Annotated in this window: 109 protein-coding genes, 2 pseudogenes and 1 riboswitch (2 of these 112 cut by a window edge); of the genes and pseudogenes, 35 read left to right on the top strand and 76 right to left on the bottom strand. The window is 38.9% G+C overall.

Annotation, left to right across the window (positions count from 1 at the left end; all coding sequences use genetic code 11):
- The 6 genes from ACFQRG_RS02185 to ACFQRG_RS02160 form a co-directional block, all read right to left on the bottom strand.
- Window positions 1–267: the start of an MFS transporter gene (locus ACFQRG_RS02185; RefSeq protein ID WP_380963151.1), read on the bottom strand. The gene continues 927 nt to the left of window position 1, outside the view; 267 of the gene's 1,194 nt are visible here — the first part of the coding sequence; it begins with the start codon at window positions 265–267; its stop codon lies off the left edge, out of view.
- Window positions 268–487: 220 nt separating this feature from the next.
- Window positions 488–1,984 (bottom strand): o-succinylbenzoate--CoA ligase, encoded by a 1,497-nt coding sequence (locus ACFQRG_RS02180; RefSeq protein WP_380963149.1) that lies wholly within the window; start codon window positions 1,982–1,984, stop codon window positions 488–490.
- A gap of 78 nt (window positions 1,985–2,062) precedes the next feature.
- A complete protein-coding gene (gene menB / locus ACFQRG_RS02175; RefSeq protein WP_380963147.1) occupies window positions 2,063–2,881 on the bottom strand; it encodes a 1,4-dihydroxy-2-naphthoyl-CoA synthase in 819 nt (272 codons plus the stop codon).
- Between the two features lie 18 nt (window positions 2,882–2,899).
- Window positions 2,900–3,718 carry a 2-succinyl-6-hydroxy-2,4-cyclohexadiene-1-carboxylate synthase gene (menH, locus tag ACFQRG_RS02170; RefSeq protein WP_380963257.1) on the bottom strand — a complete coding sequence of 273 codons (819 nt, stop codon included), beginning with the start codon at window positions 3,716–3,718 and terminating at the stop codon, window positions 2,900–2,902.
- Entirely contained in the window at window positions 3,711–5,474 is a 1,764-nt protein-coding gene (menD, locus tag ACFQRG_RS02165; protein WP_380963145.1) for a 2-succinyl-5-enolpyruvyl-6-hydroxy-3-cyclohexene-1-carboxylic-acid synthase, read from the bottom strand. Before menD ends, menH begins: the two co-directional genes overlap by 8 nt.
- Window positions 5,471–6,874, bottom strand: coding sequence for an isochorismate synthase (locus tag ACFQRG_RS02160; RefSeq protein ID WP_380963143.1), 1,404 nt, complete (start codon window positions 6,872–6,874; stop codon window positions 5,471–5,473). The genes menD and ACFQRG_RS02160 overlap by 4 nt, the downstream gene beginning before the upstream one ends.
- Window positions 6,875–7,408: 534 nt before the next feature.
- Between ACFQRG_RS02160 and ACFQRG_RS02155 the strand changes: the two genes are divergently transcribed.
- A complete protein-coding gene (locus tag ACFQRG_RS02155; RefSeq protein WP_380963142.1) occupies window positions 7,409–8,326 on the top strand; it encodes a 1,4-dihydroxy-2-naphthoate polyprenyltransferase in 918 nt (305 codons plus the stop codon).
- A 143-nt stretch (window positions 8,327–8,469) separates the two neighbouring features.
- On the opposite strand, the gene ACFQRG_RS02150 is transcribed toward ACFQRG_RS02155, so the two are convergent.
- The 5 genes from ACFQRG_RS02150 to ACFQRG_RS02130 all read right to left on the bottom strand — a co-directional run bounded on the left by ACFQRG_RS02150 (window position 8,470) and on the right by ACFQRG_RS02130 (window position 13,089).
- Window positions 8,470–8,946: a thioesterase family protein gene (locus ACFQRG_RS02150; RefSeq protein ID WP_380963140.1), complete on the bottom strand. Its 477-nt coding sequence runs from the start codon at window positions 8,944–8,946 to the stop codon at window positions 8,470–8,472.
- Window positions 8,947–8,990: 44 nt separating this feature from the next.
- The gene (locus ACFQRG_RS02145) at window positions 8,991–9,962 is read right to left on the bottom strand and encodes an L-carnitine dehydrogenase (RefSeq protein WP_380963255.1); all 972 of its coding nucleotides are present in this window, start codon (window positions 9,960–9,962) and stop codon (window positions 8,991–8,993) included.
- An 11-nt stretch (window positions 9,963–9,973) separates the two neighbouring features.
- Window positions 9,974–10,858, bottom strand: coding sequence for a beta-keto acid cleavage family enzyme (locus ACFQRG_RS02140; RefSeq protein WP_380963138.1), 885 nt, complete (start codon window positions 10,856–10,858; stop codon window positions 9,974–9,976).
- Window positions 10,859–11,200: 342 nt separating this feature from the next.
- On the bottom strand, window positions 11,201–11,959 hold the full coding sequence (gene nfsA / locus ACFQRG_RS02135) for an oxygen-insensitive NADPH nitroreductase (protein ID WP_380963136.1): 759 nt from the start codon (window positions 11,957–11,959) through the stop codon (window positions 11,201–11,203).
- Between the two features lie 167 nt (window positions 11,960–12,126).
- Window positions 12,127–13,089: a carbohydrate kinase family protein gene (locus tag ACFQRG_RS02130; RefSeq protein WP_380963134.1), complete on the bottom strand. Its 963-nt coding sequence runs from the start codon at window positions 13,087–13,089 to the stop codon at window positions 12,127–12,129.
- 460 nt (window positions 13,090–13,549) lie between these two features.
- Here ACFQRG_RS02130 and queD point away from each other — a divergent pair, with 460 nt between their 5' ends.
- The 4 genes from queD to ACFQRG_RS02110 all read left to right on the top strand — a co-directional run bounded on the left by queD (window position 13,550) and on the right by ACFQRG_RS02110 (window position 16,196).
- A complete protein-coding gene (queD, locus tag ACFQRG_RS02125; RefSeq protein WP_380963132.1) occupies window positions 13,550–14,026 on the top strand; it encodes a 6-carboxytetrahydropterin synthase QueD in 477 nt (158 codons plus the stop codon).
- Window positions 14,016–14,753, top strand: a complete 738-nt coding sequence (locus ACFQRG_RS02120) for a 7-carboxy-7-deazaguanine synthase QueE (RefSeq protein WP_380963130.1) — start codon at window positions 14,016–14,018, stop codon at window positions 14,751–14,753. Before queD ends, ACFQRG_RS02120 begins: the two co-directional genes overlap by 11 nt.
- A 1-nt stretch (window position 14,754) precedes the next feature.
- Window positions 14,755–15,441, top strand: a complete 687-nt coding sequence (gene queC, locus ACFQRG_RS02115; RefSeq protein ID WP_380963128.1) for a 7-cyano-7-deazaguanine synthase QueC — start codon at window positions 14,755–14,757, stop codon at window positions 15,439–15,441.
- A gap of 191 nt (window positions 15,442–15,632) precedes the next feature.
- The gene (locus ACFQRG_RS02110) at window positions 15,633–16,196 is read left to right on the top strand and encodes an MOSC domain-containing protein (RefSeq protein WP_380963126.1); all 564 of its coding nucleotides are present in this window, start codon (window positions 15,633–15,635) and stop codon (window positions 16,194–16,196) included.
- Window positions 16,197–16,302: 106 nt separating this feature from the next.
- Here the strand turns inward: ACFQRG_RS02110 and prpF are convergent, their stop codons facing one another.
- A complete protein-coding gene (prpF, locus tag ACFQRG_RS02105) occupies window positions 16,303–17,466 on the bottom strand; it encodes a 2-methylaconitate cis-trans isomerase PrpF (RefSeq protein WP_380963124.1) in 1,164 nt (387 codons plus the stop codon).
- A gap of 235 nt (window positions 17,467–17,701) precedes the next feature.
- Between prpF and ACFQRG_RS02100 the strand changes: the two genes are divergently transcribed.
- A complete protein-coding gene (locus ACFQRG_RS02100; RefSeq protein ID WP_380963122.1) occupies window positions 17,702–18,760 on the top strand; it encodes a hypothetical protein in 1,059 nt (352 codons plus the stop codon).
- Window positions 18,761–18,851: 91 nt separating this feature from the next.
- Here ACFQRG_RS02100 and ACFQRG_RS02095 read toward each other — a convergent pair whose 3' ends face one another.
- Window positions 18,852–19,097, bottom strand: coding sequence for a hypothetical protein (locus tag ACFQRG_RS02095; protein WP_380963120.1), 246 nt, complete (start codon window positions 19,095–19,097; stop codon window positions 18,852–18,854).
- A 422-nt stretch (window positions 19,098–19,519) separates the two neighbouring features.
- Between ACFQRG_RS02095 and ACFQRG_RS02090 the strand changes: the two genes are divergently transcribed.
- The 3 genes from ACFQRG_RS02090 to ACFQRG_RS02080 all read left to right on the top strand — a co-directional run bounded on the left by ACFQRG_RS02090 (window position 19,520) and on the right by ACFQRG_RS02080 (window position 23,601).
- A complete protein-coding gene (locus ACFQRG_RS02090; RefSeq protein WP_465270218.1) occupies window positions 19,520–20,749 on the top strand; it encodes a PucR family transcriptional regulator in 1,230 nt (409 codons plus the stop codon).
- A 162-nt stretch (window positions 20,750–20,911) separates the two neighbouring features.
- Window positions 20,912–22,045: an alanine dehydrogenase gene (gene ald / locus ACFQRG_RS02085; protein ID WP_380963116.1), complete on the top strand. Its 1,134-nt coding sequence runs from the start codon at window positions 20,912–20,914 to the stop codon at window positions 22,043–22,045.
- Between the two features lie 230 nt (window positions 22,046–22,275).
- Entirely contained in the window at window positions 22,276–23,601 is a 1,326-nt protein-coding gene (locus ACFQRG_RS02080; RefSeq protein ID WP_380963114.1) for a S8 family peptidase, read from the top strand.
- 69 nt (window positions 23,602–23,670) lie between these two features.
- Here ACFQRG_RS02080 and ACFQRG_RS02075 read toward each other — a convergent pair whose 3' ends face one another.
- Window positions 23,671–24,981, bottom strand: coding sequence for an Nramp family divalent metal transporter (locus tag ACFQRG_RS02075; protein ID WP_380963112.1), 1,311 nt, complete (start codon window positions 24,979–24,981; stop codon window positions 23,671–23,673).
- 243 nt (window positions 24,982–25,224) lie between these two features.
- Window positions 25,225–25,355: riboswitch (FMN riboswitch) on the top strand.
- A 157-nt stretch (window positions 25,356–25,512) separates the two neighbouring features.
- Here ACFQRG_RS02075 and ACFQRG_RS02070 point away from each other — a divergent pair.
- Window positions 25,513–26,127, top strand: coding sequence for an ECF transporter S component (locus ACFQRG_RS02070; RefSeq protein ID WP_380963253.1), 615 nt, complete (start codon window positions 25,513–25,515; stop codon window positions 26,125–26,127).
- A 196-nt stretch (window positions 26,128–26,323) separates the two neighbouring features.
- Here ACFQRG_RS02070 and ACFQRG_RS02065 read toward each other — a convergent pair whose 3' ends face one another.
- The 4 genes from ACFQRG_RS02065 to ACFQRG_RS02050 all read right to left on the bottom strand — a co-directional run bounded on the left by ACFQRG_RS02065 (window position 26,324) and on the right by ACFQRG_RS02050 (window position 30,541).
- Window positions 26,324–26,425 (bottom strand): YjcZ family sporulation protein, encoded by a 102-nt coding sequence (locus ACFQRG_RS02065; RefSeq protein WP_380963251.1) that lies wholly within the window; start codon window positions 26,423–26,425, stop codon window positions 26,324–26,326.
- A gap of 209 nt (window positions 26,426–26,634) precedes the next feature.
- Window positions 26,635–27,555, bottom strand: a complete 921-nt coding sequence (locus ACFQRG_RS02060; protein WP_380963110.1) for a nucleoside hydrolase — start codon at window positions 27,553–27,555, stop codon at window positions 26,635–26,637.
- Between the two features lie 45 nt (window positions 27,556–27,600).
- Window positions 27,601–28,785 carry a NupC/NupG family nucleoside CNT transporter gene (locus ACFQRG_RS02055; protein WP_380963108.1) on the bottom strand — a complete coding sequence of 395 codons (1,185 nt, stop codon included), beginning with the start codon at window positions 28,783–28,785 and terminating at the stop codon, window positions 27,601–27,603.
- Window positions 28,786–29,251: 466 nt separating this feature from the next.
- On the bottom strand, window positions 29,252–30,541 hold the full coding sequence (locus tag ACFQRG_RS02050) for an NCS2 family permease (protein WP_380963106.1): 1,290 nt from the start codon (window positions 30,539–30,541) through the stop codon (window positions 29,252–29,254).
- Window positions 30,542–30,759: 218 nt separating this feature from the next.
- Between ACFQRG_RS02050 and ACFQRG_RS02045 the strand changes: the two genes are divergently transcribed.
- The 4 genes from ACFQRG_RS02045 (at window position 30,760) to ACFQRG_RS02030 (ending at window position 36,550) form a co-directional block, all read left to right on the top strand.
- Window positions 30,760–32,055 (top strand): arsenic transporter, encoded by a 1,296-nt coding sequence (locus ACFQRG_RS02045; RefSeq protein WP_380963104.1) that lies wholly within the window; start codon window positions 30,760–30,762, stop codon window positions 32,053–32,055.
- 350 nt (window positions 32,056–32,405) lie between these two features.
- Entirely contained in the window at window positions 32,406–34,061 is a 1,656-nt protein-coding gene (locus ACFQRG_RS02040; protein ID WP_380963102.1) for a spore germination protein, read from the top strand.
- Window positions 33,994–35,244, top strand: coding sequence for a GerAB/ArcD/ProY family transporter (locus ACFQRG_RS02035; protein WP_380963100.1), 1,251 nt, complete (start codon window positions 33,994–33,996; stop codon window positions 35,242–35,244). The genes ACFQRG_RS02040 and ACFQRG_RS02035 overlap by 68 nt, the downstream gene beginning before the upstream one ends.
- Window positions 35,201–36,550 (top strand): Ger(x)C family spore germination protein, encoded by a 1,350-nt coding sequence (locus ACFQRG_RS02030; RefSeq protein WP_380963098.1) that lies wholly within the window; start codon window positions 35,201–35,203, stop codon window positions 36,548–36,550. Before ACFQRG_RS02035 ends, ACFQRG_RS02030 begins: the two co-directional genes overlap by 44 nt.
- A 124-nt stretch (window positions 36,551–36,674) precedes the next feature.
- Here ACFQRG_RS02030 and ACFQRG_RS02025 read toward each other — a convergent pair whose 3' ends face one another.
- Window positions 36,675–37,187 carry an acyl-CoA thioesterase gene (locus ACFQRG_RS02025; protein WP_380963096.1) on the bottom strand — a complete coding sequence of 171 codons (513 nt, stop codon included), beginning with the start codon at window positions 37,185–37,187 and terminating at the stop codon, window positions 36,675–36,677.
- Window positions 37,188–37,445: 258 nt separating this feature from the next.
- Here ACFQRG_RS02025 and ACFQRG_RS02020 point away from each other — a divergent pair, with 258 nt between their 5' ends.
- A complete protein-coding gene (locus tag ACFQRG_RS02020) occupies window positions 37,446–38,669 on the top strand; it encodes a peptidoglycan-binding protein (RefSeq protein ID WP_380963094.1) in 1,224 nt (407 codons plus the stop codon).
- A 127-nt stretch (window positions 38,670–38,796) separates the two neighbouring features.
- Here the strand turns inward: ACFQRG_RS02020 and ACFQRG_RS02015 are convergent, their stop codons facing one another.
- From ACFQRG_RS02015 to rpiA, 4 genes are all read right to left on the bottom strand, one after another.
- On the bottom strand, window positions 38,797–38,979 hold the full coding sequence (locus tag ACFQRG_RS02015) for a hypothetical protein (protein WP_380963092.1): 183 nt from the start codon (window positions 38,977–38,979) through the stop codon (window positions 38,797–38,799).
- A 119-nt stretch (window positions 38,980–39,098) separates the two neighbouring features.
- Window positions 39,099–39,884 (bottom strand): EcsC family protein, encoded by a 786-nt coding sequence (locus ACFQRG_RS02010; RefSeq protein ID WP_380963090.1) that lies wholly within the window; start codon window positions 39,882–39,884, stop codon window positions 39,099–39,101.
- 446 nt (window positions 39,885–40,330) lie between these two features.
- Entirely contained in the window at window positions 40,331–41,422 is a 1,092-nt protein-coding gene (locus ACFQRG_RS02005) for a D-alanine--D-alanine ligase (RefSeq protein WP_380963249.1), read from the bottom strand.
- Between the two features lie 43 nt (window positions 41,423–41,465).
- On the bottom strand, window positions 41,466–42,146 hold the full coding sequence (gene rpiA / locus ACFQRG_RS02000; protein WP_380963088.1) for a ribose-5-phosphate isomerase RpiA: 681 nt from the start codon (window positions 42,144–42,146) through the stop codon (window positions 41,466–41,468).
- A gap of 209 nt (window positions 42,147–42,355) precedes the next feature.
- Here rpiA and ACFQRG_RS01995 point away from each other — a divergent pair, with 209 nt between their 5' ends.
- Complete coding sequence (locus ACFQRG_RS01995) at window positions 42,356–42,562, top strand: gamma-type small acid-soluble spore protein (RefSeq protein WP_380963086.1); 207 nt, start codon at window positions 42,356–42,358, stop codon at window positions 42,560–42,562.
- A gap of 61 nt (window positions 42,563–42,623) precedes the next feature.
- Here ACFQRG_RS01995 and ACFQRG_RS01990 read toward each other — a convergent pair whose 3' ends face one another.
- The 9 genes from ACFQRG_RS01990 to ACFQRG_RS01950 form a co-directional block, all read right to left on the bottom strand.
- Window positions 42,624–42,902, bottom strand: coding sequence for a hypothetical protein (locus ACFQRG_RS01990; protein ID WP_380963084.1), 279 nt, complete (start codon window positions 42,900–42,902; stop codon window positions 42,624–42,626).
- Window positions 42,903–42,973: 71 nt separating this feature from the next.
- Window positions 42,974–44,254, bottom strand: a complete 1,281-nt coding sequence (locus tag ACFQRG_RS01985) for an ArsB/NhaD family transporter (protein ID WP_380963082.1) — start codon at window positions 44,252–44,254, stop codon at window positions 42,974–42,976.
- Between the two features lie 231 nt (window positions 44,255–44,485).
- Window positions 44,486–45,154, bottom strand: a complete 669-nt coding sequence (locus ACFQRG_RS01980; RefSeq protein WP_380963080.1) for a YkyA family protein — start codon at window positions 45,152–45,154, stop codon at window positions 44,486–44,488.
- Between the two features lie 67 nt (window positions 45,155–45,221).
- On the bottom strand, window positions 45,222–46,169 hold the full coding sequence (locus ACFQRG_RS01975) for an LCP family glycopolymer transferase (protein WP_380963079.1): 948 nt from the start codon (window positions 46,167–46,169) through the stop codon (window positions 45,222–45,224).
- A 51-nt stretch (window positions 46,170–46,220) separates the two neighbouring features.
- Entirely contained in the window at window positions 46,221–47,096 is an 876-nt protein-coding gene (locus ACFQRG_RS01970) for a polysaccharide deacetylase family protein (protein ID WP_380963077.1), read from the bottom strand.
- Window positions 47,097–47,325: 229 nt separating this feature from the next.
- Window positions 47,326–48,609, bottom strand: a complete 1,284-nt coding sequence (locus ACFQRG_RS01965) for a M48 family metallopeptidase (protein WP_380963075.1) — start codon at window positions 48,607–48,609, stop codon at window positions 47,326–47,328.
- A gap of 101 nt (window positions 48,610–48,710) precedes the next feature.
- On the bottom strand, window positions 48,711–48,848 hold the full coding sequence (locus ACFQRG_RS01960) for a hypothetical protein (RefSeq protein WP_380963073.1): 138 nt from the start codon (window positions 48,846–48,848) through the stop codon (window positions 48,711–48,713).
- A gap of 525 nt (window positions 48,849–49,373) precedes the next feature.
- Window positions 49,374–49,913 (bottom strand): spore germination protein, encoded by a 540-nt coding sequence (locus ACFQRG_RS01955; protein ID WP_380963071.1) that lies wholly within the window; start codon window positions 49,911–49,913, stop codon window positions 49,374–49,376.
- An 11-nt stretch (window positions 49,914–49,924) separates the two neighbouring features.
- On the bottom strand, window positions 49,925–50,170 hold the full coding sequence (locus ACFQRG_RS01950; RefSeq protein WP_380963069.1) for a hypothetical protein: 246 nt from the start codon (window positions 50,168–50,170) through the stop codon (window positions 49,925–49,927).
- Window positions 50,171–50,342: 172 nt separating this feature from the next.
- Here ACFQRG_RS01950 and ACFQRG_RS01945 point away from each other — a divergent pair.
- Together ACFQRG_RS01945 and ACFQRG_RS01940 are read left to right on the top strand one after the other, a co-directional pair.
- A pseudogene (locus ACFQRG_RS01945) lies at window positions 50,343–51,432 on the top strand (GerAB/ArcD/ProY family transporter).
- 130 nt (window positions 51,433–51,562) lie between these two features.
- The gene (locus ACFQRG_RS01940) at window positions 51,563–51,832 is read left to right on the top strand and encodes a hypothetical protein (RefSeq protein WP_380963067.1); all 270 of its coding nucleotides are present in this window, start codon (window positions 51,563–51,565) and stop codon (window positions 51,830–51,832) included.
- 63 nt (window positions 51,833–51,895) lie between these two features.
- Here ACFQRG_RS01940 and ACFQRG_RS01935 read toward each other — a convergent pair whose 3' ends face one another.
- Both ACFQRG_RS01935 and ACFQRG_RS01930 read right to left on the bottom strand, forming a co-directional pair.
- Window positions 51,896–52,366: a CBO0543 family protein gene (locus tag ACFQRG_RS01935; RefSeq protein ID WP_380963065.1), complete on the bottom strand. Its 471-nt coding sequence runs from the start codon at window positions 52,364–52,366 to the stop codon at window positions 51,896–51,898.
- The gene (locus ACFQRG_RS01930; RefSeq protein ID WP_380963247.1) at window positions 52,275–53,411 is read right to left on the bottom strand and encodes a DUF2515 domain-containing protein; all 1,137 of its coding nucleotides are present in this window, start codon (window positions 53,409–53,411) and stop codon (window positions 52,275–52,277) included. The genes ACFQRG_RS01935 and ACFQRG_RS01930 overlap by 92 nt, the downstream gene beginning before the upstream one ends.
- A 122-nt stretch (window positions 53,412–53,533) precedes the next feature.
- Here ACFQRG_RS01930 and shc point away from each other — a divergent pair, with 122 nt between their 5' ends.
- The 3 genes from shc (at window position 53,534) to ACFQRG_RS01915 (ending at window position 56,644) form a co-directional block, all read left to right on the top strand.
- Window positions 53,534–55,420, top strand: coding sequence for a squalene--hopene cyclase (gene shc, locus ACFQRG_RS01925; RefSeq protein ID WP_380963063.1), 1,887 nt, complete (start codon window positions 53,534–53,536; stop codon window positions 55,418–55,420).
- Window positions 55,421–55,593: 173 nt separating this feature from the next.
- The gene (locus ACFQRG_RS01920) at window positions 55,594–56,124 is read left to right on the top strand and encodes a nitroreductase family protein (protein ID WP_380963060.1); all 531 of its coding nucleotides are present in this window, start codon (window positions 55,594–55,596) and stop codon (window positions 56,122–56,124) included.
- Between the two features lie 61 nt (window positions 56,125–56,185).
- Complete coding sequence (locus ACFQRG_RS01915; RefSeq protein WP_380963058.1) at window positions 56,186–56,644, top strand: carboxymuconolactone decarboxylase family protein; 459 nt, start codon at window positions 56,186–56,188, stop codon at window positions 56,642–56,644.
- 181 nt (window positions 56,645–56,825) lie between these two features.
- On the opposite strand, the gene ACFQRG_RS01910 is transcribed toward ACFQRG_RS01915, so the two are convergent.
- The 4 genes from ACFQRG_RS01910 to ACFQRG_RS01895 all read right to left on the bottom strand — a co-directional run bounded on the left by ACFQRG_RS01910 (window position 56,826) and on the right by ACFQRG_RS01895 (window position 60,616).
- Window positions 56,826–58,076, bottom strand: a complete 1,251-nt coding sequence (locus ACFQRG_RS01910) for a dihydrolipoamide acetyltransferase family protein (RefSeq protein WP_380963056.1) — start codon at window positions 58,074–58,076, stop codon at window positions 56,826–56,828.
- A gap of 14 nt (window positions 58,077–58,090) precedes the next feature.
- Window positions 58,091–59,095: an alpha-ketoacid dehydrogenase subunit beta gene (locus ACFQRG_RS01905; protein ID WP_380963054.1), complete on the bottom strand. Its 1,005-nt coding sequence runs from the start codon at window positions 59,093–59,095 to the stop codon at window positions 58,091–58,093.
- Complete coding sequence (pdhA, locus tag ACFQRG_RS01900; protein WP_380963053.1) at window positions 59,095–60,159, bottom strand: pyruvate dehydrogenase (acetyl-transferring) E1 component subunit alpha; 1,065 nt, start codon at window positions 60,157–60,159, stop codon at window positions 59,095–59,097. The genes ACFQRG_RS01905 and pdhA overlap by 1 nt, the downstream gene beginning before the upstream one ends.
- A 73-nt stretch (window positions 60,160–60,232) precedes the next feature.
- The gene (locus ACFQRG_RS01895; protein ID WP_380963051.1) at window positions 60,233–60,616 is read right to left on the bottom strand and encodes a thioesterase family protein; all 384 of its coding nucleotides are present in this window, start codon (window positions 60,614–60,616) and stop codon (window positions 60,233–60,235) included.
- A gap of 290 nt (window positions 60,617–60,906) precedes the next feature.
- On the opposite strand from ACFQRG_RS01895, the pseudogene ACFQRG_RS01890 reads away from it, so the two are divergent.
- Together ACFQRG_RS01890 and ACFQRG_RS01885 are read left to right on the top strand one after the other, a co-directional pair.
- A pseudogene (locus ACFQRG_RS01890) lies at window positions 60,907–61,086 on the top strand (DUF6262 family protein); the annotation flags it as partial.
- A 167-nt stretch (window positions 61,087–61,253) separates the two neighbouring features.
- Window positions 61,254–61,748 carry a DinB family protein gene (locus ACFQRG_RS01885; RefSeq protein ID WP_380963049.1) on the top strand — a complete coding sequence of 165 codons (495 nt, stop codon included), beginning with the start codon at window positions 61,254–61,256 and terminating at the stop codon, window positions 61,746–61,748.
- Between the two features lie 311 nt (window positions 61,749–62,059).
- Here ACFQRG_RS01885 and ACFQRG_RS01880 read toward each other — a convergent pair whose 3' ends face one another.
- The gene (locus ACFQRG_RS01880; protein ID WP_380963047.1) at window positions 62,060–62,512 is read right to left on the bottom strand and encodes a VOC family protein; all 453 of its coding nucleotides are present in this window, start codon (window positions 62,510–62,512) and stop codon (window positions 62,060–62,062) included.
- 289 nt (window positions 62,513–62,801) lie between these two features.
- On the opposite strand from ACFQRG_RS01880, the gene ACFQRG_RS01875 reads away from it, so the two are divergent.
- A complete protein-coding gene (locus tag ACFQRG_RS01875; RefSeq protein WP_380963045.1) occupies window positions 62,802–63,017 on the top strand; it encodes a spore germination protein in 216 nt (71 codons plus the stop codon).
- A 297-nt stretch (window positions 63,018–63,314) separates the two neighbouring features.
- Here the strand turns inward: ACFQRG_RS01875 and ACFQRG_RS01870 are convergent, their stop codons facing one another.
- Both ACFQRG_RS01870 and ACFQRG_RS01865 read right to left on the bottom strand, forming a co-directional pair.
- Entirely contained in the window at window positions 63,315–63,800 is a 486-nt protein-coding gene (locus ACFQRG_RS01870; protein ID WP_380963043.1) for a DUF2690 domain-containing protein, read from the bottom strand.
- A 309-nt stretch (window positions 63,801–64,109) separates the two neighbouring features.
- Window positions 64,110–64,670, bottom strand: a complete 561-nt coding sequence (locus ACFQRG_RS01865; protein ID WP_380963041.1) for a manganese efflux pump MntP — start codon at window positions 64,668–64,670, stop codon at window positions 64,110–64,112.
- Between the two features lie 42 nt (window positions 64,671–64,712).
- On the opposite strand from ACFQRG_RS01865, the gene ACFQRG_RS01860 reads away from it, so the two are divergent.
- Window positions 64,713–65,123 carry a cation diffusion facilitator family transporter gene (locus ACFQRG_RS01860; protein ID WP_465270219.1) on the top strand — a complete coding sequence of 137 codons (411 nt, stop codon included), beginning with the start codon at window positions 64,713–64,715 and terminating at the stop codon, window positions 65,121–65,123.
- Here the strand turns inward: ACFQRG_RS01860 and ACFQRG_RS01855 are convergent.
- From ACFQRG_RS01855 to ACFQRG_RS01845, 3 genes are all read right to left on the bottom strand, one after another.
- A complete protein-coding gene (locus tag ACFQRG_RS01855; RefSeq protein WP_380963037.1) occupies window positions 65,095–65,514 on the bottom strand; it encodes a DUF1259 domain-containing protein in 420 nt (139 codons plus the stop codon). The two genes, ACFQRG_RS01860 and ACFQRG_RS01855, sit on opposite strands and share 29 nt — an antisense overlap.
- A 318-nt stretch (window positions 65,515–65,832) precedes the next feature.
- Window positions 65,833–65,979 carry a hypothetical protein gene (locus tag ACFQRG_RS01850; protein ID WP_380963035.1) on the bottom strand — a complete coding sequence of 49 codons (147 nt, stop codon included), beginning with the start codon at window positions 65,977–65,979 and terminating at the stop codon, window positions 65,833–65,835.
- Between the two features lie 14 nt (window positions 65,980–65,993).
- A complete protein-coding gene (locus ACFQRG_RS01845) occupies window positions 65,994–67,370 on the bottom strand; it encodes an aminotransferase-like domain-containing protein (protein ID WP_380963033.1) in 1,377 nt (458 codons plus the stop codon).
- 160 nt (window positions 67,371–67,530) lie between these two features.
- Between ACFQRG_RS01845 and ACFQRG_RS01840 the strand changes: the two genes are divergently transcribed.
- Complete coding sequence (locus tag ACFQRG_RS01840) at window positions 67,531–68,433, top strand: DMT family transporter (protein WP_380963031.1); 903 nt, start codon at window positions 67,531–67,533, stop codon at window positions 68,431–68,433.
- Window positions 68,434–68,615: 182 nt separating this feature from the next.
- Here ACFQRG_RS01840 and ACFQRG_RS01835 read toward each other — a convergent pair whose 3' ends face one another.
- Entirely contained in the window at window positions 68,616–69,566 is a 951-nt protein-coding gene (locus ACFQRG_RS01835) for an NAD(P)H-dependent flavin oxidoreductase (RefSeq protein WP_380963029.1), read from the bottom strand.
- A gap of 135 nt (window positions 69,567–69,701) precedes the next feature.
- Here ACFQRG_RS01835 and ACFQRG_RS01830 point away from each other — a divergent pair, with 135 nt between their 5' ends.
- Window positions 69,702–70,214, top strand: coding sequence for a gamma carbonic anhydrase family protein (locus ACFQRG_RS01830; protein ID WP_380963027.1), 513 nt, complete (start codon window positions 69,702–69,704; stop codon window positions 70,212–70,214).
- Window positions 70,215–70,249: 35 nt separating this feature from the next.
- On the opposite strand, the gene paaX is transcribed toward ACFQRG_RS01830, so the two are convergent.
- The 15 genes from paaX to ACFQRG_RS01755 form a co-directional block, all read right to left on the bottom strand.
- Entirely contained in the window at window positions 70,250–71,137 is an 888-nt protein-coding gene (gene paaX / locus ACFQRG_RS01825; RefSeq protein WP_380963025.1) for a phenylacetic acid degradation operon negative regulatory protein PaaX, read from the bottom strand.
- Between the two features lie 66 nt (window positions 71,138–71,203).
- The gene (locus ACFQRG_RS01820; RefSeq protein WP_380963023.1) at window positions 71,204–71,980 is read right to left on the bottom strand and encodes an enoyl-CoA hydratase-related protein; all 777 of its coding nucleotides are present in this window, start codon (window positions 71,978–71,980) and stop codon (window positions 71,204–71,206) included.
- A gap of 55 nt (window positions 71,981–72,035) precedes the next feature.
- Complete coding sequence (locus tag ACFQRG_RS01815; RefSeq protein ID WP_380963021.1) at window positions 72,036–73,241, bottom strand: thiolase family protein; 1,206 nt, start codon at window positions 73,239–73,241, stop codon at window positions 72,036–72,038.
- Window positions 73,241–74,110, bottom strand: a complete 870-nt coding sequence (locus tag ACFQRG_RS01810; RefSeq protein WP_380963019.1) for a 3-hydroxyacyl-CoA dehydrogenase — start codon at window positions 74,108–74,110, stop codon at window positions 73,241–73,243. The genes ACFQRG_RS01815 and ACFQRG_RS01810 overlap by 1 nt, the downstream gene beginning before the upstream one ends.
- Before the next feature lie 250 nt (window positions 74,111–74,360).
- A complete protein-coding gene (locus ACFQRG_RS01805; protein ID WP_380963017.1) occupies window positions 74,361–75,881 on the bottom strand; it encodes an aldehyde dehydrogenase family protein in 1,521 nt (506 codons plus the stop codon).
- A gap of 135 nt (window positions 75,882–76,016) precedes the next feature.
- On the bottom strand, window positions 76,017–76,787 hold the full coding sequence (locus ACFQRG_RS01800; RefSeq protein WP_380963015.1) for an enoyl-CoA hydratase-related protein: 771 nt from the start codon (window positions 76,785–76,787) through the stop codon (window positions 76,017–76,019).
- A gap of 13 nt (window positions 76,788–76,800) precedes the next feature.
- The gene (locus tag ACFQRG_RS01795) at window positions 76,801–77,577 is read right to left on the bottom strand and encodes an enoyl-CoA hydratase/isomerase family protein (protein WP_380963013.1); all 777 of its coding nucleotides are present in this window, start codon (window positions 77,575–77,577) and stop codon (window positions 76,801–76,803) included.
- On the bottom strand, window positions 77,570–77,875 hold the full coding sequence (locus ACFQRG_RS01790) for an EthD family reductase (RefSeq protein ID WP_380963011.1): 306 nt from the start codon (window positions 77,873–77,875) through the stop codon (window positions 77,570–77,572). Before ACFQRG_RS01790 ends, ACFQRG_RS01795 begins: the two co-directional genes overlap by 8 nt.
- Before the next feature lie 229 nt (window positions 77,876–78,104).
- Window positions 78,105–78,617 (bottom strand): 1,2-phenylacetyl-CoA epoxidase subunit PaaD, encoded by a 513-nt coding sequence (gene paaD / locus ACFQRG_RS01785; RefSeq protein WP_380963009.1) that lies wholly within the window; start codon window positions 78,615–78,617, stop codon window positions 78,105–78,107.
- Between the two features lie 20 nt (window positions 78,618–78,637).
- Window positions 78,638–79,435, bottom strand: coding sequence for a 1,2-phenylacetyl-CoA epoxidase subunit PaaC (gene paaC / locus ACFQRG_RS01780; RefSeq protein WP_380963007.1), 798 nt, complete (start codon window positions 79,433–79,435; stop codon window positions 78,638–78,640).
- A complete protein-coding gene (gene paaB / locus ACFQRG_RS01775) occupies window positions 79,432–79,773 on the bottom strand; it encodes a 1,2-phenylacetyl-CoA epoxidase subunit PaaB (protein WP_380963005.1) in 342 nt (113 codons plus the stop codon). The genes paaC and paaB overlap by 4 nt, the downstream gene beginning before the upstream one ends.
- An 85-nt stretch (window positions 79,774–79,858) precedes the next feature.
- The gene (paaA, locus tag ACFQRG_RS01770) at window positions 79,859–80,827 is read right to left on the bottom strand and encodes a 1,2-phenylacetyl-CoA epoxidase subunit PaaA (RefSeq protein WP_380963245.1); all 969 of its coding nucleotides are present in this window, start codon (window positions 80,825–80,827) and stop codon (window positions 79,859–79,861) included.
- A gap of 109 nt (window positions 80,828–80,936) precedes the next feature.
- Window positions 80,937–82,253, bottom strand: a complete 1,317-nt coding sequence (gene paaK / locus ACFQRG_RS01765) for a phenylacetate--CoA ligase PaaK (protein ID WP_380963243.1) — start codon at window positions 82,251–82,253, stop codon at window positions 80,937–80,939.
- A 199-nt stretch (window positions 82,254–82,452) separates the two neighbouring features.
- Window positions 82,453–83,442, bottom strand: coding sequence for a lipoate--protein ligase (locus ACFQRG_RS01760; RefSeq protein WP_380963003.1), 990 nt, complete (start codon window positions 83,440–83,442; stop codon window positions 82,453–82,455).
- A gap of 35 nt (window positions 83,443–83,477) precedes the next feature.
- Window positions 83,478–84,464, bottom strand: a complete 987-nt coding sequence (locus ACFQRG_RS01755; protein WP_380963001.1) for a lipoate--protein ligase — start codon at window positions 84,462–84,464, stop codon at window positions 83,478–83,480.
- Window positions 84,465–84,784: 320 nt separating this feature from the next.
- Between ACFQRG_RS01755 and ACFQRG_RS01750 the strand changes: the two genes are divergently transcribed.
- The 3 genes from ACFQRG_RS01750 to tcuA all read left to right on the top strand — a co-directional run bounded on the left by ACFQRG_RS01750 (window position 84,785) and on the right by tcuA (window position 88,533).
- Window positions 84,785–86,377 (top strand): APC family permease, encoded by a 1,593-nt coding sequence (locus ACFQRG_RS01750; RefSeq protein ID WP_380962999.1) that lies wholly within the window; start codon window positions 84,785–84,787, stop codon window positions 86,375–86,377.
- 149 nt (window positions 86,378–86,526) lie between these two features.
- The gene (locus tag ACFQRG_RS01745; RefSeq protein WP_380962998.1) at window positions 86,527–86,739 is read left to right on the top strand and encodes a methionine aminopeptidase; all 213 of its coding nucleotides are present in this window, start codon (window positions 86,527–86,529) and stop codon (window positions 86,737–86,739) included.
- Window positions 86,740–87,027: 288 nt separating this feature from the next.
- Window positions 87,028–88,533 (top strand): FAD-dependent tricarballylate dehydrogenase TcuA, encoded by a 1,506-nt coding sequence (gene tcuA / locus ACFQRG_RS01740; RefSeq protein ID WP_380962996.1) that lies wholly within the window; start codon window positions 87,028–87,030, stop codon window positions 88,531–88,533.
- Window positions 88,534–88,583: 50 nt separating this feature from the next.
- Here tcuA and ACFQRG_RS01735 read toward each other — a convergent pair whose 3' ends face one another.
- The 3 genes from ACFQRG_RS01735 to ACFQRG_RS01725 all read right to left on the bottom strand — a co-directional run bounded on the left by ACFQRG_RS01735 (window position 88,584) and on the right by ACFQRG_RS01725 (window position 92,339).
- Window positions 88,584–89,474 carry a LysR family transcriptional regulator gene (locus tag ACFQRG_RS01735; protein ID WP_380962994.1) on the bottom strand — a complete coding sequence of 297 codons (891 nt, stop codon included), beginning with the start codon at window positions 89,472–89,474 and terminating at the stop codon, window positions 88,584–88,586.
- Window positions 89,475–89,619: 145 nt separating this feature from the next.
- On the bottom strand, window positions 89,620–90,993 hold the full coding sequence (locus ACFQRG_RS01730; protein ID WP_380962992.1) for an MFS transporter: 1,374 nt from the start codon (window positions 90,991–90,993) through the stop codon (window positions 89,620–89,622).
- Window positions 90,994–91,112: 119 nt separating this feature from the next.
- The gene (locus ACFQRG_RS01725) at window positions 91,113–92,339 is read right to left on the bottom strand and encodes a 2-methylaconitate cis-trans isomerase PrpF family protein (protein ID WP_380962990.1); all 1,227 of its coding nucleotides are present in this window, start codon (window positions 92,337–92,339) and stop codon (window positions 91,113–91,115) included.
- A gap of 390 nt (window positions 92,340–92,729) precedes the next feature.
- Here ACFQRG_RS01725 and ACFQRG_RS01720 point away from each other — a divergent pair, with 390 nt between their 5' ends.
- Window positions 92,730–93,728 (top strand): aldo/keto reductase, encoded by a 999-nt coding sequence (locus ACFQRG_RS01720; protein ID WP_380962988.1) that lies wholly within the window; start codon window positions 92,730–92,732, stop codon window positions 93,726–93,728.
- A 108-nt stretch (window positions 93,729–93,836) separates the two neighbouring features.
- Here ACFQRG_RS01720 and ACFQRG_RS01715 read toward each other — a convergent pair whose 3' ends face one another.
- The 8 genes from ACFQRG_RS01715 to ACFQRG_RS01680 form a co-directional block, all read right to left on the bottom strand.
- Window positions 93,837–95,321, bottom strand: a complete 1,485-nt coding sequence (locus tag ACFQRG_RS01715) for a sodium:solute symporter family protein (protein WP_380962986.1) — start codon at window positions 95,319–95,321, stop codon at window positions 93,837–93,839.
- Window positions 95,318–95,518 (bottom strand): DUF3311 domain-containing protein, encoded by a 201-nt coding sequence (locus tag ACFQRG_RS01710; RefSeq protein ID WP_380962984.1) that lies wholly within the window; start codon window positions 95,516–95,518, stop codon window positions 95,318–95,320. The genes ACFQRG_RS01715 and ACFQRG_RS01710 overlap by 4 nt, the downstream gene beginning before the upstream one ends.
- A gap of 150 nt (window positions 95,519–95,668) precedes the next feature.
- Window positions 95,669–96,886, bottom strand: coding sequence for a M20 family metallopeptidase (locus tag ACFQRG_RS01705; protein ID WP_380962982.1), 1,218 nt, complete (start codon window positions 96,884–96,886; stop codon window positions 95,669–95,671).
- A 49-nt stretch (window positions 96,887–96,935) separates the two neighbouring features.
- Window positions 96,936–98,390: an aldehyde dehydrogenase family protein gene (locus ACFQRG_RS01700; RefSeq protein WP_380962980.1), complete on the bottom strand. Its 1,455-nt coding sequence runs from the start codon at window positions 98,388–98,390 to the stop codon at window positions 96,936–96,938.
- 98 nt (window positions 98,391–98,488) lie between these two features.
- Window positions 98,489–99,244 carry a glucose 1-dehydrogenase gene (locus tag ACFQRG_RS01695; RefSeq protein ID WP_380962978.1) on the bottom strand — a complete coding sequence of 252 codons (756 nt, stop codon included), beginning with the start codon at window positions 99,242–99,244 and terminating at the stop codon, window positions 98,489–98,491.
- A gap of 287 nt (window positions 99,245–99,531) precedes the next feature.
- Window positions 99,532–99,996 (bottom strand): AAA-type ATPase lid domain-containing protein, encoded by a 465-nt coding sequence (locus ACFQRG_RS01690; RefSeq protein WP_380962976.1) that lies wholly within the window; start codon window positions 99,994–99,996, stop codon window positions 99,532–99,534.
- A 40-nt stretch (window positions 99,997–100,036) separates the two neighbouring features.
- Window positions 100,037–100,102, bottom strand: a complete 66-nt coding sequence (locus ACFQRG_RS01685) for a hypothetical protein (RefSeq protein WP_380963241.1) — start codon at window positions 100,100–100,102, stop codon at window positions 100,037–100,039.
- 229 nt (window positions 100,103–100,331) lie between these two features.
- Window positions 100,332–101,327 carry a DUF3231 family protein gene (locus tag ACFQRG_RS01680; RefSeq protein WP_380962974.1) on the bottom strand — a complete coding sequence of 332 codons (996 nt, stop codon included), beginning with the start codon at window positions 101,325–101,327 and terminating at the stop codon, window positions 100,332–100,334.
- 338 nt (window positions 101,328–101,665) lie between these two features.
- Between ACFQRG_RS01680 and ACFQRG_RS01675 the strand changes: the two genes are divergently transcribed.
- Complete coding sequence (locus ACFQRG_RS01675; RefSeq protein ID WP_380962972.1) at window positions 101,666–103,066, top strand: MFS transporter; 1,401 nt, start codon at window positions 101,666–101,668, stop codon at window positions 103,064–103,066.
- Between the two features lie 1,092 nt (window positions 103,067–104,158).
- On the top strand, window positions 104,159–104,815 hold the full coding sequence (locus ACFQRG_RS01670; protein WP_380962970.1) for a carboxymuconolactone decarboxylase family protein: 657 nt from the start codon (window positions 104,159–104,161) through the stop codon (window positions 104,813–104,815).
- A gap of 576 nt (window positions 104,816–105,391) precedes the next feature.
- On the opposite strand, the gene ACFQRG_RS01665 is transcribed toward ACFQRG_RS01670, so the two are convergent.
- The 5 genes from ACFQRG_RS01665 to hemE all read right to left on the bottom strand — a co-directional run bounded on the left by ACFQRG_RS01665 (window position 105,392) and on the right by hemE (window position 111,972).
- On the bottom strand, window positions 105,392–107,764 hold the full coding sequence (locus ACFQRG_RS01665) for a YhgE/Pip family protein (RefSeq protein WP_380962968.1): 2,373 nt from the start codon (window positions 107,762–107,764) through the stop codon (window positions 105,392–105,394).
- Between the two features lie 115 nt (window positions 107,765–107,879).
- Window positions 107,880–108,452: a TetR/AcrR family transcriptional regulator gene (locus ACFQRG_RS01660; protein WP_380962966.1), complete on the bottom strand. Its 573-nt coding sequence runs from the start codon at window positions 108,450–108,452 to the stop codon at window positions 107,880–107,882.
- A gap of 150 nt (window positions 108,453–108,602) precedes the next feature.
- Window positions 108,603–109,973: a protoporphyrinogen oxidase gene (gene hemY, locus ACFQRG_RS01655; RefSeq protein ID WP_380962964.1), complete on the bottom strand. Its 1,371-nt coding sequence runs from the start codon at window positions 109,971–109,973 to the stop codon at window positions 108,603–108,605.
- Window positions 109,974–109,975: 2 nt separating this feature from the next.
- Window positions 109,976–110,887, bottom strand: a complete 912-nt coding sequence (hemH, locus tag ACFQRG_RS01650; RefSeq protein ID WP_380963239.1) for a ferrochelatase — start codon at window positions 110,885–110,887, stop codon at window positions 109,976–109,978.
- 44 nt (window positions 110,888–110,931) lie between these two features.
- Complete coding sequence (gene hemE, locus ACFQRG_RS01645; protein ID WP_380962962.1) at window positions 110,932–111,972, bottom strand: uroporphyrinogen decarboxylase; 1,041 nt, start codon at window positions 111,970–111,972, stop codon at window positions 110,932–110,934.
- 538 nt (window positions 111,973–112,510) lie between these two features.
- On the opposite strand from hemE, the gene ACFQRG_RS01640 reads away from it, so the two are divergent.
- Entirely contained in the window at window positions 112,511–114,460 is a 1,950-nt protein-coding gene (locus ACFQRG_RS01640) for a S53 family peptidase (protein WP_380962960.1), read from the top strand.
- 313 nt (window positions 114,461–114,773) lie between these two features.
- Window positions 114,774–115,343, top strand: the 5' portion of a protein-coding gene (locus tag ACFQRG_RS01635) for an alpha/beta fold hydrolase (protein WP_380962958.1). 408 nt of this gene lie beyond the right edge of the window; 570 of the gene's 978 nt are visible here — the first part of the coding sequence; its start codon is at window positions 114,774–114,776; the stop codon falls past the right edge of the window.

Raw genomic sequence — 115,343 nt, 5'->3', positions numbered from 1 at the left:
GATCCCCATTCCAATGCCGGCCCGGATTAAGTTAACACGCTGTCCGTATTTATCAGCGAAAATGCCCCAAATAGGTGCCATAATAGCTCCCGATAAAAAGGTCGCCGAAAATATAACACCGGTCCACAAACTTAATTCATGATGCCGATGAACACCAAGCGTCTCTAAAAATAAAGGCAAAAACGGCATGATCATTGTCATTCCTGCGTTAATCATGAAGTTACAAAGCCATAAAATCTTAACACTTCGTTTCCAGTTATGCATCATAATCATCCCAATTTTTTAAATTCACTTAAGGTTCAAGTTTAAAAAGGAGGACAAACAGGGCCGACACTGGCTAAAACATCTTCTTAAAGGCGAAAAATAAAAGCCGTTTATATGCTCTACAAGGGAATACTCCCTTGTATAACAAAACGGCGAAAACATTGATTAAATATTATCCGATACCTCTTCAGATAAAATATTAAACTTAAAAATTCAGACGTAATCATGGCCTTAACTGGTCCGGCAATAAATCATAAAGATTTCTTCTTAATAACTTTTTTGAAGCATTTCTTGGTAATTCATCAACAAAAAAGACATGCTTTGGCGTTTTATAACCAGCTAAACGCTCCTTACAAAATTCAATAACAGCCTGTTCTGTAACTGTTTGTCCCGTACCCCTTAACTTTACAAAGGCAGCCGGCACCTGGCCCCAGCGAGCATGCTTAACCCCTATAACGCCTGATTCAACAATGTCCTGATGCTGTAATAAAACTGCTTCAACTTCAGCCGGATAAACATTTTCCCCGCCCGATATAATTAAATCTTTCCTGCGGTCCAGTACATATAAAAAACCATCATCATCTAAATAGCCAATATCACCGGTATACAACCAGCCATCAATGATTGTCTCTTCCGTTGCTTGCGGTCTATTAAGGTAACCTCTGGTAACGTTCGGTCCTTTAACTACAATTTCTCCTTCTGTATTTGCCTCAGCTTCTTGATGACCTTTCATAATTTTAATTTCACAAGGAAACAGCGGCTTACCTGCTGACCCAAGTTTTTCTAGCATATATTCCGGTGACAATGTGACAATTTGAGAGCCTGTTTCCGATAATCCATAAGTTTGAAAAACAGGTATGCCTTTATCTTTACATAAATCAAGAACGACTTTCGGCGCCGGTCCTCCGCCTAACAGCATGCATCTAAAGCTTTTTGGATAAGTTTTATCACCCAAACGGTCAATCATTTGCGTCAACATTGTCGTTACAACCGATACCATTGTAACTCCGTCTTCAATAATGGCTCTGTTGACAGCTTCGGGATCAAAGGCAGCGTGTAACACGACAGGGACACCATAAATCACATTTTTCATTAACATTGACAAACCGCTGACGTGAAACAGCGGTACAGCAGCCAGCCACTTATCATCAATTTGCAGTCCCAAATTCAAAGCGGCGCCAACTGCACTCCACCAATGATTATTGTAGGAGAGCATCACACCCTTCGGAAAGCCGGTCGTCCCAGATGTATAAATAATTGTATGAAGGTCATCCATGTTTACATGAGTAGACAAGTCCCCGCTTGCTTCTGTTTGACTTTCCAATTCACGGATAGACATCATTTGAAGCTTCGGGTTAAGTTCCTTTATTTTGTTTGCCCGTTCACGATAGGCTTCATCATATATTAAGGCAGCTGCTCCGCTGTCTTCCAATTGCCATTTTTGTTCTTCATAAGACAATCTTGTATTCAACGGAACAGCTACAGTCCCTAAATATGGCATAGTATGGTATAACTTCACGATATCAAGCTGATTATTAAATAACAAGGCAATTTTGTCATGCTTCACAAATCCCATTCCAGCCAGCTTTAGGGCTAAAGACCTTACTTCATTGTCCAATTCACGAAAGGTGACAGTTTCTTTTCCGGTATAAAAAGCCATTCTGTCTGGTGTTAAAAAAGCTCTCTGCTTAAGCCAGTTCGGCATTTGATGGTCAATCATTACAAAATCTCCTTACTCAATTAATAAAACAAAAGCTTGATGAAAGGCATCAAGCTTTTGTTTCGATTCATTATCGGCTTATGGAAAACGCGGGAATTTTGAGAAGTCAGGTTGTCTTTTCTCTTTAAAAGCATCCCGTCCTTCTTTTGCCTCATCTGTTGTGTAATATAGTAAAGTTGCGTCGCCGCCCATTTGCTGCAAACCAGCGAGTCCATCAGTATCAGCATTAAAGGATGCTTTTAAGAAGCGGATTGCTGTTGAGCTTTTGGCTAAAATTTCGTTACACCATTGTACGGTTTCTTCTTCCAGTTTTTCTAAAGGAACAACAGTGTTGACAAGCCCCATATCTAAAGCTTCTTGCGCCGAATATTGACGGCATAGATACCAAATTTCACGGGCTTTCTTATGACCGACGATTCTGGCTAAATAAGTGCTGCCATATCCAGCATCAAAACTGCCGACTTTCGGTCCGGTTTGTCCAAAGACAGCGTTGTCCGCCGCAATTGTTAAATCACAAACGACATGCAGAACGTGGCCGCCGCCGATGGCATAACCGGCAACCATCGCAATAACCGGTTTTGGTATCGTACGAATCAAGCGCTGCAAGTCGAGAACATTAAGACGGGGAATATTGTCATCACCGACATATCCGCCGTGACCGCGGACTGTTTGGTCGCCGCCGGAACAAAACGCTTTATCTCCGGCGCCTGTTAAAATAATAACGCCTACCTCACTGTCATCACGTGCTCTTGAAAAGGCATCAAACATTTCATTAACCGTTTTTGGCGTAAATGCATTATGAACTCGCGGACGGTTCATTGTAATTTTGGCAATGCCATTGTATTTCTCATACAATATCTCGTCATATGTACATACTGTTTGCCAATCGTATCCCATTTTGCATCCTTCCTTTCTTTAAATAGATCGATAAAAGTCGTCACTTACTATTTTATCAAAAATTCGCGGTTGTTCCACATGAATTGCATGGCCGGCATTAGAAACAATATGAAATGTTGCATTTGGCAGCCGTTTCGACATTGCTTTGCCAATTTGAACAAATTTTTGATCTAAACTTCCAACGACGATCATAACATGGCTTGAAATTGTCTTAAGTTCATCCCAAAGCGAAGGCTGGACGCCCGTCCCCATGCCCCGCAAACTGTTTGCTAAACCGTTTGCCGTTTGGTTGAGGCGCTCCACGCGAATTTTTTGCCGGTCTAATTTGGACAGTGACTCCTGGGTTTTAAAAAGCGGCACCTTTTCCCATTCATTGACAAAATTTTCAACACCATAAGCCTCAATCCTGTCAGCTAACTGATCATCATTTTGTTTGCGAATAATTCGATCCTGTTCTGATGCTAACCCCGGAGAACTGCTTTCAAGTAAAAGGCTGCCTGTTTCTTCCGGATATTTCGTTTTCATAAATAAAGCCAGTCTGCCGCCCATTGAATAACCTAACAGATGAGGCTTCTTAATATTTAGCTTATCCAAAAGTTTCATAATTGAAGCAGCTTCATGTGACATATTAAAGCAACTGACATCATCAGGCGCAATAGTGCTGCCATGTCCAACAATATCAATGGCAATGATTTTAAAACATTTAGACCAATGATCAATAAAAGTCTCCCAAGTTCCCATTGATCCGGTAAAGCCATGCAATAATAATAAAGGTTCACCATTTCCGGCTATACGAACAGCATGCTTGACACCTAATGTTTCAATGCTGTCATTCATCATGAACGTCCTTTTTAATCATACTGCGGACAGATTCTGAAATACGCTCCCACAATTGTTGATGTTTTTCAGTATTGTCGGCCCGGTTTGTTTGAACTTCAATCATTTTTACTCCCGGGGCGGCTGACGCCTCAATGCATGCTTTGCGATAAGCCGGCCAGGAATCGGCTTTTTTATAGTTCATATGATATAACTTTGCCACTGTTTCAAAGTCTAAATCGGTCGGTGTGCCAAATAATTGTTCAAAGTCACCCGCTTCTTTTGCTTGAGGGAGAAAGGAGAATATCCCGCCGCCGTTATTATTCATAACGATAATCGTTGCATTTAACTGATGCAGCTTGCCCGCAAGCAGTCCATTCATATCATGGTAGAGTGACAAATCGCCAATCAGCAGAAATACATTATCCGTAACCGCACTGACGCCGAGGGCTGTCGAAACAACGCCATCGATTCCGTTTGCGCCTCGATTCGCCATTGTTCTTACCTTATTCTGTTGATTTAACAAAAAAGTATCTAAATCTCTGACAGGCATGCTATTTCCGACAAATATGGCTGCTTCCTTATCTTTAATACTTGATAATAATTCGGAAACAGCTTGTCCTTCAAACCAATGCGCTTTATCGATAAAATCTATTACTTCTTGTTTTGCTGTTTGATTAATGTTTCTCCAAAGCGTTAACCATGAAGAATCTTGCTGATCAGTTGATAACTTGTCCAACAGCTCACTGCATAAGCGGACAGGATCCGAATAAACCATATCTGTTGCCAAGTGCGTCGGCTCGCGCCATTCCGGACTTTCATCAACAACAATATAATGGGTTGGACGCATCTTTTTCAAATATAATAAAAAAGGCTTGGCCACTGGCATCGCACCAAAACGAACAATTACATCGGGACAAAGTTTTTCGTTGATAGCACCATCACGTAAGAAAGCGTCATAACAATCAATAATGTTTGCCTGATCATGACTGCCTGTACGCAGCTGGCTAAGCGGATCTGCTAAAATGGGATAGCCTGATCGCTCACTAAGACAAACAACTTTTTCAGCCAATTGATCATCTGTTTGCGGCCCAACAACAATCAGGCCTCTTTTATGGCTTTTGATTAATTTAGCAAGCATTTCTATTTGCTCATTTTCTAACTGGTAAGATCCAGGCGTATGTGAAAATCGTCCTTCATTGATCAATCCGCCGTCCCAAAGCTGTTCTATTGTGAGATCGGGAACAAGCGGTTCCTGGAAAGGAAAATTCAAATGAACCGGCCCGGATGGCTGAACTTGGGACGTGCTGACCGCACGTCTTGCCGAAACTCTTGAAAATCGCAGTGCTTCTTCTCTATCACTTGGAAGCGGCATTTCTTGAAACCATTTCACATGGTCACCGTACATTTTGATTTGGTCGATTGCTTGCGGTGCGCCAACATTCCTAAGCTCATGAGGACGATCTGAAGTCAGAACGATCAAAGGGACTCTTGATAACTTTGCTTCTATAATAGCCGGATAATAGTTTGCGGCTGCAGTACCTGATGTACATAACAAAGCAGCCGGTTCACCTGCTTTACTGATCCCTAACGCAAAGAAAGCGGCCGACCGTTCATCTATATTCATCCACACTTTTATTGAAGGATGATGGTTCAAAATGATGGTAAGCGGCGTTGAACGCGAACCGGGGCTGACAACCACATGCTTAACGCCTGCCCTGGCAAGTTCATCAACGAAAGCCGCACAATACCTTGTTAATTGTTCTTGATGACTCATTTTAAGTGTCCTCCTAGTGCTGTTAACATCGGGCGAGCTTTCATTAATGTCTCATTAAGTTCACTTAACGGATCAGAATCCTCAACAATGCCGCAGCCAACAAATAACGTCGCTTTATTTTCCTTTATTAACGCTGAACGGATAGCAACGCCAAATTCTCCGTCCCCTTGGCTGTCAATCCAACCTAATGGCGAGCCGTACCAACCCCGCTCATAAGTTTCATTTTCTCTAATCCACTTGACAGCCTTTTCTTTTGGCTCGCCGCCCAGCGCTGGAGTCGGATGAAGTTCATCAACAAAAGAAAATAAAGATATGTTGTTTTTCGCTTCGGCAATTATTGGTGTGTAAAGGTGCTGTACGTCTTTTACTTTATACAGAGCAGGTGATGATGGCTTGTTAACTGATTGGCATAATCTTTCCATAACATCTGATATCATATTAACAACCGTTTGATGTTCAGAAATATTTTTCTTGTCATTAAGCAATTCTTCGCCAAGCTGCCGGTCTTGTTCCATTGTCTTTCCGCGCGCAATCGTCCCTGCTAAACACATCGTCCTAAATTGCGGTCCCGACTTTTCAATTAATCTCTCAGGCGTCGCGCCAATAAATACAGCATTTCCTTTTTCAACAGCAAAAATGAAACTGTCCGCTTGTTTCTCCTGAAGCCTTCTTAACACTTCAGCAGTACAAAACGGTGTTTCACGGGAAACGGTCAGCGTACGGGATAAAACAACCTTCTCCATTAATCCGTTATTAATATCCGCGATAGCCTTTTCTACAATATCAAGCCATTGATCCCTTTGGTCTTCAATTATATTCAATGATTCTTCCTTATAATTGATACAACCTGAAACCCTTGAAGTTAATTCATTATATTTCTCTTTAATTTGTTTATAGTAATGATTAATTTCTGTTTGTTCGCTAATTAATGCCGTAACGGTCAGGTAGTGTTCATTCTGATTTTTTGTTAACAAAAATTGCGGAACAATAAATTCATTTTGACGGAAGTTCTCCCATAATGAGGAATTTTCCTGTAACGGATCAAATGAAAAGCCGCCCATCAGTACAGGACCGGTGCCGCGCAGTTGTTTTTCCCCGTAATGTAGAGCATCCTCTAAAGTCTTTTTCCATGCTTTTTCAACGGTCAACGTCCGGTTACCTGTACCGGCAGGATATTTTACTGCAGCACCCATTCCGACCATTATCATCCCTTGCGTATCTGACCAATACATACGGGTGCCTTGGAATGAATGCCTTCCGTTATCAAAAAACTCAATAGGGCTGACGGCTGTCCCCAAGCGTTTTGTAAAACTGACTAAAATTTGCTTTGACAGTTTTTTTGCTTTTTGGCAACCCTCTTTGAGGCAATCCAACAATTCAAGTTGTTTTACAATAATCATTAAATCAACTCCGTTGCACTGGTAAAGAAAACTTACCGATTGGCAAGCCTTAAAAGGCAAAGACAGAGGACTGGCACTCCATAGCACAAGTCTCGCTAGCTCACTCAGTTCGCAGTCTCGCTTTGTTGCACTTATACTAGAAACTTAAAATTGGCCCCTGCATCGAATTATCATCTGCGCTGCAAATTTATAATTCTTAAAGTGAAAACAGCCGGCATGCCAGCCGGCCTCTACTTTCTAAGAATACACCTGTTATTTTTAGAGTGTCAATTCTTCGGTACCCCCATTAATTGGTACTTATTACGGGTGATATTCTAACCAAATGCCTTCGTTAATATATTATAAATAAATTTATGTAAACTTATTGCATGATTTTTTTTCAATAAGTTGACACTTTGACGCTATTTTCATAAACTTGAAGAGGTTATATAAGTTCGTGTTAAAAAAGGAGGACAAAAAGACCGATACTGGCTTTTTCCCGGACTTTTTTAACATCCTTTATAAGTACAGATGTTGTAATGGGAGAGAAAACACATGGAAACAACAGAAAAGGTCAGTAAAAACACTGGCTGGAAGAAATGGTGGCATATGCTTCGCCCTCATACATTAAATGCATCTTTTGTTCCTGTAACTTTGGGAACAGCCATCGCCCTCCCTGTCAGCGGTTTTCACATATTCCTTTTTATTGCAATGTTAATTGCCTCAATGCTTATTCAAGTAGCCACTAACCTTTTTAACGAATACTTCGACTTCAAAAGAGGATTGGACACAGAGGAATCGATAGGTATTGGCGGAACAATTGTCCGGGACGGCGTTAATCCAAAAACGGTGTTGAATTTAGCCTATATGCTCTGCTTTATTGCTATTCTTATCGGTGTTTATATTTGTATAGAGAGCAGCTGGTGGCTTGCTGTTATCGGTTTAATTTGTATGATGGTTGCCTATTTTTATTCCGGAGGGCCTTACCCTATTGCTTATACACCGCTTGGCGAACTTGCTGCGGGATTATTCATGGGCTTTATCATTATTTTAATTTCCTTCTATATTCAAACAGGTACTGTTACTTTAAATTGCATATTCATTGCTGTACCTGTAGGGCTCTTAGTCGGCGGTATCAATATGGCAAATAACATACGCGATCTGGATGGCGATAAAGAAAAAGGCAGACATACATTGCCAATCCTGCTCGGACGAAAACGGTCTATTATTTTTCTCGCCGGTATTTTTGTTGTTTCATATCTCTGGATTATCGGTTTAATGATTTTTCAGATTGAATCGGCATGGATGATCATAGTTTTTGCCAGTTTGCCAAAAGCCATTCAAGCAACAAAGTTATTTATCGGGAAAACAAAATCAATTCAATTGATGCCCGCAATGAAAGCAACTGCACAAATGCAAACAATGTTTGGCTTTTTACTTGCTATCGGCTTAGTTTTGGATTACTTTGTATAATATAGAAAGAGGACTGACAAAACACTTTTTCTGTGTGTTTTGTTCAGTCTCTTTTTTTACCTGAATTACCCATTGAAATTTTGCGATTATTGGGCGTTATATCGAGATAAATGATAGATTTTTAAAAAGCCCGGCTGAATTAGTTACTTTTTTCTAATGCCGATTTGCCGCCCTGCTTCCGCCGGTTTTGGTTTTGCTTGGTCACGAATGCCGAGGGCTTTAACATTAGCCTCGATGGCTGATGGAAAGGCTGCCGGGCGGCCTTTTTGCATATCTATGCCCATTAACATTTGTTCACTTGTCGCTAATCGGTCTCCGTTTCCATTCTCCATTACAAAAAATACGTGAAGCCTTTTCTCATCATAATCTAATAATTGTACGGTTACTTGGAGAGGTTGACCGACGCGCGCCTCTGCCAAATAGCACAAATGAGTTTCCAAAGTATAGATAGAATACTGATGTTGATTCCGAAAATCAGCAGTAATTCCGATCTCTTCCATTAAGCGATCTACAGCCATGCTGAACACTCGGGCATATTCAGCATCATTCATATGGCCGTTATAGTCCACCCACTCTGGACGGACACGATCTTCTAATAAAGGTTTTTCAGTAAAAGACATTTGCGTTCTCCTTTATCAATGGTCTTTTCAATTATGAATGACCGTTAAATTCTTCCGTTCAAATTGGCTGCCGGCCAATACTTTTCAAGCAGTTGTACAAGCTCGATCAGAAAATGATCACGGCGCTGCTCAAGCTCGGCTATGGAATGACCTACAGTCTGCTGTTCACAGCCTTCAACAACTTTTTCAGTTAAATCTTCAGTTAATTCAGGTGCTGCCAATTTCGTCCAAGGAAGTTTTAATGCCGGACCAAATTGTTCTAACATATGGCGCATGCCCTGCTCTCCGCCAGCTAAATGAAGTGTTAAGAATGGCCCCATTAACGCCCAGCGGAGACCTGGGCCGTAAACGATTGAGGCATCAACTTCCTCAGTTGTAGCCACACCGTCGTTAACAAGATGCAGTGCCTCGCGCCAAATGGCTTCCATTAATCTATCAGAAATATGCCCTTCAATCTCTGTTCTGACAATTAAAGGTTTCATATTGACAGATTCATAAAAAGACTGAGCTTTCCTAATAATGGCCTGATCGGTTTTTTTCCCGCCAACCAGTTCAACAAGAGGAATCAGATAAACGGGGTTAAATGGATGGGCAACAATAAGGCGTTCCGGATGTTTAGTACAATTCTCCTGAAGCGTACTTGGCATATAGCCGGAAGTACTTGAAGCTATAATGGCATCCGGTTTGGCGGCACAATCAATTTCAGCCAGCAATTGACGTTTTAAATCCTCGCGTTCCGGTGCATTTTCCTGGATAAGATCAGCTTCAGCGACTGCTTTTTCAAGATTTGGCTCAAAATGCAGGTTGTCTCGTGACGCACCTTCGCCTAAGCCCAATCTTTCAAGTGCCGGCCAGGCATTGTCTACAGCTTGGCGCATTCTCTGTTCAGCACCTTCTGCAGGATCTGTAGCAGTGACTTCATATCCTTGTGAAAGAAAACGGGAAATCCATCCGTTTCCTATCACTCCGGTACCTACTACAGTTACTCGTTTGATTTCATGCTGTTCATTATTCATCATGATGCTCCTTACTTGTTAAATTTTTTAAGTCCAAGATGATCGCGGGCTTCCTGCGGTGTCATCGGTTCTGCGCCAAGTCCTTGGATAATTGAGACTATTTTTTCCACTAATTGACCGTTACTTCCCAATACGCCTTTTTCTAAATAAAGGTTATCTTCGAGACCAACACGGACATTCCCGCCAAGCAGAGCGGATTGAACAGCCATAGGAAGTTGCAGGCGGCCAATACCGAACGCGGACCAATGCGCGTTTTCCGGCAGCTTCTGCCGCATAGCCAGCATCGTTTCTGTATCAGCATCAGCACCCCAAGGTATACCGAGACAGAGCTGGAACATTGGATCATCATCGATCAATCCTTCATCAATCAGCTGGCGTGCAAATCGAATTTGCCCAAGATCAAAGCATTCTATCTCCGGCTTAACACCGCTTTCTTGAATCAATTGAGCGTGACGGCGAAGCCAGTTCGCAGGATTCAGATAAACCATGTCACTGAAATTATAGGTACCGCAATCAAGCGTACAGATTTCAGGAAGCAACTCACCTACCGGCTGATGGCGTTCTTCAGGCGTTTGAATATCCGTCCCAGGCCCTCCGGCGGTTGGATCATCCGGATTTGGCACCCAATCCCCTCCGCCGCCTGCAGTAAGATTTAAGATAACATCTGTATCCGATTCTCTTACACGTTCTACCACTTCGCGAAACAGCGCCGGATCATGAGAGATACCGCCGGTTTCAGGGTCGCGAACATGAATATGTGCTATTGCAGCTCCGGCTTTCGCAGCTTCAATAGCTGATTCTGCAATTTCCTTTGGTGTAACTGGAACGTATGTACTTTTTTTAACAGTATCTCCGGCACCTGTTAAAGCACATGTGACGATTACCTTTTTACGCATGTTGTTTCCTCCTTAAAATCATGTTACCTTTTTACACAGTGACCATTCTCGCATATATCATTCCAAATTCAAAGTATTTTTGTTTAACATTTAATTTTCCGACACTTTAAAACTGTATTATTCGACTCTTGAATCCTATTTAATGCATAAAAAAAATCTGGTCATAAGTTTAAGAAAAACTTATGACCAGATTTAAATTTCAAGTCAATTGATTTGTTTTATCGGGGTCCTGTCCGGGTGCTTGACTCAAAGTTGTAAGTGATACACGTCCGATCTCTAAATGAGCAAATATCATCAATTAAATCAAGAGCCCTTATAAATATACAATCGCCCTTTTCCGTTTTAATTCAATGGAAGTCCTTTATTTTTCAGAAAATCTTTCATATACATACGGGTCGGATGAGATACTTTCTGTGCCATTTGTTCTGTCCAGCGATCAGCCCTTCTGCCCCCAGTACGTTCCTTATAGTAATCGATAATATCATTGTTGTATTGTTTCAGCTGGTCTTTTAAAACTTCGTCATCTTGAATATATTCTTCCTTGTGATAAATATTTTCAAAAGGCAGTCTTTGCTTTTGACCGGTTATTTTTGCCGGGTAACCGACACAAAGACCAAATAGCGGGATCACCCGGTCAGGCGTCTTCAAAATTTTTGTAACTTCATTAAGATTATTACGAAGTGCTCCTATAAAACAAATGCCAAGACCCATTGACTCTGCAGCATTCACAGCATTTTCTGCAGCAAGCGCTGCATCAATGCATCCAACCATAAACATTTCTGTAGATTCTATTGACTCGATAATATCCTTTTTATCTAAACCTTCCATTTCTGCTGCAAGCTCATGGCGGTGAAGATCCAGGCAAAATACAAAAAAGTGGCCGTTTTCCACAACATAACGTTGATGACCGGCGGCTTCAGCCAGTTTTTCTTTTTTGTCACGGTCTGTGACCCCAATAATCGTATAGGCTTGAACAAAACTTGAGGTAGCGGCAGCTTGGGCGCTTTTTACGATGGTCTCGATTTGTTCATCAGTTAGTTTCTTATCCTCAAAAGATCTGATTGATCGATGGTTTAAAATAGTTTTGATCGTTTCATTCAATATAGATCTCTCCTTTTATCAGAAGCGCTTTACATTTAATATTTTTCTTTAACTTTTTTCAATTATCCCGTTTAGCTTGAGAATATCACATTTTATTTAAAAGAAAAAATAATAAGTGCTCATTGCAAAAAGGCTGCCGGTTATTTAAAACCAACAGCTTCTTTTGATCATTTTACAAGTCCCTTAAGAACCTTAAGCGCGCTTAATTTTCCTTTTTCCTTACTTACGATACATTTTGAAGTCAGCGCCTTTAACAGTAAGTCTTCCAATACGATCCGGTCATATAAAATGGTATTCAAAGTGTCAGGGGTCATTTCTTTATATAGACATTCGTAAATCAGGCTTCCGATAAAAGCTTCTTCTCCTGCGCCTAGAGGATTTACCTTCTCTAAAAGATAGTCAACATGACCGCGTTCTCTTCTTGTCACATAAGTTAAACCTCTGTTCCCTCTTTTAATAATTAATAATTTAGCTTTCCCGGCAAACAGCTGTTTAACGGCAGCGTATTCATCCGTTTTCCCTGTCAGAAACTGCAATTCATCTTCGTTTAAAATAAGTATATGAGAATGTGGAATAAAATGGAGAACTGTTTCTCTCGTTATCGTTTCATTAAGCCAATGCTGCTTTGACAGACGCGGCGCGAAAGTCACAATACAACCTTTTTTTACTGCGGCATTGATGGCTGTTTCAACCGCTGCCCTGGATGTATTTTGGATTAAAGGCATGGAACTGTAAAAAAGAACATCACCTTTCTCAAACCAGCTTGCATTAATATCTTCAGACCTTAACAGCATATCCGCAGACGGCTGTTTATAAAAAATAGCTTCCTTTTTATCAGAAGTTGTAAAACTGACGCTCGTATTTGCTTTTGATGTTTGTAAAAGATAATCAACATCAACGCCGTATGATTTAAGAGTATCTATAAGGAAACAGCCGAAAGCGTCATCACCGGTTTTTCCGACTAAAAAGCTTTTTGCGCCAAGCGTAGCTACAGCCGCAGAAACCAATGCGGCCACACCGGAAGCTTCCCGCCTGTATTCCGAAGCATCTTTCAATTGATTTTCATCATGGATAGGTATAAATTCCAGCGTTGCATCGCCTATTGATATACATTTATTTTGTAAAGTCATATTGCACCGTCCTTTATTTGTCAATGTTCATACTATATTTTTCGAAAAGTCATGTTTGTTTTTTGGCTCCTTCGCCGGAGAGGATTCAAAGGAGTTTTGCCACTTTTCGTCGCAGCTCGAAGCAGTTCGAGATACTTTGCTTGGTGCTCCTTCGCCGAAGAGGGCTCAAAGGAGTTTTGCCACTTCTCGTCGCAGCTCGCAGCAGTTCAGGATGCTTTGCTCGTCACTATCGAAATTATATCATGATAACGGAGAAACTGGCTGATGCGATGATCAAAAATAAACAAATTTGCCTTCTATTCTTCAGCAAGTGAATTTGGTATAATACTATTTTGAGACTATGAGGGTTCGAAATTCCCGCCCCTCATTAAACAAAACTAGGGAGCGTGAAATAAGAAGAACTTGTATATTTTCACTCTCCCCCGCATACTTGATCATTCATTTAAAGGGGGATTTTTTTATGTTCAAAATACCTGACAAGGTGCAAAAAATAGACGTTGATATTAAACGTCATCAATTGAAATATCATCATAAGCGTGTTGCTGTGACAAAGCAGTTTACCTTTGATGCGGCCCATCATCTACACTGTTATGAAGGCAAATGCAAAAGTATGCATGGGCATACTTACAGATTGGTCATCACAATAAGCGGTTTTTTAAACGACATCGGTATTGCTGTCGATTTTGGCGATATCAAATCACTTTTTAAAAAAGCGATTGAAGAAAAGCTTGATCACCGCTATCTTAATGAAGTTTTGCCTCCGATGAACACAACAGCTGAGAACATGGTGGTTTGGATGTGGGAAGCTCTTGATAAAGAAATGGAGATTTCGGGATTAAAAGAGGCCGCCCACCGTCTTGAAGAATTGACATTGTTCGAAACACCGACAAGTTCGGCAACAATTAAGAGAGATTGGATGATGCCTGATGTTGACTAAAACAAACTGGTCACTGCCGGCAAGAGAAGAATACGGCCAATGGACATTGCCGATGGTAGAAATCTTTGAAACCGTCGAAGGCGAAGGAATGGGTCAAGGGTTTCCGACAGTCTTTGTTCGCGTCTTCCATTGCAACCTGAGATGCACATGGTGTGACACACCTTACAGCTACGCGCCTGATAAACCGGCCTTTGAAGCAACAATTAATGACATCATTGAAAAAATAGCAACTTTTTCAAGCCGGCGCATCTGTTTTACAGGCGGTGAACCGCTAATTCATAGAATAAAATCCGCTGCACTTATCCAAGCAATGGTTGACATGGATAAAATAGTTGATATTCATATTGAAACAAACGGTGCAATTGATCTGGAACCTTTTGAAAGACTGCGTCAAGATCATCCCGATTGGATGAAAAAAGTCCGTTATGTGATGGACTATAAGCTGCCGGATTCCGGAGAAACAAAGAAAATGATCCATTCTAATTTTGATTGTCTTAAACCGCAAGATGAAGTGAAATTTGTCATTGGCAGCGACGAAGATTTTGCCTTTGCAAAAAAGGTTATCAATGAATACCACAAAGAAGGGCAAGTGCTTCTAAGTCCGGTTTGGGAAACGATGCCGCCCAAACGGCTTGTTGAAAAAATACTAAAAGAACCGATGCCTAATGCCAAACTTAGTATGCAGCTGCACAAAATTATTTGGGATCCAAATCAAAGAGGTGTTTAAAATGACGAAAAAAGCTGTTGTTGTATTAAGCGGCGGATTAGACAGCACGACATGTATGGGAATAGCGAAAAATGAGGGCTATGACCTTTACCCGATCACTTTCAGCTATGGACAGCGCCATGACCGCGAAGTTGAACAAGCGAAAAAAGTAGCTGAACATTATCAAGTAAAAGATCACCGGATTGTTGATATCAATTTCTTTAATCAGATTGGCGGCAGCGCCCTAACCGATGACACAATAGATGTCCCTGAGGCAAATGACGAAGGAGGCATTCCTGTCACTTATGTTCCGGCCCGCAACATGATCTTTTTATCTTTGGCGAGCGCCTATGCTGAAGTAATTGGTGCTGAAGCAATCTATATTGGCGTCTCTTCTGTCGATTACAGCGGCTATCCTGATTGCCGCCCTGAATTTATAAAAAGCATGAACGAAACTATTAATCTGGCAACCAAAGCGGGCGTAACGGATAATGGCATGGAAATTAAAGCGCCGCTTATGCATCTGACGAAAGCGGAAACCGTAAAAACCGGCACAAGACTCAATGTTCCTTATGAACTGACTACTTCTTGTTACAACGGCGAGGAAGAAGCCTGCGGCGTTTGTGACAGCTGTCAATTAAGAATTAAAGGATTTAAAGAAGCAGGTGCTAAGGATCCTGTTCCTTATAAAATTGATATTGAATGGTAATATGATTGAGGCTGACTTTATATATATTTATGAGGTTAGCCTCAATCATTTTTCATATTGCCGGGTTCCCCTAAGAAAGCTTATATCAACTCAAATTTGATTATATCTTTTGTTATGCTTACTGAGCAGTTCAGTTGAAGACTATCTATTATAAATGAGAAAATTATGATAAATTTCGAGGAGTGAAAAAGATGAATGAGCCAAAGGGAAGTTCTGTTTCGGGAAAAGTGACAGCGGTAAGTTTAAGCAGTAAACATACATTTAGTAAAGAAAACCGGCAAAGTATTAGATTAGTTGCTGGATTAGGGGTTGAAGGGGATGCTCATTTCGGTTCTACTGTTAAACATCGTTCAAGAGTGGCACAAAACCCTAATCAGCCCAACCTAAGGCAAGTGCATTTAATTCATAATGAATTATTCGAAGAGTTAAAAAACAACTATACTATTGAACCCGGACAATTGGGTGAAAACATTACAACCGCTGGAATTAATCTTCTTGATTTACCTGCTGACACGCTATTGTATATTGGTAAAACCGCAATAGTAAAAGTAACAGGTTTACGCAATCCTTGTGCTCAAATAGATCATTTTAAACCTGGGCTTTTAAAGGCGGTCTTAGATAAAGACTCTGAAGGTAATCTTATAAGGAAAGCAGGAATAATGGGAGTAATATTACAGAGCGGGGAAGTAAAACCGGGTGATTCAATTAGAGTTAAATTACCGCCAAAACCATTTAAAAAACTTGAACGTGTTTAAACGGGTGCATCTAGAATAAAAAAAGGGTTACTTTAATTCATTGATCTCCAAATAACTGAGTGTAAAACGCAAGGGCTGCCACCTATTCAGCCCTCGTATTATCTCTTTAACCGTTTAATTGATTCGGTATCAGAATCGAACCCTCCATTAATCTTCGGGCACTGCGACTCATGACAATCTTCTTTACGGTCCATCCTGCTTGCTCATGAGCAGCTTCTGCACCCACTTTAAAAGTGCCGGATGGATGACCAAAGCGAAGCTCCGGCCTCGTATCCCCTAAAACTCTGCTGACAATCGTTCCCGGTATTGCAGCTGCAGCTGCGATGGCTACAGCACCTGTACCAGTCATGGCATGATGAAGCTTGCCCATGGAAAGAATGCGTGCCAAGATATCGATATCCTCTCCATTTATTTCTTTTCCATCGGATGTTGTATAGCTTGCGGGTTTTCCGAAAAATGCAATTTTAGGCGTGTGCTGACGCTTCGTCATTGCGTACTCCACGCTTTCCGCTAGACCCATAGTCACCGCACCATGCGCCCGAATCGCTTCAAAACGGTTCAACAAATCCACATTATCGTTGATATCTCTTTGCAGTTCCTTTCCCGTTAGTCCCATGGAAATTGCCGAAACAAAGATAGCAGGGTTACCAGCATTAATTAAGGTAGCCTCCACCTTCCCTACACCTGGAACGTTAAGGATATCGATCGGATTCCCAGTTGGAAACATGGCACCTCCATCGGCACCCGGGTCAAGGAATTCCAGCTTTATTTCCGCTGCTGGGAAAGTGACCCCGTCCAGAACGAAATCTCCAAGCTCTTGCACCTCTCCATCCTTCATCAGGACATGCGCCATGATCTTCTTACCAATATTCTCTTGCCAAATATTCACTGTAGCCACACCATCCTGCGGGGCATCTACAAGACCCTGATATATCGAAAAAGGCCCTACAGCTGACGTAAGATTCCCGCAGTTTCCACTCCAGTCAACCAATGGTTGTCCTATGGCCACTTGTCCGAATAGATAGTCTACATCACATCCCGGGCGATTGCTTTTGCTAACAATGACAACCTTGCTCGTACTCGAAGTGGCACCGCCCACACCATCTATCTGCTGACCATAAGGATCCGGGCTGCCAATAGCACGTTGTAATACTTTATCACGTACAGATGGATCTGTTGGCAAATCTTCTTTTAGAAAAAAGACGCCCTTGCTTGTTCCGCCCCGCATATAAATTGCTGGAATTTTGATTTGCTTTCCCCATGTACTCATTGTGAATTTACCTCCTGCAATCTTACTTTCCACACTAAAGTTCCTATAAGATCATTATATTATTAAAGGTTTTTTAAATAAAAAAAATAACTATATATGATAGCCAGCTAATTAAAACATGAATATCGAAATATATCGGCAAGAACAAACTACTTCTTATAAAAAAGCCCAACCCTTTGTATTTTAGGTTGGTTTTGACATATATAGGGCACCCTCTTTCCTTTGCGGGCTTCTGATGATTTGGGAATTCTTTGTTAACCTCAAAGCACATGTCAATGAAAGCATTTTTTACACCCTAACCGGTGACTTTGAAATGGCTAAAACCGTTATTGATACTCGATGGTTCCTTCTTTATATATTCGTTTACATTTTCACCATGTGGGACACCTATAGCTTGGCAATCGATATAAATAAATACTCTCAATTATCCGATCGAACTGACTCACCGATTAAGCCATTTAACATTGGGGCAATAGAACTTAATTTTCTTGATCCTCGAAAACCGTGGAATGCAGCTTTTTGGGGCTTTGTTAATCCCGGTCTTGAAGCGATATACAACAATAGACTGCCAATGGGATTTTTCAGTCTTATTATTTTTATCCTTGCCGTGTATAAGTCCAATGTATTACCTGCTATCCATCTCACATTTGAAGGGAAAACCGAATCAGCGGGTTCCGTAATTAATTATCAATGGTTTTTGAATTTACCGTCATTGATGCTTTTTTCTGCTAGTAGTGGATATCATGATATACGATCCACAAATCAACTCTTTAAAATCGAACAATCACGATATTTAACTGACAACTACCAACCAAAAAACTATATAATGCCCAATAACAAGAAGGAGAAAGCTATGTACTTTATTTCAACATTTCAGCATAGTGCATATGTAGAACTCGCTCTTATCGAATTGGAACAAAAGGGTATTTACAAGGGAAATATTTTTGCCGCACCGTTAGACAAAAATTCAATAACTATACCGGATGTTGAAAGGGCTCATAAGGAAGATACCAGTAAATATGAACTGGCATTTATTTTCGGTGCTATCTTTATGCTGCTTGGCAGCATTTATGGATTTGTATTGGTTTGGGGACCTATTATTTGGGCATTTATAGGACTCGTGCTTGGAGCAATGCTTGGCATTTTTATATCTTTAATCATTAAGAAGTCCAGTTGGCTTCAAAAAAAGACTAAAACAGAGGTTGTTTTAATTGTTGAATGTGAAAATTATCAGTCAGAACTGGTTGAACGAGTGCTTTGGCAGCACAAAGCACTGGGTGTAACGAAAACATAAACCAGGGGTCTCGGCGTAAAAAGTGCAACTTAAACCTTTGACGGGACCCCTAAAAATAAGATTATAAAGACGCCTTAATAACGCAATTAATTTAAAATCCTTGAAAAATTATACCTGGATTAAAATCTTGATCATTAATGGTTCCATCTATGCCGTCATTATCAATGATAATATTGGCGTTTGCTGGTGAGGTTATGAATAATCCGGCCGGGAAATTGCTGTTGTTTTGCTTAAAATGGTTATCCCAACCAAAGCCTTGATTCTGTCCATTAAAAATTCCCGCGTTATCAGCTGCAGCATTAATATTGGTTGAGTTATAAATAATTTCGATAGGCACTCGCCCATCCCCTTTCGCAAAATTTGTATATCATATTCCTAAATACTTCAAGTGTGAATAAATAATAATCTATTATTAGTTAATAGACATCCATAGTTTCTTTTTACCTTTTTTCATCAACCCCCAACCCCTTCTCGTTCATTTAGTTAATCTTGCCATTAATTCCAAGACACCATTTTAAATAAATAATAATATATACTGTAACTAATAACATTGCTTTTATGAGTTTATCTTTAAAGATGGTTCTACTAAAATATGTTATAAAAAACTTGTGCGGATTTTATTAATCAATCAGTATTTTAATAGAGATAAAAGGAATGTACATAAACTGCCGTCATCAGATAACTTATATAAAACGACAGTCAGTTTGATGAATTTTAATAGACGGCTAACTTAAAACCATACAGAGAACATACGGAGGGATGACATTGAAAAATCCTTTTAAGATATCTTTTGAAAGTCTTGAAGAGTTTGTTGACGTTGTTAGTCAACAGCTGCAATGTCCAATAACAATTGAAGACGCAAACCATCGGCTTCTTGCCTATAGCACACATGATGAAAGAACCGATCCAGCAAGAATTGCCACGATCATCGGCCGAAGGGTACCTGAAAAAGTCATTAATCAATTATGGAAAGAAGGAACCATACCCGCACTATTGAAAACGAAAGAACCCATTCGGATAAAAAGTATGGATGAAATTGGGCTTGGCAACAGAGTAGCGATTTCCATATGGAAACAAGATGAGGTCATTGGGTTTATTTGGGCATTAGAAATAGATAAATGTTTAAGTGAGAATGAAATGGGCTTATTAAAAAATGCTGCCGAGGCAGGCAAAAATGAGCTTTTACAGCTGCACGTCCGGAAACGTAAAAACGAAAATCGCTCGCAAGAATTTTTTTGGCAGTTGTTAACAGGACATTTAAAAGTACCAGAAACGATAAACGAACAGTTCCAAGCGTTAAAAATCACACCATCGCCTTGTTACGCCGTGATTGTCTTCAAATTTCTACACGGTATAACCCGAAAAGAGGAGCAGCAAATCTACTATCTGTTAAAAACGAGCCAACATTTGAAAACTATGCTTCATACTGTTGACTTTAACCAGCTTATTTTACTTGTTGCCGTACCAAAGGTTGATAAACCTTTAGATGAACTGAACCATTTTATTACATCCTTCACTGGGAAATTGCTTGAACGCTACAAAATAACAGAAGTCCAAGTTGGTGCAAGCAGCATTTTTGAGGATTATCAACAAATGAAAAGGGCTTATCAGGAATCGTTGACCGTCCTGTCAATTAAAGAAAAATTCTCTGCTGAAACGCAAAGTATCTTTTATTATCAAAAACTGGGCATCTATCAGCTTTTTGATGTTATTTTGGAAAAATACAAAAACGAAGGATATGAAAATCAATCTCTGAAGAAACTTCATTTATATGACAAAAAGCATAATTCTAACCTTGCTAAAACACTTAAAGTATACCTTGACAATGACACTAATATTTCAGAAACGACGAAGGAATTAGTTATTCACCCCAATACATTGACTTACCGTCTAAAAAGAATTTCGGAAATCGGCGACATTGATTTTAAGGATCCAAATCAAAAAATGATGCTATACCTTGATGGAAAACTGGAAAAATATCTGCGATAAAGAAAACTTGGCGTTTGGCAAGCCAAAACACTTTGTGGATTTCACCAAAAGCGAATCCCGTCTTTCTCTTTTTAAAACAAAGAAATTATTAAATAAACATTCTATACTAAAGCCAAAAGCACAACGTAACAAAGTCATTCAATGCTAAAGGGGGAAATTGGGATGTTTATTGGTGTACCTAAAGAAATTAAAAACAATGAAAATCGTGTTGCTCTTACGCCGGCTGGAGTTGTATCTTTCTTAAATGCCGGGCATACTGTGTTAGTTGAAAAAGGCGCTGGAATAGGAAGCGGTTTCACAGATGAACAATATGTAAATGCAGGTGCCATCATTATTGAAAGTCCCGCAAAGGTCTGGGCTGACGCTGAAATGATTTTAAAAGTAAAAGAGCCTCTTGAAAGCGAATACAAATATTTCCGTCCTGGGTTAATTTTATTTACTTACTTACACTTGGCTGCAGCGCCATCACTTGCAAAGGCCCTTAAAGAAAGCGGTGTTACAGCAATTGGTTATGAAACGGTTACAGTTAACAGAACTCTGCCGCTTCTTACTCCAATGAGTGAAGTTGCCGGAAGAATGTCTATTCAAGTCGGCGTACAGTTCTTACAAAGAACATACGGCGGGCAGGGCATTCTGCTTTCAGGCGTTCCAGGCGTAAGCCGAGGAAAAGTAACGATTATCGGCGGCGGTGTGGTCGGAACAAATGCCGCAAAAATGGCAGTCGGTTTAGGTGCTGATGTAACCATTCTTGATTTAAGCGCAGATCGCTTACGTCAATTAGATGATATTTTCGGCAATAAAATCACAACATTAATGTCTAATCCATTCAACATCGCTGAAGCCGTAGCAAATGCTGATCTTTTAGTCGGTGCCGTTTTAATACCTGGCGCAAAGGCTCCTAAGCTTGTAACAGAACAAATGGTTAGTTCAATGAAACCTGGGTCTGTGATTGTCGATGTTGCCATCGACCAAGGCGGCATTGTTGAAACTTGCGACCATGTCACAACTCATGATGAACCGACATTTAAAAAACATGGGGTTGTTCATTACTCTGTTGCTAATATGCCTGGTGCAGTTCCAAGAACATCAACCATTGCCTTAACGAATGTAACGATTCCATATGCAGTAGAAATCGCAAATAAAGGTGTAACTAAAGCGATTACGGAAAATGCAGCTCTAAAATGCGGCGTAAATGTTCTCAATGGTGAAATCACTTTCGAAGTCGTTGCAAATGATCTTGGCTATGAATATGTCACAGTTGAAAAAGCTCTTGAAAAAGAAGCGGCTGTTCACTAATCATATATTAATTAAGAAACCGGTTTTCTGAAATACAGGAAGACCGGTTTCTTTTTCTTTTTACTTTAATTAATAGACATATTACATTTTATTATAATTTAAAAAACTATTTTCACAGAAAAGGCGCTATCCATTCACCTTTTCTTTTCTATTAAGAGTAAAACACCCTTACCCTTGTCTCCTTTATTTCATAGATTACAAGTGAATATGAAATATAAGGAGTGTCATAGTTGTTTGGGTTTTCTATGGTAAAACTTGTCCGGCAGCACGGACATCGTCTCGACCGCGAGTTAAGGCATCAGCTTGTTAATTTGTATCGTCCATTTAAATTAACCCCGTGTTTTTTGCATAAAAGTTTGGAATCACGCCTTAAAAAAACTAAGAAGATCCCAGTCATTATCGAGTTTCACAATGAAAAGGTTTTTCTTAAAGGCATCGACAGCGTCAACAAGATTGTTCAAAGCCATAAAAAAAGCAAAGTCAAGAGCCATTATTCAAGGATTTCCTGTTGCAGCGCGGAATTAACGCCAATGTCTATCGAAAAACTGCTGACGACTTGTGACTGCATCAAAAAAATCCACTTTGATAGAGAGGTTCACGCACTATTAAATGTAGCCGTTCCTACTATTCACGCTGACAATGTTAAAAAGAATAATACAACATTAACTGGTAAAGGTATAAACATCGCCATCGTCGATACTGGCATTTACCCGCATAAAGACTTAGAAGGCCGGATTATTCATTTTAAAGACTTTGTAGGCAATAAAACAAAGCCGTATGATGATAATGGACATGGTACCCATTGTGCAGGAGATGCCGCCGGAAATGGCGCTTTGTCTGAAGGGAAATATGCCGGATCGGCGCCGGAAGCAAATCTCATAGGAGTTAAAGTATTAAACAAAATGGGTTCCGGCTCTCTTTCCACTATCATCGACGGCGTCCAGTGGTGTATTGATTACAATGAAGATGATAATCATGAACATAAAATTGATATTATTTCAATGTCATTGGGCGGATCGCCTGAGAAGATGAATAGCGAGGATTCAGATCCTATGGTAAGTATAGTGGAAAAAGCTTGGGACAGCGGTATTGTTGTCTGTGTCGCTGCAGGGAACGAGGGTCCTGACCCTAAGACCATCTCAAGCCCCGGACTCAGTAATAAAGTCATTACTGTAGGCGCCATGGATGATAAAAACACTAATAATACGAATGATGATATCATAGCCAAATTTTCAAGCCGCGGACCAACCATTTACGGAGTTGAAAAGCCTGATATCGTTGCACCAGGCGTTAATATTATCTCTCTTCGTTCGCCATCATCATTCCTTGATAAGACGCAAAAGTCAAGCAGAGTTGATGAAAATTATCTTTCATTATCAGGAACATCCATGGCAACCCCTATATGTGCCGGTGCTGTTGCCCTCTTACTCGAGAGCCAAAAAGATTTAACACCGGATCAAGTCAAAGAAATGTTAATCAAAGGCGCAAAAAAACTTGGCGATGACCCAAATGTTTACGGCGCCGGATATGTTGACGTTGAACAATCTGTCAAATAAATACCGATCAAACTGAATAAGCAATATCCTTATGTAAAAAACTCGCCAATTGGGTGGCGAGTTTTACTTTTATCCAAAAATTGTTTGATACAGCAAAAATATATTTAACAAGATAACAAGCACAGCGACAATCCAAGCTAAAGTTGTCGTCCATTTATGATTAACCAGTCCGCCCATTATCTTTTTATTACTTGTAAACATAATCAAAGGTACAAGTGCAAAAGCAATACCAAACGATAACACAACTTGGCTCATGACTAAGGCGTAAGTCGCATTAACACCGAATATGATAATGGCAAGCGGCGGAATCATGGTAATAAATCTTCTTAAATAAATAGGAATGCGTTTTTTAATAAAGCCTTGCATAACCACATCACCCGACATGGTTCCAACCGATGAACTTGATAACCCGGCTATTAACAAACCGAGTCCAAATAAAATAGCGGAAGTCGGACCGACCAATTGCCCAAACTTATTAAAAGCAACATCTAAATCTTCAACAAGCAGTCCATGTTTATGAAAGAGTGCTGCACCAACAATAAGCATGCTCATATTGATGGCGCCGGCAATGATCATTGCAATGACAATATCAATAAATTCAAATCTGAATATTTGCCGCTTTTCTTTTTCATTTTGACCGACCACACGATTTTGCGTAAGGTGAGAATGAAGATAGATGGCGTGCGGCATAACCGTCGCTCCAAGGATACCCGTTGCCAACAGCACAGTTTGTACGCCGTGAAACCTAGGGATTAATGCCCCTTCGAGAACAGACATTGAATCAGGTTTGGCCAGAACAACTTGGCAAACGAAAGCTAATACAACGATAAAGACCATTACCGCTATACCTGCTTCTAAAGGACGGTAACCTTTTCTTTGTAATTCAAGCAGCGCAAATGAAGCGATAGCGGTAATGACAGCAGCCGGAATCATCGAAATATGAAACAATAAATACACGCCAAGCGCCGCACCTATAAATTCGGCTAAGTCTGTGGCCATAATAACGAGTTCACTTTGTATCCAAAGAAACACTGAAGTTTTTTTGGAGAACCTCTCTCTCGCTATTTCCGGCAGATTCTTCCCCGTTGCTATCCCTAGTTTAGCCGATAATGATTGAATAAGGACAGCCATTAAATTAGACGCAACAATGACCCATAAAAGCAAGTAACCGTACTGTGATCCAGCAGTAATATTGGTTGCAAAGTTACCGGGATCAATATAAGCAACTGATGCTATAAAAGCCGGCCCAAGAAATGGCAAAAGTCTTTTTATACCTTTGACATCCCCTCTTAATGCGGCCATCGCTGAACGACTATTTGTATGTTTATTTGTTTCTTCTTTTGATATATCGTATTTTTGCGATAAAGTTTTACTGCTCATAAAAAGTTTCCTCCCCACCTAAAAATAACCCGTTAACAAAAAAGTTTCCTTAGGGAAAAACTATGCTCACTAATAATGTATTCAAAAATGGCAAATTAGTCAACTGTTTTGATGAATATTTTCTCCAAATCCTTTTTTCTTAGTAATTGAAGTTATTGGTTAAGGAATTAATAAAAATCGTGCAAAAGGATTGTAAAAAAGATGAAATATCATATATAATAAATATTGAATTAAATAATGAAGACGTTCCTTCAGGGCAGGGTGAAATTCCCGACCGGCGGTGATGAGGTTTGCCTCTAAGTCCGCGAGCCGTTAAGGCAGGATCTAGTGAGAATCTAGTACCGACAGTACAGTCTGGATGGGAGAAGGATGATACGTATGGTTTAATGATGAGTTAAGTTTTTTTACTTGCTCATTTATTTAGCTATGCTATATAAAATACCGCCCAAGGAATGTATTCCTTGGGCGGTATTTTTTGGCGGGTACCTGCGTTATCATCAGACTCTGGGTAAAATATTAAAATGGGGTGATCTGATGAAAAAAACGTCTTTAAAGAAAACAGTCACAATTTCCTTATTGTCGGCAATTGCTATTTTGATTCAAACCATTTCTTTTCCATTGCCGATTTTTCCTGCATTTTTGCAAATGGATTTCAGTGATATTCCTGCACTTATCGGAGGCATTTTATTCGGTCCGGCAGCAGGTGTATTAATCGAAGCTTTGAAAAACTTTTTACACTATTTGATTTCGGGATCACTAACAGGTGTGCCAGTTGGTGAAATGTCTAACTTTATTGCAGGTTCTCTGTTTATTATAGCCGGGACTTGGTTTTATAAAAGGAAAAAAACCGCGTCTTCTTTAATGTACGGTCTCATTTTTGGAACAGTTTTTATGTCCGTTGTGATGACGATTGCCAACTATTTTATCATTTTCCCAAGCTATGCGTTATTTCTTGGTTTTACGACAGATCAGGCTATTGCTATGAGCCAAAGCATTAACCATGAAATTCACAGTTTGTTTACCTTAGTGATCTTTGCGGTTCTGCCGTTTAATTTACTTAAAGGTATTGTTTTGACAGTTATCACAGTGCCCATTTATTCAAGAATTAAATCGCGTATCAAGACGATGGTGCCTGCTGAAAAATAAAGAAAACTTGCCGATTGGCAAGCCTTAAAAGGCTAGACAGAGGCTTAGTTGCCCTTATACTTGGGACTTAAAATTGGCTCCTGCGTCGAATTATCTACACTTAAGCCAATTTATACTTTCCCAACGTATAAATAAACAAATAAGGCCTTCGCTCTAATGAGCGAAGGCCTTATTTTATTTAGCATTCAGGCGGTGCTTACCAGACGTAAGCAGTACCAACAATAATTAATAAGATAAACAAAACAACGATTAACGCGAAGCCAGCGCCGCCGCCGTATCCACCTGCATATCCGTCCATATCGTCAATCGCTCCTTTATCGAAGTTTGAGATAGCTTCAAGCTTCTCACAATACATACTATGCCTTTCCCGAAAAAGTTGTTTGGACATCGGCGGAAATTTTAACTTTTACCCATTTTATTTCTACCTAATCTTAGAAATTAAGAAAGGTAAATTCCCATCCCATATAAAAAAGAACCTTCATTTTTCATGAAGATCCTTTTTAATCATTATGATACAACCCTGTCTAAGAAATGTGAAACGAAGCGGTCACTATCAACATCAAGGCAAACTTTAATGTTGCCATTTGAATTTTCTTCACCGACGGTTTGACCTTTTGCTGCACCTTCCGTTTTAACATGAACTGTCATCGTTTTAGTTTTCACAAAAGCAGGATCGATGGCCACACCAACAGTTAATGGATCATGAAGCGGACAGCCATTCAATTTTGGATTCTCTTTGGCATACGCATCCATATAAAAATCACACATGTGAGCTAATGAACGTGAAAGAAGCGTATCTTTTTCCTTCCACTCATCTAAAACTGACCGTCTAAGCAAAGTTTTTAATGTAACATCCAAACCGACAAGTGTCATCGGTATACCGGATTGGAATGTATATTGCGCCGCCTCCGCATCATGGTAGATGTTCGCTTCCGCATAAGGCGTAATATTACCCGGCACTGTTACGGCGCCGCCCATAAGGATTACATCTTCAACTAAGTTAACGATTTCAGGATCTTTTTCAATAGCCCTTGCTAAATTTCCTTGATTTGCTGTAGTTAATATCAGAATATCGTTTGGATGTTCATGAACAGCAGAAATAATAAAGTCGTGGGCTATCATGTCCCCGGCTTGTTTTTCAGCAGAAGGCAATTTAGCTTCTCCAATACCGTTTTCACCGTGAATCCAAGTGGCTTTGTCCGCTGGTTCCTCGCCCGCGAAAGTTTTTTCAACACCTGGAAAGACAGGAATATCATCGGCGCCAAGAACTTGTAAAAGCTGCAGTGTATTCCGGGTAGCTTCCGGAACCGATGTGTTGCCAAAGGTTGTTGTAATACCTAAGATGTTAAGTTCCGGAGAATTTACAGCGTATGCGATTGCGAGCGCATCATCAATACCAGTATCGACATCTAATATAATATTTTTCATTGTGATCTTCTCCTTTTTAAATTAAACCGGACTTATCATATTTCCTTAAAGGAAAACGCCGCAAATGGCAGCTGATAAAATCGAGGCAAGTGTTGAGCCTAATAGTAATTTCCCGCCAAATTTTGCAACGACATCCCCTTTTTCTGGATTAAGCGCTTTAACACAGCCGGTAATAATACCGATGGAACCAAAGTTAGCAAAACTGACAAGGAAGATAGATACAATACCGACTGTTCTATGAGTCAGGTGATGAGCAATGCCTTTTAAGTCTGTCATTGCAACAAATTCATTTGTTACTAATTTCGTCGCCATAATGCTTCCGGCTTGGACAATGTCTTGCTTAGGCACTCCCATAATAAAAGCAACCGGCGCAAAGATATAACCGATTAATTTTTGGAATGATATATGGAAAATAAAAGTAAATATATCATTAACAAAATAAATTAAGGCCATAAAGCCGACGAGCATAGCCGCAACAGTAATGGCAACTTTAAAGCCGTCCATAATACTGTCACTGACCATTTGGAAGAAAGCTGGTTTTTCACCAGTATCATCTGTTATCAGTTTGTCCTCTTCTTTATCGAGATCATACGGATTAATGATGTTTGCAATGACCAAAGCAGATAAAATATTAATAACAACAGCGACAACAACGTATTTCGGCTGGATAATTTGCATATAAGATCCAACGATTGTCATACTGACAGCACTCATTGATGATGTACATAACGTATACAAACGCTTTTTGGGAAGATAGCCCAATTGTTTCTTTGTTGTCAGCCAAACTTCTGACTGCCCAATGATAGCAGCGGATATCGCATAGTAGTTTTCCAGCTTGCCCATACCATTAATTTTACTCAATATAAATCCGATAAATCGAATGATGATAGGAAGCACTTTAATATAATTCAGTATACCGATTAAGATTGAAATAAATATAATAGGCAAAAGAACATTTAAGAAGAAGGTTGCACCAGGTTTGTTTTCCATACCGCCGAACACAAAATTAACACCTTGAACAGCCGTCCCCATCAGTGCTCCGAACCAATCAGAAATAACATGGATAAATCCAATACCGACTTTCGTATTTAGCAAGATCCAAGACAGTATAAATTCCAAAACGATCATGACAATGATTGGTCTTGCTTTTATTTTTTTTCTATCATTGCTGAAAATGAAACCAATGATGAAAACAAGCAAGAAACTCAATAATAAATAGACGATCTTCATCTATTAAGCCTCCTAGATTGTCTTAAAAAAATTTAATATTATATTCCCGGCAGGATGTTTACTATGATCTCGATATTCAATGACATCCCAACATGATCAGCCATTCATGTTTGAATCTGTAATCGGTTACACATTAATCGTAAAAATTACATGCTTTTAATTAAACCACAAATATTAAAGGATTGTCTACGAAAAAATTGTAATCTATATAAGTCTTTGAGTCATTTGACCGATTAACATTTTACCGTAACCGCTTACATAAACTTTACAACAAGTAAATTATAGTACAAATTTCATAATTTGAAAATAGATTTTTTACAATTATTCATGGAACATTTTATTAGAAAAACTTGGCTTATCGCCCATTTCTCATAGCGAAAGCCCTAGTTTTTCTTATACTTTAATCCTTGAAGCAGATAAATTCCCTTAAAGTGCAAAAGTAAAACTCGCCCGGTCGGCGAGTTTTCTAACTGAAAGCTTGAAATATAAAATATATAAGAAATAACGCAGCTATAATATATAGCGTAACTGCAACATTTTTTGCTTTTCCGTTTGCTATTTTTAAAATCGGATACGCAATAAACCCTAATGCTATGCCATCGACAATGCTGGATGTCAGCGGTATACACGCAATGATTAAAAAAGCCGGAAATCCTTCAGTAAAATCATTAAAATTAATATTTCTCGTACCGCTGATCATCAGTCCGCCAATAATAATAAGCACAGGGGCAATTGCCGTATCAGGAATGATTCTAATAAAGGGTATGAACAATAAAGAGATTAAAAACAACACACCAGTTGTTATAGTAGTTAATCCTGTTCTTCCTCCCGCAGTAATTCCAGATGCACTTTCGACCGTTGCCACAGATGGACTTGTCCCAAGCAATCCGCATGTTATGACTGATAATGCTGTGGCTTGAAGGGAACGATCATATTTCTCAGGTCTTTGAATCATCTTAACAAAACCATGAGTTAAGCCAATATTTTCAAATAATGTGACCAAGGTTAATGAAAATACAGCCATCCAAAATGGAAAAGTCAGCACATGCTTAAATGATAGGCCAACAAATACTGGTTTATAGTCGTTTAAAGAAAAACCTGATTGTCCGAGTTTATGAAGATCTGTTTCACCAAATAAAATAGACAGGATTGTGCCGGCTATAATCCCTATCAGCAAATTTCCTGGTACATTCCGTGCGAAAAGGATAAGCGTAATAACCAAAGTTGCAATCATTAAAAGTACGTGAGCATCACTAAAATGCCCTAATTGAACAAAGGTTGATTTGCTTTTAACAACAATACCGCCCTTTTGCAATCCGATAAATGCCAGGAACAGACCGATCCCTACACCAATCGATTCCTTTAAGGAATCAGGAATAGCATTTGCAATGATTCCGGACAAAGACGTAAAAGTAATAATCACAAACAAAATCCCCGACACAAATACAGCGGCTAATGCTTCTTGCCAATGAAGTCCCATTGACTGGACGACCGTGTAAGTGAACAATGCATTAATCCCCATCCCCGGAACAAGAAGCATTGGTGCATTCGCCCAAAATCCCATAAGCAGAGATCCAGCAAAAGCAACAAGTATTGTCGCGACAATACCCGCCCCCATAGGAATGCCTGCGTCTGTAAGGATTGACGCATTGACAGCAATGATATAAACGATCGTAAAAAAAGAAACAAGCCCTGCTAACAACTCGGTTTTAATTGAGGTATGATTTTCTTTTAAACGAAATAGTCTGTTAAACACCTTCCTTAGCTGCCTTCTTTCAATATAACCCCTCAACCCGCCCTATGGTTACATATTTACAAATCATACATGACGCCAGATATTTTTTCAAGACGGGATAGGCGATAATTTTTCTGTTATATATTGTCCAATATGGTTCAATTTTTGCAAAAAGATTGAGCAAATAAAAATATACTATATAATTATTACGGAGCTGTTGTCATTAGGAGGATAAACTCTTGTTATCAATCATTCTGGCTTTATTTATTTTTTTCTTAACATTAATTCTAGTTATTTGGCAGCCTAAAGAATTAGGCATCGGGTGGACAGCCTGCTGCGGAGCAATCCTTGCGCTTATTGCCGGCGTTGTTCACTTTCATGATGTAGCGGCTGTAACCGGGATTGTTTGGGATGCCACACTGACTTTTGTAGCTATTATTATCATTTCGCTTATTCTTGATGAAATAGGTTTCTTTGAATGGGCAGCTTTACATATGGCGCAAGTCGCCGGAGGCAGCGGTGTTAAGATGTTTATTTATATGATCATATTAGGGGCGCTTGTCTCCGCTTTTTTCGCTAATGATGGCGGTGCTCTCATCTTAACCCCTATTGTTTTGTCTATGGTCCGCGCTTTGAATTTTAAAGAAAAAATGATTTTACCTTTTATTATGGCCTGCGGTTTTATTGCAGATACATCGTCACTCCCGCTTATTGTCAGTAACTTGGTCAATATTGTGTCAGCCGATTTCTTTCATATAAGCTTTGGAGAATATGTTTCACGCATGATCTTACCTGATCTATTCTCCATTGCCGCAAGTATTTTCTTTTTATATCTCTTTTTCAGAAGAAGCATCCCTAAACAATATGATCTAAGCCAACTTAAAAATCCAGCTGAAGCTATTAAAGATCTTAAAATGTTCCGCCTCTCTTGGTTTGTTTTAGCTTTATTATTAATAGGTTACTTTGTCGGCGAGGTTCATAATATTCCGGTTTCTATGATCGCTGGAGTTATTGCTGTCTTCTTTTTATTCATGGCAAAGAAAAGTCCTGCGGTTTCGATTAGACAAGTGATAATGGGCGCTCCCTGGAATATCGTTTTCTTTTCTATTGGCATGTATGTTGTTGTTTACGGCCTAAGAAATGTCGGACTGACCAATGTGCTGGCGGGCGTTATTCAAGCAGCTTCTCATCACGGGCTTTTTATCGGCACCGTTTCAATGGGATTTATTGCAGCAATCATGTCATCATTAATGAACAACTTGCCGACAGTTATGATAGATGCTTTAGCCATCGCCCAAACTCATACAACCGGTGCCATTAAAGAAGGGCTGATCTATGCGAATGTTATTGGTTCAGATTTAGGACCTAAAATGACGCCGATCGGCTCATTGGCAACTTTACTATGGCTGCATGTCCTATCAAAAAAAGGTATTAAAATTTCATGGGGTTATTATTTTAAAGTCGGTATGATATTAACTATTCCAACTTTGCTTCTAACCCTCATTGGTCTGTACCTCAGTTTACTATTGATATAACTCTTTTTTAAACCCGCCAATCGGCGGGTTTTCTTTTTACTTTCAAAAAGTTTAATTTCTAAAGGATGAAAGTATAAGTGCATCTAGGCAGTTGCCTGCGCCTTAGGGCTTGGCACCAGCCAAGTTTTCTTTAGTATACTTATTCAAATCATGGCGAAAACTAACAATTACATTATAGAGGATGTTCAAAAAGTCCGGGAAAAATAGCTGTCGAATTTCCGCGTCAGCTTGCTCCTCCGCTCCTCACGTATTAAAAGCATACGCTCCGGTGCTCGGAGACGGCGCTTCCTTGAACTTCTCGGCTCTTTTTGTCCTCCTTTTTGAACTTAAAGAAATTGAGGGGTTTCGTTGTGGTTGAATTTTCAAATGGGGTTAAAATCCACCGTAACATGAAGAAGAAAAAGATTACACAGGAATATGAAAGAATAAAAATCAATGAAATTAAAGAAAGTGTTGATAAAGACCTTGAAAAAAATCTTTCTTTAATAGAACAAATTACCGGGAAAAGCAGCGATGTTATTATCCGCAGATTTACAATCGGCAAACAATCTGCCCATAAGGCGGCCATTGTCTATATTCAAGGGCTCGTTAATGACGAGACCATCAACAACTTTATTTTAAAATCAACAATGATTGAAACCCGTAAAGTAGACTTACCTGAAAGTGAAAACATGGCAGACTTTTTGAATGTCCTAAAAAAACATGATTTAAATGTCGGCGAAATTAACGAAGATAAAAAATTTAAAACACTGATGCATTCTGTTTTGTCAGGGCAAACCGCCATCTTTGTCGAAGGGCAAAACTATGCTTTAATGATGGATACACGCATGTGGCAAATGCGGGCCATCGAAAGCCCTGAAAACGAAACAACCATCAGAGGACCCAGAGAAGGATTTATTGAAACTCTTGTTGTTAACACTTCCTTAATCCGACGCAGGTTAAGAGATCCGGATTTAAGAATTAGATTTCATCAACTCGGTGAAAGAACGCAGACAGATATTGCCGTCGTTTATATCGAGGGGATAGCCAATGAAGAAATATTAGAGGAGATTAATCATCGCATTGATGAAATAAAAACAGACGGCATATTAGAAAGCGGATATATAGAGCAGTTTATTGAAGATTCAACGTGGTCACCCTTTCCGCAAATACAAAGTACAGAACGTCCCGATAAGACGATTGGGCATCTTCTTGAGGGAAAAGCCATTATTCTCACAGATGGATCGCCTTTTGCTTTAATTGCACCGACAATTTTCGCATCATTTTTCCAAACGCCTGAAGATTATTATGAAAGAGTTTGGATAACATCATTTTTGCGGTTTATTCGACTAATCAGCGTGTTTTTCTCGCTGTTCGCGCCGTCACTGTATATTGCTTTTTCAACATTTCATCCTGAAATGATTCCGCCGAATCTGTTGTATGCAATGGCAGCTGGACGGTCAGCGGTGCCGTTCCCGACCATTATTGAAGCTATGATTATGGAAATTACCATTGAAATTCTAAGAGAAGCAAGTATTCGGCTGCCGGGAAAAGTCGGGTCAACCATCGGCATTGTCGGTGCTCTTGTCGTCGGTGAAGCATCAGTCACAGCAGGGCTTGTCAGTCCTCTAATGGTTATTGTTGTCTCAATCACCGCGATATGTTCCTTTACGTCGCCGAGCTACGGCGGTGCTATAGCCATTCGTTTAATTCGTTTTCCAATGATGCTAATCGCTGCTTTTCTCGGGCTGTACGGCATTATGCTGTTTACTTTGCTTATCATTCTGCACCTTTCATCACTAAAATCATTCGGCGTCCCTTATTTTGCGCCTTTTAGTCCTTTGCATTTATCAGGGCTTAAGGACGTCATATTCCGCGCGCCATTAACATGGATGGTCAAGCGCCCGATTTTTATGAAGCCGTTAGATAAACATAGGGATCAGAAAGATGTGAAAACTAATGACAAATCAAAATCAGAATCAAAATCAAACCAGTCAAGTAACACAAAATCGAAAACTAAAAAATAAGTCAACTGATAAAACAGTTGTTTCCCCATATCAATCAATGATTTTAATTGCCAGTACACAAATTGCAACCGGCTTGCTAAGCATACCGCGGCTTGCATCGGCAACGGCCCATGAAACAGCCTGGCTTCCAGTTTTAATCTCTACACTCATTTCATTAGCAGCCGTGTTTATTATAACGAAGCTTGCTTTGCGTTTCCCTAATCAAACATTTATTGAATTTATTCCAACCATTTTATTTGGATCAAACAAAAAACGTTTATATAAAATTTTGGCTTTAATCTTTATATTGCCCTATCTCGCTATGTGGCTTGGGTTTGTCGTTATTTCTTCGCGTATATTTTCCGAACTTGTCAGAATCGCCATATTTCCGCATACACCCGTTCTCGTTGTTTTAATTACTTTAATGATCGCCGCCCTATGTGTTGTATGGTTTGAGCTTGAGGTCATTGCCCGTTTTAATGAAACTGTCTTTCCAATTATATTAATTCCATTAGTCATTATTATAGCGGTATCATTGCAAAATGCTGAATTAACTAACCTGCTTCCTTTATTTCATTTTAATTGGAAAGAAGTTTTGAAAACGAGCTGCTTTGATATCTTTTATTCCTTTGAAGGGTTCTCAATTATATTCGTAACAATGGCTTACACACGAAAAGACAAAAAGTCTAAACTTTATTCTGCCAATCTGTCAGGTGCAGCTATCACTGGGCTGCTTTACACTAGCCTAGTTACTGTAACCGTTGCCGTTTTTGGGTATGAGGTCCTGCAAGTTGAGATGTGGCCCACCTATGATTTAGCCAAAACTGCCACGTTGCCCGGTGCTGTTATCGAAAGGTTAGATCCCGCCTTTATCAGTATATGGGTAGCAGCTGTTTTTACAACGATCAGCAACAGTTATTACTTTACTTGCTTTTCAATCGTTCAATTGATTGATTTTAAGGATAAAAATAAAGCTCGCAGGTGGTTGGGGCTATGCGCTTTTCCTATCATCATTTATGTCACTTTGATCTCGGAAAATATTTTCACATTTAATAAATGGGAAACAATTACCGGCATTATTGGCTTATTTACAGAAATCATTATTCCTATTATTCTTCTGCTCCTTGCCATTCTGACCAAACGGAAGGGAGGAACTAAGAATGGTAAAGAAAACTTGCCGACTGGCAAGCCTGAAAAGGCGTAGACAAAGGCCTAGTTGCAAAGCCGCAACTTTGAATAACATCTTTGCAGCTTTGCGACGAGCTTTGAAAAACTCCCCTGAAAAACTTCGCGCAGGAGCACCTAAAACTCGGAATTTAAAATTGACCGCTGCATCGAATCGGCAACGGCGCTGCCGCTCTATTAAAGCAAAACCACTTTTTTTTAGCCTTTTATTATTATTATGTCTCGTTATAATAAGCGGGTGCTGGGATGAAAGGGATCTTGAAAAGCGGGCGATGGTCGTGGCCATCGGTATTGACAAAGGCAAAAAGTACCCTTTAAAAGTATCTGTTGAAATTCCGCTGCCAAAAAACCTTGGAAACGGCAGCGGCAGCAATCAATCACAAGGCGGGGGAAAATCTTATAAAGTCATTTCCACTGAAGCCAATTCATTAGCTCAAGCCCTTGTTGATTTACAATGGAAAGCGGAACAAACCCTGTTTTTCGGAGATCTTAGAGAGTTAATTTTAAGTGAACCGTTAGTAAAAAAACCATTTCCGTCCTTGTTTGATGCTTTTTCCAGAATGGCTGTGATTAGAAAAAGCCAAATTTGGCCAATGATTATTAAAGGCGAATCAGCTGAAAAATTTTTAAAAACCTTTACGCCGCCTGAAGAGCAAATTCCCAAGATTTATTTAAGAGGAATGATATTAAGCGACGAAAACATTCAATACATCCCGAAAAACACACTCGCAAATGTTGTCATGGACCGAATAAATTCGACAAAAGAGCCTTTTATGCTTGTTATTAAGCAAGTAAATAAATCTAATGTAAAAATTGTCGGAATCGGGGCATTTAAAGGGGGAAGTAATACCCATCTCGCCGGATTTTTAAATATATACGACATGGCTCAATGGCAAAGAGCTGCCTTAGAAGAAGATGCTGGAGAAATGTTCGTCCCTTTGGCTAAAGGGAAGCAAATGACATTGCTGCCATCTAAAATAAAAAGAAAACATCATATTTCTTTTCACGACCATCAATTAAAAGATGTGATTGATATTTATGTAGATGGCGAAGTGATTGAAACTACGCCTAAAATTGATTTAAAAAACATTAAAAAAAGAAATGCCGCGGAAAAAAGAGTGGAATATGTTATGGAAAAAAGGTCGGATAGAATGGTTCATAAGCTGCAAAGATTCAATTCTGACATTCTTGATATTCGTACCATGGTGAGATCCTATTATCCGTCAATGTATAACAAAATAGATTGGAAAACGGCCTTTAAACAGGCTGATATTACAGTTAGATACCATGTTTCAATTAAGAGAGTTGGGCTTGAAACCAGCTGATCCCAGTTATCCACAGTTCACAGGGTCAGACCCCAAAAATGATAGTTATCCACAAAACAGCGGTGAACCGACGATATTCGACAGTTCACCGCTGCTATTCTTTTATTGACTTTTTTCATCGCTTTTATTCCCAAGGCTTTTTAACTGTAAAAATTTCCGCAAAGCGTTTGCTGTCTACTCTTCTTAACCGGCGAGCTTCTCTTCTGTCCGGTGCACTTTCATGAAGCATTTTCTCTTCTTCTGATTGCGGAATGACATTCGGCACTTTACTGGGTTTACCATTTTCATCTAGTGCAACAAAAGTCAGAAATGAAGTTGTGCAAAGCTCGCGTTTACCGGTTATTAAGTCTTCAGTAATAACTTTTACAAAGACCTCCATTGACGTATTATGCGCATATGTAACAAAAGCTTCCAAACAAACAGATGAACCTTCTTTAATCGGGATTAAAAAGTCTACGGAATCCGTTGAAGCTGTTACACAAGGTTTTCTGGCATGGCGGTTAGCCGCAATTGCCGCTATATCATCAATATATGACATTAATTTACCGCCGAACATTGTTCCATGATGATTTGTATCAGGCGGTAAAACATGCGCCGATTTAACAGATCTAGACTCGTTAACATATTTTGCTTCCATGACTGACACTCCTTAAAATTGCGAGTTCCACCTTTTAAAGTACTATTTTAGTATACTCAAATCACCATACTATGATCAATTAACTTGATGTAAGAAGATGTAAGAATAAGACATTTTTCTACTGTTATTTTCTGAAAATACCAAAAACTCATAGATTGTTACAAAACTGTAACCTTCCTAAAACATTCGTGTGATGTTCACCCTTTACAATGCACTTGTACGATATAGTGAGTCTTGGAACTCAAGGAGGTAATTTTTATGAAACTATTCAAGCAACTAGCAGCTGTAACATCGTTTGCAGCATGTGTAGGCATTGTAGCTCCAAGCATCAGTCACGCAGCAGAACCAAATCATACTCTATACCCAGGAACGAACAATAAGAACGTCGCAGAACTTCAACATACACTAAAAGACAATGGCTACTTCAAAAACTCTGATGTAACAGGTTATTATGGAACAATAACCGAAAATGCTGTAAAAGCATTTCAGAAAGACCATCACATAAGCGTTGACGGCATTGCCGGACCAAATACTTACAAAGCATTAGATTCTAACAATGAAAGCAACAACTTAGGTAAAGATCTGCTTGTTAACGGCAGCAGAGGACAACATGTTTCATTGCTTCAAGATAAGTTGCAGCGCCTTGGCTATTATAAAGGCAATGTTGACGGAATCTTCGGCACATTAACTGAAACTGCTGTAAAAGCATTCCAAAGTGCCAATGGCCTTAGCGTCGATGGCATGGTAGGTCCAAATACTAGAGCTGCATTACTTAATGGCCACGCAGCTGCTCCGCAGCCAAAAGCAAGCACGCCTGCGCCTAAAACAGTAAGCAGCAACACAAATACAGAAGCAGCTGAAGCTGCTGAAAACACAAAGAAAGCTGTTGACAACACTAAAGCTGAAGCTGAAAAACCAGCTCAACCTGTAAAACCGGCTGAACCGGCAAAACCTGCTCAAAGTGCTGCACCAGCTAAACAACAAAATGAAAACCAAAATAAAGCTGTTGAACAAAACAACAATCAAGCAGCTTCTGTAAATACTGATAATAATCAATCAGAAACTGCAAAGGCAGATTCTGATTCAAATAAAACTCAAGTCAATAATAACGACAATGCTCAAACTGAAAATGTAAAAGCTGAAGCTAATCAAGACAGCAATGCAAGTGCTGACAACAATAACGCCGGCAGTGACAGCAGCAATGCTTCTTCCGGAACAACTGTAAACGTTGAAGCAACAGCATACAGCTTAAGCGGTACAACTGCTAACGGCACTCAATTAAATTCAGGCTCTAAAGTCATTGCTGTTGACCCAAGCGTTATTCCTTTAGGATCTAAAGTTTATGTCCCTGGTTATGGTACAGCTATTGCTGCTGATACAGGCGGCGCTATTAAAGGTAACCGCATCGACGTCTACATTCCTAACGATAGCCAAGCTAAAAACTTTGGACGTAAAAATATTCAAGTTAAAGTTATAAAATAATTGTTATTGAACACAGCAAGTGGCAGCTTGCTGTGTTTATTAAATATATACCCCAAAAAAAGGCAGAATAAAACCTGCCTTTTTTATTTTTTTATTATTTTTGATCAAAAAAATTGACAAACAGACTTTAGTATAATTCGTTCTTACTTTCTTCAGCCATATTACTCAATACCTCTTTTTCATGGCTGTTTGTCGGCCTATTGTATTGTCCGACGCTTTGATTTTGAGTACGGTTTCTATTCATCATGCCAAGTGCAGCAGCACCAAGACCAACGCCTGCAATAACTCCCATCATTCTTCCTGCTTTCATATCCTTCACCACCTGATTAAATTTGGCCTTACACCTTTAGTTTTGTTTAAAGGGCGAAAAAAATACTAGAAACGTTTTTATAACCTGTCAGAATTTATATAATGAATCACTCTTCTTTTTTACTTCGCTTCAATTTCTTTTAAGCGTTCAATAATCCTCCGTTTTTTATACATCATTTGCCCTGTCTCAGCAACGTTAGTTATCATTCCTTTGTTCATTGTTGAACCTATAATGGCACCTGCTAATGGCAGTGTCTGAAATAACTTTTTCCAACTTATATGCTCACGATATGTATTAAACACTTCCCGCCAACCTTGAAGCTGTGACATGGCTTGTTCATTAGACTTTTCTAATTGAAAATCTTTTAATTCCCTTAAAACCGCCCGTTTGCCAATGGCCTCTGAAAAGGCAAATTGCAGACATTTAATAATAAAAATACGTTCTGTGTGATTTTTTGGATCGTATCCATAAATTAAAGCCATTTCTTGAAGAACTTTCAATGAAGTACCAAGAAGAATCGGAATATCAGCCACAAGCGTAAAAAAACCGCCAAAGCCCGTAGTTGCTCCTTGAATCTGAGCAAACCGTGCCCGTTTCTGCAATAGTATACGGGCCTTTTCATCCATTTCACTAATTGGATGGCTTTGAATATCTTTCAACCCTTGTACATGGTATAAATTATAAATATTTTTTTCCTTTACCAAATATCTGCCTCCGTAATCAACGAAACGTGAAATTTCACCAATTAACTGATTTAATCTTCTTTGTATAAAAGCAGGTGTCATGCGATCTAAAATCCAAAATGGTAACCGGCCGATCTTCTCCCAAATATGCATACGTTCTTGATCTCTTTCCCATCGATTAATTTTTTTCAATTCCTGTCTAAGCTGATTCACCGATTCCATGACTCATCCTCCTTATTCAGTGATAGTTTGTCTATTTTTCAGATAAAATATAAAGAAAACTTGCCGATTGGCAAGCCGAAGGTGAAGGCAGAGGCTTAGTTGAACTTATACTTTAAACCTAAAATTGCTCCTGCGTCGAATTACCATCTATGCTGGCAATTTATACACTTAAAGTGTAAAGAAAACTTGCCGATTGGCAATCTAAGAAAGGACTGATTCTTTCATGCGTTATCGCATAAAAGAAATTTGACAATATTAATGGACAGCCTAGGGCGCGGGCTGTCCATTTGAGGAGGCATGACATGGCTAACGATGACCATAAACAGCGAGGAGGTATGGGTTGTTTGGCATGACCTGTTCGTCATGTCCAATACTAATATATTCAAAACACAATTTCGTGTAAAAGACATTGGTGGAATTCCGTTAAATTATACTTTTTACCTAAGTTAATCAAGTCTATATCTAATGGCTTTCCGTCCTTGATGCCGTTCTATACCTAATCTGATCAGCTTATCAATAAGATCTGCATAATCAAGGCCTGTATGCTTCCATAAAAGCGGAAACATGCTGTATGGCGTAAACCCAGGCATAGTATTTACCTCATTGATCAAAACCGCTTGATCTGAATCTCTTATAAAGAAATCAACCCTGGATAACCCTTTACAATCCAAACATTTAAAGGCTTTTTTCGCCAATTCTTCAATTTCATTTACTTTTTGTTCACTTAGATCCGCAGGTATCATTAACGATGTATCACCGTCATTGTATTTAGATTGATAATCATAATAATCACTGCTTGTTTTTATTTCACCGGGAACCGATACTGATAGTTCGTCATTTCCAATAACACCTATTTCAATTTCGCGTCCGGTAATCTTTTCTTCAACAATCACTTTTTCATCGTAATAAAATGCCTCATCTGCAGCTTTTTCAATGTCATCCCCTGCTTTACACTGATTGATTCCGATACTGGAGCCATTATTAGCCGGTTTTATAAAACAAGGGATCCCAATGTCTGCTTTAATTTTTTCAATCATTTGTTGTTTGTTATGTGTCCATTCATATTTTGTGACCGATAAATACTTTGGCTGTTTGAGACCGTGGGATTTAAAAATATCTTTCATAATCACTTTATCCATACCGGCTGCTGAACCTAAAACACCGGAACCAACATAAGCAATATCTAGAAGTTCCAGCAAACCTTGAACGGTCCCATCTTCGCCATTGGGGCCGTGTAATAAAGGGAAAGCAATGTCAGGCTTTTGATTTGCCGGATTTATGCTCATTGGTGTCAGCCATTTATTAGAATATGATTGGTGGCTGTTTTCGTCCAAGAGTAATTGTTCCTTATAATCAAGCTGCTGGGTCACTTCATGACCCTCGATCCAGCGTCCGCTATTCGTAATATGTACCGGGATAATTTTATAATGATCCTTATTAATCGCATTAATAACTGAAAAGGCCGTTTGTAATGATACATCATATTCTGCAGATTTCCCGCCATAAATGATAGCTACAGATGGTTTCTTTGGCACTATAATGCCCCCTTTTCAAATATCTATATGATTATATGCAGCTTTCTTAACGCGTAATAACATCGACTTTATCATTATTTGCTAATAACACTTGGTCGGCAATATTAATAAAAAGGCCATTTTCAACAACACCCGGCAATGCGTTAAGCCATTTGGCAAGCGACTTAGCATCTTCAATTTCTTTAACATGGCAATCAAGAATAAAATTCCTGCTGTCTGTTAAAAAAGGATCCTTGCCGCTCATACGAAGCTTTGGTTGAAGCCCCTTGTCTTCCATGGCACCGAACATATGCTTCCAGCCAAAAGGCAGCACTTCTACTGGTAATGGGAAAGCTCCTAAACGCCTGACAGATTTACTCGCATCTGCCACCCAAATATTCTTATCAGAGGACACGGCAACAATCTTTTCAAATAAAAGTGCGCCTCCTCCGCCTTTAATGCCGTTTAAATCGGGGTCAAACTCATCACAGCCGTCAATAGTCAAGTCAATTTTTTTAACATCATTAAGGTCTTTCAGCGGAATTCCTAATGATTTTGCTAATTCAGAGGTTGCATGTGAAGTCGACACGGCTTGTATAGATAATCCCTCTGTTTTAATTCGTTCAGCAAGCTTTTTTGTGGTGAAAGCAACAGTCGAACCTGTTCCCAACCCGACAGTCATTCCATCTTCAATATATTCAGCTGCTTTTTCTCCAACGATTTTTTTTTCATATGATTGTTGATCCATTTCTTTGCTCTCCTTTTAAAAGTTATTGTCAGTATTAAACGTGTTAGATTCTGTTTTATATGTAAGTTACTATTAATTTTGTTTATACCTTTAGTTTATCATAATCATGAAATGGAAAGCTTATAAATTATTTGAACTTAATGAGGAATTATCACTTTTGAATGAAGGATTGATATTCGGTCATTCTAAAAAATAAAGAGGTGATTTTATTGAATAGAAGTGATCAAAAAGGCAAATTCACAGCAGCGGGTACTAATATTGAAGAAGTTAAACAGCTTAATGCTCAATCGGGCATGACCTATAACGAAGCTAAAGCCTATATTGCTAAAACAACCGGCGGTCATCATACAGAAATCTTCAGTGATACAAATGTTGAAGAGGTTAAAAGAAAAAACCAGGCACTCGAGAATGAATGAAAAAATTTAAAATAGGTGTCAATCCTTAATCAGGAAAGACACCTTGTAAATTTCAATTTATTTACTTCCATTCAACCTGTTCTATCAATTGGAATTTAAACAATCCCAGGATAAACGCTACATAAGAATCTTGACGGACAATCACTTGATAAGTGTGATTCCCATGTGTGTAAAATAATACATCGGTATATATTTTGTCACTTTCAAAAAACTCCCTAACGTCGTGCAGCTTTTTAAGGGCTTCATCATTTTTTATTTTAATAATAAATTCAATATCTTCGTGATTCACTTTCTCTTCTGCAGTAATCAGTGATTCATTAACTTTATAATTGATCCGCAAAAAAATCCTCTCCTTCTGCTTAATAACATAATCCATACAATCAATCCACCCTTTTTCGGCGTCTGACCCTTCTAAAGAAGATAGCGCAAATAAATATAGAACATTGAGATAGCTGTACTGAGCAGCATGATTGGCAGACCGATAGCCATGAATTTTAAAAAGGAAATTTTGTATCCTTCTTTTCCGGCCAATCCCGCAACAATGACATTTGCACTTGCTCCAATCAGTGTTCCATTCCCGCCAAGGCAAGCGCCGAGGGCCAGGCTCCACCACAATGGTTCTAAATTGTTAATTCCCATCTCGCCCATTTGTTGAATGAGCGGAATCATCGTTGCAACAAAAGGAATATTATCAACAAATGCTGAGGCTATAGCACTAAGCCACAATATTAGAAATGAACTGGCGGTAAGGTTTCCTCCGGTTAATTTGATGGCTTCTTCCGCCAGTTTTTTAATCACGCCAGTTTCTACCAAACCTGAGACCAGAACGAACAAACCGATGAAAAAGAAAATTGTTGTCCATTCAACTTTGCTTAATGATCTTTCAAGATAGTTCTCTCCTGTTAATAGCAGTAATAAAAAAGCTCCTGCCAAGGCAACTGTTGCTGACTCAACGCCGGCCATTTGATGGAGGAAAAAGCCTGCAATCGTTAAAACCATGACGATAATAGATTTGATCATGAGCGGTTTATTTGTAATTTCATCTTTTTCGTTCAGCGCCATTATCCTTTTTCGCGCTTCTTCGGTTGTATGAATATTTTTACGGTAATTAAAAACCAAAATTGCGATAATCAGAATAGTAATAATCAAGATAACCGGAGCTAAATTCGTAATAAAATCCATAAAGGACAGCTCTTTAACCGCACTGCCAATCATAATATTCGGGGGATCCCCAATCATCGTTGCTGTTCCTCCAATGTTGGACATCAGGACTTCGGTTATGAGAAATGGAATCGGTGAGATATTAAGCTGACGGGTAATACTGAATGTCACCGGCACCATAAGCAGAACCGTTGTGACATTATCCAAAAATGCTGAGCCGACTGCGGTAATAACCGATAAAACAACTAGGATTGCAATGGGTCTTCCCTTTACTTTTTTTGCTGACCAGATGGCAATATATTTGAATAATCCGGTTTCAGCTGTAATCGAAACGATAATCATCATGCCTGTGAGTAAGCCGAGTGTATTAAAATCAATGTGATGCAATGCAGTTTCTTGATCAACGATTCCGAATAGAACCATCAATATTCCGCCAATCATTGCAACAATTGTACGGTGAATTTTTTCCGAGATAATAAAAGCATAAGTTAAAAGGAAAATGCCAATAGCTATGATGGATTCGTTTGTCAAAATAATCCCCCTCCTAAAAAATTAGTGTCTGTTCAGCCGTTTTATTTCATTCGCGGTGACAAAAAGATTAGAAGATAATCCACCCCTTTAGCAAAAAAAGGATAATATTGGAATATAAAAAAGACAAAAAAGGAGCCTGCTTGTGACAGACTCCTCCTGAATTTCCGATATTCATTTAAATAATCACTTTATTATTATTCTAACAAGCGATACTTCCTTTTTCAACAGCTATTATTTATCATCATAATCGACATTAAGATGACCCGCATTATATAATGATAGTTTTGCTTTATTGTATGCCTTTGTATAATCATTAAATTTATTTCTTAGATTAGTGATCTCTTTTGATTTTCTGTTAATATTATCAATTTGCTTTTTATATGCGGTTTGATCTAAATTTTTTTCATGCAGAAGTGTATAAAGGTTTTTATTAAGTTCAATATCATCTATATAATCCTTATACAGCTGATTAAACGTTTTATACCGCTCGGAAGCTGAATGAATTACCTTTTCAGCTTTTGATTTTAAATCATCTTTATCCTGCAAATCATTTAAGATTGGTTTGGCTTTTTCATACTGTTTATAAGATCCATCGATCATTTTTTTCTCTTGTTTAAGAATGTCTTTTCGCCTTTCAGTCAGCTTATTAGCTTTATCTGAAAGTGATTCGATTTTACTGCCATCATTCAGTTTAAGGTCGAGTATCTTATCATAAATATCATTTTCTTGCTTTTGGTTATTGATAAGTGATTTTTGCATATCACTTAGGTTCTGTTCAACATTTGCGCTCTTTTCCAAATAAGCATATATCTTCTTCACATCTTTATTAGCGAATCCGCAGCTTGTCAGAATAAAAACGCATGAAATAATAAATAAAATTGGTACTGTGTATCTTTTCATGAATAGAGCTCCTTTAAAAGGACGTTAACAGTCCGGGAAACAATCCTTTTGAACCCTTACTGATTAATTAAGGACTGATTGTACTCATTTGGTCTTCTGACTGATTATCCCGTTTGGCAATACCAAGATGATTCTTTAGCTGGTCTGAAACATTATTAAGTTCTTCATCAGGGATATCGTAGTACCATACGCCATCAATGGTTTTTCCTTCCCCTCTTAAATGAAGCGTTTGAATTTGGTTCATGGCGCTTTTATCATTTTGAAAAATTGTTTCCATGTCGTTAAGGGTTAAGTTTGTTTTTACATTGTTTTGTAAAGCTTGTAAAACATCCGGAAGACTCTTAAGCCCTGACAAATTCATTTCTTTCTTCATTACTGCTTCAATAACTTTCTGCTGGCGATTTTCCCTGCCCAAATCGCCATTCGGATCTTGTTTCCTCATTTTTACATAAGCAAGCGCTTTGTCCCCATTAAGCTGTACTTTCCCCTTTGGGAATGTATAACCGTTAAAATTAAACGCAAAATCGTTCTGGACAGTGACACCCCCAACAGCATTAATCAGATCTTTTAAACCGTCCATATTGATCTTAATATAGTAATCTATCGGTATATGAAACAAATGTTCAACGGTATGAACGGATAAGTCAGGACCCCCGTAAGCATAAGCGGCATTAATCTTATTTTGTTTGCCATGCCCGGGAATGGCCGTGAGCGTATCCCGGGGGATGCTCAGTATTTTAGCAGATTTTTGTTTCGGATTAACCGTGACTACTAACATTGTGTCAGATCTGCCTGAATCACCCGGACGTTCATCAACCCCAAGCAATAAAAATGAAATCGGCTTAACTGTCTGAATATCTTTTGCAATGTCAGCCTTATCAGCCTTATTTTTTAATGGTTTATTTATCTTTTGGAAGGTATTATGTACAGAGTGATATACATAATAAGCGTAACCTGTTGTCCCAAAAAATAATAAGATTAAGATGACAGCTCCAATTGTCGCTGCTTTTCTCACAGAAAACTTCCTTTCAAAGTGTTGTTAATAATTTATGTATTGTTTATATAATTATGTTTTAGAACCAAATGCAAAGCAGCGATTATGACAATGAAAGGTTACTGGCTTCATAGAATCATCAAGACTTTTCATAATATAATGATGTTCTTTCAGATAGCTTAATAGTTCCGGTAAATATTTCAGCGTTGCGCTGTTTTCATGATCATGCATTAATATGACAGGTGTTTCTCCGGTATTTTCAATTTTATTCAAATCATTAATCACTTTTGGAACATATTGCCGGCTTTTTAACTGCCAGTCTTTACTATCAATATCCCAATCCCAAATTTTAAAACCATGTGATTCCATTAAACTGCGGTCAGAATCAAGTAAATAAGGGAAACTGCCGTAAGGCGTCCGAACCATATGCGTTTTTTCACCGGTAATTTTTTCAACAACGGACTGATCTTTTTGCATCTCGTGTAAGGCGCTTTTCCCGGAATGATAAAATTTAGTTGGATCATGTGTGACACCATGAAGTCCGAGACCGAATCCTTCTTCAGCCATTCGCTTAACAGCACCAGGGTGCTTTTTGATATTAGGCGCTAACATAAAAAACGTCGCTTTAGCATTATACTTATTTAAAGTATCCATTAATTTATTAACATCCGGAGACGGGCCGTCGTCAAACGTCAAGTAAACAATTTTTTCTTTCGATTGTTGACGGGCTTCTTTATCAATAGATTGACCCAGTTTGGAACCTTCTATTTGTTTTTTTGGTTCAACAGTTTGTGAAAGAGCCATAGCCTTTTTAGGGGGAGTTTGTTTAGAAGCAGCGGAAACATCCTCATCTCCGAAGTTCGAGAAACCAACAATAAAAATAACAAGCGCTGCCGCAACTAAAATGGATACTTCGCGCAATTTGAATATTTTTCTCCCTTTTCCCATAAAAATCTCCTTTTCTCGATATCATTAATTTAATTATAATGTATAATTTGGTAAAAAGGGTAACAAAAAAGAAACAAATCCTAACATTTTTCGATAATATGACCAATCTTAATGAATTTAAACAATCATTTATTACTATAAAAATTTTATGAACCAAACTAGTCAAAAATACCTAATATTTTTTAAATGAAAAGCCAGATACCCATTGGCATCTGACCTTTTCTGAGAATTAGTCACCATGATGATTAGTCTTTGACTGTTTAACCGGGTAATGTTCAAGAAATACTATTCTCTCCAATGTTGTAGGATGGTCATAATCGAAGAATTTAACCAATGCCGGAGGATTTACATCACTAAGACCAGCAACAGTTAATTTTTGAAAAGCATCGATACCCGCCTGTTTGTCCTGAGTCATCTTAATCGCATATTTGTCAGCTTGATGTTCATAATGCCTGGAAACCGCCGCCTCCATCGGGGTTCCGATAAAATTAAGAAGAGAGAAAATCAACAGTAATATTGGTAAGGAAGCAATGTCCCCGGGATGTTTGATGCCGAGTTTCTGACCCCAACGGGAAACAGCTCCCCTAAACAGTTTTGACGTCAAGTAAAGGCCTATAAGCGATAAGAAAATCGTTCCGATCATACTTAGAAACAGATGGTGCATGACATAATGTCCCATTTCATGCGCCATGATAAACAACACTTCACGATTATCCAGCCGGTGAACAGTCGTATCCCAAAGGACAATCCGCAAGTTTGAACCAATGCCGTTTACATAAGCATTTAAGCCATTTGTTTTCTTTGACATATCAACTTCATAGACATTGTGAGCCGGAATATTTGCTTTATCAGCAAGATGTAAAATTTCTCTTTTCAAATTCCCATCCGGCAGAGGATGAATATTATTATACAAGGGGTCAATAACAACCGGTTGAATATACATTAAAAAAATAACAAACGGAATGGATAACAGCCATACAGGAAACCACCATTTTTTAGGAAATTTCCTGATAAAATAGTACATCACAATAATTGACACAAATGTGATAATCCAATTCACCCAAAAGCTTGTCACGTTATCTTTTAACCAACTGGAAAACCCTTGGACGGATATACCATAATGAATGGACACCATGTGGGCCAAATAGTCAGCAGGAAATGAAATCAACCAGGCCACAATCGATAAAGTTAAAAAGTAAACAGCCATATGAAAAAATGAAAATCGCGTCACTTCTGTTGAGCGGTTCCTTAACCATGTCGAAAAACCAAAAACAAGAACAAAGACATAGATACCCCAGTCTAAGGGAATAGTTGCAAAACCGATCCAATCTTGAATTCTTGTATAATCTTGGCTCAAGATAACCTGCTTATGTGTCATGAAAATATGGGGATCAGCTGCTGTACCCTTGAATTCCGCCGGAACCCCCGGAGACGTCCAAACAAAAAAATACAGTGCCATAACAATGAGATAAACAATGTATATGCCTAAAAACCACCATGCAACTTTTTTCAAGTTACCCCCTCCTCTTGGACATCTATTATAGTTTAGTCCTCGGACGAGGTTTTTAGAACAAGCCCCATTAATTAAAGCCCCCAAAATTGGAGGCTTTCATTTTAAGATTTATTTTGAAAGAATTCTCTTATAAAGTCCATGAACGCGTCACCCATATTATATCCTTGAAAAATAACCAGCATCGCTGCTGTTGCTGAAAAGAAAACTGAAATAATATAGCCTATCCAACGTATCCACATAATCATCACCCTTTATCTTAAGGTATAAAAATATATTTATTTCTTGTTATGGCAAAAATGACTGTTACTTTTGTTAAACAAGTGAAATAAAAAATATGATTAAAAATCAGTGCAGTAAGACTAATATTAAGAAACTTCGTTAAAACACTTTGTAAAAATAATGCGCCGCTTTTTAATTCAACTAACGGAATATGAGTAACTATACCCCTTTCAATCATCATTTAAACCTAATTGATATCCTTACCTTACCATTCTTTAAATCTGGCTTACATGCTTATACTTTCTTTACGTTATGGGACATGGCTGCCAAGCGTAAAACGAAAGCCTGTACAAATCAACTGTCTTCAAAAGGAAACCATACCTGGTCCAACCATAAAAGCACCAATAATAAATTCAAAATCGCCAGTTTATTTAGAATAATTGAGTAAAAGCAGCCGCATTCTCGTTACTTCGGTTAGCTGTTGTGTTATCCTATTGTATGTCATGTTTTCCGAAAATTCAAGGTATTAATTTATTTTTTAATAATTATTTTTCTTCCGTCTTATTTTTAGGTTTTAATCCTTTAGTTTGAACTTTATGTTGAATAGGAGCATCGATAAAATCGTTGTCAATGATTTTTGTAGACGTTTGATATGCATGATTTTCCCCAACTAAACGGCCTAAACCTGAATTTGTCTTACTATATGCATGCCATTCATTTTGGCGGTTGTTGCCCATAGTAACCGTTGCGTTACTGCTAAGACTATTAACATTGACTTCATCAAAGGCAATGTTTTGCTCAGAGAATATCGAATAATTATTATCCTCCGTATTCGGTTCATCGTCTGGTTCTTCATGAAAATAATATTGTCTTTCGTTAACAGGCATATCTACATGATCATTATCAAATATAATTTGAATTGCATCCTTGACCTGCCCGCTTATAGTTCCAAAGCCGTTATTGCTTTTATGTGAGTAAGACCAGCCATTGGCGTGATTATTTCCGATAAAAATGCCTGAATTACTATCTATATTATTTATGGATAACTGTTCAAAATTTACATCTACAGATTTGGACGGGCTCATGCTATGCCTCCTTACAGCGTTTGATTCTGATTACTTGGAATGCCGTCCTGATCATTTACAGGAACGTCAACAACATCATTATCTATAATATTACTCAAGTTATTTGCAAAAAAGTTTATACCCAAAAGCAACCCATTGCCATAATTATTTTTACCGTGGTTTGACCATCCTGTTTGGTTATTCTCCCCTACAGATACAGTGCCGTCACGTGTCTGTGCATTGACATTGATAGCCCCAAAATTTATATTTACAGCCATAATGAGACCTCCCGCCTCTATTCCCTTAAATTAATATATGTATGCAAGCCATTGTCCTGTGCGTCTTAACCCTGTTCATTTCATTTATTTACGCTGTAAATAAAAAGGTAAATAACAGTTTGATTTTTGGGGAAAATATTCCCTATAACCTTTTTTAATTGGGAGATAGATTATGATTGAAAATGGGAAAATAACTGCTTTTCAAATGGCGATCATGATGTATCCAGTAATTGTTGGTACGGGGATTATTTTTATTCCGTCTATAACAGCGAAATATGCCGGGAATGACCTTTGGTTATCCCCAATATGGGCATGTTCTTGCGGTTTTTTCGGAGTTTTTTTAGCCATTCAGCTCCATAAAATGTATCCTGGAATGACAATGATTCAATATATTGAAAATATTATTGGAAAAATTCCGGGAAAGGTTCTTAATTTGCTTATTTTATACTTTTATATTCAAATGAATGCGGGAGGTATACGCATTTACGCTGAATTTATGACTGGGGTTTTTTACAGCAAAACACCGATCATTGTCATCATGTCAACGATAATCTTGGTCTGTATTTTTGCTGTATTCGGGGGAATAGAAACAATAGGAAGAGTTGCTCAAGTATTCATACCATTTTATGTCTTGTCCCTGTTAATTATCATCATATTACTTTTACCCGAATTAGATCCAAAGAATATCCTCCCCATTATGGAGAATGGGCTTATGCCCTCAATTAAAGGGGCGATTACACCGCAGAGTTGGTTTGCTGAATTTCTGTTGATTTCTTTCCTTTTGCCGTACTTAACTGATGTTAAAAAAGGAAAGAAGTGGGGGATGATTTCGGTTTTTGCCGTTATGGTTACGTTTATTACGACGAATCTTGTTTGTCTATTTATATTTGGAGAACTTACTTCAAAATTTTTTATATCCCTTTTTAACAGCGGTTCAATATATTAGTATTGCTGATTTCTTACAGCATCTTGAATCAATTGTCATGGCGATTTGGATCACGGGTACTTTTGTTAAGTTTTCAGTCGTACATTATGCTCTTGTACTGTCTACTGCCCAATGGCTGGGACTGTCTGATTACCGGCCTCTCGTTGGTCCATTAGGTTTTTTGACTTTGGTACTTGGAATTTTGGGGACACCTAATGAAATTATAAACGCCCGTTACAATAGTACTATATTCCCTTTCTTTTCCCTTTTGGTCCAAACGCTTATTCCGCTTTTATTATTTATTATTGCTGTCTTTCGAAAAAGAAAAATGGCCTAGCTCCATAGCTTTTGCAATTTAAGCATATACATCTTCTAATTAGAAAATACCGGATTTCTTCTTTTTTATAACAACTGTAACCCAAGACATCATTGAGTCATATAGTAATAATATTAAAGGAGTGAATCCATTGGCCAATAATGATGAATATAAGAGTTGCGTAAGGTGCGGTAACGTTTGTAATGCTAAGGACAGATATTGCATTAAATGCGGTGCCCCTCTTGTTAACCGCTGTTCTGATGAGCCGGGGTTAGTCTCTAAAGGATGCAGGTATGTCAATGATCCTGAAGCTGCCTATTGTGCCCGGTGCGGAGAGGAGACACTTTTTAGTAAACACGGTATTGTAACGCCATATTTATCTTCTCCATCCGGCCAAGGAGCATCAATCCAAACAAGATAAAGAAACTCGCCACCTTGGCGAGTTTTATGGTTTTTACCTTTTTCACTATAAAATCAAGTCATGTTACAGAAGCCATCGATAAAATTGGTATATCAAGAACAGAAAAATGCTGTATCCGAAAAAAGAATAGCTATGGTCCCATGAAGCACTATGGGTAAAATACCCCCATTTTTCTGCAACCTGCTCAACCAAGCTTGCAACTAGTCCGATCAATAAAATAAAGATAACCTTTAAAAGTGGACGCAAACGTTTGGCAATTTGCAAAAAAACAGCGGTAAAGATCGGCAAAATAATTAAAGTAAAAGCAATATTGATAGTAAACACATCCGGGAAAGGTCTTATCGGGAAGGTATACATTTGTTTGCCGACGAATATCAAATCCAAATAAGTCCCAATTAATGAAACGAGAAGAATGGTTATGATCATTGCACGGCGGTTATTATTATTCTTCTTCCCGAAGCAGCGCTTTTTTTGCCATGATTGTAAGTTCGATTTTTTCAAGCGTTTTACAGTATTCATTATAAATCTTTCCATCCGTATCTACATCCTTCTCTGTCAGGTAATCAATCACATGCCAATCATCAAACCAGTCCCCTTCTTCCGCTTTCTGATGATCGACATCCGCCCAAGCATATATTAATGGCGGACTGTATAACCGCTCCATTCCTTTTCTTAATTCACAATTTTTAATGCGTCTCTTATAAAGCCCCCTGGGAAATGACTCATTGACATTATTAAACAAATGCGGCCAGTAATCTTTTCTTGAACCGGTATGCGGATGATCCTTGGCCCAATTAAAGGCCCCCCGTAAAATATCCTCATGGTAAAAAAGCAGTGCATATAACCTTTTTCCTAATAAAATCCGTTCATGGACAGAAGTAAAATGCCTTGATGTTTCACCGGCAAGACTTGTTTTTTGATGACCTTTTTCATAGTAAGGAAAAAGAATATGATTAAAACGGAAAAAATCATAAAGCTTAAATCCAACAGTCCCTAAAACAGCTTTTTTAAAATAGTTATTTTGGATGACCCTTTTTTCTAAATAATTTTGCTCATTAATAATGGTGGCAATGGCTAGAGGATAAGGGTCGCCGTTTACCCAAAAAAAATTCCACATCGTTTCCATAAAAGTTGAAACACCAAAAAAAGGGAGAAGGTAGAACATCTTTTTATTTCTTTTGATACTTTGTTCATATAGTAAAAATTGCGGGTAAACGTCTTGAAATATTAACCAGTTTCCGCGCTCCAAAAAGGAAAAAAAGACACGCTGTTCTTTCTCCGACAATAGTTTAGTAAATAATTCGCCTTTCAAATCCGTCATATTCCAGCCGCCATTACGCGATACCATATGTCCGAGGAACGCCCAGTGAATTTCCGGGTACTGAAGATAGAACTGAAAATAAGCTTGTGTTCTGGTCACATTATTTTTATTAAGTTTCCTGGTACTCTTATTAATGATATGAATCAATCTTTGTTCCTCTTCTGTTAAGGCTATTTGCTTGTCTTGAAAAGCCTTTGCTCTGCTTTTCTTCTTTAACTCCTTTTTAACGTCTGAAAGAGAATACAGCAAAAACGGCATCATCCTTTTTTTATTCAATCTTTGTTATTATCATCAACATTATCTTTCTATTAATGGTGAATATTTGTCATTTCACAGGAATATAAATACAAAGATGCATTTTTAGAGAAAGGGTTGATCATGTGATACACGGACTAAATACTGAAATCAACCGGATCATAAATCAATTCTTTAAAGATCAAGCACACGACGGATCGTGGCAATATCCTTTTGAAACGGGCATCTCTACAGACTGTTATATGATTATCTTATTGCGAACATTGGAATTAAATGATGAGGAATTGATTAAAGGGCTGGTAGAGCGTATTATCAGCAAACAGGATCAAAATGGATCATGGAAACTGTTCTATGACGAAGGAGACGGAAATATTACTGCCACAGCCGAAGCCTATTATGCCCTCCTTTACTCGGGTTATCTTGATAAACATCATCCGGCGATGCAAAAGGCAAAACAGTTTATTCTGTTTAAGGGCGGGTTAACGAAAATACACATGTTTGCGAAAATCATGTTAGCGTTGACCGGGCAATACACTTGGCCGCATTTTCCCATTTCGGTTGAAGTGATGCTTCTGCCGAGTTCATTTCCAATCAATCTCTTTGATTTCGCTCCGCACGGCAGAGCAAATATTGTCCCTGTTCTCATTCTTGCTGATTCTGAATTTAGCATAAGAACAAAACAATCTCCTAATCTATCAGACCTTTTCTTAAAAAGAGAAAATCGCTTTTTAAAGGATCGCTTTTTTACAGAAGATCGGGAAGATGTCCGTTCAATTTTGACCATGATCAATAAAGGCATTCAAACACTTAAAGGCCTTCCTGAAAAACTTCATTCAGCTGCTTTGGACCGTGCAGAGCAGTATATGATTGAAAGGATCGAACCGGATGGCACCTTTTTAAGTTATTTCAGTGCAACCTTTCTGATGATATTTGCTTTATTATCGAGAGGGTATTCGAAAAATGATCCGCTTATCACTCATGCTATCCAAGGATTAAAATCGATGATTTGCCGTATTGATGGCCATATTCACTGCCAGTATACAACGGAATCTGTTTGGAACACGACGTTAATCAGTGATGCATTGCAAGAGGCCGGCGTGCCTCATTCATCCGATGTTATTCGAAAGGCTAACCAATACCTGCTCTCCCGCCAACATACTAAATATGGGGATTGGGCCCTTCATAATCCGAATGTATTACCGGGCGGATGGGGGTTTTCTAACATTAACACACTCAATCCGGATGTTGACGATACAACGGCTGCTCTAAGGGCGATTCGAACTTTTGCAATCGAGGAAAGTACTTATCGTAAGGCCTGGGACCGGGGAACTGATTGGATAATTTCTATGCAAAATAGTGACGGCGGATGGGCAGCCTTTGAAAAAAATGTCAATAAAAGCATATTGAACTTATTGCCTATTGAAGGCGGCATAGACATCATCAATGATCCGTCAACAGTCGATTTAACCGGCAGGACATTGGAATTTTTCGGTAACTATACACATTTAAAAAATAATCATCCATTGATCAGACGCGGGGTCAATTGGCTCTTACATAATCAGAGAAAAGACGGCTCTTGGGTTGGACGGTGGGGGGTCTATATTTACGGAACATGGACAGCAATTACAGGCATGCTGGCTGTCGGTATTTCCCAAAAGCATCCTACCATTCGAAAAGGTTTAAAGTGGCTGCATGACATCCAAAATATAGACGGCGGATGGGGAGAATCCTGCAGAAGTGATATCGTAAATCAATATGTTCCGTTAAAGACAAGTACCCGAACACACACCGCTTGGGCGCTTGATACTTTGATTAAAGCAGCAAACGAACCAACACCTGCAATTAATCGCGGGGTAAAGTTTCTGGTCAATCATAAAGAAAAGGATTGGACGGCAACTTATCCGAAAGGAAGGGGTATGGCCGGAGCATTTTATATTAATTACCATAGTTATGAACACGTCTGGCCCCTTTTGGCTTTAGCCCATTATAGAAACAAGTTTCAATCCTTATAAACTCGCCCTTTGCCGGCGAGTTTTATATGCTTTAGACATTGATTTAAACTCCTGTTTGGTAGATTTTTTGAAAGGTAAAGCTTTGCTAGTTTAATCATGATATAATCGAATAAATGTTTGATGAATTTTCAGACTTTATACCGGCAAAATTTCAAAGACAGGAGGTCATCAAAATGGATGTATTTAAAGCGATAAAAAACAGGCGGGAAATAACAAATTTTCAGGACAAACCTATTCCTGAAGAACATTTAGAGCAACTGCTGAATGCCGGATATCTTGCTCCATCCGGAAATAACTTGCCGTCAAGAGAATTTATATTAGTTCGCGAAAATGAAACATTAGAACATCTGTCGCATGCGACACCTTATGTTCCTTGGCTTGGCAAGGCTGAGGCAGCTATTGTTGTAACAGGATGCCACGAAGTCAGTAAATATTGGCTGCAAGATGCTTCTATAGCGTGCGGATTCATTTGGTTATTAGCAACCCACCTTGAACTTGGCACTGCCTTTGGCGCTATTTATCATGCTGATGATGCAGAGGAGTCGGAGCGGCGGGAGAGTTATGTTCGTGAAAAGCTAAATATTCCTGAGGATCGGCGCATTGTTGCTATTCTCGGATTAGGCTATCCACAGGAGACCCCCAAGCCTAAGCAGGTGCCGCCAAAAGAATCTATTATTTTTTATGATCAATTCAAGAAAATATAACATTCCGTTTAATTTTTCCTGTACTTACTAAGTCTTTATGTATTTAAGAGGAGGATTTAAAATGATGGAACGTATAAACGCTGCAAAGGCAGCCCCTGAAGCTTATAAAATCATGCACCAATTTGAAAAATATGCAAAAACAACCGGGTTTGACCAGAGTTTGATTGAGTTAATTAAGATTCGTGCATCACAAATTAACGGCTGCGCCTTTTGTTTGGATATGCATACAAAAGATGCTCGTGCCAATGGCGAAACGGAACAAAGAATATATTGCCTAAATGCTTGGCGAGAGTCTCCGTTTTATAGTGACGCTGAACGCGCAGCTCTAGAATTGACTGAGGCCGTTACCTTAGTGGCAGACAAACGAGTTCCAGATGAGTTATATCACCGGGTCCGGCAGCATTTTGATGAAAAACAATATGTTGACTTAATTATCATAATCAACACTATTAATAGCTGGAACCGATTGTCCATATCCATGAACAGTGTACCAGGGGATTATCAGCCTGGCCAAAAATAATGTAAAAGGTTATACGCGGCCATTTAATGATTACGATTGCCCAAATGATTTAAAACTCTTTATAGATTTTGTCGTAAAAACATAAATGGATTAAAAAGGTACCCTATTTAGAGTACCTTTTTTTAGAATATCGCTGAAACAAATGACTTTTACTAGAATCAGCCCCATCCGGAGAGTTTTCTTACTTTAAATTAACAAGCATAATCTCCGGATTTTCAAGCTGTTCGATAATTCGATTCGTAAAGGCAACGGCTTTGCCTCCGTCAGCCACCCGGTGGTCAAAAGTCATCGAAAGATTCATCATTGAGCGAATGACGATCTCATCTTGATCATTAACAACCGGCATTTTTTTCGTTTTATGAAAAGCCATTAAGCCCACTTCCGGATAGTTAATGATCGGTGTCGCACCCGTACTTCCGAGCGGTCCGACATTACTTATAGTGAATGTACTTCCAGTTATATCATCGTGTCTCAGCTTGTTATCTCTTGCTTTTTGAATAAGTTCTTTCATTTCTCTATGAATAGCCAGTATTGATTTATCATCAACATGTTTAATAACCGGTACTATAAGTCCTTCTTCTGTATCTGTTGCGAGACCAATATGAACGGCCTTTTCCATGCGAATGATTTGCTTTTCTTCATCAAGCTTGGCATTAAAGATTGGAAAGTCTCCTAATGCTATGGCAATCGCTTTTATAAAAAAAGCGGCAAGGGAAACATTGTAGCCTTTTTGCTGTTTTTCATCTAATTTTTTCAACGTTGCTTTTAATTCCAATAGATTAGTAATGTCGGCCTCATCAAAATGTGTCACGTGCGGGATTGTAAATAGCGATTGGGTCATTTTAGCAGCTATTGCCTTGCGGCGTCCGGTAAATGGTATATCTTCATAACCGGAAGCAAGTACCGGCACTTCCTGGTCTGTTCTATCCAATGCTGATTCTTGATTAGTCTTACTATTTGCGAAGCGCTCAACATCTTCATCAGTAATCCGGCCAATTCTACCTGTTCCTTTAATGTCTTCAAGATTAACATTAAGCATTCTGGCTAATTTTCTTGTATGGGGCGCAGCTAAAATACGTTTTGGTCCCTTTGAATCAAAACGCTCCATACTGAAATTTACTTTCTTTTCCGTTGCTTTCCACGATTGATCATTGGATAGTTCTTTTTCAGTTTTTTGGCTTTGGCTATTTTCTTCCTGGCCATTATCAATGATCACCATCGTTGAACCTACTTCGATGACGTCACCGCGGTTAACCAGTATATCTTTAACTGTTCCTTCCGCAGGGGAAGGAAGTTCTGCTGTTACTTTATCTGTTTGCACCTCAACGAGAGGCTGATCGACCTTAACTTGATCACCAACTTTAACAAATAAATGAATGACTTCCCCCTCTGTCATACCTTCGCCGATATCATGTAATTTCACATCAACCATAGCGGGCCTCCTCTCTAATAACGGAACACTCGTTCAATTTTATGTTTCATTTCTTGAACATTTGGCAGATAATCATCTTCAAGAGATGACATTGGTACCGGGACATCATAGCCTGTCACTCTTTCAATCGGTGCTCTCAGTGATAAAAAGGCTGTTTCCGTATCATTAATGAGAGATATAATATCTCCGCTGACCCCGCCGGTTTGATGAGCTTCATGAACAATCACGACGCGTCCTGTCTTTTCTACAGAAGCCTTAATTAATGTTTTATCCAGCGGATAGAGCGTTCTTAGATCAATGACCTCACAATGAATATCTTTCTCTTTTTCTATCTCCTCTGCCGCTTTTAGTGCGGGCGGAACCATCGCACCCCAAGTGAATATCGTTACATCTTCTCCCTCTTTTAAGACATTTCCTTTTCCAAGCGGAACAGTGTATTTACCTTCCGGAACGTCTTTACGTCCCGCACGGTATATCTTCATTGGTTCAAGAAATAGAACGGGATCTGGATCCTCGATACTCGATATCAACAATCCTTTGGCATCATGGGGATTGGACGGAACAACGACTTTAATTCCGGGCATATGTGTAAATAAAGCTTCCATGCTGTCAGAATGAATTTCCGGCGCCCGAACACCAGCGCCATATGGCGTACGAATGACCATCGGCACTGTAAAACGGCCAAGCGTCCGGTTTCTTATCCGGGAAGCATGGGTCATAATTTGGTTGAAGCCGGGATAGATAAAACCGAAAAATTGGATTTCCGCGATTGGTCTGAAGCCGTTAATTGCCATGCCGATTGAAGTACCGATAATCCCTGATTCTGCAAGCGGTGTATCAATGACGCGATCTTCGCCAAACTTTTCATATAATCCCTCTGTTGCCCGAAACACACCGCCGTTTTTTCCAACATCTTGACCAAGAATAAGTACATCATCATTTTCTTCCAACATCACCCGGAGTGCGTCATTAATCGATTGAATCAGTGTTAATTGTTTAGCGGAAGTAACCGTCGCCATTAGACATTCCCTCCCCTTAGTTGTAAGAATTGTTCCTTCTGCTCTGCAATCGGCCATGGTGTCCGCTCAAAAACATGGTCAAATAAGTGATTGCGGTCAGCGGGAGGTGCACCTTCCATTTCTTTAACAGCCGCTTCAATTTCTTCAGATGCTTTTTGTTCTAATGTTTCCATGGATTCATCCCACATGCCGTTATTCTTCATAAATTTTTCAACGCGGGTAACTGGATCATAATTCTCCCGCCGTAATTCATTTTCTGATTGGTCGCGGTATTTAGAAGGATCATCAGATGTCGTATGCGCACCGTATCGCCATGTAACCGCTTCAATTAAAGTAGGACCGTGGCCGCGCCGGGCTTTTTCAATCGCATTCAGCGTTGTAAAGTAGACGGCAAAAATATCATTGCCGTCAATCCGGACCCCTTCAATGTCATAAGCCAATGCCTTCTGGGCGATGGTTTTGCTGTGCATTTGCCGTGATATCGGCACACTAATGGCAAATCCGTTATTTTGATTAAAAAAGATAACAGGCGCTTGGAAAACGCTCGCAAAATTCAGCCCTTCATGAAAATCGCCTTCTGATGTCGCCCCATCGCCAAAATAGACAATTGAAACCCTGTCTGTACCTTTTTTCTTTTCCGCCCATGCCGCTCCTGTCGCATGAAGAAGCTGGGAAGCAATAGGTACGGCAGGAGGAAAGATCTTTTTGCCTTCCGGGGGAAGGACGCCTTCATATCTGCCCTGCCAGTACAAAAGGATATTGCGCATCGAAGCGCCAAACGTTAAAGTGGCGCCGTGATCCCTATAGGTTGGAAACATCCAGTCATCCTCAGATAAAGCAAGAGCGCTTCCAACTTGGGATGCTTCTTGACCTTCAAACGGCACATAAGTACCAATACGTCCTTGACGTTGAAGATTCACACACTTTTTATCAAACATTCTGGCAAACAGCATTTTTTGATAAACTTGATGGACAAAATCTTTTGTTAGCCGGTCTTTATATGTTTCATCAACAAGCTGGCCTTTTCCATCAACAATTTGCTTTATAGGAAATGTCAAATCCATAAAATTCTCCTTTCTTATAAACAAATTCACTGTTTTTATGACTTTTAAGTAAACGCTTACATTTAGTGAAATATTATGCTAATTTAGACGCTATATCAGCTTTATCTAAAATAAATTGGGTAACTTCACCCTTACCTATTAATCTTTTCGTATTATATACCTCTACACTTGTGATGACGGCATTCCCTTTTAACTCCGTCAACGTCGCAGTTGCCGAAATCTTATCGCCTTCGGTTGTCGGCGCTATATGTTTTACAGAAACTGCTCCTCCAATACCTTCTTCATGCTCCTCAAGAAAGGGTAAAATAATTTGTCTTGCTGCCCACTCCATATAATAAACCATAGAAACGGTTGAAAGTGCCGGGTGAACAACTTGCCCTTCAAATTGTGCAAACATATCGGGTGTTACAACAGCTTTGACTGTTGCGGTCTGGCCTATTTTCATTCCGGGTTTCATTAAATTCCCCCTTTTCAAAGAATGACTATATTTAGAATCTAAAAAATATAACGTTTATTTAACGATATCATACCATTTCGTTAAATAAACGTCAAATTAATTTGAAAAATACTTATATCATAAGGGTTATCCTTCTTTATTAAATAAATTACGATATTACAAAATTACCACTGGCGTTTAATTAATGTAACGCTTTTAAGCGGCAAAGCAGCAGTTTTCAGAAGAAAATGAGAAAGTAAAGGAATCCTAGTTCACCTCTTTTTGCTTCAATCGGGGATGTCCCCGTATTATTACGAGATCATCAAACTCAAGTTCCAACTTCAAAACAGGTAAAACGTGAGATCGACGAGAATAATAAAGATGCAATTATAGAATCTTTAAAACGTAAAATTAAGAAGTTAGATCTAGAAAATAAAGCACTACGTGAGCAGTTAAAATTCGCTTATGCAGAAGTTTATAAAAAAATCTAAGGGAACACCGTTACCTGCTTGCTCAACAATCGGGCCAGATTGTGGAGTAAGGAAGGTAATTAGATGGTTCATCTTGAAATTGTAAGTTATACCAGAACAACACGCCGCAAATGAATTTTGACCAAAGGGATTATCTATTAAAGCGATTAAATTGGAGGGAATAGAAAATGGATGTAAAGACACTTTTGTTACAACAATGGGCAAGCTGCTTAGATGAAGAAGACTGGTTTCCACCACTTGAAAAAGTGCTAGAGGATATTACTTTTGAACAGGCAATTTGGAAACCAGCTGATGGGGCAATGAATTCCATTTGGGAATTAGTTTGTCATTTACTTTTCTATGAAAAGAGATTTCTGATGCGATTTCTTGGTGAAACAGCGAATGAACCACAAGCAGAAAATAATGAATCTACATTTCGATTACCAACTAAGACGTTAGAAAATTGGAAGGAAACAAAACAAGAATACTTTTATGTTCATCGTGAACTTGGAAAAATACTAGCAAAATCAGAACATGAAGATTTGTATAGACAGATCCCAGGAGAAGATAATTCATTAGTGCTTGAACTGAAGAGTTTAGCATTGCACGACGCATATCATATTGGGCAAATTGTATTCCTAAGTAAAATGCAAGGAGCTTGGCCAGAGAAACGCAGCTTTTAAAAAGCTGCATTAGCTTTACATTATTCTATTATAGGGCGCGATTCTTGAGCAAGAAGTAAATGGGCGATACATATTATACATAACTAATATGTATTGCCCTTTATTTTTTATGACTTTCTACAATTTAGGTCTTGATAACATACGCTAGCCAATTTTGACATGAAGAAAGCCGATTTTTCCTACGCTAAGGAATCATCGGCTTGTTATTAACTTGTTTTTTCCTATTTATTCTCAAGGATTTTCTTTGACGAAAAACTGCATTAAGATTCTCATAACATCCCGACTCCTAGACACGTAGAAAACGAAGAGCCTCAACTCTTCCAGTTTTGGATTTCAATAATGTTACCTTCAGGGTCTTTTGCATAAACAACCGTCAATAAACCAAGTGATTCATACTGTTGGTTTACTAACTCTCCGTATTTCTCTCCGCCATATTTTATCAACTTCTTCAATACCTTTTCAACATCATCCACATGAAAAGCAATATGTCCATATCCCTGCTGATTTACATAAGAAGAATTAACCCTAAGATTCTCTGGATCATATTGAAAAATCTCTAAAGTTGGCCCCTCGTCATATCCCGGCAAGCCGAGGTGAATACCTTTAATTCTAACCTTATCAATATTCGTCACTTTTTCTATCCATCCACCCGAAAGATTTCTCTCAGGATATAAAGGTTTACAGTTAAAAACCTCTATATAAAAATTAGCCAGCTTTTCCCAATTATTAGCGATAATATTTGTGTGAACATATTTTATTGCCATCTTGATAGCCTCCTAAAGAATATTTCTGGTTACAAGTTTAAGTGAAATGGTTAATGTAGACACTCCAGTCCCTCTTCCATCCTAACTGAACTCAGTAAATGATCTTAGTTATTCCGCAAAAATGGCCCGATTGTTGAACAAAATCATAACCGTTCTTATCGGAGTTTCTTTTTTGGTCATTTCACCAATATTTTTGTTAAAAATGAGCTGAACACCTAAGAATTTTTCATCATATAATACCTATTATCATTGTAAATACAGGTTATTTTTAATTAAGGAGTGGGAAATATTGCCTTCAATTGCTAAAGCTTTTAAATGCAATTATGTAAGTGGATCAGTTAATTTTGGAGACACCCTCAATTTGGCACCTAAGCAGGAAATAAAATTTTTTAACGGCTCAGGAGGTAACCGAACTGGAGATTTCCATATTGAAAATAGTATATATTCACAAACAAACACGTTTGACTCAGATGTTAATGATGAAAATAATACAATGAATAGATAAACCCTTTTTTGAATGTTATTTACCGAGCTAACAATCTACTAGGTTAGGTCGGTTTTTTAGTGGTTTAAATAATCGTTATTATTGGAAGCAAAATCCCTTCAATTGATAAACATGAAGGGATTAAGAGGAAAATAATATCTTTCGGTTTAATACTGTTATTCTGAAACTTTTTCTTCAGTTTTTATTTTTTATTTTGTAATAATTATTATAGGAACTTTTTCTACGTTAAGGAAGTACAAACAGGCTTTTATGCAGACTTTTAATCTCTTACACGGTCATGCAAAATTTCTTCTCAGATTAGTACCAGCCAGTCGTTCCTGAGGCTATATCCCAATTGATATACCCTTTAGCCTTAGCTATATACCCAGCACCATTATACACTTGAGCGGTATAACAGGATGTTTGGCCTTTCATTATCGCCCCATTACCACCACGATCACCACAACTATATGTCGTTCTGTAAGTACCGCTGCTTGTGTAACTATACACTCTTGCATTCGCATAGTAAGCACCTTTATCATACGGAGCGGCATGATAAAGCGTTATTTTGCCCCAAGATGTTCGACACTTCGCACTCCATTTCAGCTCTACTTTTCCATAAACATTATCGTGACTGTCAGTAATATAACTATAGGATTTGGTGACAGCATCATTAGCACAACCTGTTGAAACAGGGTTTGAACCATCATAAGATAGTGCGGATGCTTTATCTGTTGGTTGAACTGCAAAAAACATGGCAAAAGCGATGAATAAGGATACCCCTATAGTTAAAACCTTTTTCATTTAAATTCCTCCCTTTGATAAAAATTGGTTTAATTTTACGAGGAAATTTATTACAACGCAAGGGTAATAAGACGTAATTATCATAAAATTCTTCGTTGGTTTAAATACTCAAAAAATTTCAACTTTAAGGTCCTTTGGGACTTTTTATTTAATGACTATGCTCTATGCCGGTGTTAGGTTTCGTGATATGAAGTTGGTGAGACCGCTTGTGCCAAAATGGCTTGGTTTGCTTAGCGTATGTTTACGCGCTTTCCTGACGGTACCCCTTTAAGTAAGTTAAAAGAGGATCGGTTTTTATTCTTGAATAAATTAATGATGTACGTTTACCAATGCCTCAATAAGTATCCATAATCCTAATAATCCCAAAATAGCACCTGCAATTTTTTCAGTCCATTCCCCCATCCAAGGTTTAATTTTACGCCCAAATGTAAGACCTATAAATGTAAAGATAAATGCCTGCGATGCTATCAAGATAATGGTTAAAAATATAGGGACTCCAATAAGCCCTATAGAAAAACCTACTGCTAGTTCATCTAAACTTATACTAATAGCAGTAGTAATAAGAGTCCACCCCACAAGGTTACGGCCTAACTTTTCTTCTTCATCATCTTCATCTTCAAAGAAAATTAACCAAATAGAAACAAAAATAAGGATAATACCACTGATGATTGAAGTCCATATTCCAATAATTATTCCTGCTGTTTGCCCAATCAATAATCCAATAAGAGGCATAATAGCTTCTGCACAGGCAAATACAATAGCAATTTTAATTCGACCTTTTGTTTTTAGAACACCTAAAGATATTGAAACAAAAAATGTGTCAAGACCTAGGGATAGAACAAGTATAATGATTTTAAATATTGTAAACAATAGGGTTTCTCCTTGTTATCTTATTTATAATTTTGAAATTAAATTTTTAAAGAGTATTTAAAATTATACTCCTTCAAAAATTTTATATCCTTATTCCCAGGTATCTTTTTCTTGGTGAAGGTTGTTATAGGTATTATTTTTAATAGTACAGCCCTTGTTTCAGATGGAGTCCATAATGGTGGAGATTTTATTGCTTCTATCGCTACATTAACTTCTCTAAAATTATCAAAGCAACCTGCAGATAAAGAGCACCCCTATGGCCACGGTAAAGTGGAGGATATTGCATCGGCTGTTGTGGCAGTTATTCTTGCTTTTGCCGGACTCTTTTTAATCTATGAATCACCCCTGATAAAAAGGAGATCGACTAATAATTTAAACAAAAAAAGAGCCTATATCTTTAGGCTCTTAGTTATACCTCATAAAGTTAGGAGTCGTTGCCTTCTAAAACTCTGAAGGCTTCCCTAATTTTCCTTGCAAAAGTGAGAGGATTTTCAACTGATTCAAAATGCATGTACATTGCACGAGGCTCTTCAAATAACCAGTGGTTATGAAGTGCAGTAACGATAATATCTCTTTTTCTCAATTCAGTCAATAATGGGTTAACTTCCTCTTGTAAAAGAACTGTTTCTCCTAAATTTAATGCCCTTCCTCGACTGTCTAAATCCTCAAAGGAAAAAAATTGAGGGATGACTAATGGAGATTCAGTTGGACGTCTGAGGATAGTAAAATGGAGATTTGTCCGAAACTTTTGCACAAGACAAACACCGTTTTCATCTAAACTTCCCGTTCCCCCAAGGATTCTAGCAAATTCCCGACATAGTCTTTTTTTCTCTTCCCAACTCATATTAACATTCCTTTCAGAAAGCTATATTTACTTATTACTAAAATATGATTTATTTTTCCAACTGAAAGGACTAAATGAATTAAGGTAATAGTGGATTTTAAGCAAGGAAGATTTCGCAACAGAATTGTTCATTATAACTTTGCCCAGTCGCTAGGCATTTAATAGCTGCTTTTTAGTCGCTTCAGCGTACCTTATTGGTTTAACAATCGCACAGCAGTTACTAAATCAAGGATAATTGCAGGGAATCAGTAATAGGTCCAAAGTTTTGTAGGGGTTCGCATAGGCCCAATATTATCAAAAGAGGCTTTTCTCACCTAATTAATCAAGAAAACAGTCTATTTGAACGCTCTTAGATAAAATTCTATATAATAAATTATCACCTGCTTTTGTTTGAATTTTCATTGTGCATGTCTTTAAAAGGCCGCCAGAAGTTGGAAATCCGCATAATCCAACTCTACTCTTCATATTGACCTCCCGCACTAAAAGAGTAAAAGGCTATTTGGAGTAATATGATTTTTTCTGCTGCCAATTAAAGCAATATAGTGGGCCAATCGCTCTACCCCTAGTTTAATTTGACTCTCGTTCACTTGTGAGATGCATAATCGAAGGAGATTTTCCTTTTTATATTCTGGTAAAAACATTCTAGATGCATCATCAACATATATATGCTGCTCGTTCAGCATAGGAACCAGCTGTTTTGCTGTCACATTCTCAGGCAAACTGATGGATAGATAGAAACCTGAAGTCGGTTTAGAAAAATAAGTATTAGCCGGCAGTAATAATTCACATGCTTCTTGAAGGATTTGCATTTTGGTACGGTATACATCTTTTATTTTTTTGAGATGGCTGTTAAACATACCACTTTTTAAAAAGATTTCCAGGGCACCTTGAGAAAGTGCTGAACTATTAAAATCCGAACTAAATTTATATCGTAAAAAATTGTTAATCATTAATGCAGGAAGAACGACGGCAGCTATCCTTAACCCTGGCAGGAAAATTTTCGAAAAGCTTTTAATATAAATCACTCTCCCAGAAGGATCAAAAGAAAATAAAGGATCTGATTTTGCGTTTGGATCAAGGTCTCCTAAAAAATCATCTTCCACTATATATACATCGTATTTTTCAGCTAACTCAACGATTTTTTTCTTTTCACTATTCGTATAACAATGTCCAAGAGGATTGTGAAACCTCGGAATAATATAGAAAAATTTTATATCATTATTTCGAAAAATGTATTCCAGACGATCAAGATCAATCCCTTCCATCGATAACTCAATTCCAAAAGTAGTCGCTTTGTGCAGATTGATAGAATCGATAAATCCGAAATATGTAGGCTGTTCAATTAAAATATTGTTTTTCCCATTTGGAAATGGCATAGAAATTAATAAATTAAGGGCTTGCTGAGAGCCAGATACAACGACTAATCTTTCAGGTTGGGTGAACACCTGTAAATTCTGCAAATATTTCACCAACTGTACTCTTAATGAGTAAGACCCTTGTTGATCAGAGTATGTAAAAAGCTCTTCTTTATATTGTTCAATTGCTTTATTTATACAATGTTGAAATTCAAGATAAGGCATAACGTTTTTATCTGGACCAGCAGACAAGAAATCAATCACGTCATTTTCATTCATCGTATTTTGAAATTCATTCACAACAAAGTAGCCACTTTTAGGGACAGAATAAATTAAATGCTCTTTTTCTAGTTCTTCGTATGCTTTAATGACTGTATTTTTGCTGCATGAAAAATGCTCAGACAGCTGACGAATAGAAGGGAGTTTACTCCCAGCAATAAGCGCCCCATCTGCCAGCCGAAGCTTAATTTCTTCCATTATCTCGATATATTTTGAGCTCATACATTTATCCTCCTTAACTGTACCGGTACAGAAAGGTAAAAAAATGGTTTATTTTTAATGTGTGTACCTATTATTATTTAAATTATATCAGAACTGTTTTTTGAGAAGCAGTAAATAGTACAGATCTGATACAAAATAAAAAGTGAGGGGCAGGATAAGTATGCAGAGAGCAAGCAGAGAGAAAATTGGATTATTGTTGGGATTAGTAGGGGTCATTTGTTTTAGCTTAACACTCCCTTCTACAAGTATTGCGGTAGAGTATTTTGGAACTGCGGTCGTCGGTTTAGGAAGAACAGTTGTTGCTGCTATTTTAGTAGCAGTAATATTTATTGTTCGAAAAGAAAAACTTCCTTCTCCTCACCAATTCAAAAGTCTATTTATTGTTGCTGTTGGTGCAGTTTTAGGATTTCCTCTCCTCACTTCTTGGGCAATGGAATCCTTGCCTGTCTCTCATGGAGCTGTGGAATTAGCCTTATTACCATTAGCAACAGCCGGATTTGCTATGTTTAAAGCGGGTGAAATCCCTTCTTTCAAATTCTGGATTTCAAGTGTAACGGGCTCTTTAGCTGTTATTATGTATGCACTTCATCTTGGATTCGGTCAATTACAATTTGCCGATTTAGCTTTACTAGCAGCAGTGCTTATACTTGGACTTAGTTACGCAGAAGGCGGAAGATTAGCGAAAGAATTAGGCAGCTGGCAAGTGATTGCTTGGGCAATTATGATCGGTGCGCCATTTTTCATTATTCCAGTTGGACTAAACCTTACAACTGAAATGATCCATGCACCTATACAAGCTTGGGTTAGTTTTATTTACCTCGCAGTGGTTAGTCAATTTCTAGCATATGTTGCCTGGTATAGCGGAATGGCTATGGGCGGAATAGCAAGAGTCAGTCAGATTCAATACTTACAACCATTTTTAATGATTCTATTTGCAACAGTATTTCTAGATGAATCCATCACATTTTTCACTCTTGTAACAGCAGTGATTGTTGTCTTTTCTGTTATATTAGGCAAAAATGCTCCCGTATCAAAAAAAGGATCTGTATCAGAGAATAAATGACCGAATATTCCAAATGTTACAGGTAAATATATTAAAACTAACGGGGGCAATAATTGAACAGAGAAACATTTTGAATTGTGTTTCTCTGTTCGGAAAACAAAAAGCATATATATTTCCTTGAATAACCTAATAGCACACCAGAAACTTTATAATCACTCTAAGTCTTTTTGTTCCCCCTAAGATTACAATTTCTTGATGTTTTTACTTAATATGAATTTAGCATCTGCCACCATTTTTGATATTAATTCTTCAACTGTCGGCAAATCTTGAATCAGCCCTGCGATTTGTCCGCTGTTTATATACCCTTTTTCCAGATTTCCCTTAACAGCACCAATGATATGATGGTCTTCATTTGTCTGTTTGAGATATTCTGTTAAACCTTTATCATGCTGTTCTAATTTTAAAAGTTCGTCCGCATAACCGCCTTTCATAATCCGGCGAATACGGTTAAATTTACGCCCGACAATTGTTGTCGCTTCATCATTAGCATCAAGTATTTTTTGTTTATAAACTTGATGGTACGGCGCCTCCTTGGTAGCGATAAATCTCGTCCCCATTTGAACGCCTTGAGCGCCAAGTGCAAGTGCGGCCGCAAGCCCCCTGCCATCCGCAATCCCGCCGGCAGCCGCAACCGGAATATCTACGGCATCAACAATTTGCGGGACCAGTGTCATTGTCGTCGTTTCCAGATTGGAATTAAGGCCGGCAGCCTCATAACCTTCACAAACAATAATATCCGCTCCTGCGGCTTCCGCCTTTTTCGCTTGATGAACGGATGCGGTAACACAAATCACTTTAATGCCATGCTCATGAAAGATCGGTATATATGGTTTTGGGTTGCCGGCAGACAAGGAAACGACAGGAATTTGATATTCTATCACTGTTTTAATAATATCTTTAACTTCAGGATGAACAGAAATCGGTATATTGACGCAACATGGCAAGTCGGTATTCGACTTCATTTGTTTCACTTTTTCCGTAAATTCTTTGACAAACAATGTACCGGCGCCAATCGTTCCTAAAGCGCCTGCATTTGAAACAGCCGCTGCTAAACAGCCGTCACTGATGTTGCCCATTCCCCCCTGAAATATTGGATATTGAATACCTAATATATTTGTTATTTGGTTGGTCATATTAAACACTTCCCGTCATGTTATACTAATAGAGGATGTTCAAAAAGTCCGGGAAAAATATCGGCTCTTTCTGTCTTCCTTTTTGAACACATATATAATATCGATCTTAAATTTCAGAAAAAGGAGTTACTTATTATGCTGATTCGTTATCAAACACATTTCCCTAATGTTGACGAAAGCGTATACATAGCTGAAGGAGCTAAAGTTATCGGTGATGTCACCATCGGCGAGGAAACCAGCATATGGTTTAATGCGGTTATCCGCGGTGATGAAGGACCGATTACAATCGGTAAGCGCTGCAGTATCCAAGACAATTCTACCCTGCATTTATACGAAGACATACCGCTGGTTATCGAGGATGACGTAACCGTCGGACATAACGTCATTCTCCATGGCTGTACGGTTCGCAAGGGTGCCTTAGTCGGTATGGGCGCCACTGTTCTTGACGGTGCGGAAATCGGCGAAGAAGCATTCGTCGCCGCTAACGCCCTCGTTCCTCCGGGAAAAAAGATTCCTCCGCGTACAATGGCCATGGGTGCACCATGCAAAATAGTCCGCGAGCTGACAGATGACGATTTAAAAGGAATGAAGGAAGGCGTTCAAATCTACGTTAATAAGGGAAAGATATTTAAAGCAAATCAAGACTAAAGCGTTAATGCCTTTTCCAATGAAAAGGCATTAACTTAATCTATTATTAATGGGTGATCAAGTACATTATAAGCTTCACTTTTTTGCGCGTTATCATTATCATCAAAAAATACTTGTTCAAAAAACTGATTCGCCGGTTTGGCCAGCGCCCGATAATAATCGCCGAACAATGAAGCAGCATACTCGCCAAGCCATTTTTCCGGAAGCAATTCCTGAGGAAGCCCCGGATCAACAAATAAAAACTTCCGGTATTCATGAACCAGCTTCGTTCTTTCAACAAAGCATTCCTTATCGCTCATAACCCCTTTTTCAATCTTGCTTTTATCTACAACATATTTCTCGCTGTAATACTTGATAAACTGATCATAACGTTTATTAATATCGTCTATATCCCAAGAGTCATAGACTAACTTATGATTCGACTGAGGACCTTTATTTTCAGCAAGAAATAAGTTAACGTACGGAGAGATATCGTATTTTTGAACAATTTCATCTACTTGCTTCTCCAGATCATTCGGTGTTATCCAGCAGCTGTTTGAAAGCATCCCAAAACCGCTCCAAACTAATTCCCTTCGCAGTTCATCACGTATGTTACGCTTTTCCTCAGGTATGGTATACATAAACATCCGCCAACGGCCGTCCCAACTCGAAGGAGTGAGTTTAAATATCCGGTTGGCTGCTTCATCCATTCTTTTAATACCGCGTTCTGTCAATGAATAAAAGCTTTTATTCTTCTCCCGGCGGTTTGTGATCCAGCCTTGCTTATTCATCCGGGAAATCGCGGCCCGAACCGATTGTTCATTATGACCAAATGGTTCAAGCAAACGAATAAGGCTGCCTATCCAAATTTCGCTGTCGTAATGCCTAATATAATCACCATATAAAGTAAAAATCATTGAGCGTGTATTTAAACTGTTTCTCATTAGCCTTCATCCTTTTAATGCGAGTTCAAAAGTGCGGCCCGGACAGTTTTGAACATCTCTTAATCGCTACTCTCCCTTAAACCTCGGTTTACGCTTTTCATTAAAAGCGGCCAATGCTTCAACCCGATCTTCTGTAGGGATTGTTATTTCGTAAGCCTTTGATTCAATTTCTAAACCGGTCTCTAAATCGACATTCATGCCGTTTTTAATAGCATATTTTGCTTGCTGAAGCGCGATAGGGCCGTTTTTCAGCATTTCCTGGGCAAAACTTTCACAGGCCGCCATTAAATTATCGCCTTCAACAACATCATTAAGAATACCATAACGTTCCGCATCTTCAGCTGAGAGTCTCTTGGCGGTCAATACCATTTCCATTGCTTTTGCCTGCCCGATCAACCTCGGCAAACGCTGCGTCCCGCCGGCGCCCGGAATAATCGCCATACTTGTTTCGGTTAAGCCCATTTTTGCAGTTTTGACTGCGATACGAAAATCACAGGCAAGCGCAAGTTCAAATCCTCCGCCCAGAGCGTATCCATTAATGGCTGCGATTGTCGGTTGCGGCAGCCCGGCAACCTGTGAAAAAACATCTCGGATTTTTTTAACATTCCGTTTAACTTCCTGGGCATTTAAATGTTTTCTTTCCTTTAAATCGGCTCCGGCGCTAAAAGCCTTTTCGCCTGCTCCAGTAAAAATAATAACTCTGGCATCCTTACTTGTATAGAGACTTTGCACAACTTCCTCTAATGATAATAATGTTTGATAATTAAAGCAATTTAATACTTCCGGGCGGTTAATCGTCACGTAAGCGATATGATCTTTTGTTACAAAGTCTACTGTTGACATGAAAAATCCCCCTTAATTTTGACAATTAATGTTTTCGTGCCCTCTCCAACCGGACTTAAGATTCGATATTTTCAACAACTGTAGCAATTCCTTGACCAACGCCAATACACATCGTCGCTAATCCGCGTTTTGATTTGCGTTTTTTCATTTCATGAAGCAATGTTGTCAGAATTCTTGCCCCGCTTGCTCCTAATGGATGACCTAGGGCAATTGCCCCGCCATTGACATTCACGCGCTCAGGGTTAAGCTCAAGCTGTTTCATGCATTCCAGCGATTGTGAAGCAAACGCTTCATTCAATTCAACAAGGTCAATATCGTTGACGTTAAGCCCAGCTCTCATTAATGCTTTTCTTGAAGCTTCGATAGGTCCCAATCCCATAATTGCCGGTTCCAAGCCTGCGGTTCCGCAAGATACAAAGCGCGCCATCGGTTTAATGCCTAATTGTTCCGCTTTTCTCGCGCTCATTAACAGAACAGCTGCCGCTCCGTCATTAATACCTGAAGCATTCCCGGCAGTGATCGTGCCCTCTTGAAAAATAGGTTTTAATTGACTTAGCTTTTCAATCGTCGTATTTGGACGCGGATGCTCATCTTGATCAATTGTCGTCGGCTGACCTTTTCTGTCATAAATAGTGACCGGTACGAGCTCTTCGGCAAAACGGTTGGACTCCATCGCCTTTTTCGTTCGCATTTGGCTTGTATAAGCAAATTCGTCCTGTTCTTCACGGGTAATCCCGAACCTCTTGGCAACGTTCTCTGCCGTTTGCGGCATACTGTCTGTTCCAAACTTTTCTTCAAGCTTATGATTGATAAACCGCCAGCCAATGGTTGTATCAAATAATTCTTGGTTCCCTCTTGGAAAATCCGCTTCGGGCTTTGCCATAACAAACGGTGCACGGGTCATGCTTTCAGTTCCCCCGGCAATATAAATATCACCGTCGCCGACCATAATCGCCCGTGCTGCAGTATTAACAGCGTCAAGTCCGGAACCGCACAGCCGATTAACCGTTGAACCTGACACATGAACAGGCAGATCGGCCAACAAGGCAGCCATTCTTGCAACGTTCCGGTTCTCTTCACCTGCTCCGTTGGCATTTCCAAAAATCACTTCCTCAATGTCTTGAGGAGGCAGCTTAGGCTGTCTTTCAATTAGGGCCTTTATCACAATGGCAGCTAAATCATCAGGTCTGACCGATTTAAGCGCTCCCCGGTAACGGCCAATCGGCGTTCTGACAGCATCAACAATCACAACTTCTTCCATCAGCTTCTAACCCCTTCCTTTTTCGAATAGTCGTAAACACCTATACCCGTTTTCCGGCCAAGCCGCCCTGCTTTAACATATTTCTCAAGTAAAGGTGCCGGGCGGAACTTTTCTCCTAATTTTTCATGTAAATAGCGTAAATTATTTAGTCTTGCATCTAAGCCGACAAGATCAGCTAATTCCAATGGCCCCATCGGAAAATTGAGTCCCAGCTTAATCGCCTTATCAATATCTTCAGCTGTTCCAACACCCTCTTGCAGCATATAAAATGCTTCGTTGCCGATCATGGCGCTCATCCTGCTTGTTACAAAACCCGGAAATTCATTGACAACAACCGTTTCTTTTCCCATTTTCTTAGCTGCCTTTTCGACATATGCAGCCGTCTCATCGCTTGTCTCCAACCCTCTAATAATCTCAACCAGCGGCATTTTATGTACCGGGTTAAAAAAATGCATGGCAATCACAGAGGCCGGCCTTTTCGTAAAAGAACCAATTTCTGTCGGACTCATTGTTGATGTATTCGTTGCTAAAATACAGTGTTCGGGCGCATGAGCATCAACCGTTTCAAAAACAGATTTCTTAATATCAATTTTTTCGGGAACAGCTTCAATGACAAGATTTGCATCTTTAACAGCAGCTGCCAAGTCAGTGACATAAGTCATTTTTTCTTTTGCGCAAGCTGCATCATACTCGCTTATCTTATGACGCTGTATGCCTTTTTCAAACAGTGTTTCTATTTCCGATTTAGCGTTGGCAAGAACATCCTTTGAAACATCAACAAGGCTTACGATGCAGCCGCCCAGTGCTCCTGCGTAAGCAATGCCGCGCCCCATAACACCTGAACCGACAACAACTAGTTTTTCGCTCATGTTCACTCTCTCCATTCATAAAACTATCAATTTAGAAAATAACGATGTTTTAAAAGGCGAACCCTAAAGTTCGCCCCTCTAAAATTAGACTTAAAATACAAGTTAAAAAGGAGGACAAAAAGAGCCAAGCTGCTGCCTGAATACCTTCCCTGTTGCTTTGCTACGAGAAGTGGTGATGCTTCCTTAAGTACACTGCGGCAAAGGAGCACACACGTTAATAACTCTTTTTCCCTGACTTTTAAACATCCTATTAAAGATTAAAAGGATTCAGCGGCTTAGCCCCTGTATAAGACAGAACACTTTTTGTTTCCGTATAGAGATCAAGACTTTCTATACTTAACTCACGGCCGAATCCGGATTGTTTATATCCTCCAAACGGTGTTCCAGGAAAGGCTGAGAAAGGAGAATTAACCATAATAATGCCAGCCTGGATCCCATCAGATACCCGCTTAATTAATCCCTGGTCTTTTGCCCAAATAGCAGCAGCAAGGCCATATTTTGTATCGTTAGCAAGCTTAACAGCTTCTTTTTCATCCTTAAAGGTCATGACAACAACAACTGGCCCAAAGATTTCTTCTTGGGCAACAGTCATGTCATTGGTGACGTTTGTAATAACAGTCGGGGCATACCAATAACCATTTTCGTAACCGTCAACTTTAACAGATTCACCGCCGGTTACCACCGTTGCGCCTTCTTTCTTCGCTGTTTCAACATATTGATGAATTTTATCTAATTGCCCTTGGTTAATAATTGCACCAATGTGAGTATCTTGGGACATTGGATCGCCAAGCTTTAATTTCTTCGTTTTATCTATAAATTTCTCCATGAATTCATCATAGATGCTTTCGTGAATAAACAGGCGTGACCGCGCTTCACAAGATTGTCCTGTATTATAGAAAATACCAAACAGAGAGCCGTCAACTGCCCCATCAATATCGGCATCCGGAAAAACAAGATTAGGAGATTTACCGCCAAGCTCCAAGGTTACCCGCTTCAATGTTTCTGAAGCTTTCGCCATAATATCCTTTCCTGTCGCGGTTTCACCCGTAAATGCGACTTTGTCAACGCCTTTATGTTCTACTAAATAGGAACCGATTGAAGCGCCGGGACCTGTAATGACATTGACGACACCGGCAGGTACACCTGCTTCATGGCAAATTTCTGTAAGAATAATCGCAGTAATCGGCGTAAGACTGGCCGGTTTTAAAACAACAGAACAGCCGGCGGCAATAGCCGGAGCAATCTTCCACGCAGCCATCATGATCGGATAATTCCATGGAATAATTTGACCGGCAACACCGATCGGTTCTTTTTGCGTATAGTTAAAAAATGGTCCCGGCATATTGTTCACTGTTCCCCGGTGGCCGACAATTGCTCCGGCATAAAACTCAAAATCTTCGATAGCCTGCATAACTTGCCCCTGCGCAGCCATCAACGTTTTACCGCTGTTTATAATCTCAATTTCTACTAATTCATTAAATCTTTTTCTCATTATCGACGCAATTTTATTCAAAACACGTGCCCGCTTGCCTGCCGGATACCGTTTCCATTTACCGTGATCAAAAGACTGGCGGGCGGCTTCAACAGCGCGGTCAACATCTTCTTTGCCGCCTTTAGGTACCTCGGCAACAGCCTCGCCTGTAGCCGGATTGTAAACCGTAAAAGTTTCATTAGATAAAGCGCCGACCGTTTCCCCGTTAATGACCATTTTATATTCTGATCTTTTCATATCAGTTGGAAAAGTTGCTGCTTCTTTTAATGTTTGGCTCATGTTAAACCGCTCCTTCAACTATTAGAAGATTTTTTACTTTATCCCGGTGCAAAGGGCAAAAGTTGTCTATTCAAGCAGTGCCTTCACTAACCATCAGCGGTGGATGAAGAAACCCCCGCTGATGGAAGTTTTAATTTATTTACCTTTAAATTCGGGTTTTTGTTTATTTAAAAATGCCTGTACGCCCGCTTTATGATCTTCAGTCATTCCGGCTGTGGCCTGGGCATAGGCTTCATATTCAAGCATTTGGCTAAGATTTGTTTCATAGCTTTGCTGCATATACCGCTTGATTAAACCAACAGCTTTCGTAGGCATTTTAGCCAACCGTTCGGCAAATGCTTGGACACCTTGTTCAAATTCATCTTGCGAATAAACCTTCGTCACAAGCCCAAGCTCTTTTGCTTGATCGGCATTTATTTTTTCTCCTAAAATTGCCAGCTCCATTGCCTTGGCATACCCGATGATTCGCGGTAAGTAGTAAAGGTTTCCTGAATCCGGAACCAACCCGACATGGATAAAAGCCTCAAGGAAGGAAGCCTTATCAGAAGCAATACGGAAATCACACGCCAAAGCCAGACTTAATCCCGCTCCTGCTGCTGCGCCGTCTATAGCAGCAATGACCGGCTTTTCAAGGTATGCCAGGCGTTTGACCATCGGATTGTATCTGTCCCGCAGTACATCTCCAAAATCTGTCTCTGAATCAATACCGCTTAAATCTTCTCCGGAACAAAAGGCTCTTCCCGCTCCTTGAATAACAACTGCTCTGACTTCGTTGTCCTTTTCAATTTGTTTTATTATTTGAACAATCTCTTTGTTCATTTGCTCATTAAAAGCGTTAAGCTTATCTGGACGATTTAAAGTTAACCATCCAATCTGATTGTTAACTTCAAATAAAATTGTTTCCAATCATATCCCTCTTTCATTGTCCGCGAAAATTCGCAGGTCTTTTTTCAACAAAAGCCTTCATGCCTTCTTTTTGATCCTCGGAAGAAAATAATAAGTAAAAGTTCTTCCGTTCGTACTGCATAGCTTCATAAACATTGACATCAACGGCTTTATTAACCGTGTCTTTAATAAGTCTCAGTGACAGCGGCGGTTTTTGGGCAAGCTTGGCTGCAAAGCGTTCAGCTTCATTAAAGAGCACTTCTTCAGGAACAAGCCTGGTAATCAGCCCGTAATGGAAGGCAACAGAGGCTTCCATTTGTTCCCCGGTACACAGCCATTCAAGCGCCTTCGTCCTTCCCATTGCTTTTGTTAAACGAACGGTACCGCCGGCGCCGGGCATAACGCCAAGATTCACTTCAGGAAAACCAAATCGGGCATTTTCAGCCGCGAAAATAAAATCACAGCTTAAAGCAAGTTCGAAGCCGCCGCCTAATGCAAAACCGTGAACTGCAGCGATTACCGGTTTTTTTATCTGGCTTATTCGGTCCCACTCAGCGAATTGATTTAATAATTCAAGTTTTATTGGCGTATCATGAGCCATTTCATCAATATCTGCCCCGGCTGCAAAAGCCCGCCCGCTTCCTTTGATTAAAATTACCCTTGTATCATGGTCACGGTCAAATTCAGTAAGCGCTGAGACAATTTCGGAAACCATTTGCCTGTTCAGAGCATTTAAAAGTTTAGGCCGGTTAAGTTCAATAAACCCAATCCCGTTTTGTTGCCAAGACTTAATAAACTCCGGTTTACCCATCAACTTCCTCACCAATCATCATTGTAACGATATCTCCGGCAAATGACATAACATCTTTGCCGGAAGCCTTAGCTTCATCAGTTTTCAAGGCCTTTTTCATAGCTTCATGGCTTTCATAATACATTTCACAAAGTAAATAATATTCGCTGTCTCCCATTGGAGAACCCGTAATTTTTGTGACCTCCATTTTTTGTAATCCAGGAATTTTCTTCGTAATCGGAGTATGGACATTTTTATAGTGCTCATCAAATGCTTCTTTATCCTTCGGTTGTTTATATAGTGCGATCAATTTTACCATCTTCCACCAATTCCCTTCTGTTTGGATTGAACGTTAATTTTAAAGAAAACTTGGCTGGTTCCAAGCCTTAAGGCGTAGGCAACTGCCTAGTACTCCAGAGCACAAGTCTCGCTAACTCACTTTGTTCGAAGTCTCGCTTCGTTGCACTTATACTTGGAACTTAAAATTGGACCCTGCGTCGAGTAAGCAACGCGGTTGCCAATTTATACTTTCCAAACGTAAAACAAACTTAAGAACTCATGTCTTGCGCGACAGGCTTCATCGCTTCAAATGGATTCTTGCAGCTACGGCAATATAAGATGCTGCGGCATGCTGTCGGACCGAAAATATTTTCCATCGTTACATAAGTGGAACCGCAATAAGGGCAATCAATTTCCCATGGATCACCTTCCCTATGGTGAGCCGGCGGAGGCGAAATACCGTATGCTTTGAGCTTTTCGCGTCCCTCCGGACTGATTCTGTCTGTTGTCCACGGCGGATTAAAAGTAAACTGAACGTCTACTGTCTGAATACTATCAATCTTCGACACAGCGGTCTTAACTTCCTTTTCGATCATATCCAAAGCCGGACAACCGCTGAAGGTAGGCAACAGATTAATCGATGTATGGTCTCCGGTTACCGTAACCGCTTCCAACATTCCCAGCTCGACAATACTGATCGATGGAAGTTCGGGATCCTTGACACTTTCTAAGACATGACGAATTGCTTCCCTTAAGCTATTGTCATTTTGTGCTGGTGTCACGATGTCACCTTCTTTCTTTTTTACCAGGCTATAGCTTTTGGATCAGAAATATACACTTCACTTAATGTTTTTAGTGCATGTTCAAGGTCATAAGTATGGACGCCGGCCCTTCCGTCACCGCGTTTCATTTGCGGTTCTGTATCAAGTTTAAAATTAACTGATTTAAAATGTTTTTGAATACGCTCTGTAAATCGTGTTTTTAATAATTCTTCGTTTTCGATTAATCCGGAATGCACAATCTCATCACCGTAAGGTCCAAGCGTCAACACCCCGCCAAAATCATCCCAAACTTTGAAAATAGCGGCTTCCATCTTCTTTCTCGCTTGATCCGTACTTGTCATTAACTGATTGAACCAGACTTCCCAGTGCATTAAATGATAATATTGTTCAGTTAAAATTTTGCGTGCTGCTTGAGCTAATGGTTCATAAGATGATTGTTTCAAAGATTCTAAGCGGACCTTCTTCGCAACGTCATAGAAAAAGTGCCTGATAACCGTGAAAGCCCAATCGTAATGAGGCGAGTCTAAATATTCACCGGAGCCGTTTTTTTCTTCTAAAATAATAGCGTTTCTGAATTTTTCCGGCGGTCTCATGTGTGAAAGTTCATCTGCTTTGCCTTCTCCCAATTCTTCAAGCAGTTGATAGTACATGACGGCATGGCCCATTGTATCCTGATTAATCGAAGAAAAGGCGACATCTTCCTCAATATGCGGTGCAAGGCCAAGCCATTCCGATCCGCGATGAGCATGAATAAAATCGTCATCCGCCAATTGATATAAAAGTTCAATCACTGCTTTATTTTTTTCTGAAACAGTCATGCCTCCTTCTCCCCCTTTGTCAAAGTTTCTTTATCATTTTCTTTGAATGCCCGCCATCTTTTATTCAGATCGGCATAACCTTTCGTTTCCCGATAAGGTTTATCAAGCTTTTTCAGTGCTTCTTTTTCTGATTGTGTGAGTTTTCTGATGTTTGATCGTTTGACAACCCATATATCAACGGCCGGTTCACGGCGGAAAAAGTTTTCTTTGGCCATAATTAAAGCCATTTCTTCATTAGGCGCGAGCAGACTAAATTGATATTGAACAGGTGATCCGTCCTTTTTCTTACTGAACACTTCATATTCTTCATAAAATGCTTCTGATTCATGATGAGCCATATTCAAAGTAACCACCTTCCGTTTTAGATGTTGGAGGTAAGAAGTTAGAAGTTGGATGATAAGCTTTCCTTTGAAGAATTGACTTCTAGCTTCCCGTTTTTGTCATTTTGTTTGTGTGTCCAAGCGCTTCTCTCACCCATTCATTTTGTTCGTAGGAAATTTGTCTTAAATGCAGCCGTTCATTTGACTTTGGACCATTGCCCGAAACGATTTCCTTAAATTCATTCCAGTCAGGCTCTTGATATATCCACTCTTGTTTTTCTTCATCAAAGCGAATGGTTTGATCAGGAATATTTAAACCGATCAGTTTCATTTTAGGCACATATTTTGTTAGGAACTCTTGTCTAAGCTGTTCATTGGTCTTCGTTCTCAGCTTATATTTAATATTTTTATCAACATTGGAATGACCGGTATCTTTTTTCGATTTAGGGCCAAAAAACATTAACAAGGCATCCCACCAGCGGTCAACTGATTCTTGAAGCATTTTCTTTTGCTCCTTAGTACCTTCAGCTAACGACAGCACAAGGCTTTCGCCGTGCTTAGCATGAAATGATTCCTCTTGACAAATCCTTTTTAACGCTCTTCCGTAAGGACCGTATGAAGTATCAAGCATCATTGTTTGTGACAGGATAGCCGCGCCATCAACCAGCCAAGCTATAACTGCAGCATCAGCCCATGTCGGGGAAGGCATGTGAAAAACGTTATGAAACTTCAAACGCTTGCTGAACAGATCTTGCATAATATCTTCGCGATTTTTCCCAAGCGGCTTCATAAGATCTTCTGCAACCCTTAGCAGCAGCTGGCCATGCCCCATTTCATCTTGAACTTTCGCCATAATCGCAAGCTTACGGTTCAATGTCGGCGCTTTAGGTACCCACTCCTTCTCTGGAAGCGCTCCCATTATTTCGCTAATACCGTGCATCGAAATCAACCGAATCAGCGCCTGCCGATAATCATCCGGCATCCAGTCATCCGCTTCAATTTTTTCCCCTCTATTAATCCGCTCCATAAAATGCTCATACTTTTGCTCATCATTCAATTCGTCAAAAGTCATTTGTCCTATCAATTAGTACACCACCCATTATATGACGTTAATTTAACGTTATTATAATATATCGTTATGTTAATTTCAATATTTACCCATTTTAAAATTTTTTACGTACTTACTGTACAACCGGTCCGTCTGACAATTCTTTTTTTCGCAGATCAACAACCCTGACTGCCTTTCCTTCAGATCTTGGTATTGAACCCGGTTCTAATACATTCACATTGATAGATACAAGGCACTTGCTTTTTAGCAAATGCGAAATTCTGCCTTTCAGCTGAAGGATTGAATCATGATTTAAATTTTGTTCAATCTCGCCATAAATCGAAGGATGAATTTCAACATTAAGCGCTACTTCATCCAACCGTCCTTTTTTTGATAAAGCTAATTGATAATGCGGCTGTAATTCTTCAACTTGTAAGAGGACATTTTCAATCTCAGATGGAAAAACATTAACCCCTCTAATAATTAACATATCGTCGATGCGGCCTTTGATCCTCGACATCTTAGTTGTTGTTCTTCCGCATCCGCAAGTTTCTCTTGTAATAGACGCAATATCTCCGGTACGGTAACGGATCACCGGCATGGCTTCTTTTGTTAAACTTGTAAACACAAGTTCTCCAATCTGGCCGTCAGGAACGGGTTCAAGGGTTTCCGGATCGATCACTTCAACGTAAAAAAGATCATCCATAATATGGAGACCATCCTGTATTTCATGGCATTCAACAGCAACCCCCGGCCCCATAACCTCACTTAGTCCATAAATATCGACTGCTTTAATATCTAGCCTTGCTTCCAACTCTTTACGCATTTCTTCAGACCAGGGTTCCGCACCAAAAATCCCGTACTTTAAGCTTGTTTCTTTCGGGTTTTTCCCCATTATTTCCATCTTATCAATGATATTTAAAATATAAGATGGCGTACCGGTAATGATTGTCGGCTTAAAATCTTCAATCAGCATGATCTGTCTTTCGGTATTGCCTCCAGAAACAGGAACTGTTGCCATTCCCAGCTTTTCTGAACCATAATGCAGACCAAGACCGCCGGTAAACAAACCATATCCGTAAGCATTATGAAGGACTTCACCGGGTTTGCCGCCAGCCGCCGCAATCGCTCTGGCTGCAGCCTCCGCCCAGTTATCAATATCGCGCCGTGTATAACCGGCAACAGTCGGTTTCCCGCTTGTGCCAGATGACGCATGAATCCGAATAATATCCTTTTGCTGGACCGCAAATAATCCAAAAGGGTAATGATCACGTAAATCTTTTTTAACTGTAAAAGGCAGGCGGGATATATCTTCTAATGACTGGATATCATCTGGAATAACATGATGCTTTTTAAAGGATTCACGATAAAAGGGTACTTTTTCAAAAACCGTACGAATAGTTTCTTTTAGCCTGCGCAGTTGAAGCGCTTTCATTTTTTCTTGAGCCATTGTTTCCTTTTCTTTATTAAAGATCACGCTTTCCACCTCTTTCAATTCAATTACAGTACTAATTAACAATATGACGTGAAATAACCGATGGTTTAACTAAATGTAATATCTATATTAATCATAAATTTCTGTCTAATAGTTGTCAAGAAGTTCTGAATATTGCAGAGGGTAAAAAAATAATCCGCCATAGGCGAATTATTCAAAACAGCATATTGACAAATTCTTCTTTGCTTATTTTTCCAAGATAATGTGAGGCATCTATATCTTTTAACGCGTTCATCATATCTTCGTGTTTATATTTACTTCCGACGAGCCGTTTTTCAATATCATTAATATCGCCGACGGCAAAAAAGTCCCCATAGATGGTTGCTTCTTCAATGACGCCTTTTTTTACTTCCAAACGAACGTCTACTTTACCGGATGGAAATCGTTTTGTTTGCTTTACATTAAATTTAGGCGATTTGCCGTACACCCAATCCCAGTTCCGGTAACGCGTTTCAGCGATTTCCATAATCCTTTTCCAATCCTGTTCAGTCAAATGATACTCGGGAATGTCATCTTCATCTTTAAAAATATATTTTAAAAGCGTTTGCTTAAACTGATGGATGTCCATGTCTTCTTTTAAATGTTCTCTTATATTAGTTACCCGGCTTCTGACTGATTTAATCCCTTTTGAGAGATATTTTTCCGGATCGGGATTTAACGCTTTGGCGACATTATCCAAGTTAACATCGAACATCAGCGTCCCATGGCTGTACATCCGTCCTCTTGTTGAAAACTGTGCATTGCCGGATATTTTCTTGCCATCAACTAATAAATCATTGCGTCCCAACAGTTCCGCATTAACCCCCATATGGTGAAGGGCTTGAATAACCGGTTCCGTAAATTTTTTATAATTATTAAAGCTGTTGCCGTCATCTTTCGTAATAAAGCTAAAACTTAAGTCGCCCTCATCATTGTAAACCGCACCGCCGCCGGACAATCTCCGGGCCACTTGAACATTATTTTCTCTTACATAATCCATATTGATTTCTTCAACAGTATTCTGGTTTTTTCCGACAATGACTGTTGGATTCATACTGTAAAATAAAAGATAGGTTTCATTAATATCCAGCTCTGTTAACGCGTATTCTTCTATTGCAAAATTTATCGTAATATCCATAATGTCTTGGTTATTGATGTATTTCAAAAAACAGACCTCCTATCAACACTTGACATTCTCCATTAATAAACCAATTGAATAAAATCCTCTTTTGCCACCTCGCCGAAATAATGCTTTATATCCACATCATTAAGCGCTTCTTCTATATCAGCCTTGGCATATTTAATCCCTGTTAACCGTTTTTCTATATCATTAACGTCTCCAACGCCAAAAAAATCACCGTAGATTTTGCAGCTGCGGATCATGCCTCTTTCAACATTCAGACGAATATCTATTTGTCCAATTGGAAAACGGTGTGAGTGTTGAATATTAGAGGATGGAGACTTACCATAATTCCACTCCCAATTTTTATAACGTTTATTTGATATGTCGCGAATGTTCTCCCAATCTTTTCCAGTTAAAAGATATTCACGAACTTCTTGTCCGGCATAAATACCTTCAAGAATTTTTTGTTTAAACCCCTCTATGGCCATCGGTTCATCCATATAATCTTTAATATTTGCAACACGGTTGCGGATGGACTTAATACCCTTTGATTTTATTTTCTCCATTTTAACGTTTAATGCCCGAACAACATCTTCAATGTTAGAATCAAACATTAACGTTCCATGGCTGAACATCCTTCCTTTAGTGGCAAATTGCGCATTACCGCTGATTTTCTTTCCATCAACCATGAGATCATTGCGCCCTGATAATTCAGCATTAACACCCATGTCCTTTAAGGCCTGAACAACCGGCTCGGTAAATTTCTTAAAGTTATGAAAGCTGTTGCCGTCATCTTTAGTAATAAAACTAAAGTTCAAATTTCCCCGGTCGTGATACACAGCACCGCCGCCTGAAAGTCTTCTCACAACATAGATTTGTTCACGTTCTACAACATCTGTATTAATTTCTTCAATGGTATTTTGATTTTTGCCAATAATAATTGAGGGATCATTAATATAAAACAACAGATACATCTCATTTTGGTCCAAATAACGCAAAATATATTCCTCTATTGCCAGGTTAATCCTTGGATCATGTATATCCTGATTATCTATGTAAATCATTATTTTAACCTCCTGAACAGGTATAAAGACCGACCCATTAAAACATAATATGACATATTGTTATTATATCCGCTTTGTATTTTACCATATTATTAATTGGAAATATAAAGGAAACTTGCCGATAATATAAACCAAAGTCTTGTTAGTTTTTTCATGATCCTTTATACCTATATTTGAATAAACAAATTTGAAAGCTCGTGAAAAGGGCCAATTCAGACAGCTTTTAATCTTCCAACATTATGCATTTTTGGGGACAGCGTTTACATAACGTGATACAATAATTAACCGTGGACAATTTTCGACATCTTAGAGGTGATGACATGCAGAACAATATGAAGCGAAATATTGGCGCTTTCGCTCTTACCATGACCGGAGTTGGTTCAATTATCGGGTCCGGCTGGTTATTCGGTGCATGGAAGGCTGCAAAGATTGCTGGTCCTGCAGCTATTTATGCGTGGATTATTGGAACAATTTTAATTTTATTTATAGGCTTATCATTTGCCGAGCTTGGCGGAATGTTTCCTGAAGCAGGCGGTATGGTCAGATACGGTCAATTCTCACACGGTTCACTTGTCGGCTATTTGTCCGGCTGGGCAAACTGGATTGCGATTGTTTCGGTTATTCCGGTAGAAGCCGAAGCATCTGCACAATATATCAGTTCATGGCCTTTTGCTTGGGCTCATACGCTCTATAACGGAAAAGAACTGTCAACGGCCGGGTTATTAATATCAGCGTTTCTTATCATTGTTTATTTCTTTTTAAATTACTTTACAGTTTCTCTGTTTGCACGTGTCAATACTGTTATAACAATATTTAAGTTTATCATCCCGGCATGTGTTATTATCGGTTTAATTGTTACTAGCTTTAACAGCCACAACTTTACACAATATGGCGGTTTTATGCCAAACGGCTGGTCAGGCGTCTTAACTGCCGTATCTATTTCAGGGATTGTTTTTGCCTTTAACGGCTTTCAAAGTCCAATTAATATGGCCGGAGAAGCAAAGAATCCTAACCGCAACGTTCCCCTGGCTGTAGTATTATCAATTTTATTGGCAGGCGTCATTTATGTTTTATTACAAATTACATTTACAGGCGGTGTTACGCCAAGCATGGCCAAACACGGCTGGGCAAATATTAATTTAAACTCTCCATTTGCTGATCTGGCAATGGCATGGGGTTTAAACTGGTTAGTCATTTTACTTTTTGCTGACGCAGTTGTATCCCCTTCTGGTACTGGTGTTACATATACCGCAACGACTGCAAGAATGATTTACGGTATGAACCAAAATGGTTATTTCCCTGGTATTTTTGGGAGAGTAAATAAAAAGTCAGGTATACCCCGGCCAGCGATGTGGTTTAACCTTGTCGTATCCTTTATATTCCTGTACCTTTTCCGGGGCTGGGGGCAATTGTCTTCAATTATTTCAATTGCAACTTTAATCTCTTATATGACAGGTCCAATCTCAGTGATGGTATTCCGCAGGCATAGAGAATATATTAAATCTCCGCTTAAAATTAAAGGGATGCCAATCATTGCACCGCTCGGTTTTATTGCATCAGCAATGATCTTTTATTGGGGGGCATGGCCGCTCACCGGTAAAGTAACATTAATTATTATTATTGGATTGCCTATATACTTCTACTACCAATATAAAAACAATTTTGAAGGCTTTAAAAAAGACTTTAAAGCAGGTATTTGGTTTATTATCTTCCTCATATGGATGATCTTTATATCTTATATTGGAAGCGAGAAATTCGGCGGCTTAAATATCATCCCTTTCGGATGGGACTTCTTAGTCATCGCTGTCTCCGCCATCATCTTTTATATTTGGGGTGTACGCAGCGGCTGGGTTACAGATGCCCTTAAAAGAGGCAATGAACAAAACCATGAAAGTGTCGTTGAAAATAAATAAAGTACAACCCTTTTGCACGAACGCAAAAGGGTTTTTTTGCTTAGAATATACTATATAAATATCCCTTGATAATTTATTTCGGAAAATTCAAACAAAAGGAAGGTATAAAAAATATAAAGGTTTCACAAACTGTAAACGAGGTGATAAAAATGAGCCTTTTTAATGCCATATCCAATTGGAGATCTGAAAAATATAAAAAGCATGTATCCAAGATGCAGGCATTAGGTAAATGTCCTGATTGTAACGGAAAAGGTTATATGACGATATTCGATTATGAATATGCTGCACCATTTAATTGCCAAGGCTGCGATGGTAGCGGTTTATATTCAGATTGGGAACAAAGTCGCGGCGTTGAACAATAAAGTAAACTTGCCAACCGGCAAGCCTCAAGCCTTTTCCTTAATACCTTTTAAAATATTTATCAGTTTGTTGACTTCCTCCTTAAAGCTCCATAAATAACTTCTAAAAAAATATTTATTATAAAAAATTTTTATATATTTCCCATAAAAATATGTATTTTATTTATCCTTGTGAATGAATTAAAATGAGTTTCAAGAAAAGCAAAAGGATATGAAATAAACAGTTAATATCTTATTAACCATCCTTAATTTTTATTTATTTCATTCCGCTAACTTTAAGGAGGCAGATCTATGAAACAACTTCATTACGATGTAATTGTTGCAGGAGCTGGAAACGCTGCTTTATGTGCAGCAATATCGGCACGGGAGAAAGGAGTCAGCGTACTTGTACTTGAGCGCGGCCCTAAACATAAAAGAGGCGGAAATTCATTTTTTACAGATGGGGCCATTCGATTTGCTTATCAAGGTATAAAAGACATAAGGAAAATCATCCCTGATATTAGTGATGAAGAAGCTGAGAAAATTCACCTGCCCGTATATAGTGAAACCGAATACTATGATGATCTTATGAGAGTGACCGAAGGCAAAAGCGATCCTGAATTAGCAAAACAATTAGTTTCTAAATCTTATGAAACTATTAAATGGATGAAAGATAATGGCATCATTTTTGAACTAAATTACGAGAATCAATCCTTTGAACAAGAGGGAAAGCATCACTTTTGGGGCGGTCTTCCAGTCAAAACAAAAGACAAGGGCGTCGGGCTTATTAAACAATTAAACAAACGTGTTGAAGAACTTGGGATTGATGTTTGGTATGAATCCCGTGCGGTAGAAATTGTGGCTGATAATAATCAAATTACGGGAATTGTTGTTCAACAAGAAGGAGAAAAATTAACAGTCAATACAAACAGCATCGTCTTAGCTTGCGGCGGTTTTGAGGCTAATAAAACTATGCGGAATAAGCACCTTGGTTCTGAATGGGATACGGCTATTGTCAGGGGTACTGAATATAATACCGGGGACGGGCTTTCAATGGCTTTAGCAATAGGTGCCGGGACATTCGGTGATTGGTCTGGGTGCCACTCCATTGGGACTGACTATCAAGCGCCAAGAGTTGGGGATTTTACAAAACCCGGAGATATTTATAAAAAACATTCCTACCCTTATAGTATCATGATTAATAAGGAAGGGGACCGGTTTGTTGATGAAGGAGCTGATTTACGTAATTACACTTATGCTAAGTATGGACGTGAAATTTTAAAACAACCTGGCCATATTGCTTATCAAATCTACGATTCACAGGTACGCCCAATGCTTCGCAAAGAGTATGATCTTGAGGAAGCCACTTGCTATAATGCTAACAGCCTTGAAGAACTGGCCGACTTAATTCCAGTTAATAAAGTAAAGTTCCTGAAAACAATTAAGGAATACAATAATGCCGTGCAAGAGGGAGAATACAACCCTACAGTTAAAGATGGCAAAGGAACCATCGGCATTAATCCTCCAAAGACAAATTGGGCATTGCGAATTGAAAAAGCACCATTTTACGCATTCCCGGTTACTTGCGGAATTACCTTCTCCTTTGGCGGATTGCGTGTTAACACAGATGGAGAAGTATTAAATACTAAAGGCGATCCTATTAATGGACTCTTTGCCGCAGGTGAAATGATTGGCGGTATTTTCTATCATAATTATCCGGGAGGATCCGGTTTAATGTCTGGCGCTGTTTTTGGTAAATTGGCCGGTGCTTCTGCAGCTCGCTATTCTCAAGAGAAAAAATGCTTAAAAATAAACTAGCGCTTAATGAATAAAAGTAAAACAGTGAGCCTAATTCTTAATAATTAGGCTCACTGCTTTATTTTAATGTTTTGAAGGTAATCATTATTATAATCCTTAAAGAAATCAAAAAAGGCCGCTACAGCAGCAAACTTCATTGAACTATCCCAACAATAAACCCATGTTTGTCTTTCCACAGGTCTGCCTTGTTTATTATAAAGAGGATACGTAAACAATTCTCTTTCATTTTTTAAGCAAGTCCCAGGAAGAATAGCATAACCCAGCCCCTTTTTTACCATTTCTTTGCATGTTTCTAGATTGTCAACAGCCATAGTAATTTTTGGGGGTTCTTGAAAGCTCTCTTTCCACCAACTGTCAACTAAAGCTTTTAAGGAAGAATCTGTTTTATAATAAATACGTGCCAGTGCTGGCAGGTTTTCAATTTCGAGGGGTTCTTTGGAGGCGGCCAGTATGGGTTCATTTGAAAGCAGCCATTTCTTCTCATGCCAATGCCTTTCCCCCCTCATAATGGCAATGTGAATATCACCTTCTACTAAAATTTGTTCAATTTCTGAACTAAAACCAGTAATTACATTAATATCAACTTCTGGATATTCATTAAGAAAATCTTGGAGCATTTCCGGCAGCATATAGCGAGCAATAATGGAGGAAACACCGAGCTTTAACGTTCCCTTCACTTTAACTTCCATTGATTGAAGCTTTTCCTTTGTTTCTTCTAATTGTTTTACCATGTTTTGAGCATATTGAACAGCAATTTCTCCTTGTGGAGTCAGATGAAGTCCGGAACGATTACGTATAAAAAGCTGACTTTGAAAATAACTTTCCAATTGTTGAATCCGATAAGAAAGAGCAGGCTGAGAAATATAAAGTCTTTCCGCAGTTTTAGTAATATTTCTTTCCTCATTCAAAATTGTCAATAGTACCCAATCTTTGTCATTCATATAGTTTCTACCCTCTTTCTCTTAAATCCAATACTTTAATTATAAACTAAGTCTATCACCTTAACGAACCAATATTAAAAATATTCCCAAATATTTTTATAAAATATTTGGGAATCTCGTGTATTAAAATAATGGCTATTCAATTTTATGATGCATGGATATCTTCTAAATGCCGCTGTTTTGTCCGGGCACCAAAGAACCCGATGGCAACAGTTGTAGCAAACCAGCATAAAGCAATAAAAATAAAAACGCTGATATAACCAAATCCTGTGTAAATTGCTCCGATCAATAACGGCCCTACAGTATTAGATAATCTTCCAACTCCATAACTCAGACCGCTGCCTGAAGCGCGCGCTTCTGTAGAAAACAATTCAGCATTGTAGGCATACAGATTAGATGAAAAAATTCTTTCTATAAAGTTAACCAAAAAACCAAACAAAATGATTAAAACAGGAATAAACGTCAAACCGTATAATAGACCGCATATTGCAATAATAGTTGATGAAATCGTAATAATCCATTTTCGATCAATTTTATCAGAAATCATTGATCCAGCTAAAGCTCCTAGAGGTGCACCTACTGTTATAAGCGTTGAAAAAATCAACGTATGACTTAAGTCGATACCTTGTTTTGATAGAAGGGTCGGTACCCAAGAACCAAAACCATAAAATCCCAGCGTCTGGAATATCCATACTAAAATAAGTAGAATGGTTACTTTAAGATTTTTGCCTTTAAACAATTCCGAGAACGTCGCTGACTTGACACTCGTTATTTCCCTTGGTTTTGAAGGGTTGCTTAAGGCTCCCTTTTTCTTTTGAGCTAACTCTTCAATTTCGCACATAATATTTTCAGCCTCATCATGTCGACCATGTTTCTCAAGCCATCTAGGTGATTCTTTAAATTTCGGCATAAAGAAAAGAAAGATTACGCCTAGGGCCCCCCATACAAATACCAATCGCCATCCCCAAGAAGCGATCGGGACAACCTGACTAGAAATAAATGATGTGATTGGAATTCCAACTAAACCGACAGTTATACAAAGTCCTTGATATTTACCACGAACAATAGAAGGAAAAACCTCACTAATGTAGGTATTAGCTACTATCGTCAAGGCTGATAACCCAACACCTGTTAAGCAGCGAAAAATACCTAATGATAGAGGATCCCAAGCTAGCGCATTTAACATAGAGAACAGTGAGAAGAAGACACCGGAATAGATTAAAGCTTTTTTTCGTCCAAGCCGATCTGCGAACCATCCTCCAAAGGTTGCTCCAATAAACATCCCCAAAAAAGTGGTTGAAGTAATAACTGCCACTGTACTGACAGAAAGCCCCCATGATTTAATTAAGGCCGGCGCCGCAAATGAAAATGTATTTAAGTCAGCGAACTCGAAAAAATATATAAATGCAAGTGCAAACAATGCTTTCCGATGGAAAGAAAAAATCGGTAAACGGTCAATTCGATTTGGTATATTCAAGAACGACGGATTGACATCGCTTACATTTTGTTGAATAGTCATTTACTTTCCCCCTTATGCTTTTCGTTGTTAATTTCTAATAAAAACTATTAAATTTACCTGATATTTTTAATAATTGACCATCACCTCCCTTGTAAACTTAATTATTTTACTTATTGGCCTTATCCAGTAACAGAATTGGTACCTTTCTTAGAAATAATAGTATTCTCATTGTGGATGTCACTCTCAGTTAGTACAGATGCAGGAATATAAGCATAGCCATCCATTAAGCGCCTTGCTGTTCGTCCAATGGCACAGCGTATTACTTGATAATCTGAACCTGTCATTTCTAATTCCGACTCGAGGTATAATTGCCCTGATGGATGACCGATCCGAAGACGGTCTTGTGATATATTAGCTGGTAAAACTTGATTTGGAATGGTTCCTTCAATTTTTGCTGATGCGGCTAAGGCAACTGCTCCGCTAACTGCGAATGCTTTATGGAGTGATCCCATACTTATATAACGGGCTAGAATATCTATATCACTTTGATCAATCGTTTGATTACTCATGGTTCTATAGCTCTTGGGAGGAGAGACAAACGCAATCTTGGGAAGAGCATGAGTAGATGGTGAAATGCCATTTTCGTTTTGGATGATACCAATTCGTCTGCCAGCCTTTACTCTTATTTGTTCTAATGTTTCCAATATCTCTGTTGCAGAATCAATATCCTCTTTTAATTCATTTCCTAATAAGCCTAATTCCCTAGCATCAACAAAGACAACAACATTTGCCGCATCAATGATGCTGACATGGAATGTACGGCCATCATTAAGCTTTATCAAATCTTCAGGATGGCCTGTAGGGAGTAACTTACCTGTTAATGCTCCTTCTGAATGCGGGAAGTTGAGCATAATCCTTGCAGATGAACCCGGAACACCGTCAATTGAAAAATCTCCTTCATATTGTACCTGCCCGTTAAATACTGGAATCTCAGCGATGATAACCTTTTGAATATTAGTATTGAAAATCCGGACTCTCGTAATAGGCTCCGTTAGTTCAATATATCCCTCTTCCACTGCATAGAGTCCTACCGCTGTTGCCATATTTCCACAAGTTGGTTCATAATCTATCACTTCCTTATCAAGACTGACTTGACCAAATGTATATGTAATGTCTGAATCTGGAAAGGTTGGCGGTCCAACAAGAGCCAATTTACTTGTCAAAGAGGTGCCGCCTCCTAATCCATCAATTTGGTCTTGGTCGGGACTGCCAAATATTCTTAAAATCATACGGTCACGCTTATTTGGTTGAGAAGGAAGATCTATTTTTCGAAGAATAGCCCCCTTGCTGGTTCCGCCACGCATTAAAGTACAAAATACACGATAATGGTTTCCTAGATAATACATAACCTAACCCCCTAATGACGGTTGCAATAGATTTATTGATTTGGTTGTATATTCAGAATAATGCAAGGGGCTCGATAAATAAAATACATGTTTTTTATTTATTTATATAAAAAAATTTTATTTATTAATTGAGATTGAATTATAGTAATTACCTTAAGGATTATTAGATTGTGTAAACTTTTCTTCATCTTGATCTAATAATTTTACCTTTTGAAATTCCTAATTTTATTAACTGCCGTTTCTTTCATCGCCTGAATTTTTTATTTGCTACGTTTTTGTTTTACTAGGGTAATTATTAGGTAATATAATAATATTTCATCGTATACATTTGTTCGGAAAGTACTTTTATATTTTCTGAATAGCAATTGACTATTGGAAAGGATGATTATTGTGGATTATATAAGTATTGGTGAATCTGATATTCAAGCCTCCCGAATCGGCCTTGGCACATGGGCAATCGGCGGTTGGATGTGGGGCGGAACAGATGAAGAAGACTCGATTCGAACCATTCATTCTGCTCTGGATCGCGGAATTAATTTGATCGATACAGCGCCTGCTTACGGTTTCGGACATTCGGAGGAGATTGTCGGCAAGGCGGTTAAACAATATGGCAAGCGGGACAATGTCATAATAGCGACAAAAGTTGCGATAGATTGGAATGATAACGGCCCTTATCGAAATGGATCTAAAGAACGGATTTTTAAAGAAATAGACGATTCGCTGCGGCGCCTTAACACCGACTATATTGATCTATATCAAGTTCATTGGCCGGATCCGCTCGTTGATATTGAGGAGACAGCTGAAGCGATGAATAAGCTTTACGAAGAGGGTAAAATCCGGGCTGCAGGTGTCAGCAACTTTTCCACGGAACAAATGGATGCGTTTCGGAAAGCAGCACCTCTGCATACTGATCAGCCTCCTTACAACTTATTTGAGCGCGAGATCGAAAAGGATATCCTTCCCTATTGCAAACAAAATAACATAACGACATTATTGTACGGGAGTCTATGCCGGGGCATGTTATCAGGAAAAATGTCAAAAGAGAGAGTTTTTCAAGGGGATGATTTGCGCAATACTGACCCTAAATTTCAAGAACCCTGCTATTCTCAATACTTAGAGGCAGTAGACAAATTAGATAATTGGGCTCGTAAACATTACGGCAAACGGATCATTCATCTTGCTATTCGCTGGATTCTTGATCAGCCGGGAGCGGAGATCGCCTTATGGGGAGCAAGACGCCCGGACCAGCTTGACCCGGTAGATGAAGCTTTTGGCTGGGCGTTAACGAGACAAGATTTAAAAGAAATTGACCGGATCATTAATGAAACCGTTAATAACCAGGCCGGTCCGCCGGATTTTATGGCTCCGCCCACCCGCGAACAAATTTAATCTTAAGTGACTTACTTTAAAAATTTATTTTCCATGTCATTTTTCTAAACATTTATGAAGGCACCCTGGAAGCTTCTTATTTTTCCGGGTTCCTGTTTTTAACAAACCTTAAACAATTGGACTTTGGGGATTTTCAATTTGATTTGTTTTTCTAACAGGAATATTTTTCGTAGCCAAGCTTACTATGATCGTCACGATTACATTGATTAACAAAGCAATAAATCCTGAATTAATATCCTTTATTGTCTGCGGTACAAATGGCAGAAGAGAACCTATTGTTTCACCAGATATCGTTATATATAAAACAACAAGTTCACCGACTATTATCCCTGAGAATGCACCATATTTATTTACAAAATTGTTTTTTATAAAACTGCAAAATAATGTGGGCGCCAATTGAATAACCAAACCATAGGACATAATGTTAAGAATTGCGAGAGCACTCCCGCCGTTGATTGAAAAATATAAAGAAACAGCCACTATAACAAGAATGAAAACTTTTAAGATGATCGATTGCTGCTTGTCAGTCGCTTTTGGTACAAAAGTTTTGTAAAGGTTTCTCGTTAATCCCGTTGCAGAGGATAAGATCATGACTGAGGTAGGAACCAAAGCTGTCAATAGCCCTGCAGCACCAATAAAACCTATGATCCATGGATTAAAAGTATGAATGGCAAGGCTTAATAGTGAGAGATCTCCATCTTTTAAACCTGGAATTTGAATGATCGCTGCATAACCTACGAAAAAGACGAACAGTAATAATAGGGTGTAAATAGGCAGCGCAATGGCATTTTTACGAATCGTTCTTTCTCCCTTTGCCGATAAAATAACCATAAACGAGGTCGGCATGATGTAAAAACCAATTGCATTTAATAGAACCGTCGATATAAACCAAGAGCTGCTCAAACCTTTATCCTGCAGAGTAAGTAATTCCGGCTTGGCTTTCTGAACGGCTTCAAACATCGGGTGAATACCGCCAAAGTAATGATATGGAATATATAAACCTATACATACAACAACAATTAAAATCATAAAATCTTTAATGATTGCCGTCCAGGCGGATCCATGGATACCGGAAATCATCACATAAATTGTGACAACAACCGCCCCTAATAAACTTGCAACCGCGGGAGAAATAGCACCGTATGATGCTTCAGAAACAATAATTCCCAACCCTTTAAATTGAATAACAATATACGGGACTAGAGCTATCCCTCCTACAATGGCAACCAAAACCCCCAAATAAGGGCTGCGATACTTAGCAACAAAAAAGTCAGGCTGTGAAACTATATTATTCTCTTTGCCATATTTCCAAATCTTTGGCGCTAACCAGTAAGATAAAACATAAGCCAAAAAGATATAAGTAGGAACATAGTAAGCGGCAGCGCCTTTCGAATAGGCCCAACCGCTCCCGCCAAGGAAAGTGAATGTCGTATAAATCTCGCCGGCTAACAGTAAGAATACGAATATTCCTCCGAATCCCCGGCCGCCTACAGCCCATTGTTCCATATTCATGTCTTTTCCTTTTCGGGCATTTACCCCTAAATAAAGAGCGATAAGCAGAAATACAAGGATAATTAATAGAGCTATATTCATTTTGTATCACTCCTTTTATTATCCGGATCAAATTTATATACAACTGCTAAAATGACAGATGATAATACCATCCATGATGTGATCCAAAAGAGCAAAAAAGGTAATCCCAGAACATAAGGTTCGACCCTGTTTGCCATTGGCAAGAAACATAATACCCCTATAAAAGGGATCAAAAGCAGGAGCTTAATGGTCTTCATTAAATATCCTCCCTTGTAAATGGCTGACTATACTTTCCTCAACCAAACTTCTTTAAAATCATATCAGCCCGTTAATCAAATTGTACTTCCTAGTTATGGTGTTCCTTTGTATCTATTAATAGGTAACACCAAAATGCTCCCAATGGTTATTTAACCATTTAAAAAATTCAATGCAGCTTTCCGGTATATTTGCGTCGTCAAAGCAAGTTCTTCAACTTCAACATACTCATCGATATGGTGAGGGACCTCACGATTGCCTGCACCTGTTGTAATAATTGGTACGCCCGCTATGTGCAGGAAAGTTCCGTCTGTCGCTCCAGGAACGCCATTATAGACGGGCTCCTTTCCAGTGACTTCTGAATAAGCTTGTGCAATCGCCTTAACAACTGGATCATTCTTATCTGTTTTTGTCCAAGGTCTATCTTCAATGACCTCAAATTCCGCTTTGAAATCAGGGTCATCCTTAGCCAGTTTGCTAAAGATGCTGTGAATGTCATTTTGAAGCTTTTCATGATCCTGACCGGGAACCGTACGTATATCAAGAGTCGTCATACATTGATCAGGCATAACATTAATTTGTGCATCGCCTGCCACAGGAGCCTTTAAGATCGTCGGTGTAATACTAGGAAAACCTAACTGCGGATCTTTTCCGAGCCGTTCTTTTTCACGCTTTTCCAATTCATCCAGCTCACAGATGATTTTTGCCATGCGTGTATTGGGATTAATGCCGCTTAAAGGCATGGCACCGTGAGCCATTTTTCCATATGTTCGAATAATAATACGCATTGCTCCTTTTTGTGAAATACATATTTGATTTTCCTCCGGCTCACAAATAATTGCCCCATCAACATCATCGGCCCAGCCTCTTTTTATAAAATGTTTAATGCCAATCATCATCCCCTCTTCATCACATGGAATGCAGAGAATAATTTTCCCTGTAAATGTCTCTTTATCTTCTATTAATGATTGTACAGCAGTTATCGCACATGCCAGATTACCTTTAGTATCATTTGTTCCCCTGCCGTACATTAAGCCGTCAACAATTTCCGCCCCGAACGGATCGTAGTTCCATAATGATTTATCCCCTTCAGTAACAACGTCAGTATGTCCTTCAAACAATAGCGTTTTTCCGGGCAAATCTGAATCTAATATCCCGATGACATTAGGTCTTCCGGGCTCCACTCCCTCGATATGAACTTCTAATCCAATCCCTTTTAGATAATCAGCTATAAAACGGGCTACTTTCTCCTCATTATTATTTGGCTGCTTCGGACGGTAAACACTTGGTATTTGAACTAATTTTTGCGTAAGTTCTATGACTCTTTCCTTATCCCTTAAATAGCCTTTATTTAGATTGGCAGTTTCCATAGAACGCTTCCCCCTTAAAAATTTTTTACGCCTCATTGATTCAATTTGTTTACAAATATGTTTTCACAGCAATATTTTTAACCTGTGTATAATTTCTAAGTGCTTCTAAGCTTTTTTCCCGTCCAAATCCGCTTTTCTTATAACCGCCGAACGGCATTTGAATGCCCCCTCCGGCCCCATAGTTGTTAATAAAAATTTGACCGGCGTTAATTTTATCAGCAAGCCGGTGGGCTCGTCCGATATCTTTTGTCCATATTCCGGCTACTAACCCATATTGAGTACCATTTGCGAGTTTTAAAGCTTCCTCTTCATTATCAAAAGAATAGACAGTGAGAACAGGTCCAAAAATTTCTTCCTGAGACAGCTTGCTTAGAGGGTCAACATTATCCAATACTGTAGGTTTAAAATAATAACCTTGATCTGAATCAGAGATATACGCTCTTTCTCCACCAACCAGAATGTCAACGTTTTCAATTTTTGCAAGATCGATGAACGATTCAATTCTATTTATCTGTTTTTCTGATAAAATAGGGCCGATATCTGGATCAGTGATTCCCGGTCCAATAACAAGGGCATTCATTCGTTCACATATCTTCCCGACAAATTCTTCGTGGATCGTTGATTGAACAAGCAACCGCGCTCCGGCTGAACAAGTTTGACCGGCATTTTGAATGATTGAACGTGTAACCCAATCTAATGCTTCATCCTGGTTGCAATCCTCAAAAACGATGTTAGGCGACTTTCCTCCAAGTTCTAATGTCACTGGGGTAACGTGTCGTGATGCTGCGGTCATGACAGCCATTCCAGTCTCAACAGAGCCGGTAAATGTCATATGATTAATATTCGGATGATCAGAAAGTGCGGCACCTGCTTCATGACCGTACCCTGTCACAACGTTAAAAATGCCCTTCGGTAAATTCGTTTCATCAAAAATTGCTGCAAGCTTTAAGGCAGTAGCCGGTGTATCCTCTGCCGGTTTTACAACAACTGCATTCCATGTCGCAATCGCTGCCGCTGTGCTTCGTGACAAAACCTGCAGCGGATAATTCCACGGAATGATATGCGCGGTAACACCAACAGGCTCACGAACAGTATAATCAAGAATACCAGGCTCAATCGGTATCGTCTCACCTAAAACTTTATCGGCGACGCCCGCATAATATTCAAAATAACGTGCCGCTGCTTCGACATCCGCTTTGGCTTGGGAAATCGGCTTTCCGCAATCAAGTGTCTCCATTTCAGCGATTGCTTCCTTTTCATTGCGAATAGCCTGCGCCACATTGTATAATAGAACGCCCCGTTCATACGGCTTCACCTGCTGCCATTCATGTGACTCAAAGGCATCTCGAGCTGCCTTGACAGCTAAATCAACATCTTCTTGACAACCCCTTGGAATAAAATACAAGGTTTCTAGATTACTGGGATTTATCACTTTAATCGTTTCTTTTGAAGCACTTTCCATCCATTCACCGTTAATATACATACGGTTCATATTCTTTTCCATCTGCTTCTCCTCCAATACGATATTTAAGATGACGATAAACGAGACTGACTCTTCAGTATTTTTTAGAATCTAACCAACATCTTGTCCAGATGTTATCGTTAAATTCCCCGGCCGCCGTCTATATTAAAGATTGCTCCTGTGACCATCCTTGCTTCATCTGAACTTAAGTATACAGCCGCATTTGCAATGTCCTCCGGTTGAATTAACCGACCTAACGGAACACTATCTTTAAATGTCGTCTCCTTCGCTTCTTCCACATCGACACCCTTTGCAGCAAATTGTCCGAGCATGCCCGTATCAGCGGGACCGGGGTTAATGGCATTCACACGAATATTATTTTCAGCAAGTTCTATTGCCAATGCCTGGGTAAACGCCAACACCGCCCCTTTTGAAGCGACATAAGCATTAAGACCCGGCCGGGGACGAACAGCTGAAATTGAAGCAACATTAATAATTACGCCTGCTTTTTGTTCTTTCATTATTGGAACGACTTCACGGCTTGTTAAAAAGTGGGCTTTTATATTAATGTCCATAATACGGTCCCATGCTTCATTTGACACTTTTTCGATAGGGGTTGCGCTCTGTGCTATCCCCGCCGCATTAACCAATATATCTACTTTTCCAAAACGATTAATTGCTTGCTGAACTAACTTCTCAACTTGCTGCTCTTGCGTCATATCAGCTTGTACAATAAGACATTTCTCTTCATCAAAAGAAGCATCTTTTTTTAATGTATCTGCATGTAAATCTGCTGCTGCAACCTTTGCGCCTTCTTCGATAAAACGTTTGACCATGTTTGCTCCCATGCCGCCCGCTGCCCCGGAAATAATCGCCACTTTATTACGTAATCTCATTATTTCTCCTCCTTTGCTTCGAATCCAATTATGATAAAACACCGCTTTTTTTCTTTAATGGCTTTTACAATAGCATCTCCTAATTCATTTGTAGTCGCCGTCCCCATGAGGTCAGGGGTTCTCACTTTCCCATCAACAAGTACTTCTCAATGCTGTCAAGAATAAGATGGTATAAATCGCCATAACCCAAATGATCCATCATCATGGCCACATTTTACATTCATTTCACAATTTTCATTCATTTCAATTTGCAACAGTGTTGCATTCGCTGCATCAATCCACTGATTTCATATCCCATACCTTTTCATCTTGCGCCAGAGTGTACTTCGATTAAAACCTAATTTTTCAGCAGCTTTTGTTTTATTTCCGTTAGTCTCTTCTAATGCCAATGTAATTGCCGCTTTCTCTGATTTTTGTAAATTCAGATTATCAAAAAGCTGTTTTTGCATTTTATTCTTAAAAAAGCCGGCATCTTTCATCATAATCGTTTTTTCATCAGTTAAAAGAACCATTCTCTCAACGACATTACGCAGCTCTCTAACGTTTCCCGGCCAATCATACCGATAAAAAAGTGACAGGACCTCATCCGAAATCCCAAAAATTTTTTTCTTATTCATTTCATTTAGTTCTATTAAAAAGGAGCGAACCAATTCAGGGATATCGGAAAGACGTTTACGTAAAAGGGGCAATTCAAGCGTTAAAACATTGAGTCTAAAATATAAATCTTTACGAAATGTTCCTTGGTTAACCATTGATTCAAGATCACAATTCGTTGCGACGATGATACGGACATCAAGGTATTATCCTCTGTCCGCCAATCCTTCTTACTTGCCTTTCCTCTATCACTCGCAATAACATGGCCTGGATTTGCAAAGGCATTTCACCAATTTCATCGAGGAAAATTGTGATAGATGTTTCTTCATTATATGAAACCGTTTAAGCGATTTTTATCGAAATGAGGTATTTTATATATTCCACTTACAATCCCCTGCTACCTTCCTTAGATATTTAATTAACGTACAAAATTACTCAATTTATTTCCAAAATAAAGTTTTTTATATGTTTTTTAATAAGTTAAATGTGGAAATCATCCCCATGTTGTCCTGTCACTCGCTTCAGGAGGTTTTTCCAACCAATTTCTCTTCGTCGCTATCTTGCTAAATCTGGCAACTTGTATTAAATCCTCTGCAACTGCTTTTTGGCAATGCATAAATATATCCGCTCTCATTGAAGTAAGTGCAGCGTTCCCATAATAAGCTGAAGCTGCCGCAATAAGGAACCCTACATGAAACATCATAAGCTTATTAGAAAAAGGTGCAATATTAGAGGTTGTTATTTCTGATTCAAGCGAACGGGGAGAATGCAAGTCATCTTTTAATAAAATATTGGAAAACAACCCAAGATGTTTATTCGTAATTTTTATACATTGTTGAAGGTAATGACAAACCTCTTTGTCTTTACATACTTGTTTAAAAGCAATTAGCAGTCCTTTTAAAATTGTGCTTTTTTGCAAATTAAAATAAATATTTCCTGCCTCTAAGGTGTTTATTTTTCTAGGTGTTCCTAAAACATCCGCTACATATGTTAAATTTTTAATAAACGATACATGATCAGGTGTGGTATAAAACGGCGGTTTATCGTAAAGCTGTTTTTCTAAAAGCACATCTAAAGATTTATTATAAATTTCCATCGTATCAAGATTACATTGGTGATAAAATTGTCTAATATCTTTACGGATTGAAATACTGAACCCAAGGCCATATCCTTGCATACCGTGCATCGACATCGTATGAATGTAATTAATACAGAATATATCAGTGAATAATGGAGGTGCGTCTAAGTTAACATCTTCATCTGAAAATCCTTTTGGAACTGGGAAGTTTTCTTGATAAAACACACTTTCTAATGTTTTTATATGCTTTAGGGAGATTTCATAGCCCATCTTATATACCCTACGAATTTCCGGGTCTTTAATTGTTTTTAGCATGTATTTAATAATACAAATTTGCAATGTCTCATTGATATAATGTGCCCATAAGTTCGAAATTTCCGGTGATGTTAATCTATCATGATTCTTCTTCATGGTTATACCGCCCATTTCTTGCATTTATTTTTTCTTACTTTCACCAACTTTCCTGTTGTTATGCATCAACAGTTAGCTTACTGCAGCAAACTTGCCCTTAAAAACAAAAAAGGCTGCTCAATTTTTGAGTAACCAAGTTTATCAATGGGCAGATTAGCATTAAATCATATTATTCCATTGGTAAGAATCATGTTTGTTGCAATTCATTTCATTCTTATTAAGCGCCTTGAAAATGACTGCGCTTCAATCAGGTGCATTTTAAACAACGGTGATATTTTTTACATTTTCCCCACATTCTTGTATAATTATATACCATGTTAAGGAGTTGACATAATAAAGTGAAATTTAATAAGAAAAAAATCAACGTTGTAAATCTTCAACAAACTAAAAAAAGTGTGTTTGCTACAGGGATAGGAAACGCTATGGAATGGTTTGACTTTGGCTTATATTCATATTTAGCTGTTATTATCAGTCAAAACTTTTTTAGTGCTGTTCAGAATGATCAGCTGAAATTAGTGTTCACATTTGCAACATTTGCAATTGCCTTTTTAATGCGCCCATTAGGCGGTATTATATTTGGTAAAATCGGAGATAAGTTAGGAAGAAAAGTCGTTTTAACAACCACGATTGTTTTAATGGCTCTTTCCACATTACTAATCGGTTTATTACCTACATATGGTCAAATAGGTATATGGGCGCCTATCCTCTTATTAATAGCTAGAATTATTCAGGGTTTTTCAACGGGCGGCGAATACGCTGGTGCAATGGTCTATATTGCAGAATCTTCTCCAGACAATAAACGGAATATGCTTGGGAGCGGATTAGAAATTGGTACGCTTGCCGGTTATATATTAGCTTCGCTTCTCGCCAGTATACTCTTTATCACTCTATCTGATCAACAGATGGCCTCTTGGGGTTGGAGAATACCCTTTCTGCTCGGATTACCTTTAGGGCTTATTGGATTGTACTTAAGAAGTAGTTTAGAAGAAACACCGATTTTTGAAAATGAACTTTCTGATAATGAAGTCCAAGAGGAAAGCTTCCTGTCTATTTTAAAAAACCATAAAAAAGATATTCTTGTATGTTTTGTAGCTGTCGCATTCTTTAATATTACAAACTATATGTTATTATCATACATGCCTTCTTATTTAGATGAGATTATTGGATTATCTGGTACAGTAGGAACCGTATTAATTACTATTATAATGATTATCATGGTACCGCTTGCTTTAATGTTTGGAAAGCTTAGTGATAAAATTGGAAACAAGACTGTTTTCTTAATTGGTTTAGGTGGATTAACCCTATTATCTGTCCTCGCTTTTTATTTAATAAACTTGAATGCATTAGTATTTATTTCTTTAGGTATTCTAATTCTCGGTGTTATGCTTTCAACTTATGAAGGCACAATGCCCGGATCGTTACCAACGATGTTCTATACAGATATTCGATATAGAACATTAGCAGTAACCTTTAATGTCTCTGTTTCATTATTTGGCGGGACTACCCCATTAGTTTCAACATGGCTGGTCCACCAAACAGGGAATAACTTAGCACCTGGTTTCTATCTAACAATCGTTAGTATTATCGGATTTTTAGTGATATTGTTCTTATTCAGCAGCACTTCAGGAAAATCATTAAAAGGTTCTTACCCAACAGTTGCTTCTAAGTCTGAGTTTAAAGAAGCTGTTGAAAATCCAAAAGACTCATTATGGTGGAAAACAGAAGAAAAAGAAAAATAAATCGAATTAAAAGGTATCTGCTCAAATGAACTTCTATTCGTAAAACAAGTCATGTATAACAAATGCTTCTTATATGATATGGCCAACGTGGACTTTTCACCATGATCTGAAAAGTCCACCTTTCATAAAGCCGAGTTTAAAGAGACCAGAATACTTGGCCAAGTATTCTGGTCTCTTTTTCCGAACAGCGTAAATAAAGTCGTGTAAAGGGATGTTGCGGCGCCCCTAAAAGAGAAAATTAATGATTGTCCCGACTGTCCTTATTCTAAACAACAGCACAGAAAGACATTTGCGGTGGCAAGCCAACGAAAATAGATAGGGTTTAGCCGAACAGGAAGTATAATAAATGGATCGGTAAACCCTATTATCTATGCTGTTGTTAATCTTATTATATGCATTTTTTTATGGTTAGCTTCCATATTACACTTAGTTAAACATTGACTTTTAAGAATTCTTTCAGGAACCTAATCAAATCAGAGATATTTGTCAGCGATAGGTCAGAGATTTTAAATTATGTCAAGAAATTACTAAGACTATTCTTAACCATTTTGGCGTCTTCACCTTCGATAATAACCAGACATTTACCTAGCACCAAAATTAAAGAATCGTCACCATTTCCAGGCCGCTGCTATCACAATAAATAACTCCAACTAGGGGTACGGAAACGATTCGCAGATTGAGGGGCCACTTTGGAAAATAATAGCTAATACCAGTAACCGATAACTGGTATTATATTTTTATATATTGACATGCCCATCGGGGGTATGGTAAATTTGTTTTGTGATAACAAACTGATATTTCAGACAGTAACTCTGCCTTTACTATGTTTGACTAAGGGATTGGGAGATTTGTCAATATCTTTGATCAAATTCCTCCCCTATCTTCTTTTATGTTATAGATATAGGCCAATTTTCATTTGTGCGTAAAAATAATAAAATGTTTTTAGTTAATAAAATTGTATGAATCCTTAGGGCGATAATTTATTTGAAAACAAAAGGTGATGGTCATGAGTAAGGGTTAATAAATAGGCATAGAAGATAGGTATCCTAATACGATTGAAAAAAGAAGTATAGAAAATTGGGAGGGAAAACTTTGAGTAGAGAAGAATTGTATAAAAAATCATATTTTAACCGTATTGGTGAATTAAGTGATCTTGTACCAGATGTTTTTAAAGCTTTCATGAATTTTGACAGACTGGCATTAGCAGAGGGGAAACTAACAAAAAAGCTAAAAGAATTAATCGCCATTGCGGTTGCTCATACAACAGGCTGTCCTTATTGTATTGAACTTCATGTTAAACAAGGAAAATCGAAGGATGTTTCTAAAGAAGAAATGTCTGAAGCCATAATGGTTGCAACAGCCTTAAAGGCAGGCTCTGCGCTTGCTCATGGAGCGAATGCCTTAAATGCATACGATCAAAATGAAGACGAAGAATTGTATAGAGCATCATATTTTCATAGATTAAAAGAATTCTCAAAACTCAATGGAGAAGTTTTTAAGTCATTTGTTGATTTTGATGGAAAAGCAATGAAAGAAAGTACTTTAAGTGTAAAAGAGAAGGAATTGATTGCGGTTGCGGTTGCTCATACAACGGGATGCCCATACTGTATTGACGATCATACGAAAAGGGCAAAACGGGCAAATGTAACAAAAGAAGAACTAGCAGAATCTATTATGGTTGCAACGGCATTAAAAGCAGGTTCAGCTTTAGCTCACAGTGTGAATTCCTTAAATGCATATGATTCATAAAATAGAGATTTAAGATTCATATATCTTCATACTTTATGGGTCTTCGTTCACCTACATAGGCGGGCAAACTTACGAATATAAAAACTTATTTTTTTGATAAAGTTATTTTAGAATGGCTATATAGGTCGCGAAAGGCGGCCTTTTTTGCTTCTTTATAAGAAGATTAGGCAGGTGTATGTATGAAGAAACAATCTCTAATAGGGGTAGAGTCAGGAAAATGGGGTATCTGTACTCTGAAAATCATTAGTATTTAAAGTATTGTATGAAGAAAAATTGAGTGAAAAGTTTCTTTCCCCTTTTTAATTCATCTCCCATAACTTATGTGTCCCATACGGGGTATATCATTAATTGCAACAGACGACAGACGGGCGTTTCTTTATTCAATTAAACGGCCCTTTTGGAATTAATAAAGTATTTTTATTTTAGTCTTATAATGCACTTTATGTAAACCGAATTGTTTTATAAAAGGGGGCCAGTCCCGAAAATGCGATCTTTTCCATGTTTTTGTTTTTTATAAAACAAAATTAACGCCTCAGACAAAAAACTGAGGCGTTAATTAAAATAAAAGCTATGTCCTTAAACTGCCATATTTTCTTGATTTTCAGCATGATTCTTTTTCAGTTTACGATTATGCAAAGTAAAGAAAACAATGCTGAGTATCAGCATAACCACTAAGAAAACAGCCAGGATGAGCGCGTTATGTTTTAACATGCCAGTTTGATCCCCGGCGATAATATTTCGGAATCCTGCTATGCTGTAGTTCATCGGCAGCCATTGCGGTATGCTTTGCAGCGGTTTCGGTATCAATTGGATTGGATATGTGCCCCCGGTTGTTGTCAATTGCAGGGTAAGGATAATGATGACACAGAATCTGCCCGGATTGCCAAAGGCACTGGCAAAGAACTGAATCAATGCCATAAATGTTAAGCTGGCTAAAATACTAAATAGAATAAACGTCATTGGATGGCCGACTTTTAATCCTAAACCAAATAAGACGATTATATCGGCAATGACGGCTTGTGCTATACCCATGACGGCCATCACAAAATATTTGCCTAAAGCCCAGCTGATACCTGTTCTTGGCTCTAATGCAGGTTTTCTTAAGTCATAAATAATCGTTAACATTAATGCCCCGACAAACAATCCGAGTGACAGGAAGTATGGCGCCAGACCATAGCCGTAGTTATTAACGTGCGAGTGTGTGTTGTTATGCAGATCAATAGGTTTTGCAAACATATCTGCATGATCGTTATTTTTTGGTATGCCCGCCGTTTCTTTATGTGCATCGCCAAGCTGCGTAAACAAATCCTGATTGCCTTTATGAATATCAGACACACCGTTTGCCAGTTTCGATGTACCATCTCCGATTTGATTCGTTCCATTAGATAAAGCTGACATGCCGTCAGACAGCTGCCCGATACTGTCATTCAGTTTCTTACTGCCTGCAACCAATTGATTCTCGCTGCTATTTAATTTCTCTATACTGGAAGTCAGCGTTGCCCAGTTTTCTTTAAGGGAATTTGTACCATCAGCAAGCGATTTCGCCCCTTCAGATAATTGACCCGTTTGACCCGGCAATTGATTAGCCTTTTTTTGGAATTGTTCCATACCGGAAACCACTTGACCCTGTGCTTCTTCAAGTTTTTTATAATTATTGACTAACTCATTCTGAGCGGATGCCAATTGATTGGCACTTGAAGCAAGTTGTTTCACTTTGTCGCTGACACCAGGCTGCTGGATCTCCGAAAGCATTTGTTTCGTCTTTTCATTCACTTGGTTAACAGCACCATTTTCGGTTTCGCCCATTTGTATTATCTTTTGAAAATCCGGATCTTTAGCCGCTTCAGGGTGCCTTTTCTCATAATCTTGCAGTGCACTGGAAAGTTGGTCACTGCTGTCTTTCGCTTTGCCTAATCCGTCAACAAGCTGGGTTAATTGCTGCATATTATTTCCTAATTGATTAATGACAGGCTGTGCTTGACTGACGCCATTTTCAAATGCTTGAACAGCTTGTTGTTCCTTCTCAAGACCAGCGCCTATTTTGTCCATATTGGCTTTTATCTGTTCCGAACCGTTTGTCAGCTGCTCGTGAGACTGTGATAATTGATTCATTCCCTGATTTAATTCTCGAAGCTTATTGGCCAGCGTGCTGGCACCATCAGCCAGCTTTTGGATATCGTTGGACTTAGACTCAGTTTGTGAATAAAGTTCTTGTGTCCCATTTGATAATGCTGTTAAGCCATCGTGTAATTGACCTGATCCTTGAGAAATCTGGTCCGTACCATTTGTTAATTGTTCACTGGCACTGGCCAAATCTGACACATGCTTTTTCAAAGCGTTAAGGCCTTTCTCGGCATCCGCGCTGCCATCGGCCAATTTCCCAGCCCCGTTACTAGCCTTTTTAAGTCCATCAGATAGTTCATCTAATTGATGATACATAACTTTCGCATAAGTTTCAGTGATCTGATTGGCAGCTTTGTTTTTAACTTCTTTAGCCCCTGTCTCGCTCATAATCGAAGCAATATAGTTGTAATCGCTGTTTAATTGATATGAGAGCGGCAATTTTTTTATTTTATCATCATTAATTGTGGCAGCATCTTTAGAAAATTCCTTTGGAATGGTGATGATCATAAAATATTTATTATCATTAAAACCTTTTTTGGCCTGATCGGCATCGACAAAACGCCAATCAAATTGTTTATTTTTCTTTAATTCATCTGCTAAATGATGACCGATATTCACATGTTCTCCTGCCAGTATAGCGCCTTTATCATGGTCTACGACCGCTACCGGCAAATCTTGAGTATTTGAATATGGATCCCAAAAGGCCCATAAAAACATCCCGCAATATATAATAGGAATTAAAGCAACACCGATCAATGAAATCAGTAATTTTGGTTTTTTCCTAATGGATGCGAGTTCTGAAAAAAATAAACGAAATGCATTCACAAGCAACATCTTCCTTCCTGAAAATAATTGACCATTTCAGTCATACAGTCAAAAAAGGCAAACATATTTCCCTTGAAAATGAATAACAAGGGATCTATGACTATATATATGATCTTTATCTTTTTTCAAGTCCATTGGCGAAGTAAAGATCAAATAAACCGGCAATCTCCTCTTTATCTAAAGGTTCATGCCTTTGTTCCCATTCAAAAACAATCGCGATATAAAGCCTAAGCATAACAAAGGCAGTTATTTCAGGGTCGCAATCGACAAGTTCACCCTTTTCAATAGCCAGCCGAATATGCTTCTCAAGAAACGATAAAATAGCATCTTCAAATTTACCTAAGGCTTGTTTTGCCGGCAATGTCCCGATATCCTTTACTTCTTGGGTCATTTTAATGGTCAGCTGATGATCCTTTCTCAAAGATAAGATCCCGTAAAGGGCGCGGTGCAAATTCACAAAGAAAGTATCATTCTCATCAATGGCCGCTTCCGCAATAACCTTGGCTTGATGTATAAATTGATCCATAATTTCATTAAATAATTCCTCTTTGTTTTTGAAAAAATTATAAATTGTTCCTTTACCAACATTTGCAATTTTCGCTACTTGATCCATTGTCGTACCTTTATACCCAAAAAGCGCAAATGATTTTTCTGCTGCTTTTAGAATGCTTTCTTTTCGCCCATTCATAAAAAGCCCCACCTTTTTTGACCAAATGAACATTTTGGTCAATCAGTTCTAACAAATCATAATATATCATGAAATAAACCGGTAAACAATATAATTACCGGTTTATTTTTCAGTTAAAAGACATAATAATATTTTCTTGTACGAATTGATTTATATTCGGCTTAAAAGATTGGAATTAATAATATGTTTTGCTGCATCTTTACCCTGTCGGATACAATCCGGCAAACCGACGCCTTCATAGGATGCACCAGCTAAATAAACGTTAGGATAGTCTTCTTGCAGACGCCCTCTGACATCTTTGAGCCATTGCTTGTGGCCAACAGGATATTGAGGCATGGCCTGTTCCCAACGGCTGACCACCGAAAAATGAGGTTGTTTTTTAATGTTAACAACCGTACTTAAGTTTTCTAATGCTACCTGAGTCAGTTCATCGTCAGATCGATGAATAATATCGTCGTCGCCCGCTTTACCAAGATAGCACCTAACCAACGCTTTACCCTTTGGTGTTGTATGGGGCCACTTCATGTGGGTCCAAGTGGATGCGGTAATAGAGACCGGTTCTCTTCTTGAAACGACAAAACCTGTGCCATTTTTATCCATCTTAACATCTTCTTCATCAAAAGCCATGGCAACGGTTGCCACTGACGTATTAGGATCTGCTTGCTTATTTTTCAGATAAGGGGCTTGCAGAAGGCCTGCCGTCATGTCATGCGGTATTGTGAAAATAACAGCATCGGCCAGAAGTTGTTGACCGCTCGATAACTGCAGTGAATAGTGCTGCTCCTGCTTATCTATCCCGGTAATTTTTGTGCCTGTCATTAAGGAACATTGGTTTAAGGATTCGGCCAGCTTATCAACTAAATGACTCAATCCGCTTTTTAATGTTGCAAACTTGCCTTCATTCGTATTCTCAGGTGCTCTGAGTCCCGCTATCAAACTGCGGGATTCCTTTTCTACTTTAATAAATTGGGGCTGCGTTGCCTGAAGACTTAATTTATAAATGTTCCCGGCATAAATCCCTGATAATAAAGGACTGATGATATGATCAACCATTTCTTCGCCGAGATGATATTTAAAGAACTCGCCGACAGAAGTATCATCAAACGCAGGCATTTTCGGTAAAATTAAATCGTTAAGGGCTCTCGCCTTCCCCTCTTCAGAGAGGAGCTTTGTTTCCATAAGTGACTTGATGCTGGTAGGCACGCCCATGACAGATCCTTCCGGAATCGGATGAAGTTCACCATCTTTTAAAATATACGACTTACCGGTATGATTTGAGACGACTTCATGTTCCAAACCGAGTTCTTCAACTAATTCGAGCGCTTCTTTTTTCCGCTTTAGGAATGAATCAGGGCCTCGTTCAATGACAAAGCCGTCTTGATGAACAGTTTGTATTTTCCCGCCAAATTTATCACTGGCTTCGACAAGTGTTATTTCCAGAGCTTCAGCTTGTTTCTGAAGATAGTAAGCGGCTGACAGTCCTGTCAAGCCTCCTCCTGCGACAACCACACGCTTCTTCACAATTATTCACTTCTTCCAGCAAATTTTTTCAATATAACAGTTGCAAGCGCATCTATAAATTCCGGATTAGCATTTGGCATTTCCGGACGATAATACTTGGCCCCTAATTCATCGGTGACAACCTTGCATTCGTAATCATTATCATAAAGAACTTCAAGATGTTCTGCGACAAATCCGATCGGACAATAAACGAAAGTTTTATACCCCTCATGCTCGTATAAATCACGGGTCAAATCTTGAACGTCGGGACCTATCCATGGATCCGGCGTATTGCCGGCGCTTTGCCAGCCGAGTGCCCAATGCTTAATACCTGCCTGTTCACTTATTAATTTAGCCGTTTCTTCCAATTGAGCAGGATATGGATCTCCTTGGCTGATGATTTTTTCCGGAAGGCTGTGCGCGGAAAAAATGACAACCGATTGATCATGCTCGTTTTCCGGAATTTTATTAAAGGTTTTATTGATTTGATTCACCCAGAATTGTATAAACTTAGGTTCTTTATACCAGCTTTCAACCGACATAATCTCAGGACCGCCAATTTTTTCAGCAGTCTCAGCCGCCCGTTTGTTATAAGACTCCACGCTGAAGTTTGAAAAATGGGGAGCAAGAACAAGGCTGACTGCCTTTTTAATGCCGTCTTTATGCATGTCCTTAACTGCATCTTCAATAAATGGCTGTATATGTTTCAAACCAATATATACTTTAAACTCATAATCGTCTTGGCATTCATTTAAACGCGTTTCAAGACCGAGAGCCTGCTCTTTAGTAATTCTTGCTAAAGGCGACGTTCCGCCAATGGATTGATAGCGTTGCTTTAAATCTTCAAGATGAGCGTCAGATGGCCGCCTTCCATGACGAATATGTGTATAGTAAGGCTCAATATCTTCCGGCTTATATGGCGTGCCATAAGCCATAACAAGCAGCCCTATTCTCTGTTTGTTCAATTTTAACACTCCCGTTACATTTTGCTTGTATAGTCATGTACATAATCAGTTAGTTTCTTTAACGTCTCACCATTTGCAAAGGGAAAGACACCGTGTCCAAGGTTAAAAATATAGCCTGGACGGCTTGCTCCCTGGTCAATGACTTCCTTCGCGCGTTCTTTTAATAACTCAAAAGGTGCTAACAGCAGCGAAGGATCAAGGTTGCCTTGCAACGCCTTGTCTACCCCTAATGCTCTGACCTGTTCAATTGAAATTCGCCAATCAATTGATAAAACATCAACCGGGAGCTTGTTCCACTCCTCTAATAAGTGGCTTGAACCGCTGCCGAAATAAATGGAAGGTACAGTGGTTTCCGTTTCTTTTAACGCCTTAAAAATACGCGCCATCGTAGGCGCAATGTACCTTCTATAATCTTCAGCACTTAAAGCACCTACCCAGGAATCAAATACTTGTACAGCCTGAGCGCCTGAACGAATTTGCGCTTGTAAATAGGTCACCGTCACTTCGGCAAGCCTATCCATTAAAGCCTGCCATTCTTCAGGCTTTGAATACATAAATCCTTTTGTTTTATAGTACCCCTTCGAAGGCCCGCCTTCTATTAAATAGCTGGCTAATGTGAACGGCGCCCCTGAAAAGCCTATCAAAGGGACATCTAACTGTTCTCTTAAAAGTTTAATTGTGTCCAGTATATAAGGGACATCTTTCTCTGGAGCTAAATCTTTTAGTTTTTGTATATCATGTATCGTCGAAACCGGATTGGCAATGACAGGTCCGATACCTTCAACAATTTCAACATCAACACCAATTGGTTTTAAAGGAGTCATAATATCAGCAAATAAAATGGCCGCATCTACCCCAAGCTGCTCAACCGGCAACCGGGTCACTTCTGCACAAACTTCCGGGTTTTCATTAATTTCAAAAAAGGAATACCTCTCCCTGATTGCACGATATTCAGGTTGATAACGCCCTGCCTGCCTCATATACCATACTGGTACATATGGTACTTCTTCCTTGCGGCAAGCCTTCAAAAACGTATCATTGAACTTTTTTCCCATAAGACACCCTTCCCTATCCGTTACAATACGTGTTCAAAAAGGAGAAAAACAGCAGGTCTAAAAACATCGGGATAAATCAGTCTGTTTCCGTGGCTCTTTGAACAAGTTTTTTATCATCCAATATCCATTTTATCTAAAAGTCCTCTGACATGCATTTCATAAATACAGCTATTTTCTTGAAAATATAAATCTGTTCATAAAATAGACCTGTTTTTTCCTCAATTTGGAACAAGGGGGTATTTTAAAATGAATTTTTACAACTTTATTGTAAGCCTTAGGTAATATTTCCATTCATTTATATTCCAAAAAGACCAGTTCCAAAGACGCATAGCAAAGCGAATCTCTGCATTTATTAGTTCATTGTCACTATTTCTTCTTCTCTATAAATTGGTGTATGATGGGAATATATTCTGACTATTAAAAAAGTAACGGAGGTGTTAAATGATAGTTTTACATTAAATGGGGTAATAAAAACTTCTAAAATGATCAGTCAATGTAAGAACTTATTTTAATCATTTTTTCGAGAGGAGAAGCACCGATGAGAAGAATGAAAAATAAAGTATTGTCGGTCGTTGCCGCCGGTACACTATTGCTCGGTGCTGTGCCGTCCATTGCATCCGCTGATACACCAAAGGTTCAGTCCATCCCGCAAGGCACTGGCCCAGCTGTCCTGCAAAACGCAAACTATTTTGGGGATCTTGATCCAGACACGAGTATTACCGTTGATATCGTCATGAAGGTTCACAATAAGGATGCGCTTAAACATTTTATTAATGAAACAGTATCCCCTGAATCTCATCATTACAGAAAATATTTAAGCACTCATCAATTTAAAGCAAAATATGGTGCCCGTCCTAACCAAATCAATACGGTTACACATTATCTTCGTCAATTCGGCATATCCAGCAAAGTATATGATGATAATCTTGTCATTACCGCAACAGGAACTGTCAGCCAATTTAATAAAGCATTCAGCGTTGATATTAAAAAAGCAAAATTTAAAGGCAAACATTTTCATGCAACAAAGAAACAGCCTAAAGCGCCAAAAAATGTGGCCGAAAATATTCTCGCTATTTTAGGGCTGAGTGATTATTCTAATTTTAAATCACTTGCAGTTAAAAGACCTGTAGAAATTAAACAAAAAGATAATTCGCCTGAAGGTCCGCTTAGCCTCGATCCTAAGGATTTAATTAAACGCTACAACGTCCAGCCGCTTTATGATAAAGGCGCTAAAGGTCAAGGACAAACGATCGGCATTGTCACATTGGCTAACTTTAACCCGGAAGATGCCTATTCATTTTGGAAAGAAGAAGGCATCAAGGTTAAGCCAGATCGTATTAAAGTGACTAATGTTGACGGCGGCTCTAATTGGGACGGCTATGAGGAAACTTCTCTGGATGTTGAACAATCCGGGGCGCTGGCGCCAATGTCGGATATTAACGTCTATGTCGGTCCAAATACTGACCCTGGATTTGTCGATGCCTACGCACAGGCTATCAACGAAAATAAAGCCAAGCAAATCTCTGTCAGCTGGGGACTCAGCGAAACAGCGATTATCGACTCGGTTAACCAAAAAGTAGAATCGCCTGAATACGCCGAAGTATTCAATCAGCTTTATATGCAAGCCGCTGCACAGGGCATTTCTATGTTTGCGGCGTCAGGCGATGCGGCAGCTTACGATGCTACAAGGACGCCTGGAACTTATCAGCTGTCAGTTGATAACCCTGCCGACAGTCCTTATGTCACAGCTGCCGGCGGTACAACCTTACCATGGCATACAACAACAAAAACCGGCGTCAAAGTTTCAGTCGACGATGAACGTGCATGGGGCTGGGACTATCTGTATAAATACTTTGATTCATTAGGATACAATAACCCGCAAGGCTGGGCAAATAAATACTTCTCCGGCGGCGGCGGCGGTTTCAGCGCTTTCTTTGATACCCCTGATTATCAGAAAGGCGTGCCCGGCGTCAATTCATACACAGCAGTAAAACAATGGGAACCTAGCAGTGATTATACTTCTGTTCAGCGTGTCACACCGGAACTCGTCAAAGGAACCGGAAAGGGCAGAAACATGCCTGACCTTTCAATGGATGCCGACCCGTATACAGGATATAAAGTATACCTAAGCGATCCAGGAAAACAGGGCTCCAACAGCCAATGGGCTGTATACGGCGGAACAAGCTTTGTATCACCGCAGCTTAATGGATTAACAGCACTTATTAACAGCGCTGACCATACACAAGTCGGTTTCTGGAACCCGCAAATCTATCATTTTGCTAAGGGGAAAAATTCGCCATTTAAGCCATTAAATACAACCGGATCAACAAATGACAATCTGTTCTATACAGGTACTAAAGGGACTGTTTATAATCAAGCAACCGGGCTCGGCGTACCAGATGTCGCTTCATTAGCTGATCACTTTGCACACCAATGGGTAAAACCGGGACCAAAGCGCCCCGGACCGGACGGACACGATCACCATTAGAATTAAAAATAAATCTATCATTCATCAACCCTCGGGATAATCCGGGGGTTTTTATGTTTTGTATATAAATAATGTTAGTATAAGTATGAAAGACTTATTATAAATGATGTATTATGTTTCCCGGACTTTTTGAACTTCCTCTAATAGTATTTTTTCAAAAAGGAGGACAAAAAGAGCCGAGAAGTTCGAGGAACGACAGTCTCGAGGACCGGAGCGTATGGATGTAATACGTGAGGACCGGAGAGACCGAGTGACGAAGAAATTCGATAGCTATTTTTCCCGGACTTTTTGAACTTCCTTTATAGGAGATTAAATGATGTGGATAAGAAAAACACCCTATAAAAAAAACAAAGATCAAGGCATTATAACCTTAAAAAAAGTAACCATCGGCAAGATCGACCAATGGATAATGATACGCGGCACTGACCGCTCAAATCCAATTCTGCTCTTTTTACACGGCGGTCCCGGCGCAGCGCAAATTGGGTTTGCCCGCCCTTTCCAGAGTACACTTGAGGAACATTTTATTGTAGTCAATTGGGATCAGCGCGGCGCTGGATTATCATATTCTAAACATTTAACCGCAACTTCAATGACCATTAATCAATTCGTTTCAGACTTATTGGAAGTTGTTCAGTGGCTGCGCCAAGAATTAAAACATGAAAAAGTTTATTTAGTTGGACATTCTTGGGGGTCGATCATTGGCATGTTAGCCGTTCAAAAACGTCCGGAATGGTTTTACGCCTATTTTGGTGTCGGCCAAGTAGCAGACATTAACAAAGGCGACTTTATTTCTTACGAGTATACGTTGCGTTGTGCAAAAGTCAGCCAAAATAAAAAGGCAATCCTCGAGCTGCAAGCGATTGGCGAACCGCCTTGGAATAAC

The organism is Scopulibacillus cellulosilyticus (assembly GCF_042665295.1).
Taxonomy (GTDB): domain Bacteria; phylum Bacillota; class Bacilli; order Bacillales; family Sporolactobacillaceae; genus Scopulibacillus_A; species Scopulibacillus_A cellulosilyticus.
The sequence above is the reverse complement of the archived record's forward strand: the minus strand, read 5'-3'. Positions and strand labels throughout refer to the sequence as shown.

Coding starts and splice junctions, on each gene's coding strand:
- menD (WP_380963145.1), bottom strand. CDS start 5,474: ATGAGTCATCAAGAACAATTAACAAGGTATTGTGCGGCTTTCGTTGAT.
- ACFQRG_RS02090 (WP_465270218.1), top strand. CDS start 19,520: ATGACATTGAAAAATCCTTTTAAGATATCTTTTGAAAGTCTTGAAGAG.
- ACFQRG_RS01910 (WP_380963056.1), bottom strand. CDS start 58,076: ATGGTTGATGTGAAATTACATGATATCGGCGAAGGTATGACAGAGGGG.
- pdhA (WP_380963053.1), bottom strand. CDS start 60,159: ATGGATTTGACATTTCCTATAAAGCAAATTGTTGATGGAAAAGGCCAG.
- ACFQRG_RS02060 (WP_380963110.1), bottom strand. CDS start 27,555: ATGAAAAATATTATATTAGATGTCGATACTGGTATTGATGATGCGCTC.
- paaX (WP_380963025.1), bottom strand. CDS start 71,137: ATGAGAAACAGTTTAAATACACGCTCAATGATTTTTACTTTATATGGT.
- ACFQRG_RS01810 (WP_380963019.1), bottom strand. CDS start 74,110: ATGAGCGAAAAACTAGTTGTTGTCGGTTCAGGTGTTATGGGGCGCGGC.
- prpF (WP_380963124.1), bottom strand. CDS start 17,466: ATGAGTACATGGGGAAAGCAAATCAAAATTCCAGCAATTTATATGCGG.
- tcuA (WP_380962996.1), top strand. CDS start 87,028: ATGAAACAACTTCATTACGATGTAATTGTTGCAGGAGCTGGAAACGCT.
- ACFQRG_RS02030 (WP_380963098.1), top strand. CDS start 35,201: ATGGTAAAGAAAACTTGCCGACTGGCAAGCCTGAAAAGGCGTAGACAA.
- ACFQRG_RS02020 (WP_380963094.1), top strand. CDS start 37,446: ATGAAACTATTCAAGCAACTAGCAGCTGTAACATCGTTTGCAGCATGT.
- ACFQRG_RS02150 (WP_380963140.1), bottom strand. CDS start 8,946: ATGTCTTTTACTGAAAAACCTTTATTAGAAGATCGTGTCCGTCCAGAG.
- ACFQRG_RS02140 (WP_380963138.1), bottom strand. CDS start 10,858: ATGCGTAAAAAGGTAATCGTCACATGTGCTTTAACAGGTGCCGGAGAT.
- ACFQRG_RS01840 (WP_380963031.1), top strand. CDS start 67,531: ATGCAGAGAGCAAGCAGAGAGAAAATTGGATTATTGTTGGGATTAGTA.
- ACFQRG_RS01730 (WP_380962992.1), bottom strand. CDS start 90,993: ATGACTATTCAACAAAATGTAAGCGATGTCAATCCGTCGTTCTTGAAT.
- ACFQRG_RS01970 (WP_380963077.1), bottom strand. CDS start 47,096: ATGGGAAAAGGGAGAAAAATATTCAAATTGCGCGAAGTATCCATTTTA.
- ACFQRG_RS01820 (WP_380963023.1), bottom strand. CDS start 71,980: ATGTCAACAGTAGACTTTGTAACAAAAGATCATATCGCTTACGTGACG.
- ACFQRG_RS01745 (WP_380962998.1), top strand. CDS start 86,527: ATGAGCCTTTTTAATGCCATATCCAATTGGAGATCTGAAAAATATAAA.
- ACFQRG_RS02180 (WP_380963149.1), bottom strand. CDS start 1,984: ATGATTGACCATCAAATGCCGAACTGGCTTAAGCAGAGAGCTTTTTTA.
- paaB (WP_380963005.1), bottom strand. CDS start 79,773: ATGGCTCATCATGAATCAGAAGCATTTTATGAAGAATATGAAGTGTTC.
- ACFQRG_RS01815 (WP_380963021.1), bottom strand. CDS start 73,241: ATGGAAGAAGTTGTGATTGTTGATGCTGTCAGAACGCCGATTGGCCGT.
- menH (WP_380963257.1), bottom strand. CDS start 3,718: ATGAATGACAGCATTGAAACATTAGGTGTCAAGCATGCTGTTCGTATA.
- ACFQRG_RS01705 (WP_380962982.1), bottom strand. CDS start 96,886: ATGGAAACTGCCAATCTAAATAAAGGCTATTTAAGGGATAAGGAAAGA.
- paaK (WP_380963243.1), bottom strand. CDS start 82,253: ATGGCTCAAGAAAAAATGAAAGCGCTTCAACTGCGCAGGCTAAAAGAA.
- ACFQRG_RS01980 (WP_380963080.1), bottom strand. CDS start 45,154: ATGAAAAGATACACAGTACCAATTTTATTTATTATTTCATGCGTTTTT.
- ACFQRG_RS02025 (WP_380963096.1), bottom strand. CDS start 37,187: ATGGAAGCAAAATATGTTAACGAGTCTAGATCTGTTAAATCGGCGCAT.
- ACFQRG_RS01805 (WP_380963017.1), bottom strand. CDS start 75,881: ATGAGCCAAACATTAAAAGAAGCAGCAACTTTTCCAACTGATATGAAA.
- ACFQRG_RS02160 (WP_380963143.1), bottom strand. CDS start 6,874: ATGATTATTGTAAAACAACTTGAATTGTTGGATTGCCTCAAAGAGGGT.
- ACFQRG_RS01700 (WP_380962980.1), bottom strand. CDS start 98,390: ATGGAAAAGAATATGAACCGTATGTATATTAACGGTGAATGGATGGAA.
- queD (WP_380963132.1), top strand. CDS start 13,550: ATGTTCAAAATACCTGACAAGGTGCAAAAAATAGACGTTGATATTAAA.
- ACFQRG_RS02035 (WP_380963100.1), top strand. CDS start 33,994: ATGACAAATCAAAATCAGAATCAAAATCAAACCAGTCAAGTAACACAA.
- ACFQRG_RS01885 (WP_380963049.1), top strand. CDS start 61,254: ATGGATGTAAAGACACTTTTGTTACAACAATGGGCAAGCTGCTTAGAT.
- ACFQRG_RS02120 (WP_380963130.1), top strand. CDS start 14,016: ATGTTGACTAAAACAAACTGGTCACTGCCGGCAAGAGAAGAATACGGC.
- ACFQRG_RS01735 (WP_380962994.1), bottom strand. CDS start 89,474: ATGAATGACAAAGATTGGGTACTATTGACAATTTTGAATGAGGAAAGA.
- ACFQRG_RS01870 (WP_380963043.1), bottom strand. CDS start 63,800: ATGAAAAAGGTTTTAACTATAGGGGTATCCTTATTCATCGCTTTTGCC.
- ACFQRG_RS01930 (WP_380963247.1), bottom strand. CDS start 53,411: ATGCCGTTTTTGCTGTATTCTCTTTCAGACGTTAAAAAGGAGTTAAAG.
- paaC (WP_380963007.1), bottom strand. CDS start 79,435: ATGACTGTTTCAGAAAAAAATAAAGCAGTGATTGAACTTTTATATCAA.
- rpiA (WP_380963088.1), bottom strand. CDS start 42,146: ATGGATCAACAATCATATGAAAAAAAAATCGTTGGAGAAAAAGCAGCT.
- ACFQRG_RS01710 (WP_380962984.1), bottom strand. CDS start 95,518: ATGAAGACCATTAAGCTCCTGCTTTTGATCCCTTTTATAGGGGTATTA.
- ACFQRG_RS01640 (WP_380962960.1), top strand. CDS start 112,511: ATGAGAAGAATGAAAAATAAAGTATTGTCGGTCGTTGCCGCCGGTACA.
- ACFQRG_RS01715 (WP_380962986.1), bottom strand. CDS start 95,321: ATGAATATAGCTCTATTAATTATCCTTGTATTTCTGCTTATCGCTCTT.
- ACFQRG_RS01725 (WP_380962990.1), bottom strand. CDS start 92,339: ATGTATTATCTAGGAAACCATTATCGTGTATTTTGTACTTTAATGCGT.
- ACFQRG_RS01935 (WP_380963065.1), bottom strand. CDS start 52,366: ATGGAAAGATTTATAATGAATACTGTAAAACGCTTGAAAAAATCGAAC.
- ACFQRG_RS02155 (WP_380963142.1), top strand. CDS start 7,409: ATGGAAACAACAGAAAAGGTCAGTAAAAACACTGGCTGGAAGAAATGG.
- ACFQRG_RS01950 (WP_380963069.1), bottom strand. CDS start 50,170: ATGGCTGTAAATATAAATTTTGGGGCTATCAATGTCAATGCACAGACA.
- ACFQRG_RS01895 (WP_380963051.1), bottom strand. CDS start 60,616: ATGAAACCCGGAATGAAAATAGGCCAGACCGCAACAGTCAAAGCTGTT.
- ACFQRG_RS02055 (WP_380963108.1), bottom strand. CDS start 28,785: ATGAAGATCGTCTATTTATTATTGAGTTTCTTGCTTGTTTTCATCATT.
- ACFQRG_RS02145 (WP_380963255.1), bottom strand. CDS start 9,962: ATGAATAATGAACAGCATGAAATCAAACGAGTAACTGTAGTAGGTACC.
- queC (WP_380963128.1), top strand. CDS start 14,755: ATGACGAAAAAAGCTGTTGTTGTATTAAGCGGCGGATTAGACAGCACG.
- ACFQRG_RS01750 (WP_380962999.1), top strand. CDS start 84,785: ATGCAGAACAATATGAAGCGAAATATTGGCGCTTTCGCTCTTACCATG.
- ACFQRG_RS01695 (WP_380962978.1), bottom strand. CDS start 99,244: ATGAGATTACGTAATAAAGTGGCGATTATTTCCGGGGCAGCGGGCGGC.
- ACFQRG_RS01830 (WP_380963027.1), top strand. CDS start 69,702: ATGCTGATTCGTTATCAAACACATTTCCCTAATGTTGACGAAAGCGTA.
- ACFQRG_RS02100 (WP_380963122.1), top strand. CDS start 17,702: ATGATTTGGGAATTCTTTGTTAACCTCAAAGCACATGTCAATGAAAGC.
- ACFQRG_RS01915 (WP_380963058.1), top strand. CDS start 56,186: ATGATGGAACGTATAAACGCTGCAAAGGCAGCCCCTGAAGCTTATAAA.
- ACFQRG_RS01855 (WP_380963037.1), bottom strand. CDS start 65,514: ATGAGTTGGGAAGAGAAAAAAAGACTATGTCGGGAATTTGCTAGAATC.
- menB (WP_380963147.1), bottom strand. CDS start 2,881: ATGGGATACGATTGGCAAACAGTATGTACATATGACGAGATATTGTAT.
- ACFQRG_RS02110 (WP_380963126.1), top strand. CDS start 15,633: ATGAATGAGCCAAAGGGAAGTTCTGTTTCGGGAAAAGTGACAGCGGTA.
- ACFQRG_RS02010 (WP_380963090.1), bottom strand. CDS start 39,884: ATGGAATCGGTGAATCAGCTTAGACAGGAATTGAAAAAAATTAATCGA.
- ACFQRG_RS01795 (WP_380963013.1), bottom strand. CDS start 77,577: ATGGGTAAACCGGAGTTTATTAAGTCTTGGCAACAAAACGGGATTGGG.
- ACFQRG_RS02065 (WP_380963251.1), bottom strand. CDS start 26,425: ATGGACGGATATGCAGGTGGATACGGCGGCGGCGCTGGCTTCGCGTTA.
- ACFQRG_RS01845 (WP_380963033.1), bottom strand. CDS start 67,370: ATGAGCTCAAAATATATCGAGATAATGGAAGAAATTAAGCTTCGGCTG.
- ACFQRG_RS01835 (WP_380963029.1), bottom strand. CDS start 69,566: ATGACCAACCAAATAACAAATATATTAGGTATTCAATATCCAATATTT.
- hemE (WP_380962962.1), bottom strand. CDS start 111,972: ATGGGAAAAAAGTTCAATGATACGTTTTTGAAGGCTTGCCGCAAGGAA.
- ACFQRG_RS01690 (WP_380962976.1), bottom strand. CDS start 99,996: ATGGTTAACCAAGGAACATTTCGTAAAGATTTATATTTTAGACTCAAT.
- ACFQRG_RS02130 (WP_380963134.1), bottom strand. CDS start 13,089: ATGACTTTACAAAATAAATGTATATCAATAGGCGATGCAACGCTGGAA.
- ACFQRG_RS01960 (WP_380963073.1), bottom strand. CDS start 48,848: ATGTGGATACGTTGGATAGGCTATATTATTTCAGTTTTCTTTTCAGCA.
- ACFQRG_RS01680 (WP_380962974.1), bottom strand. CDS start 101,327: ATGAAGAAGAATCATGATAGATTAACATCACCGGAAATTTCGAACTTA.
- ACFQRG_RS01660 (WP_380962966.1), bottom strand. CDS start 108,452: ATGAATGGGCGAAAAGAAAGCATTCTAAAAGCAGCAGAAAAATCATTT.
- ACFQRG_RS01905 (WP_380963054.1), bottom strand. CDS start 59,095: ATGGCGACGGTTACTTCCGCTAAACAATTAACACTGATTCAATCGATT.
- ACFQRG_RS01955 (WP_380963071.1), bottom strand. CDS start 49,913: ATGAGCCCGTCCAAATCTGTAGATGTAAATTTTGAACAGTTATCCATA.
- ACFQRG_RS01790 (WP_380963011.1), bottom strand. CDS start 77,875: ATGGTAAAATTGATCGCACTATATAAACAACCGAAGGATAAAGAAGCA.
- ACFQRG_RS01920 (WP_380963060.1), top strand. CDS start 55,594: ATGGATGTATTTAAAGCGATAAAAAACAGGCGGGAAATAACAAATTTT.
- ACFQRG_RS01850 (WP_380963035.1), bottom strand. CDS start 65,979: ATGAAGAGTAGAGTTGGATTATGCGGATTTCCAACTTCTGGCGGCCTT.
- ACFQRG_RS01880 (WP_380963047.1), bottom strand. CDS start 62,512: ATGGCAATAAAATATGTTCACACAAATATTATCGCTAATAATTGGGAA.
- ACFQRG_RS02015 (WP_380963092.1), bottom strand. CDS start 38,979: ATGAAAGCAGGAAGAATGATGGGAGTTATTGCAGGCGTTGGTCTTGGT.
- paaA (WP_380963245.1), bottom strand. CDS start 80,827: ATGACTTTTGACGAATTGAATGATGAGCAAAAGTATGAGCATTTTATG.
- hemH (WP_380963239.1), bottom strand. CDS start 110,887: ATGGCTTATGGCACGCCATATAAGCCGGAAGATATTGAGCCTTACTAT.
- ACFQRG_RS02075 (WP_380963112.1), bottom strand. CDS start 24,981: ATGAGCAGTAAAACTTTATCGCAAAAATACGATATATCAAAAGAAGAA.
- ACFQRG_RS01755 (WP_380963001.1), bottom strand. CDS start 84,464: ATGATTTACATAGATAATCAGGATATACATGATCCAAGGATTAACCTG.
- ald (WP_380963116.1), top strand. CDS start 20,912: ATGTTTATTGGTGTACCTAAAGAAATTAAAAACAATGAAAATCGTGTT.